Genomic DNA, 94,459 nt, shown 5'->3' on the forward strand with positions numbered 1-94,459 from the left:
GCATCTGTAGTGCGAACGCCAAAAGATCGGTTTCGCCGCATGGAGTTTCGTATGCACTTTTCGCGGAGAAGGTTCTTTTCTTCCAAATGCCTTCGTTTGTACGGCGGTCGGGGCGGCGGAACCGGTCCGTCCGGGTGGCGGGGGAGACGACCCGTGGAGTTGGGTGTCCGCCATGAAGCGACTTCTCATCGCCGCGGGCGGTGGCGGTGACGCCATCACGGCGGCCATGGTGCACGCGGCGCTGTACGGACCGGACACCCCGGCACTGGTGCTCACCTACGCCTGGGAGAGGCTGGTCGTCGACCCCGTTCCCGGCCCGCGCGGCGCCGCGGACTTCACCGGCACCCTCGCGCCCGCGCCGGGACTGACCCTCATCACCCCGCGAACCGCGCCGAAGGCACCGGCCGGCTCGTTGCTGCCCCGGCTGGCCGCGCAGCTGCGGCCCGCCCTGGGACTGCTCGACCCCCACGGCGGCACGCTCGGCCTCGCCCGCCAGATCGGTGCGGCGGCCCGCTGGTGCGGAGCCGACCGGATCGACCTCGTGGACGTGGGCGGGGACATCGTGGCGCGGGGGGACGAACCGACCCTGCGCAGCCCCCTCGGCGACGCGCTGGCCCTGGCGGCCTGCGCCGCGACGGGCATCCCCACGACCGTGTACGTCGCGGGGCCCGGCCTGGACAACGAAGTGCCCCTGCCCCTCCTGATGCCCCGGCTGGGCGAGCCGGCCCTCACCCTCGCCCCCGAGCACACCGAGGGCGTCCTCGCCGTCTTCGACTGGCACCCGTCCGAGGCCGGCGCCGTGCTCGTCGCGGCGGCCCGGGGCGTGCGCGGCGTCTGCGGCACCCGCGACGCCCCCCGCCCCCTGGTCCTCGACGACTCCGCGCGCCAGGTGCACCGGCTCACCTGCGAGGAGGCGCTCCGGCTCAACCCGCTGGCGGGGGCGCTCGACCGCTGCTCCGGCCTGGAGGCCGCCGAGGAGGTGTCGTACGAGGTCTGCGGCTTCTCCGAGATCGCGCGCGAACGGCGACGGGCCGGGGCGGCGCCCGCCCTGCCGTCCCCGCGCCCGCCGGCGGACCCCGGGACCCTCCTCGCCCGGTTCACCGCCTGGGAGCGGTCCCGGCTGGCCGAGGGCCTCGGTTACGTCACCACCCGCAGGATCACCGAGGAGCTCGCCCTCACCCCTCCGGAGGCCGCCGGCCTCTACCGGACCCTGCGGGCGGAGGCGCCACCGCGCCGCGTCCCCCCGCTCTGGCGCCTGGCGGGCGCCTGAGCCCCCACCCGGTCGACGCCGTTTCCCGGCACCTCTTCGGGGCAACCGCGCTCACGCGCCGTACGACCGAGAGGGAACCGACATGACCGAGCAGACCGCCCCCGACACCGCCCGGCCCGACGGGGCCGGATGGAGGGAGGAGCAGGGAGTCCGCGCCGGTCTCTTCACCCGCTCCTTCGGCCCCCCGCCACGGGAGGACGGGACGACCGCGGTCCTGGTGCACGGCCTCGGCCTCTCGGGACGGTACTTCGCTCCACTGGCCCGGCGCCTCGCGGCGGACGGAACCCCCGTGCTCGTGCCGGACCTGCCGGGCAACGCGCGGTCACGGGCCGCCGCCCGCCGGATGCCCGACGTGGAACGGGCCGCCGACGCCCTGGCCCGCTGGCACCGGCGGCTCTCCCCGGGGCCGAGCCTGCTGGTGGCCAACTCGGTCGGCTGCCAGGTGGCCGCGGCCCTCGCCGTCCGCCACCCGCGGCTGGTCCGACGGCTCGTGCTGCTCGGTCCGGCGCTCGAACCGGACGTGTCGGGCCTCCGCCACTGCGGCCGGCTCCTCGCTGACGCGCCCCGGGAACCGCTCTCCCTGCTGGGGGTGGCCGCGACGGACTACCTGCTCACCGGCCCCCTCCGCTTCGCCGCGTCCCTGCGCCACGCCCTGCGGGACGCGACCGGGGCATTCGAGGGGCATCTGGCCCGGGTCGCCGTGCCGACGCTGGTGATCCGCGGCGCCGGTGACACCATCGCCTCCCACGCCTGGATCCGGCACGCCGCCCGGTTGCTCCCCGACGGGCGCGCGGTCGACGTCCCGGGCGCCGCGCACGCGGCGCACTACAGCGCGCCGGAGGCCGTGGCCCGACTGATCGAGGAGTTCACGGCAGAAGAGTCAACAGAGGAAACGACAGAAGAAACAGAAGCGGAAGAGGCAGGAAAGGCAGGAGAGAAGGCGTGACGCCCTCGCACATCCCACGGCCCCCCGACCGCCCGACGTCCCCGCCCACGACCCACCGGTCGCCGTGGCTGCGCCTCCTGCCCGGCATCTCCTCCGAGCGCCGCGGCTTCGTCCTGGCGTGGTGGGGCTTCGCCCTCACCTTCGGCGGAATGCGCCTGCTCACCTGGCTGATCCACATCGACGTGGCCGGCATCGGCGACGTGCAGGCCGGCGGGGTGCACATCCACCACTACGTGTGGGGGATCCTGCTGCTCGCCGTGGTGGGCGCGGCGGGCCTCGTGGAACGCTCGGCACGCGCGCGTGCCTGGATGGGACTCGCCTACGGCGTCGGCGCGGCCCTGATCGTCGACGAGGCGGCGCTGCTGATCAGCCTGGAGGACGTCTACTGGGACACCGAGGGATGGGTGAGCATCGCCCTGGCCCTCGCGGTGATCGCCGTCGTGGGAGGGGTACTGGCGTCGACCCGGGGCCGGCGGTCCCCGACGCGGGACCGGGACGACCGCTGAAACGGCCCGACGCCGCCGCACCCTCCGCCGAACCGCCCCCGCGGGCCTACCGCCCACCCGTCGACCGCATGCTGTCGCGGTACCGCGAGGGCGAGACGCCGTAGTGGTCGGAGAACGCCTTGCGGAAGGACTCCGGCGTGCCGAAGCCGCAGCGCACGGCCACCGAGGCCAGGGGGAGCGCGGTGGACACCAGGAGCTGCGCGGCCGCCTCGGTGCGGACGGCGCGGACGTACCGGCCGGGCGGCCGCCCCAGGTGCTCCGTGAACAGCCGGGTGAGGTGACGGGGCGTCACCCCCGCCCGGGCGGCCAGGACCGGTGTGCTCAGGTCGTCGTGGGGACGGGCGGCGATGTGCGCGACGAGGGCGCGGACCGTGTCGTCCCGGGGCGGGGGCGCCGCCGTGAAGAGGCTCATCTGGGTCTGGTTGCCGGGCCGCTGCATGTAGACGACGAGGTGCCGGGCGACCCGGCGCGCCAGTTCGGAGCCGTGGTCCTCCTCGACGAACGCCAGGGTCAGGTCGAGCGCGCTGGTGATGCCCGCCGACGTGTACACGTTCCCGTCGCGGATCCACAGCGGCGCCGGGTCGACCGAGACGCCCGGGTACCGCGCGGCCAGCCGGGGAGCGAACTGCCAGTGCGTGGTGGCCCGCCGGCCGTCGAGGAGCCCGGCGGAGGCCAGGACGCCCGCGCCCGTGCACACGGAGGCCACCCGGCGGCTCTCCCGGGCGAGGCGCCGGACGTGCCCGACGAGACGGGCGTCCGCGGCGAACCGGTCGACGCCCAGACCGCCCGAGACGACGAGCGTGTCCAGCGGCCCCCTCGTGCGCTCCAGCGACTCGTCGCTGCCCAGCGTGAGCCCGGTGCCGCAGCGGATGGCGCCCCCGCCGGGCCCGACCACCCGCACCCGGTACGGCACGTCGACGTCCCCGAGCCCGTTCGCCATGGCGAGCCCCGTCGTCACACAGGCGATGTCGAGCAGCTCGGCCGCCTCGAAACCGACGACGGCCACCAGGCGTTCGGCGCGTCCCCCCATGCGAACGGACCCTACCCGCCCGGACCCCGTCCCGTACGGACATCCGTCCCAGGCGGACGGACGTACGGGGCCGGGAACCGCCCCGTCCCGCCCTCCGCGCCGGACAGTGGACGCCATGACGATCCGCTTCCTCGCCCACCGCCGGCCCACCCTCCTCGCCCTCGCCCTGACCCTCGTCACCTTCGTCGACGGCGCCCCGCCGACCGGCTTCCTCGCCGCGCTGCTCGTGGTCATGCCCCTCTGCTACCTGGGCTTCGGGGCGGCCCGGGGCGAACTCCGCGACCGGCGGACGCTCGCCGTCCAGCTCGCCGGTCTCGTCGCCTTCTGCGCGGCGGCCGTGCTCGTCCTCGCCCTGGACGGCCGGCCCGCCCTGTACGTCCTGGCCGCCGGCTGGCTGGCCCACGGCCTGTGGGACCTCGTCCACCACCGCTCGGGCCGCGTCGTGCCCCGCGCCTGGTCGGAGTGGTGCGGCGTCGTCGACACCTCGGGCGCCCTCGCGATCCTCCTGCTGGCCTGAGCGACCGGCCGGCAGGGCTTGAAGCGCACGACACCGGGTACCGGAACGCGTACAAAAGAGGTCGTACGCCGCCGTACGCCGCCGTACGCCGCCGTACGCCGTCGTACGCCAACGAAGTCTGAGGAAGAGGGACGCATGCCGCAGCACCGCGCCACCGAGGGGAACGCCGACCACCCGAGGACCGCCGCCGAGGAGGTCCTGAAGGAGTTCGAGGAGGCCGAGACGGACGTACGGGACGACCCGCGTCCCGACGAGGACGGCGAGGCCGCCGAGGCCCTCACGCCCAGCCGGAGCGCGCAGGAGGACGCCCGGCGGCGCGCGGCGGGGGGCCGGGGGAGCGGGCGGGCCGACGGGTCGGACGACGACGCCTGACCCGCCCCCTCCGCGTCACCGGGACCCGGACCGGCCCGCCGGCTCCGGGTCCTCCGTCGTGATCTCGGGCTCCAGGCCCTCGGCGGGCGTGGTGCGGGGGCGGCCGACGTCGCCGCGCCACGCCTCGAAGGCGAGCGCGGTCGCGGTGACCACGGCGACGCCGAGCAGCCAGCCCCCCACCACGTCGCTCACCCAGTGGACGCCGAGCGCGACGCGCGTGTAGCCCACGCCGAGCACCGCCACCGCGGCCAGGACCCACGGCACCGGCCGCCACGCGCGCGGGACGAGGGGCAGCAGGACGAGCAGCAGGACGGCGCAGGAGGTCACGGCCGTCATGGAGTGCCCGGAGGGGAAGGAGAACCCCGGCGCGTGGGAGACGGGATCCGGCAGGTGCGGCCGGGCGCGCTCCACCACGTTCTTCACCAGCAGGCCCACGAGCCCGCCGCCGATCGCCGTGACGGCCGCCCAGGCGGCCAGCCGGAAGGCCCGCCGCCACAGGAGCCACACCACCACCCCGGCCACCAGGATCCGCATGGTCGCGGGCCCCCACGCGACGTGCGTGAGGAAGTCGAGGACCCGCACCCAGCCCGGATGTTCGAGGGCGGAGCGGTGCAGCCGCTCGGCCACGTTCTGGTCGAGCCGGTGCAGCGGGGCCCAGTGCGACTCCACCAGGACCAGCGCGAGGGAGAACGGGACGGCCGCCAGGGCGGTCAGGGCCGTGCCCGCCAGCAGCCGCGCGCCGAACCGCGCGTCGGGCCCGCCGTGCCCGGTCGTGAACCGCCCGAGGAGGCGCCGGATGCGGGGGGAACGGTCTGTCATGGTGGGTACGGTTCCTTTCCTTGGTGCGTGGAGGGGGGGGCGGGGGCGGTTCAGACCCCCGGGTCCTCGCTGATCGGAGTGTCCACCCCCGCCCGCACGGCCTCCAGCTGGGCCGAGAAGGACAGGCCCAGGAAGAGCGAGAGCGACGTGAGGTACGACCACAGCAGCAGCGCCACGAACGCGCTCAGCGGGCCGTAGACGGTGGTGAAGGAGCCGCTGGAGCCGACGTACAGGCTCAGGCCCCACGTCGCGCCCAGCCACAGCAGCAGGTGGACGGTGGCACCGAAGGCCAGCCAGGTGTGGCCCGGCTGGGGCCGCCGGGGCGAGCGCCGGAAGACGACGCTGGTGGCGAGCACGGCCAGCAGGATCCCGACGGGCCAGCGCAGCAGGTCCCACGCGAGGCGGGTGCCCGGGGCGAGGTGGTAGACCTCGATCAGGGCGTGGCTCAGGTCGGACCCCAGGACGGTGACGCAGAAGCTCAGCCCGAGGGGCAGGCCGGCCAGCACCGACATCACGAGCCCGCGGGTGTACTTGTGGAGGAACGGGCGGTCGCGTTCGACGCCGTAGATGCGGTTCGCGCCGCGCTCCACCTGGCACATGCCGGTGGTGACGTTGGAGATCGAGAACAGCAGGCCGAACCAGAGGGCCAGCGCGCCGCCGTCCCCGGCGTGCCGCCGGCTCGCCCGCAGGGCGTCGTCCACGACGTCCTGACTGGGCCCGCTGATCCGGCGTATCAGCAGCTCGGCGATCCGTCCGACGTCCTCGGTGTGCAGGACGCCGGACAGTCCTATGACCGCGATGGCGAAGGGGAGGATCGCCAGGACGGTCTGCAGGGCGAGGGCCCGGGAGTGGCTGAAGCCGTCGGCGTAGCGGAACCGCACGAAGGAGTCCCGCACGAGCGCCCAGCCCCCGTAGCGGCGGAGCGTGGCCCAGGCGTCCTCCCCGGACAGGGTCTCGCCCTGGAGGCGCAGTTCGGCCTCGACGGCCCGGATCTCACTGAGCCGCGGTACGCGCGTCGCGGTGCCCATGCTCCTCCACCTCCTCCACGGTCCCGCCCTGCGCGCCGATCCGCGCCGGCGCGGGCAGGCACACCCGCAGCGCCCCCGGCTCGACCTCCGCCGTCAGGCGGGTGCCCGCCGGGAGGACGTCGCCGTCGAGCTCGCGCGGCTGGGGACGGGCGAAGCGGAGGTCGACGCGGTTCGCGCCGAAGTACTCCAGCGCGCCGTGCGCGGCGGTCCGCTCCCGGGTGCCCGGGGCGCCCGGGGCCCGTCCGCCCGGCACGCGGGAGACGAGGTACCCGGCGGTGGCGAGCCAGCCGGTCACCCCGCGCGGATCGAGCAGGACGACCTCGAGCCGGCCGCTGTCGGGCCGGGCCTCCGGCAGCAGCGGCAGCCCGCCCTGGAGGGAGCCGACGTTGCCGATGACGACCATGCGGGCCCGCCGTTCCAGCGGGGCGCCCCCGTCGAGCCGGATCGACAGGCGCATCCGGGGGTCGCGCAGGTGCCGCGCGGCCGAGAGGACGTACGCGGCCCAGCCCAGGCGCTCCTTGAGCCGGGGCGAGGCGTCCCGGACCATGGCGGCGTCGAACCCGGCGCCCGCCATGACCGCGAACCGGGTCGGCGCGAGCCCGTCGCCCCGTATCCGGCCCACGTCGAGCCCGGCGGCCCGCCCGGACAGGGCCTCGCGCAGCGCGGCCACCGGCTCGGTCGGCAGGCCCAGGTTGCGGGCGAGGAGGTTCCCGGTGCCGCAGGGGACGATCGCGAGGGGGATCCCGGTCCCGGCCACCAGGTCGGCGCAGGCGCGCACGGTGCCGTCCCCGCCGCAGACGACGACCAGGTCGACCGGTGCGAACGGTTCGGCCGGTTCGACCGGTCCGGCCGGATCCGCGTCCGTCCCGGTCAGGTACGGGGCGAGGCCGCCGGACGGGTCCTCGGGCGTCGTGTCCGTCCACCGCTGCTCCGCGTACCCGTGCCCGCGCAGTACGGCCCGCACTCCGGCGGTGGTCTCGTCGCCGCACGCGTGCGGGTGGCGCACCACGACGGCCCGCCGCGTGCCGCGGACGGCCGGCTCCGGCTCCGGGGACGCTTCGTCCTTCCGGGCGTTGGTCAGCAGCGCGGACCCCACGAGCAGCAGCGTGCAGGCGCCGTTCAGGAGCCCCACCACCACGTCGGAGGGGTGGTGCATGCCCCGGTACAGCCGGGAGAAGGCCACCGCCAGGGGGAACAGCAGGAGGAGTCCCACCACGAGGTTCCGCCACAGGCCCCGCAGGTGCCGGGCCGCGAGCACGGCGAGGCCCCCGTAGAGCGCCACGGAGGCCCCGACGTGGCCGGAGGGGAAGCTGGAGGTCGGCGGCGCCCCGTCCAGGTGGGGGACGTCGGGGCGGTCGCGGTTCACGACGAGGGTGACGAGCAGGAAGACCGCGGACTGCGCGGCCACGGACACGGCCAGGAACCCCGCCTCCCACCACCGGGGCGCCCGGGGCACGAGGAGCAGGCCCAGCACGCAGAGCAGCGTCAGGCCGATCACGGTCTGCGTGTCGGCCACCAGGGACAGCCAGTCGGTGAGGGCGGTCGCGGAAGGGGCACGGTGGGCGGCCAGGGCGCGGTTGACGCCGTCCTCCGCCGACAGCGGCCAGTGCGCCGCCAGGGGGCCGGTGACCAGCAGCCCCAGCACGGCCATCACGGCCGTCTGCACGGGCAGCAGCAGGAGGGCGGGACCCGGTCTGGCTCCCACGTCGTGTGCGTTCGTCATTGCCGCCGTGTTACCCGCCGGGAGCGGGTCATGCGCGGGCCGCCCGCGCCGCTCCCGCCGGGGCGTTCACGGACGCCGCGGCCCGCGCTCCCGGGGGAACGCGGGCCGGGCGTGCGTCAGATGCCGCAGCCGGAGGCGGACCAGAAGCGGCTGGGCCGGTGGTCGACGTGGGCGTGGTCGCCGTGTCCCGGGTAGCCGGGCCCGAGGATGCCGTTGAAGCCGTGGTTGCGGGCCTGCTGGGCGAGCCGGCACAGCGAGTGGGGTCCGGCGCCGAGGTCGGCCGCGTCGCCGTACAGATGGCGACTGGAGGAGGCCCCGCCGACCGCGCTGTTGCAGGCCTGGCTCCGGAAGCCGCTGGTGACGCGGATGGACTGGTCGCCGAGGGCGTGCCGCAGGGCCTCCAGCTTCCACATGGTGCGCAGGGCGTTGGACTTGGCGGTGGCCGCGCTCACCGCGCCCCCGGCCCAGGTGCTGTTGCAGTCGTTCAGCTCCGCGTACGAGAAGTGTACCGGGGTGCAGTCGTCGTCCTGGAGCGCGTAGATCCTGCTGAACGTCGCGGGGCCCGCGACGCCGTCGGCGGCCAGTCCGTAGGCGGCCTGGAAGCGTGTGACGGCGGCGGCGGTCGCCGGCCCGTAGGAGCCGTCGATGCCGAGCACCGCGCCGTAGCCGGGGTAGCCGGCCACGCGGATCTGGAGCGCCGTGACGTCGGCGCCGGTCGCCCCCTGGGAGAGGGTGCGCGACCAGGTGTGGCAGCCGTCGGCCTGCGCGGTGCCCGCGGCGGCCACCACCCCGGCCGAGGATGCGGACAGGAGCATGACAATGGAGAGGAGAAAGCGCAGCGGGAGGGAACGTGCGGTGCGTCCGGCCATCGGGCCTCCAGTGCCTCGTGCGTCGGATGTGATCGAAAGCTGCGAGTGCTCGAAGGGCGTGGTCCCTGAGGTGCGAGCGCTCGAAGGGGCGATCCCCACGGTGCGAGCACTCAGAGACTGGCGGGCCGGGTGACGCGCGTCAACCCGCTCCGGCCGCCGCCATTCGTCGGCCCAATGACGGCAGCGGAACGACGTCCTCCGTTCACCCCCCTGCCGCTCCCGGGCCAGGATCGTCCCCACCCGTGAGACGTTCCGCCGCGCGCGCCTCCCGCAGCGCCGTCACCACCGACCACACCACCGACACCAGCGGCACCGCCACCACCGCGCCCACGATGCCGGCCGCGATCGAGCCCGCGACGACCGAGATCGCCACCACCAGCGGATGCAGCCGCACGGCCCAGCTCATCACCAGCGGATGCAACAGGTGCCCCTCGATCTGCCCGATCACCACGATCAGGGCGATCACGACCGCCGCGACGAACGGACCCTTCGCCGCCAGGGCGACGACCGCGGCGACCGCCAGGGCGACCGGCGAACCGATCAGCGGGACGAACGCGGCCGCGAACTCCAGCAGCGCCAGCGGGAGCGCGAGCGGCACCCCGAGCAGCCACAGCGCGATCCCCACGAGCACCGCGTTCACCGCGGCCACCAGGACGATCCCGTGCGTGTAGCCGGTGAACGTCCGCCACGCGGCCCGCCCGCCGGTCTCCGCCCGCCCCCGCAGGGACACCGGCAACTGCTCCCCCAACCACGCCCACTGGCGGTCGCCCGAATGGAGGAAGAACACCGAGGAGAACAGCGCGAGCGCCAGCGTGGTCAGCACCGCCACCAGATGGTGCGCCCCGCTCACCGCGTCGCTGACCAGCGTCGAACGGTGGTCGGAGAGGAACCGGCCGATCTTCTCCTGCACGTCCGACAGCGCCTCGGGGTTCAGCCGGAACGGCGGCTGCTCCAGCCGGCGCTCGATCCGCCCGACGCCGTCCCGGAACTCCCTCACCAGCGTCGTCCGCTGCCCCGCCACCGCCTCGCCGACCAGCGTGAGCACCCCCATGACCAGCGCGATCCCGCCCAGCAGGGTGAGGGCGACCGCCGCCGACCGGGGCAGCCCCCGGGCGACGAGGTCCACGACCGGTCGCAGCAGCGCGGTGACGAGCAGACCGAGGAAGACCGCCACCCCGATCTCGTGGAACCGCCCGAGCAGGGCGAACAGGGCGTAGACGAGGGTGCCGACGACGAGCAGCCGCCACGCGTACGCGGCGGCCGTGCGGAGGAACGGGGCCACCTGCGGTGGAGAGCCTGGCTGCATGACCGACGACGTACCACCGCGACGGCACCGGGCCACGCCGGAGGGCCCCACATTCGCCCGACCAGGACCCGGCATTGGCCCGACCGGGTCCGCGACCGGTTCCCCCGTACGGGCGCCCGGCCGGTGTCGCCGCCCCGGTACGGCCGCCGTCCGGTCAGGATCGGTGCATGGGCGTCGTCCTGCCGGTCCTCTTCTCCCTCTTCGCCGCGTTCAGCAACGCGCTGGCCACGGTGCTCCAGCGGCGTGCCGCGCTCACCGTCCCCCGGTCGGACTCCTTCCGGCCCGGGCTGGTCCTCGACCTGCTGCGCCGCCCGCTCTGGCTGGCCGGCATCCTCGCCGTCATCGCCGCCGGCGTCGGCCAGGCGGCGGCCCTCGCGACCGGACCGCTCGCCCTCGTCCAGCCCCTGTTCGTCCTCGAACTGCCCCTCGCCCTCCTCATCGCCTCCCTCATGGCCCGCGAACGGCTGCCCGCCCGCCTCTGGGCGGCCGTGGCGGCGGTCGTGGCCGGACTCGGGACGGCCCTCGTCGCCGCCTCGCCCACCGGCAACCGCACCCACGTGGCCCTGGACCGCTGGCTGCCCGTCCTGGTGGCCTGCGCCGTCGCCGTGGTGGCGCTCGCCGCCACCGGACTGCGCAGACCGCCCGGCCGCGCCAGGGCGGCCTGCCTCGGCGCCGCCACGGCGATCTGCTATGCGCTCACCGCCGCCCTCATGAAGACGTCCATGCACGTCCTCGACGACGGCGGGATCGGCGCCTTCCTGACGGCCTGGCAGACCTACGCCTTCTGCGCGGCGGGGATCGCGGCCCTCCTGCTGCTCGAACACGCCATGCAGGGCGGCCCGCTCGTGGCCTCGCAGCCCGCCCTGACCCTCGGCGACGCCACGGTGAGCCTGGGCCTGGGCGTCCTGCTGTACGAGGAGCACGTCCGTACGGGCTGGTGGCTGCTGCCCCAGCTGGCCGGCGTCGCGCTGATCGTCCTCGGGGTGTTCACCCTGGCCCGCGGCGGGGTCAGCACGTCCTGACGCCGGACCCGGCGGCCGATCGGGTGAGACCGGCGCCAGTGGGTACAGGCAGGTTCCGAAAGCACTTGCGAAGGGAACGGGGTACCCGATGACCGGCGTGAACGGCACCGGTGACGAGCGGGCCGAGGAGGACCGGGAGACCGGGCCGAACCTCCTCGAAGGGCTCAGCGTGGACACCAGCCGGCCCGAGCAGCCCCTCCTGCTCGGTCCCGGGGGCGAGCCCATCCGCACCTGGCGGGAGAACTACCCGTACGCTCGCAAGGTGCGCCGTGCCGCGTACGAGCGGCAGAAGCGGATCCTGCAGATCGAGATGCTCAAGCTGCAGCGCTGGGCCAAGGAGACCGGCGCCCGGATCACGGTGCTGTGCGAGGGACGGGACGCCGCGGGCAAGGGCGGCACCATCCAGCGGTTCACCGAACGGCTCAACCCGCGCGGCGCCCGGATCGTCGCCCTCGACAAGCCGACCGAACGCGAAGCCGGGCAGTGGTACTTCCAGCGCTACGTGGCCCACCTCCCGGGGCCGGGCGAGATCGTCTTCTTCGACCGCTCCTGGTACAACCGGGCCGGCGTCGAGCGGGTGATGGGCTTCTGCACCGAGGCCGAGTACGAGCTGTTCCTCCACCAGTGCCCGCTGTTCGAACGCATGCTGGTCGAGGACGGCGTCCACCTCGTGAAGTTCTGGTTCTCCGTCTCCCGGTCCGAACAGCGCACCCGCTTCGCCATCCGCCAGGTCGACCCGGTGCGGCAGTGGAAGCTCTCGCCCACGGACCTCTCCTCCCTCGACCGCTGGGACGACTACACCACCGCGAAGGTCGCCATGTTCCGGGCGACGGACACCGACCACGCCCCCTGGACCGTGGTCAAGAACAACGACAAGCGCCGGGGCCGCCTCGAAGCCATGCGCAGCCTCCTGTCCCGCGTCGACTACGAGAACAAGGACCCGGCCGCGGTCGGCACGCCCGACCCGCTCATCGTCGGAGCGGCGGACACCCTCCTGGAACCGGGGGAGGAGACGACCGACCTCTCTCCCACGCCCCTGGCCCCCGCCCGGCAGGGCCCGGGGGACCACCCTCCGGCCCGCTGACCCCGGGCCCGCCCGCGCCGCCCGCACCGGACGCGACGCCGGACCTATGCCGGGGCGGCGCCGTCCTCCGGACGCGGCTCCTGCGGCCTCCGGACGCGGTCGGTCTCGTCCTGCACGAGCAGGGAGAGCAGGGAGGCCACGGGCAGTCCCGCCTCCGCCGGGTGGCGAAGCACCCTGTCCGGCGCGATGCGGTACGTGTTGCTGCGTCCGTCACGGGTGTGGGAGAGGTAACCGTCCTGTTCGAGGTCGGAGATGATCCGCTGGACGGCCCGCTCCGTGAGCCGGCAGTGGGCGGCGATGTCGCGGATCCGGACGTTCGGGTCGTCGGCGATCGCCGCCAGTACGCGCGCGTGGTTGGTGACGAACGTCCAGCCGCTGTGTGATTCGGGCACTCCCACCATGCGTGGCATTGTATGACCGTCATTGCCGGATACCGCATACGTGACATACTTTTCGTGTCACAGATGACGTGATCCCGTGAAGGTCACAGGAAGGGTCCGCAGATGTCCTGGAACGAGGTCGTCATGACGGGGCACGCGGTCCGTGCCGACGGGAACGGGGGAGGGACGACCGGACCGCTCGGCGCGCCGCGCGTCCCGGACCGGTCCGCGGTGGCGCAGTACGAGGCGCACGGCGCCCGGGTCGTCGTCGCGAGCGGCGACTACGACATGCAGACGATCGCGCCCCTGGCGGCGGCCCTGCGCGCCGCGGCCGAGGAGCACCCGAGCGTGGTCCTGGACGTCTCCGGCGTCACCTTCGCGGACTCCGCCTTCCTGAACCTGCTGATCCTCACTCACCGGACGACCGACCTGCGCCTGGCCGGGCCGCCCATCCCGGTACGACGGATCCTGGAGCTCACCGGGGTCGACACCGTCCTCAAGGTGCGGGAGACGGTGGAGGACGCCGCCGCCTGCTAGGGCCCGTCCGGGGGGTCCGCGGTGTGCGCGACCGGCGGCTGGGTAGGAGCGGGCGTACGCAAGCGCCGAAGAGCGACGGACAGGACGAAAGATCCCCACATGGCCATCCCGGTCGGGAAACAGGTGACGGGCGCACGGGGCACGGACGGACGCGCCCCGCTGCACCACGAGAGCACCTGGTACGACGGCGCGGCCCAGGCCGCGGAAGCGCGGCACGCCGTGCGAGCCCTGTTGGCCGACGCCCCGTGCACCGGGCGCGCGGCACCACCGGCCACCCTGGCCCTGGACGCGGAGCTCGCCGTCAGCGAACTCGTCACCAACGCCGTCCTGCACGCCCCCGGCCCGTGCGGCCTCGTCCTGCGGCTGACCGACGACGAACTGACGATCACCGTCTGGGACACCTCCACCGCCGCACCGACGATGAGGGAGCCCGACCCGGGCCGGGTCGGCGGGCACGGTCTGCGCCTGGTCCACACGGTCAGCGACAGGGTCGTGGTCGCCCCGCACGCCGGGGGGAAGCGGATCACCGCCCACCTCCCCCTGCCGCCGGCCCCCGGCACCGGCCGGCCCGCGGTTCTGGACGAAGCACGTCACTGATCCGGCCCGGCGCCCCGCCCGCCCCCCGGCGGAGCACAGTGCCCGGTGGTGTCAGACCATCACCAGGAGCCGCGTGTTCGGCACGAGCTTCCGGTTCACGCTGGTGCTCTGCACGAAGATGGTGAAGTCGTCGTTGTGGTCCGGTTTGACGCGCACCTCCACGTCCGGCAGGCCGAGCAGGGCCCGGGCCTCCGGGCCCGTGTACACCCGGTCCGTCCTCTTCTCCAGCACCGCGATCCGCTTCCGCGCCTGGACCTTCTCCGACTTGCTCAGCTGGTAGAACGCGCAGCCGGTGCGGTAGGCGTGCCCGGACTCGACGACCCGGTCCCGGATCGCCGTGTCGTGGTCCACCGGCACCAGCCGGTACGCCGACGGGTCCGCGGGGGTGAGACCGGCCGCCGCGACCGTGTCCCTGTTGACGGCCTCCGCGCCCGTGGAGAACACCGTCCGCGATCCCCGGATGCCCTGGGTGCGGCCCACCATGAACTTCTCGGTGGCCTCCTGGATGACCTGCCCGGCCTCCTCCAGACCCTGTGTGCTCGTGGCGTCCCAGACGGCGACGTTCTCCTTCGGGAAGCCGCACTGCACGGCCTCGCGCTTCCCCGCCTGGTCCGGCACGAGGACGGCCAGCGTCCAGTTGTCCTGCTGCGCCCCGATCATCCCGGCCACGGCCTTCACCAGCTCGCGCGGCTTCCTGGACGGGGCGTCCGGGCAGCGGTGGCTCGCGTTCTCCTGGCCGTCCGTCAGCACGAACGTCAGGAAGCTGTGGTCGCCGTACAGCTGGGCCGTCTGCGCCAGCTCCCGCTGCGACTTCAGCGCGGCCGCCAGCAGGGACGTCATCCCCCCGACCCGGTACAGCCGCTCCAACGACGGCATCCGGAGCACGTCCTTGTCGTAGACGACGCACCGCACCTCGTCGGCGAAGACGTACACCGTGACCCGGGTCTCCTGGTCCAACTCCTTCGACCGGCGGGCGAGGTACGCGATCTGACGGTCGGCGACCTCCACGACCTTGCCGCTCAGGTGGTGCATCGACGAGCTGGCGTCCAGCACGAGCGCGACGTGATTGATGTAGTTCTGGTTCCCGGACATGACGGTTCCCCCTCGTTTCCGAGTCTCCGAGCTTCCGACTGGATGCTCCTACCGTCCCATCCACCACTGACAGTCGGCCCCGGCCCCGCCCGGCCCCGCGCCCCCGTGCGACCGGGGCGCGGACGGTACGGTCCCCGTCACCCGTCCAGGGCTTCCAGCCCCCGGCGCCAACGGGCCCTCCGCTCCGCCGCGCTCTGCTCCCACCACGGCTCCCCGCGCTCCCCGAGGGCCACCTTCGCCGTGTGCACGCGCGCCCGCGCGGCCCGCTCGGCCTCGGCGTCGTGCTCCCGCAGAGCCGCTCCCACGGCACGACGGGCCGCCATTAGGAGGGAGCGCAGCCTCGCGGCCGCCTCCGGAGGGATCTCCGGGTCGGTGGCGCGCCACCGACGGCCGCCGACGACGATGTACCGCCCGTCGGGCGTGTGCTCCGGGTGAGACCCCGACGACATCGGCACCGGCTCCCTTCGGTTCCGCCTCCCGGGGCGCGCCCGGCACGAACCCGCCCACGGGCCCTCGCGATGGTGCGCCGGGAGGTCCGGGCGGCCCTCCCGGCCATCCTGCGACAGGAGCCGTCCCCCCGCTTCCCCTCCGGGTCCGAAAAGGGCCGTGCGGACCCCCGGTGAATCGCACGGCACGGGGTACACGGGTCGGCATGGCAGCGAAGACCGATCACCTCACCCCCGTGCGGGCCAAGCGTCAGTTGCGCCGGATCCGCACCTTCTACGCGACGGCCGCCCTGCTGTGGGCCGTCGCGGCGGCCTGGACGGCGTGGACCCATCCGGGGTCCCGGCAGATGTGGGTCTCCGTGGGCCTGCTGGCCGTCTTCGTCGCCCTGCTGGGCACCGTCGCCGTCTGGCTGCGCGGTCTCCGGACCGCCGCCGGACGCCGCCCGGCGCACCACGCCGCACCGCGACGGGCGTCCGCCCCCCGCCACGCGAGCGTCTGAGGTCGGCCCGCGCGGAACCGCTCCCCGGTGCACCGCGGGATCCTTCCGGTACGCATTCGTCAGGAGAACGAGGGGACCCGGCCCGGCGACCGGGCCGGGTCCCGTTGAGGAGCAGCCAATGACCACGTTCGTCATCACCGTCCCCGGCACGTTCACCTCGGGCATCACCGACTCCGAACGGTCGGCCCTCGAAAGGGAGCTGTCCCCCCAGCACACCGAGGTGAGCGAGAACGAGGGCCTGGACCTCCTCACGCTCAACGAGGGGGGTACCTTCTCGGTCCGCCTCGAGGTGGAGGCCCCGGACCGGTACGAGGCCGAGCTGGACGCCGTCCGGATCGTCTCGGAGGCGCTGGGGAAGGCGGGCGTCGCGGAGGCCGACGCCCCTCTCGGAACGCCGACCGTCACCGGCATCGACAGCGACCTCTGACCCCGACGGCCCGCCCTCCCCGACGGGTCACAGCTCCTTCAGGGATCCCTCGAACTCGGGGAGGGAGACCAGGCCGTCGCCGTCGACGTCCGCCCTGCGGAAGAGGTGCCGCAGCGCGTCGTCGTCGAGCGCCCGTCCCGTCAGCCGTTCCACGGCGCCGCCGAACTCGTGGACGTTCAGCAGCCAGTCGTCGTCGGTGTCGAACTCCCCGAACACCGCCCTGGTGCCCTCCGGCGCGTCCGCCTCGATCATGTGAAACCCCCTCGTCGTCCCCGGGCCCTCCGCCACGGGTGATGTCCGGCTGCCCCTCCTGCGGGGCTGCAAACGGTGCCGGTCCGCTCACGCCTCCGAGGCCTCGTACGGCGTCCGGCCCGGCCCGGGCACGGCGTGCCTCGGCCGGCCGGGCGGACGCCCGTGGAGGATGGGCGGGACGGCGGCCCCGGGACGGGCCGGCGTCTCCCCGACGCCCGAGGAGGACCCCTCATGGACCGGTCCGACCGTCCGGAACCCGACCCGCGCGCCACCGCCTCCGGTACGGAGGGCGGTATGAGCGCCGCGCCGGGCGGCGACGCGGACGGCGGTCGCTACGGCGAGGCCGCCTTCCGCCCCGACCGGGCCGGCGAGGGCACGCGGATCGACCACGGCGCGCTCACCTACGACGACGTCACCGTGCACCGGCTGCGAGCGCTGGGGGCGGGGCCGGGGTGGCGCTGCCTCGACGTGGGCGCCGGCACGGGCACGATCGCCCGCCGACTCCTCGACGAGGCCGGAGTGACGAGCGTGCTCGCCGTGGACCGCGACGTGCGCTTCCTCGCCGAACGCCCCACGGCCGGACTCGACCTGTTGGAGGCCGACGTCACCGCCCCGGACTTCGCCCCCGGCCGGTTCCACCTCGTCCACGCGCGCTTCGTCCTGATGCACCTGCCCGAGCACGACCGTCTGGTCACGGCGCTGGCCGGGCTGCTCGAACCCGGGGGAGTGCTGGTGCTCGGCGACGCGGTGGACCTGACGAGCGACCGGACGCCCGTCACGCCGTACACCACGGCCATGCGGGCGATGTGGCAGGGCCTGCGGGCCACCATCGGGACCGACGTCTCCTGGGTGCCGTCGTACCCGCACCTGTTGCGCGGGGCCGGCCTGGAGGCCGTCGCGGCCGAGGTCCACGTGCCGCCGCTGCTGCCCGGCAGCCCCCTCAGCCGCTTCTGGGCCGACACCTGGGAGCGGAGCAGGGCGGCCATGACCGCCACCGGCCTGGTCGACGACGAGGCCGTCGACCGCGCGATCCGGTACCTGGACTCCGACGAGTGCGCCGCGCTGTCGGCCGGCATGCTCACCGCCTGGGGAAGGAGACCTCCGGAGACGCCGCGCTGACGCGCTCCGGTCCGTCGGCGGGCGCCCCCGCGCTCCCGCATCCGCCCCGGGCGGAGGGGTTGCGCCGCGCCAGGGACAGGTTCAGGGCGGTGGCGAACAGGCACCAGGCCGTGTAGGGGAGGAGCGCGCGACCGGCGGTGCGGTCCACGGCGGACGTCCTCCGGAGGAGCCGGACGTTGGCGACATCCAGCAACGCGGTGCCGATTACACCCGCCCACGGGCTGCGCCTCCGGAAGAACAGGTGGTTCCAGGCCGCGTTCAGCACCAGGTCCGCCCCCAGGGAAGCGGCCAGCGCGGTGCGCCGCGGGCCGCGCGCCCGGGCCAGCCCCCGTCCGCCGGCCCAGGCGAGCGACACGTACAAGGGGGTCCAGACGGCCCCGAACGCCCAGGAGGGCGGCTGCCACGGCGGCTTGTCGAGCGACGCGTACCAGGGGCTGTCCGCGTCCACCGCGCGGGCTCCGGCCACGGCGGTCGCGGCCACCGCCACGGCCGAGGCCGCGTAGGGCTTCCATCCGCCGACGACGGGCTGCGTGTGCTCACCGGTGATCCTCATGCCGTCGCGTGTGCCCGCGTTCTCCTCCGCCGACCCCCCTTCGCGCGGGTTTCCGCCGGTCGGCCGTCCGGCGCGTCGCACGCGCGGGAATGGGCGCGGATCCGGAGGGCACGCGAACCCCGTGACGGCGCGCGTCCGGTCTGCCGGGCGCGGCCGCGCAGGGAGAGAACAGGGAACGAGGGAGAGTGCGTATGACCGGACGGACCGTGCCGGGACAGGGGCGACGGCTGCGACTGGTGGACCGCGGCGACGTGCCGACACCACCCCTGAGGCCCGGTGGTTACGATCCGGCCGACTACGCCCCGTGCGTCCTGCGCAGCGCGGAGGAGGTCGGCGTCTCCCCCCTGCTGATGATGACCGTCCTCCACAATGAGGCGTACAAGCCGCACCACCCCCTCCTGGAGCGGCTCTGGCAGTGGTGGAAGCCCGGGGCGTCCTTCGGCCTCGCCAACATGCACCGCGGGGCCTTCGAACAGGTCCGCCGGACGCACGGCCTGGCGGAGCGGTGGCAGGACCTCCGCGACGACCCCGCCTTCGCCGTCCACGCGGCCGCCCTGCACCTGAAGGACCTCGACCGGAGCCTTCCGGAACGCCACGCGCGCCGCTACACCCGCGACGAACTGCTCGCCCTCGGCTACAACACGGGCGCCCGCAACATGCGCCTCTTCGCCCGGGGCGTCCCGCCCGGCCCCATGGCGCGCTCGTACCTGCGCCGCTTCCGCGACCACCGGAGCAGGGCGGCCGAGATCCTGGCGGACCGTCATGAACCGTACGGCAGCGCCGCCGGCTGACCCCGAAGCAGTGGGCGGGCCTGCCCGGCCGCATGAAACGCCTCAAGAGAGGCATACGGAACGAAAGTCGTTCATCGGACCCACCGCCGCACGGCGGCCCGCCACCGGGCCCCGGCGGAAGAGGAGGACAGCATGTCGCAGGTCGAAGAGTCCGTCGAGGTCGACGTCCCGGTCACCACCGCCTACAACCAGTGGACCCAGTTCGAGGAGTTCCCCGAGTTCATGGAGGGCGTCGAGCGGATCGAGCAGCGCACCGACACCCTCACCCACTGGGTGACCAGGATCGACGGGGTCCGGCGGGAGTTCGACGCGAAGATCACCGAGCAGATCCCCGACGAGCGCGTCGCCTGGACCACCGTCGGCGGCGAGGTCAAGCAGGCGGGCGTGGTGACGTTCCACCGCATCGACGACCGCACCACCAAGGTCATGCTCCAGCTCGACCACGACCCCGAAGGGCTGGCCGAGACCGTCGGCGACAAGCTCGGCGTCGTCAAGAGGCAGGCCGCCGGTGACCTGAAGCGGTTCAAGAAGTTCATCGAGTCCCGTGGCGGGGCCGAGACCGGTGGCTGGCGCGGCGAGGTCTGACGGCGTTCACGCCCGGCGGCGCCCGGCCCACGGCCCGGACATCCGCCCGCCGGCCCCGGAGCCCGGCCGTCCCCCGACGGCCGGGCTCCGCCGTGCCCCGGACCACGCACCGGCACGGGCCCGCACGTATGCCCGTCTCCTCGTGCGGACGGCGGCACGGGGGAGGACCCTGGTGCTCGGGGACACGACGAACCGGGGGCCGTGAGGAGAGAACGATGGCGAAGAAGGACGACCTGGGCACGGGCGACGACGTCTCCTGGAAGAGCCACGGCCGAACCGTCGGGGGAAAGGTCAAGAAGAAGATCACCGACCGGACCCGGGCGGCGGGCCGGACCGTCGACGCCTCGAAGGAGGAGCCGCAGTACGAGGTGGAGAGCGACAGGACCGGCCGTTCCGCCGTGCACAAGCCCGGAGCCCTGCGCAAGAAGGGCGGGAACTCCTGATGGCCCCCGAACGGCACGACTCCGACCGGGACGAGATCGTCTCCGCGTTCGACGAGGCGGTCAACATGACCGCCGCGCAGATGGAGAAGTGGCTGGACACGGAGGAGTCGAAGAGCGCCGGGCAGAGCGACGGGGGCGAGAGCGTCGGCCACGCGTCCGGCAGGCGCATCGTCGAACTCCTCCGCACCCGGAAGGCCGACCTCGACGACGACGACCTGGCGCACATGCGCAAGGTGACCGGCTACGTCCACCGCCACGTCGAGCAGCGCCCGAAGGGTGACGTCACCGACACCAGGTGGCGCCACTCCCTCATGAACTGGGGCCACGACCCCGAGAAATGATCCGCCGGTCCGTCCGGACCGGACCCCTTTCCCCGGGCGCCGCCCGTCCGCATCGATGTTCGAACACCGGGCATACGGACGGGGCCGGAAGGCGAGGCGTGCCGAACAGGGAGAGGGCGAGGACGGGGTGGACCGACAGGACCGGGAGAGCTGGAGCGAGCGGGCGGTGTGCCGGACCGCGGACCCCGACGAACTCTTCGCCGACGGCGCCGCCCAGAACCAGGCCAAAGCGCTCTGCGTGACCTGTCCCGTGCGCACCGAATGCCTGGCCCACGCCCTCGACCTGCGCATCGAGCACGGCGTCTGGGGCGGCATGACCGACCGCGAACGGCGCGCCCTGCTGCGCCGGCGTCCCGCCGTGACGTCCTGGCGGCGTCTCCTGGACGCGGCGCGGACGGAACACGAACGACGGGTGCGCGGCACGGCCGTTCCGCGCCGGTACGCGGCCCGCTGACCGGCGCCGTCCGTCCGACGCCGTCCGTCCGGCGCGGCCGCTCGCGTCCTGCCGGGTGGAGCAGGCACGCGAGCGGACCGTCGACCCCTGCCCACCGTGCTCAACCCCGTTCAGCACGGTGGCGCAGCGCGTCGCGCCTCCGGACGGCCGGGAGCGGCTCCGGGCCGCTCCCCATCGCCCCGAGGCGGTGGCGGTGAATACGCCGGTGTCCGATCATGGCGTGAACCGGGCGACCGGGCCATGGGGAGAAGTGCGTATGGACGGCGGTCGGTTACCGTGGAACGGCACGGTCCACCAGGTCTTCCGGGAGAAGCGGTCATGCGGGAACGGCATGCGCGGATGCTGGACCTGGCGGTCGAGGTGATGAGCGTCGAGGACCCGGACCGCGTCTGGCCCCTGCTCGCCGAGGAACTGCTCACCGCGCTCGACGCGGCGCTGGTCGTCGTCAAGGAAGGGCCCTGGACGCGGGAACGCGGCAGCGTGGCGTTCTGGTCGGGCCGGCCGGAGCCGGAGGAGCACCACCACGACGAGACGGTCCGGCGCCGCATCCGGGAGGGCTACCCCTTCGCCGACCACTACGGGGCCGGCGGGGACCGTGCCCCGCGGAGCGCCGCGGGCATCACGGGGGCACGGGCCTGGCGGCACAGCGCGACGGCCGACGCCCTCCACCGGGCGTTCGGGACGCGGCACGTGCTCGGCATACCGTTCCCCGGCACGGGCCCGCACGTCAACGGATTCATGGTGCACCGCCCGGGCGGCGACTTCTCCCCGCACGACGTGCGGTACGCCGCGCGCGTGCAGCCGCTGCTCAAGGCGGCGACGAACCACCGGTCCCTCCTGAACGCGGTGCGGGAGGCGGCGGGCGCCGACCGGAGGCAGGAGGCCAACCACTCCCTGGCGGCGCCGCTGACCCCCCGCGAACTGAACGTCCTGCACCTGCTCGCCACCGGCCTGTCGGCCGACTCCATGGCGCGCCGTCTCGGGATCTCGCCGCGCACCGTGCACAAGCACCTGCACGCGCTCTACCGGAAGCTGGGAGCCGTGGACCGGCTCGGCGCGGTGCTGCGCGCCCAGCACGCCGGCCTGCTCGCCGGGGACGAAGGAACTCCGTGACCCGGGCACCGGCACCCAAAGGGCGGTGCCGGAAGAGGACTTGGTCATTCCCCTCGTACGAGCCGAGCGGTCCAGACCTCTTGACGATTGGTCCAGACCTTCTTAGTGTCGCCGCAACGCACTGCGGTGAGCGCAGGGCAGGGCACCACGTACTCAAGGCCAGGCAGGGCGTGCGGGTCACGGATCACCCCTGCGCGCCGGATCCCATCCGAGGAGCATCGTTGAGCACCGAAACACCCCGCCGCCGACTCCGGTCGCCACGGAGCGCCACCCGGCCCGGCCGGGCCAGGGCCGTCGCGGGCGTCACCGCGCTGTTCCTTCCCCTGGCCGCCATGGTCGGGCTCGCGGCCCCCGCCGAGGCGGCCGCCTCCGCCACCGCGACGTACACCAAGAAGTCCGACTGGGGCTCCGGCTTCGAGGGCCAGTGGACGGTGAAGAACACCGGCACCACCACGCTCTCCTCCTGGACCGTCGAGTGGGACTTCCCCACCGGCACCAAGGTCACCTCCGCGTGGGACGCCACCGTCACCAACTCCGCGAACCACTGGACCGCCAAGAACCTGGGCTGGAACGGCACCCTCGCCCCCGGCGCCTCGATCTCCTTCGGGTTCAACGGCAACGGCACCGGCGCCCCCAGCGGCTGCAAGCTCAACGGCGCCTCCTGCGACGGCGGCACCACCAACCCCGGCGACAACGCGCCCTCCGCGCCCGGCAAGCCCACCGCGAGCGACGTCACCGACACCTCGGTGAAGCTCACCTGGGCGGCCGCCACCGACGACAAGGGCGTCAAGAACTACGACGTCAAGCGCGACGGCACCACCGTCGCCACCGTCACCGGCACCACCTACACCCACACCGGCCTCACCGCCGGCACCGACTACACCTACACCGTGGTCGCCCGCGACACCGCCGACCAGACCGGCCCGGCCTCCGCCGCCACGGCGGTCCGCACCACCGGCGGCGGTGGCGGCGGCGAGAACCCCGGCGGCAACGGGAAGATCAACCTGGGCTACTTCACCAACTGGGGCCCCTACACGGTGAAGAACCTGGTGACCTCCGGCTCCGCGGCGAAGATCACCCACATCAACTACGCCTTCGGCAACGTGCAGAACGGCAAGTGCACCGTCGGCGACTCCTACGCCGACTACGAGAAGTCCTTCACCGCCGACCAGTCGGTGGACGGCAAGGCCGACGTGTGGGACCAGCCGCTGCGCGGCCACTTCAACCAGCTCCGCAAGCTGAAGGCGCAGTACCCGCACATCAAGGTCCTGTGGTCCTTCGGCGGCTGGACCTGGTCCGGCGGCTTCGGCCAGGCCGTGCAGAACCCGGCCGCCTTCGCCCAGTCCTGCTACGATCTGGTCGAGGATCCGCGCTGGGCCGACGTCTTCGACGGCATCGACCTGGACTGGGAGTACCCCAACGCCTGCGGTCTGACCTGCGACACCAGCGGCCCGGCCTCGATCAAGAACATGATGCAGGCCATGCGCGCCAAGTTCGGCCCGAACAACCTGATCACCGCGGCCATCACCGCCGACGGCTCCACCGGCGGCAAGCTCGACGCCGCCGACTACGGCGGCGCCGCCCCGTACATCAACTGGTACGACGTGATGACCTACGACTACTTCGGCACCTGGGCCGCGCAGGGCCCGACCGCCCCGCACTCCCCGCTGACCTCGTACCCCGGCATCCCCGCCCAGGGCTTCAACTCGGCGGACGCGATCGCCAAGCTGAAGGCCAAGGGCGTCCCCGCCTCCAAGCTGCTGCTCGGCATCGGCTTCTACGGACGCGGCTGGACCGGCGTCACCCAGTCCGCCCCCGGTGGCACGGCCACCGGCCCGGCGGCCGGCGTCGAGCCGGGCAACCAGTACTACAAGGTCCTCAAGACCACCTGCCCGGCCACCGGCACCATCGCCGGCACCGCGTACGCCCACTGCGGCACCGACTGGTGGAGCTACGACACCCCGGCCACGGTCACGTCCAAGATGTCCTGGGCCAAGGGGCAGGGCCTGGGCGGCGCGTTCTTCTGGGAGTTCAACGGCGACACCGTCGACGGCGAGCTGGTCGGCGCGATCAGCAACGGCCTGAAGTAGGGCCCGGCGGCCGCCTTCGCGCCGCACCGCCACACCGGTCCCGCCCACCCCCGGACAGGGGGCGGGCGGGACGTTCTCCGTCGAAGCGGGCCTCCTCGATCCGGGCGCGCATGTTCCGGCGCGTGCGGGGCACACGGGAACCACTTGTTGGACCGTGAAAGGCCGGCCTGTGTTGATACCCGATTCCCGTACCCTGCGTTCCCTGCTCACCCGTTACGCGGACCTGCGCATCGCCGAGGCGCGCGGCGAGCGGAGGGAGGGGGAGCGGCTGGAGGACGTCTCGTACACCCTGTGCGTGGTCACCGGCACGACCCGCGTCGAGGACGCCCTGACGGCCGCCGACACCCTCTTGGCCGCTCACCGCGGGCCGAAGGTCCGTCCGGTGCCGTCCCCCGCCGGCCGGAGGGACGCGGAGCTGGCCGCCTGACGGCCCGGCGGGTCCGGACGCCGCCCCGCCCCGGACGGAGGAACGCCAAAGGGGCCCGGTATCGACCGGGCCCCTTTGGCGTTCCTCCGTCCGGCTCCCGCCCTCAGCGGTGGCCGGCCTCGTGCTCGGCCATCCTCTGGAACTCGCCCAGGTCGTAGTTGGCCAGGGTCGCGTCGAGGTTCGTCAAGGCGCCCAAGTGCTCGACGAAACCCTTCGGTTCGTACTCGACCTGGAGCGTCACCCGGCTCTCCGTGTCGCTGAGCCGGTGGAAGGTGACCACCCCCGCGTGGTGCACCCCCTCCGTCGTCCGCCAGGCGATCCGCTCCTCCGGTACCACTTCGGTCAGTTCGGCCACGAACGCCTTGTTCGCGCCCGGCAGGGAGAGCTGCCACGCGAACGTCCTGGCGTCGATGGGGTCGACGCGCTCGACGTGGCTGAGGAAAGTGGGCCAGCGCTCGACGTCGGCCCAGAGGGACCAACTCACGGCCACCGGTGCCTTGATGTCGAGTGCTTCCAGCAATGAGGACGCCACGGACGTCTCCTCCTCCTGTGCGACATGACGGGTCCCTCCGTCCGTACCCCCGAAGACGCGTTTCACCGTCCCTGCTCCCGGCCCCCGCAGCCCTGCTCCCCACGTCGTCGGTCCGATGACGGGTGTCGAGCTTCGGTGACGGCCGTCGGGTTGCATCTATACGCGGATGGAGTTCTACTGGAAGGGAAATTTCACCCGAAAGGTCCCGTTTTGTCGGGTTAAGTTTGTGGAAAGGGATGGTGGCATGGCTTCCACCGAGCGAATCGTCCACGACACCACGTGGAACGACATCGACATCGAAGAGGCCCTGAACCCGTGCGAGCCGGGCGGCACGGCCCGTGACAGCAGGGAATGCGCGGCGCTGGCGCTCGCCGGCGGCTCGGGCGGCCTCCTGCTCTCGCCGCCGACGCCCCGCCCCAAGAAGGGCTGATGGAACGGTCGGAGGCGGCTGCCCGTGTGGCGGAAGCGGTCCATGACCTCGCCTCGGACGTGGTCTCCGCCCTCAAGGGCGGGGACCACTCCTCTGCCCGGAGCGGGACGGCCGCCACGGAGGGCGACGGCCCGTGGCTCGCGGCCGTGCGCATGCTCGGACCGGACCTCCTGCTCCCCGCCCTCGTGCACGGCAGGCCGCCGCACCCGCAGGACGTCGCCGCGTGCCGGCGCGCCGCCGACACCTTCCCGCCCCGGGCCGACTCTTCCCCGGTGACCGTCTGGAGCCACTGGGCCCTGGCGCGGATGTCGGACCATCCCGACGCGCGGTCCGCCGCCTTCGCTGCGCCCACCGGCCCCCCGGCGGAGCACGGCCCCGACCACGGCGCCGGGTCCGACGGGGCGCGGGACGCGTGGCCTGCCGCCGTGCCCTGGCAGCAGCTCACCCACCAGCTCGCGCTCCTCGCCCCGCTCGCCGTCCCCGGCGACACGGCGGCGGCCGCCGCCTGCGGGCACGCGGTGCTCGCGGACTCCGCCGTCGCGCGGGCCGCCCGGCAGCGGCCCGTCGACCTCGCGCGCGGCTTCGTCCGGGCGGTGCGCCGACGGGACTGGCTCCAGGCCGCCGCCGCGGGCCGCTGGCTGGCGGTCGTCGACGACGTGCCGAAGACCCTGGGCCTGGACGCCGGTCTGGACTTCGTCCTGCTGATGGGCGGCTCCGACCCCCGGGTGGACCTGCACGTGCACGCCGCGCAGCACTTCCGCGCGATCCGGTCGGCGGGAGCCGGGCGGGAGGACGACACGGGGGTGCGCGCATGACGGCGGCGGTGCCGGACCGGGAACTCGGCGGGCAGACCGCCGAACCGGCCGGCGAAGGTCCCCGACCGCCCGCCGGCGACACCACAAGGCCCCTCGCCGACGGCGTCCCGCGCCCCTCCGCGGCCCCGCAGGTCGTGGAGGTGGCACACACCGCCCTGGACTGGGTGTACGACCACCTCCCGTGCTTCGCGCTGCCCGAGGACGTGCTGGCGCCCGACGTGCTCGTCGACCGCACCTGGAAACCGCTCGGCGAACTCGCCCAGCTCGGCGACGGCGTCCGCCGCCACACCACCTCCGGCCCGGCCCGCCGACGCGCCGCCGAACTCCTGGAGTTCGCCTGGGGACAGACGCGCCGGGGCTCCCTGCTCCTCGAACAGCTCCGCGCGGAACCGATGTCCACCTACCCGCTGGAGATCTACGCCGCCTTCCGGTCGGCGGGCTTCCGGCACCCCGCCTTCGAGGAACTGGCCCGCACGCTGGCCCGCACCCGGAGCTGGGCGCACACGGAGCAGGACCCGACCCGCCGTCTGGGCATCCTCAACGCCGAGCACCGCACCGGCCTGCCCCTGCACGCCCCGCCGCTCACCGCCCTGCACCGCACCTGGCTGGGCAGCCTGCCCGAGCCGTGGATGTTCGAACGCTCCGCCGGCTACGCCCTCACCCACGTCGTCTTCCACCTCACCGACTGGGGCAACGCGCCGCACCGCATGCCGCCCCGGCTCGCGCGCTACCTCCACCACTGGCTGCCCGCCTGGCTGGACTCGTGCCTGGAGGAGGAACTCTGGGACCTCGCCGGGGAACTGCTGGCCGTGGCCGCCGGCCTCCCCACCCCCGTCCCGGCGCGGACCGTGGAGCCCGCTTGGGCACGGCTCGCGGCCGCGCAGGACGCGGCGGGCGGACTGTGCGAGGTCGGCCCGAGCCGCCGCGACGGCGCCGCCGAGCCGGGCTTCGTCCACTGCTACCACTCGACGCTGGTGGCCGCCTACGCGGCGACCCTCACCGCCGCCCGTCTGTACGGGGCCTCCTCCGCGCCCCTCACCGCCACGGTCCTCCCGGGCCCCGAGACCGCGCCGCCGGGTGATGCCCCATGACCCTCCACCAGCCGCCCGCGCCCTCCGGCCCCTCCCCGCAGGACGGACCGGACGCCGTGGACACCGCGCTCTTCCACCGCATCGGCCTGCGGGCCATGGAGTGGCTGTACGAGCACCGGGAGGGATTCCGCCTGGAGCCGGACGCCGACCCCGAGACGGGCTTCCTCGACCGCTTCAAACCCGTCGGCGAAGTCGCCATGATCTGCAAGGTCCTCTTCCGCGAGGGCGTCGCCGGCTCCCACCAGGTCGACCTGGCCCGCCGGCTCCTGGACCACCTGTGGCGCGACGTCCTCGACGGCGGCCGGATGCTGGAGGAGGGCCAGCGCCGCGAGCCGATCTCCCCCGTCCCCTTCGACGTCTACCTGCCGTTCTGGGAGATGGGCTACCGCCGTCCGTACGTCGACCGCGCGGTCCGGCTCAACCAGCGCCTCGACAGCTGGGCGGCGATGGAGATGAGGCCGGTGCGGCGCCTGGGCCTGAGCGCCTTCGAGCACCGCTTCGGGCTGACCCCGCGCGTCCCGGTGGAGGAGGCCGCGGCACGCACCTGGCTGGCCCGCGCGCCGGAGCCGTGGACGGTCGAGGGATACGCCGCCTACGACGTCACCCACACCGTCTTCCACCTCACGGACTGGGGCGCCCGCCCCGCCGACCTGCCGCCCGCCACCGCCGACTACCTCGCCACCTGGCTCCCCGTGTGGCTGGACGACTGGCTGGACCTGCAACGCTGGGACCTGCTCGGCGAACTCCTCGTCGTCGACGCCTGCCTGGAGCACCCCACGCTGGACGCCCGCGCCTGGCGGGGCTTCGCCGCCGCGCAACAGCCCGGCGGCGCCATGCCGGCCGTACGGGGCATGCCGGAGGAGGCCGACGGGGACGTGCTGTTCGACACGGTGTACCACTCCACCGTCGTCGCCGCCTTCGCCGCCACCCTGGCCACCTCCCGCGCCTTCTCCCGCCTCGCGGGCGCGTCGGCCTCCCCGGGCGCGACGACGTGAAGCCGTACACGGACGGACCGGGGTCCGGGGACGGCGGGGGCGAGAGACCGGAACGGGCCGCCGACCCGCCCGGAGCGGGGACGACCGCGCCCCTGGCCGACCGGCTGGCCGCCGCCGTCGCGTCCGTCGAGGCCCCCGACGTCGTCTTCGCCGCTTCCGTACGGGGCCGCAGGACGCTGCGCGACGGCGGCGCGGCCGACGCGACGGCCACCGGCCGCCGAGAGCTGCGCTACGAGATCGGCTCGGCGTCCAAGACCTTCGCCGGCCTGCTCCTGGCCCACCTCGCCGCCTCCGGGCGCGTCCCCCTCGGACACCCGGTGGACGCCGCGCTGTTCCCGGACCGGCCGCCCGGCCGCGATCCCGTCACCCTCCACCACCTGATCACGCACACCTCCGGACTGCCCGGCCTGCCCCGCGACCTCTACCTGCGAGCACTGCCGCGCCGGAACACCAACCCGTACGCCGGATACGACGCCCGGCGCGTCGTCGAGGCGTTCGCCCGCGCCCGTCCTCGCCGTCCCGGCACCCGCTGGCGCTACTCGAACTTCGGCGCGGCCGTCCTGGGCCACGCCCTCGCGGCCCGCACCGCGACGCCCTGGGACGACCTCCTGCGCGAGCACGTCCTGGACCCGCTCGGCCTGTCCGGCACCGCCCTGCGGCCCGGCGCCGGGGGAGGGCGGGACGCGACCGGCCACGCCAAGGACGGCACCACGCCCCTGCCGCCCCTGGACATCGCGGGGTTCGCCGCGGCGGGAGCCGTGCGCGCCACCCCGCACGACCTGCTCGCCTTCCTGGAGGCCCACCTGGAGCCGAACGGGCCGCTGGCCGACGCCCTGCGCGAGGTGCGCCGACCGGTGTTGAGCCACGGCCGCGGGAAGCATCGTCAGGCCCACACGCTGACCTGGTTCCAGCAGCCGACCCCGCATGGACCGGCCTTCTTCCACTGCGGGGCCACCCCGGGGCAGCAGGCGTTCCTCGGTTTCTGCCCGGCCACGGGCCTCGCCCTGGCCGCGGTCGCCACCCGCCGGTACCGCCCCGCCGACCCCTTCTCCACGGAGGCCCTGACCCTCCTGTGCGAGGGCCCGTAGCCATCGCCGCCGCCACCGGTCCGCGGGCCCGCCGGCCCGACCGCGGAGACGCTGCGCCGGGCGGACACGGACACGGACGCGGTCGGGACGCGCACCGGGACCACGTCCGTGGAATTCTCCACCTGTGACGACGACCTGGTCATTCGGCTGGAAGCGCTACGGCCGGCCCTGCGCCCCTAGGGCCTGTCCGGCAGATCATGGCCGGGGCCGCGACGCCTGGCACGGCACCTCGCCGCGTTGCCGAAACGTCCCGATAGCTCCGCTATCGAGCCGCTCCGGCGCCTTGCGAGGCACCGCACCAGACGCCGCGACCTGTCCGACCCTGATCCGCCGGACAGGCCCTAGAGGGGGGCGGACCAGGGGGCGCCGAGCGGTTCGTCCATGATGACCCGCGTGAACACGGAAACATGCGACCCCGCCGAGCTGGCCGCTCTCCGCGAGATCGTCGCCTCCCACTCCGGGGCGGCGCCACCGGCCGGCTGGGAGGCGGTCCGGTCCTTCGAGGCGGAGCACGGCGTCGTCCTCCCGGAGCCGTACCGCACGTTCGTGGCGGAGGTCTGCGACGGCCTGCGCGCCGGACCGCCCTCCTACGGTCTGCTGCCCCTCGCCCAGACGCCCCCGGACTGGGGCGCGGACCGCCCCGAACGCCTGCTCGCCCAGCCCTTCCCGCTCACGGAGGCGTGGCTGTGGGAGGACGACGAGACGGAGCTGTCGGAGCAGGAGTTCGAGGCCCGGCTGGCCCGCGTGTTCGACCACGGCTCGCTGCTGCTGGGCACCGACGGCTGCGGCATGTACTGGCACCTGATCCTCACCGGCCCGCAGCGCGGTCACGTCTGGCAGATCGCCGACGAGGGCGCGATCCCCTTCGGCCCCCCGTCGCCCGACGCCCCGATGCCCGGCACCCCCGGATTCGCGGGCTGGGCGACCCACTGGGCCCGGGGCCACGACTGGTTCCCGGACGCCTAGGCCGCTCCCTTCCGAAGCGGTGATCCGATGATCGGAGGACGGGGTCATCGGATCGGGGTGATGCGGCGACACTGGTGCGACGAACTTCGAAGCGGGGCTCGGCGAGGGCGGCTGGGACGGCGGGGCCCTCCGGGCCGGGGCGTACGGGCGAGGGGCTCGGGCCCGCGAGCCGGGCCATCACGCCCTCGGACGGTCCCGCGCCGGCTTGAGCACGAAGTCCCCCCCGCGCCGCCCGCGGCCGCCGTCGCCGGGGCGTCGTTAACCGGCCGTACTGAATGGCCGTTCGGTAAAGCGCACACGTCTTCAAGCAGGTCGGCGGCCGGTGGGGGAGGGGGGCGGGGCGACGCGGGACCGCGTCGAGGGCCCTTCGCACCGCTCCTGAGCAGCCTCGACGTGCCGCGCACACCGATAAGTGCGCCCATGTGTCCGAATAACGGTCGTCAAGGTGCGGTAGCTCAGCGTGTCAGACACACTCCGAAGCGCAAGGCGGGCGGAAATCGCAGGAGAAACGCCGCCCGCTCCCGTCGATTCGAAAGAGAATCTTCTCGTGCTTCGTCGTTCTGCCGCAATTTCCGCAGCCGCCCTCCTCTGTCTCGCCGGCGCCGCCGGCACCGCGGAAGCCGGATCCACCAGCCTCTACGCCCCCTCCGCCGTCGTCCTCTCGATCGGCAAGGGCACCGACTCCGGCGCGCTCACCGTCCTCCGCGCCACCACCCTCAGCTGCATGCCCGGCCCCAGCGGGACGCACCCCGCCCCGGAGGCCGCCTGCGCCGAGCTCAAGGCCGGGTTCGCGGGCGGCGGGTTCGAGGGGCTCCTCGCCTCTCCGAACCCCGACCGGGCGTGCCCGCAGCACTTCGACCCCGTCACCGTCACCCTGGACGGCGTCTGGGAGGGGACCCGTACGTCCTGGCAGTACACCTTCTCCAACGCCTGCGTCATGGGGGTCACCCTGAACGGCGGGGAAGCCTTCGCGTTCTGAGCGGCGCGCCGGCTCGCGACGAGCGGGCGGAGCCGGGGATCTCGGCCGGATGGAGCAGCGGAAGGGCGAGGGGCGGCGGGGCGGCCGATGCTGGGGCCGACCCCACCCGCCGGACGCGCGTCCGCCCGGCGCCCCACCGAGAAGGAGCTCCCGTGTCGGCACGCCCCGGAGTCCGTTTCCGCTCGCGCGCACGCCTGCGCCTGTCCGCCGCCGCCCTCGTCGGCGCCCTCTCCGGCGCGCTGGCGCCGGGCGGCGCCGGCCTTCCGGCCCGGGCGGCCGGAACGCCCCCGCCGCCGTCCTCGCCTTCGTCCTCCTCCTCGCCCTCGGACAAGGCCCTGCAGAGGCAGTTGGACGACCTCGTCAGGACGGCCGGCGGGCCGCCCGGCGCGATCGTCCTGATGCAGGTGGGCGACCGGACGACGGTCCACCGCGCCGGTGTGGCCGACACGAGGACCGGCAGACCGCCCCGGGCCGACGCGTACATGCGCCTCGCCAGCGTCTCCAAGGCGTACAGCGGGGCGGTCGCCCTGCGCCTGGTCGACCGGCACCGCCTCGACCTGGACGACACGATCGGCCAGCGCCTCCCCGCCCTGCCCGAGGCCTGGCACGGGGTGACCCTCCGGCAGCTGCTCAGCCACACCAGCGGACTGCCCGACTTCTCGACCGCCCCGTCGTTCCTGGAGATCCTGATCGCGGACCCGAGACACCACTTCGACTCGCACGGGCTGCTCGACTTCGTCGCCGACCGGGGACTGGAGTTCCCGCCGGGATCGCGGTACGCGTACTCCAACTCCGACAACATCGCCGTCGCGCTGATGGCGGAGGCGGTGACCGGCCGGCCGTACGAGCGGCTGCTCGAAGAGCTCGTGTACCGGCCCCTCGACCTGCGCCGGACCCTCCTCCCGCAGGGCTACCGGATGCCGAGGCCGTACCTGCACGGCTACGACGTCACGCCGCCCGCCCCGCCCGAGGACATCAGCGAGGCCCTCAGCGCCTCCGGCGTGTGGGCCTCCGGCGGCATCGTGGCCACGCCCGAGGACCTGAACTCGTTCGTCCGGGCCTGGGCGGGAGGACGCGACTTCCTGTCCCGGGAGGTCCGGAACCAGCAGCGGAGCTTCATCCCCGGCGCCGCCTCGGAGCCCGCCGGACCCGGGGCCAACGCGGGCGGCCTCGCGATCTTCCGGTACACGACCCGGTGCGGCACGGTCTACGGCCACACCGGCAACTTCCCCGGCTACACCCAGCTCGCCGCCGCGACGGCGGACGGCAAGCGGTCCCTGACGTTCTCCATCAACACCCAGACCAGCAAGTCCCTCAAGCCGGAGCTGCTGGCCAAGGTCCGCGCCGTCCAGGAGGACTTCGTCTGCGCCCTCCTGCGGCGCTGAGACCCGCTCCCGCCGGGGGCGCGCGAAAAGACGACTGAGGGCGAGACGGCGCGCCCTGTTACGGCGGGGGCACGGCTTTTCCCGACCGGGTCCCCTTCACCCTCCGCCCCCGCGAGAAGGCCGCCGCACGGCGCGGAGCAGCGGTACGCGGACCGGGCCGGGGAGGTGACCCGTACGGAGGAACTGCTCGAAGCCGTGACGAGGCGGCCCTCCATCACCGGCCGCGACCCGAAGCAGGGCTTCGGCGAGCACCGCCGGTCCGACGAGGCGAAGCCCGGCAGGCGACCTGTCGACGGGGCGGCGGCTGGAACCGCGCACCGGCCGCGGGGGCGCGCAGGAATTGCAGCGGCATGCCGGCCGGGCGAGGCTGGGAACTCGCAGCTTGAAGTGGAGCAGCCAGTCATGAGCAATCTGGTCGTGGTCGGGGTGGACGGCTCGGAGATGAGCCTCACCGCCGTGGGAGCAGCCGCCACCGCGGCGGCACGGCGCGGTGCGAAGCTGCGTGTGGTGCACGTCGAGGTCCCGATCAAGCCCAGGTACGCGGTGCCGGACCCGGCCTCCGCGACACTGGTCCACGAAGCGGCGGCCCACGCCCTCGACGTGGAGCCCGGGATCGCGGTGACCAAGGCCGTGGTGACGGGCGACGTGGTGCACGTGCTGGAGGCCGAGTCGCAGGCCGCGGACCTGATCGTCGTCGGCTCCAGGGGGCTGGGAGGCATCACGGGCCTGCTGCTGGGGTCGACACCGGTGTCCCTGGCCGCCCGCAGCCACTGCCCCGTGATGACGGTCCGCGAAGAACACGGGGCGGCCACCGACGCGGGGCCCGTCGTCCTGGGGGTCGACGGCTCACCGGACAGCGACGAGGCCGTCGACATGGCCTTCGCCGAGGCCGCGCGGCGCCGGGCCGAACTCGTGGTGGTGCACGCGTGGCAGCCGGACGGGACCGCCTCCGGCACGACCCCCGAGTCCGCGGCGCAGTCCCTGGCCCAGGCGGTCGCCGGCCGCACGGACACCCATCCGGACGTCACCGTCCGGCGCGAGGCGGTGGAAGGCAAGGCCCGCGAGGTCCTGATCGAGGCGAGCAGGACGGCCCGACTGCTGGTCGTCGGCGCCCGCGGCCGCAGCGGCATCGCCGGGCTGCTCCTGGGCTCGGTCAGCCAGGCGGTGATGACGTACGCGCACTGCCCCGTCGTCACCGTACGCAGAACGGCCTGAGCGGCCCACCGCGAGACGACGACCCGCGCCCACGCCTTCTCGGCGGTCACGTGGCAGATCGACGACGCCGACGCCGCCCGCGACCCCGGGGACAGGGACCGGATCCTGCGGCAGACGGACGAACGGATCGGGCCCGCCGTCGGGGACATGAACAGGGCGATGCACGAGATCCGGTTCGACGACCCTGCCGACCCCTCCGCCGCGGCGGACCGCGTACGCGACACGGCACGGCACGTGCAGCCCGCCTGCCGACCGGACGGTTCCCCCACCCCGGTGAAAGACCCCGCCCCCGGCACTTTTTCCGGGCGCACGGTCCGTTACCCGCCCCGTCCATGATCGTTACCTGCTGTGCCCGTCACCTCACGGAGGCGGCGCCCCCGCCCCTCGGACAACCACGGGGCGTACGCGAACAGGTCGTAGCGGGAAAGGACTGTCGGTGGGCAGCTGGATCAGTGTCGGTCTGGGGGCTGCGGCGGCCCTGTGCCCGCTGCCCCAGCACGGCGGCACCCTGGTGGTCATGGACCACACCCCGACCACCGACCGGCTGGTGGTGTGCGCTCCGGACGTGTGGATCGACATGGGCCACGGCCACTCGGAACTCCCGCCGGAGACACCGTGCCCCACGCCCACGCCCACGCCTCCGCTCCCCTCCACACCGCGGCCCCCGGCACCGTCCCCGCCCGCACCCCCGCCCGCGCCACGACCCTCGGAGACGCCTGCGTCCGCGTCGGCGCCCGAGCCGTCCGCGTCGGCGCCCGAGCCGTCCGTGACGCCCTCGGCGGCCACCCCTCGCGCGGTCTCTCGCGCCACCGCGCCGAAGTCCGCCGAGCGGCCGGGGGAGCCGGCACCACCGGCTGCCCCGGCGCCCGACGCCGTCCCGGCCTCGGACCCGCCCCCGATCCCGACCTCCGCTCCGGTCCCGCCGAAGGTACGCCAGGCCTTCCGGTGGGTACCGCGCCCGTACTACACCGGCGGCCCCACGCGCCCGGCCCCGGCGGGGATGTCGACGACCATGACCACGGTCGTCGTCACCCTTCCGGGCGTCCTGGCCGCGGTCGCCCTGCGGCCCGGCTCCCGTCGCCGCAGGCGCGGCTGACGACCCGCCCGCCCTCCCTTTCCCCTTCTTCTCTCCTTTCCTCCCCTTCTCGCTTCGTTCGTCATGGAGTTGCGCTGTGCCGGAATGGCTCGTCTACACCCTCGCCTCGGTCCTGGTCTGCCTGCTCGTCATCGCGACCACCGTCATGCGGCACCGCCGGGTGGACGCGGACGAGGACACCTCCGAGACCCCGGACGTGCTGGAGTACATGGTCATGATGGTCGGCGTCGTCTACGCCATCGTGCTCGGCCTGGCGATCGCCGGCGTGTGGGAGGCCCGCGGCGCGGCCGAGGACACCGTCCAGCGCGAGGCCCAGGCCCTGTACGAGATCGACCAGCGGCTCGACGTCTACCCGGTCGCCTTCCGCACCCAGGTCAAGGACCACATCGACGCCTACGCCCGGCACGCCGTCACCGCCGAATGGCCCGCCATGAAGGACGACGCGCCCGTCGACGCCACCGGTGCCGACCTGCTCGGCCGCATCCGCAGCGACATCGCCCACCACACCCCGGCCGACGAGCTGCAGGCCCAGGCCTACCAGCCCCTCCTCGACCAGGTCGCCGCCGCGGACAACGCCCGCCACCAGCGTCTGGACAGCGCCGGCACCACCCTGCCCGGCGCGGTCTGGTTCGGCCTCGTCGCCGGCGCCGTGGTCACCCTCGGTCTGCTCTACACCCTGCAGATCCGCCGCTCGGCCCGCGAACTGCTGCTCGCCACCACCTTCAGCGCCCTGGTGGTCTTCCTGCTCTTCCTCGTCTGGAGCTTCGACGCCCCCTTCGGTCACTCCGGCACCGACTCCGCCCAGCCCTTGAGCGACCTGATCACCCCGACCGCCTGACCCACGGCGACGCGGCGCGGCAGCCCCGGCGGCCGCGCGGCCCCTCCCCGTACGACTCCCAGACGCACGATCGTGCCTGGTGGCGGCAGTAGGATCAGTTTTTGATCATGCAGAGGGGAACAGGCCGACGGCCAGGGCGACGAAGAAGCTGAAGACGGCGGGCCCGCCGGGGCCACGGCCAGCAACTGGGTCGCGGCCTTCGGCAAGGGCGCCGGCGGGAAGGTGACCGCGGACTTCTACGACGAGGGGTCGACCCGTCAGGTCGTGGTGCTGTACTTCCAGGGGACCGGTCGGAAGAAGGAGCTCGAAGCCCGGATCGGCGAGGACGACGCCTGGGGCGTCACCCTCGCCGAGACCGACCCGGCGGAGGTCCGGAAGCAGCCCGCCTGGGCACCGGCCACTCCGGGCGCCACGGGTTCGCGCTCGCCCGGGAACTGAACGCGCCCGCCTCCGCGCCCCTCGTGACGTTCCTTCAGGCGAGGGTGACGACGCGCGCCCAGGCGGGCGGCGCGTCGGGGACGTAGTCGGGGTCCTCCTCGTTCACGGTGCGGGCGGGCCGGGGGAAGAGGCCGACGACGGTGCGGCAGGGCGGCTGCGCGGAGGGCCAGGGCGTCTGGCCGTCGGTCAGGGCGACGACGACGTCCGGGCGCGGCCGGGCACGGAGGGCGCGGGCGAAGCCGGAGCGCAGGTCCGTCCCGCCGCCCCCGACCAGTTCGATGTTCTCCGCGCGGCAGATCGGCACGGCGACACCGGCCGCCGCGTCGCAGGAGATCACCGAGACCAGGTCGCGCCGCCCGCCCACCGCCCGTGAGATCGCCGCCACCTCCAGGAGCGCGCTGCCCAGCTCGGCGTCGCTCACCGATCCGGAGGTGTCGATGACCACGCAGACCCTGGGCGGCATGCGGCGCAGGGCCGGCAGCACCACCCCCGGGACGCTGGCCGAGCGCCGGGACGGACGCCGGTAGCTGTGGTCCTCGCCCGCACCCGACGCCCCCACCGCCGAACGGACCGCGGCTCCCAGCAGGCGCCGCCACGGCTGCGGCGGATGGAACGCCTCCTCCGCCCACCGGCGCCACCCCTCCGGCGCGTCACCGGGACGGCCCTTGATGCCCTCCGCGACGCGGAAGCGGACCGCGTCCCGCTGCTGCCTGCTCAGCCCGTGCGCACCGTCGGGACCCAGCTCCCACGGCCGCTCGTGACCGTCGGCGCCACTGCCGCAGTCCAGCCAGGCCAGGTCGGCGACGAGCCCGGACACCGAGGCCGTCCGCAGGTACTCCTCCATCAACTGCCCCTCGGGCAGTCGCAGCAGGGAGGGCAGCACCGCCCCGGCGGGCCGGGGCAGACCCTCGCCGTAGATGTCGTCGTTGATCTCGAAGTCGGCGGCGATGTTGCGCCGCAGCCGCTCGCCCGGCCCGTGCTCGCCGTGCTCCTTCGCGTACCGCTCACCCCGCCCGTGGTGGTCCCTGAGCAGGTGGGAGACCTCGTGCACCCAGACCCCCGCCAGCTCCTCCACCGGAGTGGCCGCCACGAAACGGGGGGAGACGTAGCAGCGCCAGTACGCGTCCACCGCCATCGTCGGCACCGACCGGTCCTCCACCACGTGCAGGGCGAAGAGCGCCCCCGCCAGATAGGGGCGCACCTTGACCGCGTGCAGCCGGGCGGCCAGCAACTTGTCCATGTCCAGGGGGAGTCCGGGCGCACCGGCCGAGCCGCCGGAAGCAGCCGCCCCACTGGGGTCGGCCGACCCGCCGGAACCGGCCGCCCCACTGGGGCCGGTAGCCCCGCCGGAACCGGTCGCCGGCGTCGGGAGGGTGATCCGCACCGGGCGCGGTGCCGGGGGAGGGGCCATCGGCCGGGGCAGCGGGGGCGGGGACTTCCGGTGCGGCGTCCGGGGCCGCGCGGCCCCCGTCACCGGCGCGCCTCCGCCGCACGCTTGGCGTCCGCCGCGGCGGCGCGTCCCACCGACCGGTCCGCGCGCCGGGCCAGTCCGATCACCCCGGCCAGCCGTTCCACCGACTCGGGGACCTCCCAGTCGTCGCGGCGCAGCGTGGCCAGCACCGTCGCCGGGGCGACGAGCAGGTCCGGGGCGCCGGTCTCCAGGGCCCGGACCAGCACGGCCCAGCCCGCCTCCCACCGCTCCCGCTCCGGGCGCGCCCCGACGGCGGCCACCACCGCGTCGAGGGCCGCCTGGCGCAGGTCGCCGCGTTCCGGAAGTTCGGCGGAGGCCGGATCGGCCAGCAGCGACTCGGGGTCCGGCAGGTCCATCCGGTCCAGGTGGGCGAGGAGTTCGAGCCCGGGACCGTCGCCCACCGCCCCTCGCACCAGGAGCGCCAGCACCTCCCGCGAGACGGAGGCCGCCGTCCCGAAGGCGAGCAGGGTCAGCGCGGCCTCCCAGCTCCGGGGCGAGGGCCAGGCGCCCCCGCGCCGCGTCTCGGTGGTCGGCAGCCGGTGGATCATCGTCGGCCGGACCTTCAGGAAGCCGCAGACCGCGCGGCGGGCGAGGGCCACCGCCTCCGGAAGCCGCTCCGGGTCCAGCCGGGGCAGCTCCGCCCGGGGCCAGACCCCGCCGAGCCCGCGCACCACCACCTCCTGGTCGTGCACCCAGTACAGGTGCACGAACCGGTTGGCCAGCGGAGGGCTCAGCTCCCAGCCGTCGGCCGCCGACGCCCGGGGGTTGGCGGCGGCCACGATCCGCACGCCCGGCGGCAGCCGCAGCGCGCCGACCCGCCGCTCCAGGACGACCCGGAGCAGCGCGGCCTGCACGGCGGGGGTGGCCGTGGAGAGCTCGTCCAGGAAGAGCAGGCCCCGTCCGACGCGTACGAGTTCCACGGCCCACTGCGGGGGCGCCATCGGCACCCCCCGCACCGCGGGGTCGTCGCCCACGATCGGCAGCCCGGAGAAGTCGGACGGCTCGTGGACGCTGGCGATGACGGTCGTCAGGGGCAGGTCGAGGGAGGCGGCGAGCTGGGTCAGGGCCGCGGTCTTGCCGATGCCCGGCTCGCCCCAGAGCAGTACGGGCAGGTCGGCGGCGACGGCCAGGGTGAGCGCTTCGAGCTGCTCGTCGGGACGCGGCTCGGTGGTCGTCGTCCGCAGCAGCCCGAGGAGGTCGTCGGCCAGGGCGAGGCGGGCACCGGTACCGGACGCGCCGGCCGCGGGAACAAGGGCGGGGACGGGGGCGGGCATGAGGGTGCTGAACGTCATGGGCATCACCTGGGGGGGGGAGTGAGGGAACGGGGTGACCCGTCCCGGATGTCGTGTGGCCGCTCGAAACGCGCTACGAGCGGAGAAGGGCGGGCATTCAGGAGCCGGGAAGAGGCCGGGAACTCAGGAGGAAGTCCGGGGGACCAGGACGACGGGCCGTTCAGCGGGACAGGCCGGTCCGGGGCCGGGACAGCCCGTCCCGCTTGTGGCGCATCGCGAGGGGACTGCGACGGTCGAGCCGGGGACGGTGGCCCGCTTCCGCGGACCTCGCGCCCGAAGCGCCCCCGCCGCCCGCCGCACCGGTCCGGACACCGGCGGCGGGGTGCTCGGCGACCAGCCCCGCACGGAAGAGGCCGTGGTCGACGCGGCGGGCCGCGGCGGACACCAGCTCCTCCCGGAGCGGACCGTCCCGCAGGACCGCGTCGGGACCGAGGAGCCCCGTCACGACGGCCAGCGCCCCGGAGACGTCCCCGTGCACGAGCCGCTCCCGGACCGCGGGCAGGGCCTCCGGGTTGCGGTGCGCCGTGTCGATCACCCGCAGGCAGGGCAGCGCCGGCCCGCCGAGGGCCACCATCAGCTCCTCCCGGCGCAGCGTGTCCCGGTCGTGGTCGACCGCCGACAGCACGCCGTCCCGCAGGGCGATCCGGTGGACCTCGCCCCGGCACTCCACCCGGTGCGGATCACCGGGCGGGTGGACGGGGCCGGACAGCACCGCGGAGGCGGCGGGGACGGACGCGGTCAGGGCCCCGGCGACGAGGGGGTGCAGCCGCTCCGCCGCGAACAGCCCCGCGCGCAGCAGCTCCAGGTCGGGAAGGGTCCGGGCCGCCGCTTCCGGCAGTACCGGAAGCGCCGCCACCTCCTGCGGGGACAACGGCTCCCGCACCGGCCCGAGGACCGGGGCATGACCGTCGTCGGGAGCGACGAGCGCGCACACGGCCCGTCGCCCCGCACCGAGCCGTACGGTGAAGGCCCCCCGAGGAGGAAGCCCCTCGGCCCGCAGCAGCGCCTCCGCCTCGGCCGCCCACCTCCCGACCGCCCACGGGGAGTCCGGGAAGGAGGACAGGTCGGGCAGGCCGGGCGGTGACACGGACGGTGGCTCGTCGGCACCGCACCGCCGTGCCAGGTCGCCGGCCCGTCCCGCGTCCCAGAGGTGCCGGTGCAGGTCGAACCGGAAACGCCGTTCGGGATGCGGATGAGGATGCGGAGGGGCGTACGAAGGACGGCCGGGGCCATGGTTCCCCGACCCCTCCCACACGGCGAGCGACATCCGCTGCCCGGCGTCCGCCCAGGCCGGTGGTGTCCGCACCACCAGACTCAGCGGCGCGGCGCCGGGACTTCCGTACCGGGCCAGGGTCAGGGTGAGGCCGGGACGGAGCCGCCCGTCGGGGGCGATGCGGGGCATGTGCCAGCGGAGCAGGTCCGGCGCCAGACGGCGCAGGTCGGCACGGAGCCGGGCGGTGAGGTCGGTGCCGTGGCGATCGGCCACGGCGCGCGGATCGAGGTCGACGTCGATCCGGGCGGCGGCGCAGGCCCCCGCCCAGTCACCGACCGCACGCCGTGCGGTCGCGGTCTCGATCATGGACGGTGGCACGGCGTACTCGCGCACGCGCCGCCACATCAGCAGGTGGGTCGGAATCCCGTTCACGGGGTGAAGTGCCATCAGCACTCACCTTGCGCGAACGAGTCCCCCAATCGGTACGAGGAGAAGTTCATCATCACCGGCATCGTAGCCCACGGCCGTTCGATTCCCCAGAGGGTTTCATCGGGAGGGGCGTCACCCCCGCGAGTGATCCCCGGTGGTCAAACGGGGCGCACGAAGCGTCGGACGGACGAGCGGGGGCGAGCGCGCCCCTCCGCGCCACCGGGCGCCGTTGGGGTACGGCCGCCCGCGGGCAGGATCGCCGGAGAGACCGGCAGAAAGGCCAACCGTGGCAAGTGGGTTCCAGCGCGACAAGCTCGTCGACATGTTCCGCGCGTTCGACGCCGACGACAACGGCTACCTCGACCGGCGCGACTTCCAGGCCCTCGCGGAACGCTGGAAGAACCTGCCCCGGGTGCGGCCGGGGTCCGAACTGGCCGCACGTGTGGAGGCGGTCATGCTGGGCTGGTGGGACCACCTCGCGGCCCACGTGGACGCGGACGGGGACGGCAGGATCGACCTGGACGAGCTCCTCGCCATGGTGGACCTGCTCCCCACGATGCGCGAGGCCGTCGCCGCGACCGCCGAGACCGTCTTCGACGCCGTCGACGAGAACGGCGACGGCCGGATCTCCCCCGCCGAGCACCGGCGCCTCGTCGACACGTGGCACGGCGGGAGCGTCGACGTCGCCGACGTCTTCGACCGCCTCGACCAGGACGGGGACGGCTACCTCAGCCGCACCGAATTCACCGGACTGTGGATCCAGTTCTGGACCAGCGACGACCCGGCAGAACCGGGCAACCACCTGTGCGGCCCCGTGCCGACCGCCACCTGACGACCCGTATCCGCCGACGGTGTCCCGACGAGGGAGCGACCCTCGGGGGCTTCGATCCGCGGAGTCGGGTGTGCGGCGGTGCGGGAGTCTGGGATCGTGGGGCCACACCACCGGCGGATCGACGACGGCCGCCTCGTAGCCAGGGAGGGGCCCACCGTGCCAACACGCGCACCCAGGGCGGCGGGCGGCGAACCGGCCACCGAGGTGAGCACACCGCTCTACCAACTGAAGGCCGAGTTCTTCAAGACCCTCGGCCACCCCGTCCGCATCCGGGTCCTGGAGCTCCTCAGCGTCCGCGAGCACGCCGTCTCCGAGCTGCTCCTCGAAGTGGGCGTGGAGCCGGCGGCGCTGTCCCAGCAACTCGCCGTGCTGCGGAGGTCGAACCTCGTCCTGACGCGCCGCGAGGGCGTCAGCGTGTACTACCGCCTGGTGAACGACGAGGTCGCGGAGCTCCTCCGGGTCGCGCGCGGCATCCTCACCGGGGTGCTCCAGGGCCAGGCCGCGCTCCTCGCGGACCTCGACGCCTCCCCCCGCCACTGACCGTCCGGCGGGGCCGCCGTGTCCACGTGTTCGGGCAAAGCGCCCCCGTCGAACGGACGGGATGGGTAGCGTCACGTCGACGGGCGCGCACGGCGCCCGGCATCCCACGAGGAAAGGCGGCAGCCCATGGCGAACGTGGAAGTCTCACTCAAAGAGATCATGACCCGGGTGGAAGGCAGCCTCGCCGCCGCGGTGGGCGACTACACCAGCGGCATGGCCCTGGGGTCCCTCGGCGGCGGACGCGACTTCGACATCCACGTGGCGGTCGCGGCGAACACCGACGTGATCCGGGCGAAGATGCACACCATGGAACTCCTCGGTCTCCAGGAGCAGATCGACGACATCCTCATCACGCTGGGCAACCAGTACCACCTCATCACCCTGGGGAAGGGGAGGGGCAAGACCAACCTCTTCCTCTACCTCGTCCTCGACAAGCACAAGGCCAACCTCGCCATGGCCCGGCACCAACTGCGCCGCGTCGAAGAGGAGATGGAGGTCTGACCCCTTGCCTTTTCACGCATGCCCAAGACTTGCAGGAATTTGAAATTCTCTACGAAAGGAGTTCCTGAAGTCTGAACTCCCGGCCGGCACGCGCCCGTCCACGACGGCGGGCGGCCCGGCCGGACGGCCCGCACGTCCCTTCCTGCCGACCGGCCCGACGGCGGCCGACAGGAAGGACGCGCACCGGCCCGGCATCCCCCGGACCGGCCGGCGTCAGTGGCGGGGGCCCACCGTCCGGGCGCCCGCGCGGACGGTGATGGCGAGCGCCGGGCAGGAGTCGGCGGCGTCCAGGGCCCGCTCGTCCTCGGCGATCTCCCGGCGCACCGGCTCCGCCGTGTCGCCCTCCAGCCGGTACAGGTCCGGGGCGAGCCCGGCGCACATGCCCGAGCCCATGCACATCCCCCGGTCGACCTCGGTGGTCCAGCCCATCGCGCTCACCAGCCCACCGGCATCTCGCGCGGACCGCGCACCAGCATCCGGTCCTTCCACCGCACGTCCCCCGCCAGGTGCAGACCGGGGAAGCGGGTGAGGAGCGCCAGGACCGCCTCCTGGAGCTCCAGACGGGCCAGCGGCGCCCCCAGGCAGTGGTGGACGCCGTGCCCGAAGCCGAGGTGCTGGACACCGGTGCGGGTGACGTCGAGCCGCCCCGGACCGGTGAACTTCAGGGCGTCGCGGTTGGCGGCGCCGATCGCCACGAGCACCGGCTCGCCCGCCCGGACCAGGGTGCCGCCCACCTCGACGTCCTCGGTGGCGTACCGGGGGAAGGCGGCGCCGCTGCCGAGCGGGACGAACCGCAGCAGCTCCTCGACGGCGCCCTTGATCAGGTCGGGCCGCTCGCGCAGCAGGGCGAGCTGGTCGGGGTGGTCGAGCAGGGCGTGCACGAAGTTGGGGATCTGGCTGGCCGTCGTCTCGTGCCCCGCGACGAGGATGCCCACGCACAGGTCGACGAGCTCCAGCTCCGTGAGTCGGTCACCGGTGTCACGGGCCTCGATCAGGCCGGTCATCAGGTCGGGGCGCGGACGGGCGCGGTGGTCCTCGATGAGCGCCGCCATGTAGGCGCGCAGCTCCTCGCGGCTGCGCCAGAACTCCTCGGCGGTCAGCGAGCTCGTGGACAGCGCCGCGTCGCTCCACACCCGGAACTTCGGGCGGTCCTCCTCCGGCACGCCGAGCATGCGGCAGATGACGGCGACGGGGATCGGCAGCGCGTACGACTCCACGAGGTCGGCCGGCGGGCCCGCGGCCTCCATGTCGTCGAGGAACCCGTGGGCCAGCTCGCGCACCTGGGGCCGCAGCTTCTCGACCTGGTGGACCGTGAACGCCTTGGCGACCAGGGTGCGCAGCCGGGTGTGGCCGGGCGGGTCCATGCCGAGGATGCCGGAGTCCTGCTGCGCCTCGGACTGGCGGGGCTCGTCGTGCTTGACGGCCTCGGCGCGGCTGAAGCGCCGGTCGCCGAGGACCAGGCGGGCGTCGGCGTAGCGGGTGGCGAGCCAGGCGGGTTCGCCGTACGCCATCCGGACGCGTAACAGCCCGGGCCGCTCCAGCGCTTCGGCGTACGCCTCGGCGAGGCCGAGTCCTTCGGGCTCGTTGAACGGATAGTCCAGGGGAGTGGGGTCGGTCGTCGCGGTCATGCGGCACCTCCGTCGTGTAAGCAGGTGCTTACAGAACCTAGGGTGGTCTCCAGAGGCGGTCAATGGGGCCGTTGCGCCGTTCGGGGGACGGACGGCGGGGCACGGAGGGCGGCGGGGATGACGCGGACGAGGGCCGACGGGACGGCGCCGGAGCGGACGCCCGTACGACGGGAGGACACGGCGGAGGGGTCCGTACGGGGCGGCGGAACCCGGGAGCGGCTGCTCGCCGCGGCGTCGGCGCTCTTCGCCGAGCGCGGGTACGACCGGGCGACGGTACGGGAGATCGCCGCCCGGGCCGGGGTGAACCAGGCCCTGCTGTTCCGGCACTTCGGCTCCAAGCAGGCGCTGTTCGGCGAGGTGGTCGCACAGGGCGGGTACGAGCAGTTGCGGAGCACACCGCCCGAGCGGCTGGTGGAGGTGGTGCTGCGCAGCCTGCTCCACCCGCCGGCGGACCCGGCCGGGGCCCCGGGAGCGAGCCGGTCGCTGAAGACGATGCTGCGCTCGGTGGGCGGTGGCGACGAGGTGTCGACGGCGGTGACCGCACTGGGCGACGCCTACGCCAAGGCCCTGGCGGAGCTGAGCACCCGACAGGACGGCGCGCTGCGGGCGGACCTCGCCCTGTCGTGGCTGCTGGGCATCGGCCTGATGCGCGTGGTCGTGGGCAAACGCCCCCTCGCGGAGGCGGACCCGGACGAGATCTGCCGCCTGGTCCTCGAAACGCTCGGCCACCTCCTGGACGGCCTCCCGCCCGACAGGAGCTAGGCGGGCGCCGGCGGAAGGGCGCGGGGGCCCACGCACCGGGCGCCCTCCTCCCGGACGCGCTCGCGCAGCTCCCGGTCGGCCGTGACGACCAGGCACGGGCGGCCGTTCGCGGCCCGGACCAGCGCGACGATCAGGTCGTCGCCGCTGCCGGGGGCCTCTTCGACCCGTACACCGGGGACGGAGGCGACACCCCGGGCGCGGCCCTCGACGACCAGCACGATCTCGTACGGACCCGGGTACGGCCCGTCGGCCGGGCCGCCGGTGGCGGTGAGCCGGTCGCGCAGCCGTTCGGCGGCCCCGCGCCGGTCGCGCCACCAGCCGTCGGGCACCGATCCCACGACATTGGCCCCGTCCACCACCAGGAGGGGACGGAGACGCGGATCCTCAGGATTCATGGCTCCAGGATGTCAGTACGGCCCCGTGGATCCCGGAGGCCGCTACTCGGACTCGGTCGCTTCCCGGGCCTGCTGGGCGATCCGCTCCAGCACGGCCCCCGGGTCGGCGGAGGGTGCGACCGCCTTGCCGATGTTCCGCTTGATGGTGTCGCTGACCTGCAGCCAGGACGGTTCGTTGACCGGGTAGAGCTGGGCACCGCGCAGGGCGATCAGGAACTGCTCGGCGTCGGGGTCCGCCGCCGCGTCCTGGGACACCTGGGTGGCGGACACCGTCGCCGGCAGCAGGTGGTAGCGCTCGGCGAACTCGTTGAGGTTCTTGTCCTGGTAGACGAAGTTCAGGAACGAGCCCACCAGCTCACGATTGCCGTCGTGCCTGAAGGCCATCATCCAGTCGGCGACACCCGCCGCCGGAGGGGTCTCCTCGTCGCTCAAGGTGTCCGACACCGGCATGCGCAGCGTGCCGACCTTCATGCCCTTCTCCGTCGCCTCGTGGAGGAGCGAGGGATAGCCGTTGACCATGCCGACGTCGCCGCGCAGGAACGCGGCGAAGGCGTCCTCCCGGTTGAGCTCGGCCGGCGGCACCGGGCCGGTCAGGCCCGGTCCGACCAGGTTGTCCTTGATCCAGCGGAACGTCTGCGTGTTCCGGTCGGACGCGAGGGTGTACTCCCCGCGGACGTCGGTGTACCCGCCGCCGTTGCTGAGTTCCCAGATCAGGGCTTCGGCATGCGCCTCCTCGGGACCGAGCGGCAGGGCGTACGGGGAGGGCACGCCCGCCGTCTTCAGCGCCTCGGCCGCCCGCTTCAGCTCCGACCAGGTCTTCGGCGGCTTCGCCCCGGCCTTCTCGAACAGCTCCTTGTTGTAGAAGAGCAGCCGGCTGCTGGCCACGAAGGGCAGACCGTAGAGGACGGTGTCGACCGAGCCGGCCTCCACGAGCGGCGGCAGGAAATTCGCCTCCGTCCTGATCGACAGCACCTCACTGGCGGGGTAAAGGCGGTCCTGCGCGGCGAAGTCGGAGTACGCGCCGAGCAGCGCCACGTCCGGAGCGTCGCCCTCCCGGACCATGCGGGTGACCTCGCGGTCGACCTCGGCCCACGGATAGAGCGTGACCTCGACCTTCTTGCCGGGGTGGGCGGCGGTGAAGGCGGTGGTCAGCCTGTCCCAGTAAGCCTTGGAGCCGGTCGCGGGGCTGGTGCCGTACTCGGGGGCCACCAGGCGCAGCGTCGTCCCGTCGCCCCCGGACGAGCCGCAGGCGGTGACGAGGGAACCCAGCAGACCGAATGCGGCCACGGAGGCGGTCATGCCGAAGAGTCTTGGTCGCACGAATTGTTCCTCTTGATTTATCGGATGGTGCGACCGGAATTCTCTCCTGTGCACGGGCCGATTTCGCCCCCTACTGAAAGGTTGTTGCATAACTCCAATCGGGAGGATTCCGCGTGGTGTTTTCCGATAGGCGGGTGCGGGCGGGCATTGCTCCCGCGGGGTTCCGCGCGAGCGGTCAGACGGAGGAGCGGAAGGCCGGCAGGTATCCGCCGGAGTGCCCGGTGGCGGTGGGGTGGTAGCTGTTGGAGACGGGCACCGTGAGGCTGTGCAGCCAGGCGTTGCCGGAGCAGATCTCGTGGCCGGTGAACTCGTCCACGACGCTGGAGTACGCGAAGCCCGCGTTGGCGGCCTGCTTGGCGAGCATGGCGTTCAGGGCGTCGCTGCCCCGGTTGATCGCGGCGCGTTCGGTCTCGCTCAGGCCGGCGATGCAGCCGCCGTTCAACTGGTAGAAGCGCGGATAGCCGAGGACCACCACGCGGGCCTGGGGCGCGCGGCCGCGGATGGCGCCGTAGAGCGACGAGAGGCTGCCGGGAAGGGTTCCGTTGACCTGCGCGACGGCGTTGTTCACCGCATTGACGCAGGTCGCCTCGCTCTGCAGCACGCAGGTCTGCATGACGTCGGCGAAACCGACGTCGTTGCCGCCGGCGGTGACGCTGACGAGCGTGGTGGAGCTGTTGAGCGGGGTCAGTTGGCCGCTTCTGACCGTGCCGGTCGTCGCCCCCGAGCAGGCGGTGAACGCGAACGAGGCCGGGGCGTTGGCCGCCGCCCACAGGGACGGGTAGGCCTTGCTGCTGCGTTGGCAGTCACCGCTGTCGGACAGGTAGCTGCCGGCGCCCACTCCCGAGGAGTAGGAGTCGCCGAGCGCGACGTAGCGCTCCCCGGCCGTCGCGGCGGCGGAGGCGGGCTGGACGAGGCCCGCGGTGAGGGCCGACGCGGCCAGGAGCGCGGACAGGGCCCATCTCAACTTCGTTGTGCGCATGACAAGGAGCTCCTTGGAGGTGAGGGGGAGTCACTTCTAGCAGGGCGTGTGGCGCACGGAATAGATGTGCGAAGAGGTTTTCTTCTGTTGGCATCGCGCATCGGGGTGCGGGGCGTTCCGCATCGAGGTCGTCCGAGGGGGCTGGGCGTACGAACCGGTGCGACCCGGCACTTCCGGGGTGGGGCGAGGGTGATTCTCCTGCGGACGGGACGGGCGATCCCGGACCGGAGCCGCGTCCGTCGCGTCTTCGGGCGTATGGATTCGGCCATGTGGCGGATCGGATGAATGGCCATCATTGCCGTGTACGTGCTCGGTGGAGGAGGTCGTTCTTCTGATCGCCCTCCCGGACGCGGAGTCCGGGCCTGCGGGTTCGCCGTGGCACGAGGGAGGCTTGCGCGGCACCGTCCACGGCTCCGTGCGACCGTCGGGCGTTGCGTCAGCGCGCGATCGTCCCGTGCGGCCGGAAAGCGGGGCCGGCGGAGCCGCAGCCGAGCGGAGCTGCGCCTTCCGCCTCTTCGCGCCCCGAGGGGCCGGGCTTCGAAGCCGGGCGGAGTTCCGGAACGCAACCGCCTTCTGCAACTTGCTGACGCTCTTTCAGGGGGATGTGGAAAGAGGGGTGCTTATTTGTTCGATCCTGTGGGATGCGCTCCGTGGCATGGACGCGCGTAGAGCGGCTGAAAGGACACCTTGTGGCGCCCCGGCGCGGAGTCAAGGATTCCCCCAAGCGATTGACAGGTTCATGGCGGCCACCGCCGCCGATCCGTGCTCCACCGGGCCACTCACCCAGCGGCCCGACCACCCCCACCGGAGGATGCAGTGAACCGTTCGTCCCGTCACGTCAGGATCACCCGCGGCAGCCGGCTGATCGCCGTGCTCGGCGCCTTCGTGGCCGCCTCGGCCCTGACCGCCCCCACCTCCTCGGCGCAGCAGGCCGACACCGCGCGGGCCACCGCCACCGCCCTGGCCACCACCAGCAGCGCCGTCCTCCGGGCCGACGTGGCCGGCTCCGCCTGGTACACCGACCAGGCCACCGGAAAGGTCGTCGTCACCGTCGACTCCACGGTCTCCCGGGCCGAGATCGCGACCCTGCGCAAGGCCGCCGGCGACAACGCCAAGAACCTCAGGATCGAGCGGACCGCCGGGAAGATCAACAAGCTCATAGCCGGCGGCCAGGCCATCTACGCCGGAGGCGGCCGCTGCTCCCTCGGCTTCAACGTCCGCAGCGGCAGCACCTACTACGCCCTGACGGCCGGGCACTGCACCAACATCGGCAGCACCTGGTACACCAACTCCGCCAACACCACCGTCCTCGGCACGCGGACCGGAACCAGCTTCCCCACGAACGACTACGGCATCATCCGCCACTCCAACGCCTCCGCCGCCGACGGGCGCGTCTACCTCTACAACGGCACCTACCGCGACATCACCGGCGCCGGCAACGCCTACGTCGGACAGTCCGTCCAGCGCAGCGGCAGCACCACCGGTCTGCGCAGCGGCACCGTCACGGGCCTCAACGCCACCGTCAACTACGGCAACGGCGACGTCGTCTACGGCCTCATCCAGACCAACGTCTGTGCCGAGCCCGGCGACAGCGGCGGCGCCATGTTCTCCGGGACCACCGCCCTCGGCCTCACCTCCGGAGGCAGCGGCAACTGCTCCAGCGGGGGCACCACGTTCTTCCAGCCCGTCACCGAGGCCCTCAGCGCCTACGGCGTCAGCGTCTTCTAATCCCCGGCCCACCGGGCCCGCGGGAGGCGCCTCCGTCGACGGAGGCGCCTCCGTCGACGGAGGCGCCTCCGGGCGGCACCGAGCCCAGGGAGCAGACGGCCGTGCGCCCATCGGGCGCTGGTCCTGGGCCTCCCCGGAAGGCCCGGCTCGACGCGATCGGGGCGGGGCGGCCGATGCGGGACGGCGTCCGAAGCGGGGCGGAAATCGGTTGGCGGCGGCCGGGCCCGCGCCTAACCGTCGCCCGTGATGGAGATGTCCTTCCGGAGGCTGCCGGACAACCAGCACGAGATCCTCGTCCGTGCCCGCAAGGGGCCGGACGTCAGGCTGCCCGCCCAGCCCGTCGGCCCGACCGTGCCGCACGACCTGGTCCACGCCGTCGTGGAGACCGCCCTCGGCATCGAGGACGGCTTCTGGGGAGCGACGGCGCGAGGCGCCACCTTCCAGGGGTTCGAGCTCGTCACCCCGGGCCGGCACCGCCGGTCCGGCCTGAAGGTGCTGCGCCAGGACGGCGACGCCGTGATGGCCGCCGAGCTCTCCGTGAACTGGGCCTACCGGGCATGGCGCGGCCCCTCCACCGACGGCCGCGGCGTCGGCCCGGCCCCGCTGGACGCCGACGCGCCGGCCAGGACGGGTCCGCGCCTGGACGCCGCCGCGGCACGCTGGGCCGCGGTCCCAGAAGGCGGAGAACTGCTCTGGCGCTGGGGATCGGACCGCTGAAGGGTGCCGCGCCCCCTCGACCGGCACCGTGCGAAGATCCCTGTCATGGGGGACGAGGACGCGCGCAGCACCGGACCGGCGGGCGAGGCGGCGACGGAGGACGCAAGCCTGGTGTCGCTGCTGGGCGCGACGGTCCTCCGGGAGCCGCTCGGGCGGGTCGTGATCGAGCCCGTCGTCTGCCGGTGGTGCGAGTGGGACCGGTTCGAAGTGTCCGGGGGCGAGTGCTTCTGCGAGGGCTGCTGCCTGCCGGTCGGCCTGGCGGACGGAGACGTCCACGTGAGGGGGGCTTCCTGGAGACTCGCGCCGTCCGCCCCCTCGCTCCTTCGGCCGGGTGAGGCACTCCCCGCGCCCGCCGATCCCGTGTGCCCCGCCGGACACGACGTGTTCGAGGTCGTGGTCGCCCGCGTCCTCGCCGTCGACGGCCGGGTCCGCCGCCTGTCGGTCGGCCTGCGGTGTCCGGTCGACGGGACAGCGCGCCTCCACCTCGACGACGTGCGTGTGGTGACGGCCACCGGCGAGGACGACCGTGGTGCCGCGGACGAGGTGCTCCGGGGAGACTGACGCCCGGCCCGGATGTCCGGGCCCGTCGGCGTTCTGCTCGGCGTGACCTCCTGGGGCGGCCCCACCGGGGAATCCGGCGCGTCGCGATGAGTTTTCCGGCGCCCGGCGGTCTTACTGTCGAACCCGGTACCGAGGAGGCCTCCCATGCGCAGCGTGACCTATTCGATGGGCGTCTCGCTCGACGGCTACATCGTCGGGCCGGACGGCGGCTTCGACTGGTCGGAACCCGACGAGGAGGTCTTCCGCTTCTGGATCGAAGACATCCGGCAGGTCGGCGTCCACCTGCTGGGGCGGCGGCTGTACGAGACGATGCTGTACTGGGAGACCGCCGACCGGGACCGGGCGCTCGACGACGCGGAGCGCGAGTGGACCTCGCTCTGGAACCCGCTCCCGAAGGTGGTGTTCTCCAGGACCCTGTCGGCGGTGCGGGGCCGTGCCCGCCTGGCCTCCGGCAGCCTCGCGGAGGAGATCGAGCGGCTGCGGGCCGAGCCGGGGGAGGGCGACATCGCGATCGGCGGCGCGACCCTCGCCGCCGAGGCGGCCGCGTCGGACCTGATCGACGAGTACCGGACCGTGGTCCACCCGGTGCTGGTCGGCGGCGGCATTCCGTTCTTCCCCCGGCACGAGCGCCGGGTGGACCTCGAACTCGTCGAGACCCGCACCTTCCACTCGAAGTTCGTCTACCTCCGCCACCGTGTGGTGCGTTAGCCGAGCCCCTGCTCCCCGGGCCCGGCGCGCCGGACGCGCGTCGCCGGGCCCCGCCCGCCCGGTCAGCGGGACGGTGCCGCCGGACCGGTCGGAACGTCGCCGCGCAGCGTGATGCGGTGCATGACGCGGTGCCGGTCGCCGTAGTCGCGGTTGGCGTAGTGGGCCGTGCTGCGGTTGTCCCACAGCGCGACGTCCCCCGGCTGCCAGCGGTGCCGTACGACGTGCTCGGGCTTGGTGAGGTGGGCGTACAGGATGTCGAGGATTCCCCGGCTCTCGTGCTCCGAGACCCCCACGATGTGCGAGGTGAAGCCGGGGTTCACGAACAGGCCCTTGCGGCCGCTCTCGGGATGCACCCGCACCACCGGGTGCTCCACCGGCGTGAGGTGGGTGACCACCTCTCCCTCCCACACGTTGCCGCGCCCCTGCCTGCGCTGGGCCAGGTAGTAGCCGAACTCACGGGTGCCGTCGTGGACTGCGGTGAGCGTGTCGACGTACTCCCGCAGCCCCGGCGACAGCGACTCGTAGGCGAGCTGGCCGTCCGCCCAGTTGGTGTCGCCGCCGCTGGGAGGCAGCACGACGGCCCGCAGCACGGAGATCGCCGGCGGCCGCCGCACGAAGGTGACGTCGGTGTGCCACACGTCGGCGAACCCGTTGTCCTGGCTGTCCAGCGCGTACACCTCGGGCGCCACGTCACCGGAGTCGTGGACCGGGTGCCCGGCGGTGACCTCGCCGAGCCGCCTGCCGAACTCGATCTGCGCGGCGTCGTCCAGCCCGTGCTGACCGCGCACGAAGAGCACCTTGTACGCCACGAGTGCTTCGCGCAGGGCCAGGACCCGCTCGTCGTCGAGGCGGCCGAGGTCGATGCCGTGGACCTCGGCACCGAAGTGGGGCCCGAGTTCGACGACCGGGATCGCCGGCGCGGCGGGCCGTTCGCTGAGGATGCTCACCTGTGTGTCCTTTCCATGGGGTTCCGGTCAGGCCGCCGCGGCGTCCTTGACGGCGTGGGAGACCTGCGCGCGCAGTGCGGTGAACTCACGGGAGGCGCGCAGCTCCTCGGCGTCGACGTCCCCGCGCGGCAGATCGATCGGCAGGTCCAGGGCGACGGTCCCGGGGCTCTTGGTCAGCACCACGATGCGCGAGCCCAGGAACACCGCCTCTTCGGCCGAGTGCGTCACGAGCACCGTGGTCCGGCCGGTCCGTTCGGTCACCCGGCGGACGTCCTCCTGGAGCCGTTCCCGGGTCAGGGCGTCCAGCGCCGCGAACGGCTCGTCGAGCAGGAGCAGCGGATTCTCGGCGGCGAGGGCCCGCGCGATCGCGACGCGCTGCTGCTGACCGCCGGAGATCTCCCAGACGCGCCGGTTCTCGGTGCCCTCCAGACCGACCCGGGCCAGCAGCTCCGCGCGCCGCTCCGGCCACTGGCCGCGGTCGACGCCCGCATACCGCAGTGCCAGGTCGACGTTGCCCCGCACGGTCCGCCACGGGAACAGCCGGGGCGTCTGGAACACCACGCCGGCCGTCGCGCCGGGCCGCGACTCGCCGCCGGAGACCCGCACCGACCCCTGCGTGGGCCGCTCGAAGCCGGCGATCAGCCGCAGCAGCGTGCTCTTGCCGCAGCCCGAGGCACCCACCAGGACCAGGAACTCCCCGGCGGGGACGGCGAGATCGACCGGTCCCACGGCCGTGAAGGCCTCGCCGCCGCGGCCGTACCGGTGGGTGACGCCGTCGAGACGGACGGCACCGGCACGCCCGGTGTCGACCGCGACTCCCGCCCCGGTGCTCTCACTTGAGGACATCGGACAGCCCTTCGAGGTAGAACGCCTCGCGGACGACGGCCTCGGACGGGGCGGCGTCGATCTGCTTCTGCTCCGCCAGGAAACGCCCGGTGTCGGTGACGTAGTCGAGCAGCTTGCCCGGCTTGCCGTCGGTGCCCAGCCAGTCGGCGGAGACGACCTGCTCCGGGGTGAGGAACACGCCCTGCGTGAGCTGCGCCTCCGCGTCCGCCGTGCTGATGCCGAGCTCGGCCGCGACGGCCTTGACCGATCCCTCCCGGTCGGACGTGAGCAGGCGCAGCGCCTCGGCCTCCGCCTTGCGCCAGGCCCTGATCGCCCCGGGGTCCCGGGCGATCAGGTCGTCGGACACCACGGCCAGGTCCAGGGTCGGCTTGCCCGCCGCGCCGATCTCCTTGCTGCTGGTGAGCTGGGTGCCGGTCTTGCGCAGCTCGTCCAGGGTCGGCAGCCAGACGTAGGCGGCGTCGATGTCGCCCCGCTGCCACGCGGCGAGGATCGGCTGCGGCTGGAGGTCGATGAGCCGGACGTCGGACGGCGAGAGGCCGGCGGCCTTCAGCGCCGCCAGCAGGCTGTAGTGCGAGGTGGAGGCGAAGGGCGTCGCTATCTTCTTGCCCTTCAGCCCGGCGACCTCGGTGATGCCGGTCTCCTTGCGCGCCACGAGGCTCTCGTTCTCACCGGCGACGTCGAGGATCCACGCGACCTTGTACGGGATGGGCGAGCCGCCCGACACCCCCCGGGCGAACGGGCTGGAGCCGAGCGCGGCGATGTCGAGGGACTTGCCGAGGAACGCCTGGTTGACGCTCGCGCCCGAGTCGAACTTGATCCAGCTGATCTCGTGGTCCGGCAGCGCCTTCTCCAGCAGCTTCTTGTTCTTCACGAGCAGGTCGCCGCTGGGAAAGGCGAAGTAGCCGATGCGCAGCCGCTTCCCCCCACCGGACCCCGACGCCGCGCCGTCCGAGGAGCAGCCGGTGACGGCGGCGGAGACGGCGGCGAGGGCTCCGGCGAGGAGGAGACGACGGGACGGGCCTTGGGGGACACGGGACATGGCGGAGCCGTTTCTGTGCGATGAGGGTACGGGTGGAGAAGTCGTTCGCCGGAGCGGGAGGGGGGCGCCCGGACGAAGGGGGAGGCGGAACCGGGACCTACGCCCGGCCCCGCCACGGCACGACCGCGCGTTCCAGCCGCAGCAGCAGGCCGTCGATGATCAGACCGGACACGCCGATGGCGATGATGCCGACGACGACCACGGGGGTGTTGTTGTAGTTGGCCGCGTCCTTGACCATGCCGCCGATGCCGGGCAGGCCGTTGACCAGCTCGGCGGCGACCAGGGAGGAGTAGGCGACGCCGACGGCGAGCCGGACCCCGGTGAGCGTCTCCGGCAGCGCCGACGGCACGACGACGTCCCTGACGACGTCCCACCGCGACGCGCCGAGCGCGCGGGCCGCCTCGATCAGGCTCTTGGACACGGCCACCACGGCCGCGGTGGTGGACACCGCCACGGGCGGGAACGCGGCCACGGCGAGCAGCGTGACCTTGGGCTCCTCGTCGATGCCCAGCCAGATGATGAGCAGCGAGAAGTACGCCAGCGGCGGCAGCGTCCGCAGGAAGGTGATCCAGGGCTCGAACAGCGAGCGCACCCAGCCGACGGTGCCCATGACCAGCCCGAGGACCACTCCGGCCACGATGCCGATGCCGGCGCCGAGCGCGATGCGCCGCAGGCTGATGCCGAGGTGCTCGACGAGCGTGGTCCCGTTGTATCCGCGGACGCCGTCGTGCGTGGTGGAGACGGCGACGAACGCGTCCCACACCGTGGCCGGCCGGGGGACCAGCGTCTCGCTCCACGTCCCGCTCGCGGCGAGCAGCTGCCACAGGAGGAGGAAGAGCAGCAACGAGCCGAGGGGGAGCGCGGCATGGCGCAGGCGCGCCCGCCCACGTCCTGCCGGAAGGCGGGGACCGGGCGAGTCGGCGGCGGCCGGCGGGGCGCCGCCGGCGGTTTTGACAGGCGTGGTCGTGGACACGATGCGGTCCTCCAGAGACGCCGCCGGGGCACGGGCGATCGGCATCGGCGGTCGGAGACGGCCGCCGGCCCCGGGCGGGTGTGATGTGGAACGAGAAGAGGGGGAGAACGCCCTGTGCGAGGACGTGGAGACCGCCCCCGTGCGGGTGGGATCACCGCACGGCGGGGCGCGCCGGAGAGAACTCGGTCAGCGACAACACGAGCCCGGGCGACGGCACAGGTCGATGACCAGGCGGCGCACCAGGAGCTCGGAGTTCATGAGGCCCATTTCTACAACAGCCGCACCCCGGCACCAACACGCGTCCACCTTTTGGAACGCCCCGCCCGGCGGGACGCGGCGGGCGGGCCGGGTCCCGGCCGCCGCGCTATCGGGGCGGCGCACGGTCCGGTGACGCCGAAGGGCGTTCGGTGCCGAGGAGTTCGCGTACGAGCGCGGCGACCTGCTCCGTCTCGATGAGGAACCCGTCGTGGCCGTACGGCGACCCGATCACCCGGAGGGCGTCCGCGGTGGGGATGCCCGCCGCCAGCTCCGCCTGCTGCGACGGCGGATAGAGGCGGTCGGAGTCGACCGCCGCCACCAGCGTCCTCGCGCCCACCCGGCTCAGGGCGGCGCGCACGCCACCGCGGCCGCGCCCGACGTCGTGGCTGTTCGCGGCCTCGGACAGGACCACGTAGCTGCCCGCGTCGAACCGGTGCACGAGCTTGGCCGCGTGATGGTCCAGATAGGACCCGACCTGGTACCGCCCCCCGTGCCACGGGTCCTCCGCCCCCTGGGGCGAACGGCCGAAACGGGCCTGGAGTTCGGGCTCGCTGCGGTACGTCATGTGGGCGATCCGCCGGGCCTGGCCGAGCCCGGCACGCGGCCCCGGGCCGGTGCGGTGGTAGTGGCCGCCCCGCCAGTGCGGATCGGAGCGGACGGCGTGCAGTTGCACGTCGGTCCAGGCGATCTGCTCGGCGCTCGCCGCGGCGGTCGTGGCGAGCAGCAGGAGCGCCTCCGTACGCTCCGGATACGCCACCGCCCATTCCAGGGCCCGCATCCCGCCCACCGACCCGCCCACCACGAGGGCCCAGCGCTCGACGCCCAGCGCGTCGGCGAGGCCGGCCTCGGCCGCGACCTGGTCCCGCTGCGTCAGGAACGGGAAGTCACCGCCCCACGCCCTCCCCGACGGACCGGGCGAGGACGGCCCGGTACTGCCCTGGCAGCCGCCGAGCACGTTCGGCGCCACGACGAAGAAGCGGTCCGTGTCGAGCGCGCGGCCCGGGCCGATCAGACCGTCCCACCAGCCGGGCGTGGGGTGACCGGGCCCGGCGGGGCCGGCGGCGTGGCTGTCGCCGGTGAGGGCGTGCAGCACCAGCACCGCGTTGCGCCGGTCCGGTGCGAGCCGCCCCCACGTCTCGAACGCCAGCCGTATGCCGCCGAGTTCACCGCCCGCCTCCAGCACCAGCGGGTGCTCGCGCGCGTACCACTGGCGCCGCCCGGGCGGGTCCCCCTCCCGCCAGCCCCCGGAGGCCGGCGGGAGGGGGACCTGCGACGGCGTCAGGACGCCGTTCAGGACGCGCCCTTCGCCGCGCGGAACCCGGCCTCCAGGTCCGCCTTGAGGTCGGCGAGGTTCTCGATGCCGACCGAGAGGCGCACCAGACCCGGAGAGGTGCCGGTGGCCGCCAACTGCTGCGCGTCCAGCTGGCTGTGCGTGGTGGACGCCGGGTGGATGATGAGGCTGCGCACGTCGCCGATGTTGGCGAGGTGGCTGAACAGCTCGACGCCGTCCACGAACCGCTTGCCCGCCTCCACGCCGTCCCGCAGCTCGAAGGAGAGCACGGCGCCCGCACCGCGCGGCAGGTACCGCTGCCCCGCCTCGAACCAGCGGCTGGACTCCAGCCCCGGGTAGTGCACGGCGGCGACCTCGTCGCGCTGCTCCAGCCACTCCGCCAGGGCCTGGGCGTTCGCGGAGTGCCGCTCGATGCGCAGGCTGAGCGTCTCCACGCCCTGGAGGAGCAGGAAGGCGGAGTGCGGGGAGAGGGCGGGCCCGAGGTCGCGCAGCAACTGCACCCGCAGCTTGACGGCGAAGGCACCCGGCCCGAGCGCTGGCCAGTACCGCAGGCCGTGGTAGCTCGGGTCGGGCTCGGTGAAGTCCGGGAACCGCTCGGCACGGGCACCGAAGTCGAAGGTCCCGCCGTCGACCACGACACCCGCGATGGCGTTGCCGTGCCCGCCGAGGAACTTGGTCGCCGAGTGCACGACGATGTCCGCGCCGTGCTCGAGGGGCCGCAGCAGATAGGGGGTCGCCACGGTGTTGTCCACGATCAGCGGCACGCCGGCCTCGTGCGCCGCGTCCGCGACCGACCGGATGTCGAGCACGTTGCCGCGCGGGTTGCCCAGCGACTCCGCGAACAGCGCCTTGGTGTTCGGCCGGACCGCCGCGCGCCAGGCGTCCAGGTCGTCGGGGTCGTCGACGAAGGACACCTCGACGCCCAGCTTCGGCAGCGTGTGCCGGAAGAGGTTGTACGTGCCGCCGTACAGCGACGAGCTGGAGACGATGTGGTCCCCGGCGCTCGCGAGCGTGAGGATCGCCAGCGTCTCCGCGGCCTGCCCGGAGGCCAGCGCCACGGCGGCCACGCCGCCCTCCAGCGCCGTGACGCGCTGCTCGAAGACGTCCTGGGTGGGGTTGTGGATGCGGGTGTAGATGTTGCCGGGCTCGGCCAGCGAGAAGAGGTCGGCCGCGTGCTGCGTGTCCCGGAACACGAACGACGTCGTCTGGTAGATCGGCGTCGCGCGGGCGCCGGTCGTGGGGTCGGGCACGGCACCGGCGTGGATCTGCTTGGTCTCGAAGGACCACGCCGAGGTGTCGGGGCCGGGGTGCTCGTCCTCGGGGGTGTGGCCTGCGGTGACGGAGTCGACGGGCTGGCTCGGGCTCATGGTTCTCCCTGGGTGCGGGCGGGGGGATGCCTGGATGCGGAACGGGGACGCCGATGCGACCGCAGGCCGACGACCCGCGTCCGTACCCGGAGACGGGCAGGGTTCGGCGGTCGGCGCGATGCGGGGAAAGGCTGGTCGGACGTCGGAGGACGGAGTCAGCTCACGACGGAACAGGCCGTGGTGGTGACACGCACGTAGTCAACGTGGCGGCGGGTCACGAGCACGGTCATGGCATCAGGTAACCACAGGGAGGCGTGCGCGCACCAGCAGGGCACGCACGGGAAGGGGGCCGGGTCGTCGGTGCGCGGAATCCGTTCGTCCCGCACACCGACGCCCCGGCCCCCGGGGCCGAGGCCTCCTGATCGTCAGCGGTAGTCGTCCGGGTGGCCCTGCATCCAGGTGTTGATCTGGTCCCGCGTCCCGATCAGCAGGCTCTGGTGCTTCTTCAGGTTCTCGAAGGAACGGTCTCCGTCGAGCGCCCCGTTGAGCTTCCCGATCAGCGCGATCGGCTCGGGGAAGTGCCCGGGCCCCTTCGCGTCGCCCTTCATGGCCCGGTCCATCCTCTGGAGTTCGTCGTAGACCCGCCCGAGGAAGTAGGGACAGTTGCCCTGGTCGCCGCACGAGTCGTACAGGGTCGCCTGGAGTCTGGCGAAGGCGTCGCGCACGCGCTCGACCGAGGTCGTGTCGGGAAGCGGGGTCGTGTCCTGCGTGCCGGTCGGCGCGGCGCTCCCGCCCGCGTCCGTCGTCGGCGACGCGTCGCCGGCCTCCTGACCGGCCGGGGCCGTCGTGGTCACGGAGGTCGGCGCGCCGTTGTCGTTCGTGTCGGACGCGCCGCAGGAAACGCTGAGCAGGGCCAGCGCGACGGCGACGACCACCGTGCCGGGCGTCGAGGACTTGAGCATGGATCTCCCCCTGGATCGATGTGATGTGTCGGATGACCCTACAGAACGATCAGTTCCGGGGCGGTGGGAGCGGTGGTGCCGTGACACCCGCGCCGGAAACTCGGATGCGCGAGTCCGTGCGGCCCCCTAGGCTCCGCTCGCGGTCAAGGCACGGTGCCGTACCGGCCGTCGGAGCATCGGAGACGTACGAGGTATGACCAGCCATCTGTTCGCGATCTGCTTCCGCGCGACCCGGCCCGCCGACCTGGCGCGGTTCTGGTCGGGGCTCCTGGGCTGGGAGCCGGCCGCCGGTCCGGACGACGGCATCGCGATCCTGCCTCCCGACGGCGCCGGGTTCCGCATCCGCTTCCTGCCGGGCCCGGAGCCCGAGTCCGGCCGGAACCGGGCGCACTTCGACCTGACGAGCGCCTCCCCGGAGCAGCAGCGGCGGACGGTGGCCAGGGCGCTGGAGCTCGGCGGGGAACACCTCGACGTGGGCCAGCTCCCGGAGGAGGAGCACGTGGTGCTCGCCGATCCGGACGGCAACGAGTTCTGCGTCATCGAGGCGGGCAACAAGTTCCTCGCCGACACCGGCTCCATCGGGGCACTGGCCTGCGACGGCACTCAGGCGGTCGGGTACTTCTGGAGCGAGGCACTGCGGTGGCCGCTGGTCTGGGACCAGGACGAGGAGACCGCGATCCAGTCCCCGGACGGCGGCACGAAGATCACCTGGGGCGGTCCTCCGGTGGCGCCGAAGACCGGCCCGAACAGGCTGTACTTCGAGCTGGCGCTCCCCGCCGGGGCCGACGCGGAGGCGGAACTCGACCGCCTCGTAGCCCTCGGCGCGACGCGCGCCGAAGCCGGTGAGGGGGACGGCGACCGGGTGATGATGCTCGATCCCGACGGCAACGAGTTCTCCGTCCGCACGTCCCGGTAGCGCAGCCGCCGCGTACTGCCGTACGGCCGTACGCGGCGGCTCACCCGGCGACGGTCCTCACGAGCCGTCGCGCAGCCCCCACGGGGAGCCGTACTCCGTGAGGAGGTCGAGGAAGGGACGGGGCGGGAGGGCCTCGGGGCCGAGGACGCCGGTGGCGTTCCAGGCGCCGGTGGAGAGGAGTTCCAGGGCGACGACAGGGTTGATCGCGGTCTGCCAGACGACGGCCTGGGAACCGTACTCCCGCATCGACCACTGGTTGTCGACCACGTGGTAGAGGTACACCTCCCGCGGCGCGCCGTCCTTCGTGCCCTTCACCCAGGTGCCGGCGCAGGTCTTGCCGGTCATCCGGTCGCCCAGGGTCGCCGGGTCGGGCAGGCAGGCGGCGACGACGTCGCGCGGGGAGACGCGCACGGGACCGTCCCCACCGGGCACCGTGACCTCGGCCGTGGAGTCCAGACCCAGCTCGTGGAGCGTCTTCAGCTTGGCGATGAAGTCGTCGCCGAGCCCGTACTTGAAGGTGACGCGGCGCGCCTCCACCCAGCGCGGGATCAGCAGCACCTCCTCGTGCTCGACGTTGACGCACTCCACCGGGCCGATGCCCTCGGGGAAGTCGAAGACCTCGGGCTCGCTGAAGGGCGCGCTGGTGAACCAGCCGCGGTCCTTCTCGTAGATCACGGGCGGGTTGAGGCACTCCTCGATCGTCGTCCAGATGCTGAAGGACGGGGCGAAGTCGTACCCCTCGACGGTGAGGTTCGCGCCGTCGCGGACGCCGACCTCCTCGATCTCGTCGAAGAGCTCGTCGGCGGCGTACCGGGCGAAGACGTCGGAGAGGCCGGGCTCCACGCCCATGCCGACCAGGGCCAGACGGCCCGCCTCCTCCCACTGCCCGGCCAGCTCGAACTGCTCGTCGCCGAGCTTGACGCCGCACTCCTCGTACGGACGCTCCGGGTGCGGCGCCGACAGGGACATCGCCATGTCCACGTAGTGCGCGCCGGCGTCCAGGGCGGCCCGGAAGAGGGGCATCACGAACCGCGGGTCTGTCGCGTTCAGGAGCACGTCGCAGTTCTGCTCGGTGAGGACCCGGCTCACCGCGTCCCGGTCCGAGGCGTCGAGCCGCAGCGCGCTGAACCGGTCGCCCCGCCCGCCGAGGGAGGCGACGGCGGCCTCGGCGCGGGCCGGGTCGTAGTCGGCGACCACCATGTGGGTGAGGAACTCCCTGCGGGCCGCGATGCGGGTGATGGCGGTACCGACGCCGCCCGCTCCGATGAGAAGTACTCGCACGTCATTCACCTTCCGTCCGGGAGGCGGACGCCTCCGGCAGACCCGATGCAACGGGACGCGACACACTAAGGTCAATCGTGTTGGCATAAGAGGGCGTGTCGTGTCGTGCCGGTGGCACGGCGGCCCGGTCCCGGGGTGGTGGAGCATGGCGAAGAAAGTGGTGCCCGAGGCGGAACGGCGCAGGCGGCGCCCCACCCGCACCGGCACGGTCCTGTCGGAGGGGATCATCGTGGACACCGCGCTGCGGATGCTCCGGGAGCACGGCAGCGGCGGGCTCACCGCGCGGCGCCTCGGCGCGGCCCTGGGGGCGGACCCCAGCACCCTCTACCGGTACTTCGCCGGCATGGACGACCTGACCCGCGCGATCGGCGACGAGCTGATGGGACGGGCGCTCGCCGGGTGGCGGCCGACCGGGGACTGGCGGACCGACCTGCGGTCCCTGGGCCTTGCCGTCCACGCCTCCTACCTGGCGCATCCGCAGGCCGCCGTGCTCACGGCCAGCCGGGTCACCGGCCGGCCGCGCGAGATCGCCGTGGACGAGACGATCCTCGGCATCCTGCGCGGCGCGGGCCTGTCCGATCCGGCCGCGGTGCACGCCTATCACGCGTTCATCGACCAGAGCCTCGCCTTCGCCGCGCTGGACGCGGGATCACTCGCGCTGACGGACGAGGCGCGGGCGGTGGACGAGGAGATGTGGCAGTCCACGTACGCCCTCCTGCCGGCCGAGACCCACCCCCACATCGCCGCCACGGCGCACCTCCTGGCCCGGCGCATGCCCCACAGCGCGTACCCGGCCGTCCTGGAGATGCTCCTCGACCACGTGGCGACGCGGATCGGGGGAGGGGGCGGGGGCGAGGAGACCCCGCACGGGTGACCGACGCGCCCCGCGCCCCGCGCCCCCTCGCCCCGCGAAAAGCCCGCCGAGAGGACGCGGGAACCTACGGGCGGCGAGCGGACGGGGTCGACGGGGAGGTGTCCTCGCGACGCCCCTGACGGACGACGGCCGCGCGTTCCGGATCGTCCAGCGGGGTGTCCACCCGCAGCCAGCGGTAGCCGTACGGCGCCAGGCCGACGTCGACGCGACCGCCCGCCGACGCCTCGACGGTGTCGCCGGTGAACAGGTCGGTGAGCGGACGGCCGCCCTTCAGGCCCGGTACGGTCACGGCCGCGTCGATCCGCCGGGACGAGAAGTTGTGCAGGGCGAGGACCGCTCCCTCGGGGAGGGAACTGAGGTGGGCCAGTACGCCCGGATCGTCCGCGTCGAGCACCTCGGTGCGGCCCCAGGCGAGCTCGGGGGCCTCGCGGTACCGCTCGATCAGCGTCCGGACACGGGTGAGGAGCGAGTCCGGGTCGTGCGCCTGGTCGTGCACGTTCACCCGCTCCGGCCCGTACGCGCCCTCGGCCATCGGATTGGGGAAGTCACCGCTCGGCGCGGTGGAGAACCCGGCACTCCGGTCCGCCGTCCACTGCATGGGGGTGCGGACGGCCTGCCGCCCCTCGGCGGCGAGGTTCTCGCCCATCCCGATCTCCTCGCCGTAGAACAGCACGGGCGTGCCGGGCAGGGTGAACAGCAGGCTGTAGGCCAGCTCCACGCGGCGGCGGTCGCCGCCGACCATCGGGGGCAGCCTGCGGCGCAGGCCCCTGCCGTACAGCTGCATGTCCTTCTCCGGGCCGAAGGCCGCGAACACCTCGGCGCGCTCGTCGTCGTCCAGCTTGTCGAGCGTCAGCTCGTCGTGGTTGCGGACGAAGGTCGCCCAGTGCCCGTCGCGCGGCGCCTCCGGGCGCTCGCGCAGGGCCGCCGCCAGCGGTCCGGCCTCCCCGCGGGCGAAGGACAGGTACATCTTCTGCATGCCGATGAAGTCGAAGCACATGGTCAGCTCGTCGCCCCGCTCGGACTCCGGGCCGCCGAAGAACTCCATGGTCTCGGGATAGGGCAGGTTGACCTCGCCGAGCAGGACCGCCTCCCCGTTGCGGCGCCCGAGGAAGGCCCGCAGGTCGGCCAGGTAGTCGTGCGGATCGGGCAACTGACCCGCGTCCTCCTGGCCGTCGGTCTCCAGCAGGAAGGGGACCGCGTCGACGCGGAAGCCGGAGAGCCCGAGCTGCGTCCAGAAGCCCATGATGCGGGCTATCTCGTCGCGCACGGCGGGATGGGCCACGTTGAGGTCGGGCTGCTGCCGGTAGAAGCGGTGCAGGTAGTACTGCTCGGTCTTCTCGTCGTACTCCCACAGGCTCTTCTCGGCGTCGGGGAAGACGACGCCCTCCGGCCCGTCCTCGGGCGGCTCGTCGCACCAGACGTACCAGTCGCGGCGGGCGGACGTACGGCTGGAGCGGGATTCCTTGAACCACGGGTGCTGGTCGGAGGTGTGGTTGACCACCAGGTCGGCGATGACCCGGATGCCCCGGTCGCGGGCGGTCCGCACGAACTCGGTGAAGTCCCCGAGGGTGCCGAGGCGCGGGTCGACGCCGTAGAAGTCGGTGATGTCGTAGCCGTCGTCCCGTTCCCGGGTCGGATAGAACGGCATCAGCCACACGCAGGTGACGCCGAGGCGCACGAGGTGGTCGATCCGCTGGGTCAGGCCCGCGAAGTCGCCGATGCCGTCCCCGTCGCCGTCCTGGTACGTCTCGACGTCCAGGCAGTACACGACCGCGTTCTTCCACCACAGGTCGGAGGTCCGGGTCAGTCTCATCGGGCGTCCTCCGCACGCACGGGCCCGGCCGGGGTCGCGTCGAGCCGGGGCAGCACCTTGGCGCCGAACGCGTCGACGAACGCGCTCTGTTCGCGGCCGACGTGGTGCAGCATGATCGTGTCGAAGCCGAGGTCGGCGTACTCCTGGAGCCAGGCCGCGTGCTGTCCGAGGTCCGACGAGACGTTGACCGCCTCCGCGACCCGCTCCGGCGTGACGTGTTCGCTGACCCGGTCGAACAGCTCGGCCGTGTCCAGGTCCCAGCTCACCGGCGGGCCGTGCACGTTGGTGCGCCACTGGTCGTGCGCGACGGCGAGCGCGGTGTCCGGGTCGGGGTCCCAGCTGAGGTGAACCTGGAGGTGCAGCCGGCCCGCGCCCCCGGCGGAGCGGTAGGCGTCCACGATCCGGCGCAGGCGCTCGTGCGGGGCGTTGACGGTGATGAGCCCGTCGGCCCACTCGGCACACCAGCCCGCGGTGGCCTCGCTGCACGCGGCGCCGAGCAGCGGCGGCACGGTCTCGGGAAGGGTCCACAGACGCGCCCGGTCCACGGTCACCAGGCCGTCGTGGCTCACCTCCTCGCCGCGCAGCAGCGCCCGGATGACGTCGACGCACTCGCGCAGCCGCGCGTTGCGCACGTCCTTGCGCGGCCAGCGGTCGCCGGTGACGTGCTCGTTGGACGCCTCGCCGCTGCCCAGGGCCGCCCAGAAGCGGCCCGGGTACATGGCGGCGAGGGTGCCGACGGCCTGGGCGACGATCGCGGGGTGGTAGCGCTGCCCGGGCGCGTTGACGACGCCGAAGGGGATGCGGTCGGTGGCCTGGAGGGCGGAGCCGAGCCAGGACCACGCGAACCCGGACTCGCCCTGCCGGACGCTCCAGGGCGAGAAGTGGTCCGAGCACATGGCGGCGCCGAAACCGGCCTCCTCCGCGCGGACGGCCGCGGCCAGGAGGTCGGCGGGGGGCACCTGTTCGTGCGAGGCGTGGAATCCGTAGACGGTCATGGGCCGCGTGTACCCCGGGGCGCGGGGATCAGGCGGCACACCCCGCGAGATGACGACGCCTCATCCGACCCGCCGGTGCACCCTCGCCTCCCAGGGCGCGAGGACCGTGCGCCCGTGCTCCGCCGGTACGGACGGCCCGTTGCCCAGGACGAGTTCGGCGTCCTCCCAGCCGTCGGGGAGGTCCACGGCCACGGTGGCGCCGGTGAAGTTGCCGACGACGAGCAGCGTGGTCCCCTCGTGGTGGCGGGTGAAGGCGTACACGCGCTCGTCGTCGGGCAGCAGCATGGTGAAGTCGCCGTGCACGACGGCCGGTTCCTCGTGCCGCAGGGCGATGAGCCGCCGGTAGTGGTGGTAGACGGAATCCGGGTTCGCGCGGGCCGCGGCGGCGTTGACCTCGGTGTGGTCCGGGTTGACCGGGAGCCAGGGGGTGCCCGTGGTGAAGCCGGCCTGCGGGGAGGCGTCCCACTGCATGGGCGTACGGGCGTTGTCCCGGCCCATCGCCCGGAGGCCGGGCAGGACCTCCTCGGGCTCCGCTCCCGCGCGCAGCGCCTGCGCGTAGTGGTTGAGGGACTCGATGTCCCGGAAGTCCTCAATGGTGCGCAGGGGCGCGTTGGCCATGCCCAGTTCCTCCCCCTGGTAGACGTAGGGGGTGCCCCGGTGCAGGTGCAGCACCGTGGCCAGCATGGTCGCGGACCGCGTGCGGTGGAGGGGGCCGTCGTCGCCGAACCGGGAGACGACGCGGGGCTGGTCGTGGTTGTTCCAGTACAGACTGTTCCAGCCGACGTCCGCGAGCCCGGCCTGCCAGCGGCCCAGGGACGCCTTCAGATCGGTCAGCCGCAGCGGTCGCGGATCGAACTTGTGGGCGCCGTGGTCGAGCCCGACGTGCTCGAACTGGAACACCATGTCGAGCTCGGCGCGGCGCGGATCGGTGAACAGCCGGGCCTGTTCGACGGTCACGCCGGGCATCTCCCCGACGGTCAGCAGCCGACCGGGGTACCGGGCCATGACCTCCCGGTGCATCTCCCGGAGGTACTCGTGGATGCGCGGGCCGCAGACGTAGGAGGGCGACCCGTCGCCGTACGGGCCGTCACCGCGCAGCTCCCCGTCGGGCAGCGCCGGATCCTTCGAGACGAGGTTGACGACGTCCATCCGGAAGCCGTCCACGCCCCGCTCCAGCCACCACCGCATCATCGCGTACACGGCCTCGCGCACCTCGGGGTTCTCCCAGTTGAGGTCGGGCTGCTTCGGCGAGAACAGATGGAGGTAGTACGCGTCGCTCGCGGGATCGTGCGCCCACGCCGGACCGGAGAAGAACGAGCCCCAGTTGTTGGGCTCGCGGCCGTCGCGCGGCGGCCGCCACCAGTACCAGTCGCGCTTGGGACTGCCGGGGTCGCGCGACTCCCGGAACCAGGGGTGTTCGTCGGAGGTGTGGTTGACGACCAGGTCCATGATCAGCTTCATGCCGCGCTCGTGCACCGCCGCGAGGAGGCGGTCGAAGGCCGCCAGATCGCCGAAGACGGGGTCGACGTCCTGGTAGTCGCTGATGTCGTAGCCGTTGTCGTCCTGCGGCGACGGATAGACGGGGGACAGCCACAGCACGTCCACGCCGAGCTCCACGAGGTGGTCCAGGCGGCCGGTGATGCCGTCCAGGTCACCGATGCCGTCGCCGTCGGAGTCGGCGAAGCTGCGGGGATAGATCTGGTAGACGACCGCGGACTTCCACCACGCGTCGTCCTTCCCTGTCACGGTGCCGGGCGTCATCGGCGGTCTCCTCCGGGCGTCAAGGGGCAGGGGCCATGGGTTTCCTCTCCCGCGTACGGCGGCTGAACCGCGCGACCGGCGCGCCGGCGGAGTGGCGCCCTCAGAATCTCTCGCTCACGGGCTCCGCCGACAGGAAGGAACCGACGAGCGAGGCGCCGACGAGGAGGACGAGGACGACGCGCGCGGCGGTGCGCAGGCCGTCGGGCTCCCCGGGGCGCGGGCCGAGGCGCGAGGGCTGGATCCCCCGGGGATCGCGGGTCACCTCCACCTCGCCGCCGAGCCGCGGGGCCCGTTTCCCACCGAGCTCCGGACGCGTGGTCGTACCGCCGGGCAGGGTGACGTCCACCGCGGTCACCCTGTCGTCGACACCGGCGAACGGATCGGAGCTACGGATCCAGCGGGAGACCGTCGCGGTCCCGGTCACGCCCCGGTCGTGCATCGCCCGGTCACGGACGACACCCGCGTCCGTGCCCCGGTGGTGATCAGCCCGGCGGGGGCCCACCACATCCACCGCACCCTGCTGCCCGGCCCGCCGGCCGCCGGCACGGACCGGCTGGAGGGCATGCGGCGCGGGTTCCCGTTCGTGGTGCTCTTCGTCGGCCTCGACGGCGACCCGGAGGAACTGGGCCTTCCCCGGCACAACCCGATGGTCACCGACGGCGACTGCGACGCCTTCTTCGACGGGTCCGGCGGACGCACCAGCGGCCTCTTCCTCTCCTTCTCCTGCGCCAAGGACCCGACCCGGACCGCGCGGCACCCCGGCCGGTCGACCGGCGAGACCCTCGCCTACGTGCACCCGGAGCTGTTCGCACCCTTCCACGGCTCCGGCCCGCGCCACCGGGACCCGGCCTACCTCGCCCTGAAGGCCGACCTCACGGCCCTCACGGCGGAACTCCTCGGACAGCTCCACCGCCACCTGCCGCGCACCAGGGGCCGGGTGGCCCACCACGAACTCGGCACCCCCTCACCATCGAGCACTTCACCCGCCGGCCCGGCGGCAGCCTCTACGGATTCGCCAAGGACGTCGCCGTCTTCGGTGACGGCCGCCGTCCCGGCCTCGCGGACTGGCTGCGTCCGCGTACCGGGATCCGGGGCCTGTACCTCTCGGGCCAGGACCGCCTCGCCGGCGGCTTCCTCGGCGCGGTCACCGGCGGCCTGCTCGCCGCCCACGAAGCCCTCGACCACACCGGCCGGGCCCGCCTGTGGACGGGACTCCTGAAACACGCCGTCCGGCCGCCCGCGCCCCGGCCGAGTCCGCCGCCGGGGACGTGAACGGCCTCAGGAGGCGTACCAGGTGACGGCGTTCTCCGGCTCCTCGCGATCGGTACGGAAGGCGTTGACCGGGTGGTCGGAGTCGGGATATCCGAAGGAGATGCCCGCCACCACGCGCCGGTGGTCCGGGATGCCGAAGTGCGCGCGGAGGAACCCCGAGTAGGCGGCGAGGGCGGCCTGGGGCGCCGCGGCCAGGCCGAGGCTGTGGGCGGCGAGCAGGAAGGTGTCGATGTAGAGGCCGCAGTCGACGGCACCGTAGACACCGAGGTCGGCCTCGGTGGTGACGATCGCGACGTGCGGCGCGTCGAACAGCTCGAAGTTGCGCAGCATCTGCCGCAGGGTCCCCTCCTGGTCGCCCTTGGCGATGCCGAGGCTGCCGTAGAGCTGGAGTCCGCACGCGCGCCGGCGCTGCCGGTGGACGCCGGTGTACCGGACGGGGAACGGGAAGTCGGGCGAGTCCGGGTGGCTCCGGACGTGGGCCGACAGCTCGGCGCGCAGCCGCTCGGTCGCGGCGCCTTCGGTGATGTGCAGCCGCCAGGGCTGGGTGTTGCACCAGGAGGGGGTGCGCTGGGCCAGCCGCAGGAGCCGCTCGACGGTCGCCCGGGGGACGGGATCGGGCAGGAACTGGCGGCAGGTGAACCGCTCGGCGAGGATCCGGCTCAACGCCTCGTACAGGTCGGTACCGGTGCTGGTCGGGTTCAAGGGGACGCCTCCGCACGGTGGTCTCGTTCCGGGACCGCACCCTATCCGGGGGTGGTCCCGCTCCGAGCGGCTGGCGCACCGTCGAGAGTGCCCTGGGCACGGTCCTGCCCCAGGACTAACAAGGGGTACGACGTCTCCGACGCGGTGCCTGCTGAGGGAGGGGCCCGGAACCCGGCACGCCGTCCGCCCCGGCGCCGGTGACACGCACCCCCCCACGGCGGGACGTGCGGAACGCCGCGGGCCGGGGGCCTTGTACTGGAGCCCGTACACCGCGTCCGGATCGCTGCCCGCGATGAAAGGCAGGTCGTCGCTCCATCCGAGGCGGTGCGCGGCCCCGTCGCGAAACGACGCCCGCCGCGCCGATGAGTTTCCACGGCGGGGCCGGTCTGCACGGGTATGGAGACTCACACGCTCAGGACAGCCGGCGCGGACCTCGTCTATGACGTCCGGGGGCCGCTGCCGACCACGGACGGACGTCCGCCCTTGTTCATGATCGGGCAGCCCATGGACGCCACGGGCTTCGCCGCGCTCGCCGCGCGCTTCCCCGAGCGGACCGTGGTCACCTACGATCCGCGCGGGCTCGGCCGCAGCACCCGCAAGGACGGGCGGACCGACCACACGCCGCAGACCCAGGCCGACGACGTGCACGCCGTCGTCGAGGCCCTCGGAGCCGGGCCGGTGGAGATGTTCGCCAGCAGTGGCGGAGCGGTCACCGCGCTCGCGGTCGTGGCGAAGTACCCCACGGACGTGACCACCCTGGTCGCGCACGAGCCGCCGCTCATCACCCTCACGCCGGACGGCCCGGCGGCCGTGCGGGCGCGGGCCGGGGTTCGGGAGGCCTACGAGAAGCGGGGATGGGGGGCCGGGATGGCCGTGTTCGTGGCCATGACCTCGTGGGAGGGAGAGTTCACCGAGGCGTACTTCGCCCGGCCGGAGCCCGATCCCGCCGCGTTCGGCATGCCCGCGCAGGACGACGGCTCACGTGACGACCCGCTGCTGTCCGACCGGTCGTGGGCGGTCAGCGACTACCGGCCGGATGCCGACGCGCTCGCCGCCGCGCCGACCCGCATCGTGGTCGCCGTGGGCGAGGAGTCCCGGGACGTGCAGACCGGACGCACCTCCGCCGCGACCGCCGCACTGCTCGGACAGGGGGTGACCGTCTTCCCGAGCCACCACGCCGGTTTCTGCGACGGGGAGTTCGGATACCCGGGGAAGCCGGACGAGTTCGCGCACCGGCTGCGCCAGGTCCTCGACGGCGCCTCGTAGACCGACCACCGACCGAGCGGCTTTCCCGCCCGGGGCCCCGGCTCCGGGCGCCACGAGAGCCGGGCGCGAGAGGTCGCGCCCACCCGGGGACGCCCGGGCGTACGTCCTCAAGCTCATGGGCGGCGTCGTCACCTCGCAGCGGTGGGGCACCCCGGCCGGCGCCCCCTCCTCGGTGTCCGTGCACGTCAAGAACGGCTGGCTGCAGCGCGCCACCCGCGGCTGGCGCGTGCACAGCATCGGCACGTTCAAGGGCGCCGGCCACGACTACACCGTCTCCGTGCTCACCGACGGCAACAGCACGATGAACTACGGCGTGACCACGATCCAGGCCGTGTCCAAGGCGATCCACAAGGACCTGATCCCGACCGCGTCCGCCGCCTCCCGCTACACGCCGACCACCACGCCCATGGAGGCGCACGTGGCGGTGCCCCAGGGCTGAGCCCCCCACCGCGCGCGAGGAGGGAGCCACCCCGGTACGGGGCGGCTCCCTCACCCGTGTCCGAGAGCCGACGACGCCCTTCCCCTGCCGTACTCGACCGGCAGCCGCTACCGTGGGGCCATGGCACGGGAAATCCGCATCGAGATCAGCGACGAGGCGTACGAGGCTCTGGAGCGCGTCGCGGCGGAGAAGCACGTGCCCGCCGAGCACTACGCGGGCAGCGTGCTGGACGCCGATCTGACCCGCGCCCGGTTCGTCGAAGGCGCCCGCTCCTTCATCGACCAGCACGGCCAGGCCTTCGCCAAGCGCTTCGGCCGCCCCGCCGACGCCGACGCAGCCTGAGCCCGCGTGTTCCTCCAGATCGACCTGTCCTGGCTCCTCGACCTCGCCCAGCAGGAGATCCCCGGCGACCCGGAGATCTTCGACTGGGGAGCACTCGAAGCGGCCCGCGCACGCCACGTCTTCCGCGTGATGGACATCCCCGTCTACGAGCAGCCGCACCACCGCGCGGCCGCGCTCTTGGAGCAGCTCGTCCGCGTCCCGGCCCTGGAGCACTCCAACGAGCTGTACGGCGTCGTCGTGGCCGCCGCCTACCTCCACGCCTGCGGGCAGCCGGTCAGCGTCACGGCGGAGGAGGCCATCGACCTCGTCGAGCAGGTGGCGGAAGCCCGCATGGATGTCCGGCAGGTCGCCGCCGTCCTACGGGAATGGTCCCGCTGACCAACGGCGACGGCACTCCCGCACAGGAAGACCACCGGGAACGGTCCGTACGCTCCGCGCCGTCAGGGACGACGTCCTTGGGCCGGCCACCGGGCCCGGCTCCATGGGGTCCCTCGATCCAGTGACTCCGTGCCCTCGACCTCGCATGCGCCAGGGGTGGTTGTGCCAGAACAGGGGAGCAGCGCCGAGGACCTGCTGCAGACCTGGTGGACCGGGTCGCGGCGCGCCCTCCGGCGGTCGACCGGCACCGGGAAGAGCACGGGACGCGGCCGCGCCCCCGGGCCTCGCGATCCGTACGGCACCAGTGCCCGGCGCCTCGATCACCGCCAGGGACGGGGAGGGTCCCGAGGCTGTACGACTCGCCCCGTGGCCCGGTACAAGGCGGACCGCCGCGCCGACCGATCCCGAGCCGGGCGCCGGTCTGATCATCCGGGGCGACCGGGGTGTGTAGGGGGTGGATTCGGGGGCATGCGGGGGATGAGCGCATGGGGTCGCTCTGGATAGGTAGAGCCTGCCGGTCTTTCCCCTTCCGGCCGGCTCTTGGGTTGCCGAACGGCTCGCACCACTGGGTGATGGTGCGGGCCGTTCGGCATGTACCAACGGTTCACTGAATGGCATGTATGCGACCGGAAGCCTGCCGGGGTTGCGCGGCTTGCCCTCGACAGGGGACAACCATGGCCCTGGTCCCCACTGTCCTGTGCCCGCGAACCCGGATCATCGCCACTGCGGCGCACCGAACAACAGAGGAACCGGGCCGAGCCGCGCGCGCAGATCTCCCGGTGGTGGATACAGACGCTTTTCTCACCAGAGGATGAACCACACAGGGAAGACCGCACGGAATCGTTACGGAACGCTATCTTCTCGTGACTATGAGGATCGGTTCCACGGCCCTTGCGGCCGCCTCGGCAGCCGTCGTCCTGCTGGCGCTCCCGGCCCCGGTCCACGCAACCCCGGCAGCCGCCAAGCCGCACACCTGTGTCGACGGTCGGCCGGACTCGCGGGGGCGCTCTTCCGTGGACGGTGACGAACTCGCGTGGGACGACGCGTCGAAGTTCGACGACGCGCGCAATCACGCGGTCAAGGTCTGGACGGCGGGCACGCTCAGGCAGGTGGGGATCGGGCCCGACGGGGCGACGAGCTACGCCGATCTGGAGTGGCGCGACGCCAACAGCACTGCGGCGGACTGGCACCTCGTCTACGGCAAGTGGGACCCGAACACCGGCACCGACCACCTGTGGATGAACCGGGCCTACCTCGACGACCGCAAGGCCCTCGGCAGCGACGAGCACCGCCGGCGGGTCGCCGTCCACGAACTGGGCCACGCGCTCGGGTTCTGCCACAAGGCCTTCGAGTACCCCTCGGTGATGTGGGAGGACTACGACAACATCGCGACGAGAAGGATCAACGGCCCGACCTCGAACGACGTCACCGCGTACCACGCGCTCTGGGGATGATCATGAACAAGGGGATGATGGCCCTGGCCACGGGCGCGATGACCGCAGCGGTGGTGGCGACGGGCAGCTGGTTCGGCTACCAGCACCATGAACAGCGGGTCTCGCCGGGCGAGGTCCTGCGCGGTTACGACGCCACCAGCCCGGCGAGCACCGCACCCCACACCGAGAACGTCTTCACCGGGCGCGTGACGGCGTTCGAGGGACAGCGTGATCTGCAGAGCTGGACCTCGGACATCTACCGCGTCGAGGTGATCTCGGTCCTGCGCGGGAACGTACGCGGCACGGTACGCGTCACCTACGCGCCGGAGGAGGAACCAAGGCCCCGGCTCACGGACGGCGAAACGTACGTGTTCGCGACCCGCGCGTGGGACGACGCCACCGTGAAAGGCGGTCACGCGCAGCTCTTCAAGGGACCGATGAAACCGGTGAACGACGAGCAGCTGACGGCGTGGAAGCAGGCGGCGGAACTCCTGCCTGTCCGGACGCAGTAGCCGGGGCGGTCACCGATCTCATCGGCTGCCCGTTCGAGCCGCGGCTTCCCGCCACGTCGACTGGTTCCCCCGGCACCGAACGGACCTCTCTGTTCGGCGAACGGGGTCTGCCCCTCCAACCTTGCCGAAGGGCACGGAAACCCGGTCGAGTCCGTCCCGGACGGGCCGTACTCTGGCCCGCATGGCCCATGCGAAGACCTCCTATGTCTGCCTGCCCTGCCGGGCCTCCTACAAGCAGCCCTACCTCGGTGACCACGACCGGCTCTGTCCCCGCTGCGCCGAGCCGTTGATCCACGTGGGTTCCGCCTTCGCAACGCCACGGCGGCGCGACACCGCTGCCTGGCGGACCCTGTCGGTACTTCTGAATGCCGGTGTCCGCTTCCACAAGAGCTGCTGCGGCGGCCCTGGCTATCGTCCACGCACGCTCAGCGAGGTGCGCGAGCGCATGGCATACGCGCGAAAGACCGGTGAACCGTTCGCGCGCGCACTGGTGCGCCAAGAGCTTCCGTAACCCTTGGCGCAACGGAACAGCCACGCCTGCCCGGTCATCTGACACGTCGGCTCGATGCGACCGGTCGCGATGATCTCAGTGGCTGCTGCCGCCTCGATTTCGAGGACTGCGCGGCGATCACGCGGAGGAGTGCCGGCGGGACTGCCCTGAGCAGACCGGGCCGGGTGGAGGTGGTCCAGCCGTTGCTGCCCGTGCTGCCGGGGTGGGTGCGCGGGCGGGACGGGCAGCCGGAGACGTACTGCCACCAGGCGATGCCAGGCACGATCCGCTACCTCGTGGACAACGGCTCTGATGCGAAGTGACCGTTCGGTCCGCGGTAGCGGACGTGACCTGTCCAAGGGGCAGTTTCGCGCACGAGGCTGTCGGACAACGGGAAGCGATCGACCGCGTAAGCACAGGCGATAAATCCGGTGGTGCCGGCGATCACCTCCGGAATACTGGGCGCCCATGGATGAGGTCGAGGTCGTCGTCGCCCATTCCGAGCGCGCGACCCTGCGCGTCGGTGACGTGTTCCTGAAGGTGGACGCCGATCAGGCGCGTATCGACGTCGAGGTCGAGGCGATGTCCCTCGCACCGGTCCCGACCCCGGAGGTCCTGTGGCGCAAGCCGCCCGTGCTCGCGATCGCCGCGCTCCCGGGGACGACGCTCGGGCGCCTCGGCGGACCGTCGACCGGGCCGTCGGCGGCGTGGACCGCGGCGGGCGCCGCCGTCCGGAAGCTGCACGACGCGCCGCTGCCGCCCTGGCCCGGTCGGGCCGGCCGGAGCGTCGTCGCGCTGGCGGCGGAACTCGACGACGAGTGCGAGACGCTCGTGAGGAACGGTCTCCTGCCCGCCGACCTGGTCACCCGTAACCGCCAAGTCGCCGGGGCCGCGCTCCGGCCGTGGACTCCGGCGTTCACGCACGGCGACCTGCAGATCGCGCACGTCTTCGTCGACGGCGGCGAGGTGACGGGCATCATCGACTGGTCCGAGGCGGGCCAGGGCGACGCCCTGTACGACCTCGCCACCTTCACGCTCGGACACGAGGAGCACCTCGACGACGTGCTCGCCGGCTACGGCGCCGACATCGACCTCGACGTGATCCACGCGTGGTGGTCGTTGCGGAGCCTGCTGGCAGTTCGCTGGCTGATCGAGCACGGCTTCGACCCCTTCGCACCGGGCTGCGAGGTCGATGTCCTGAGGGCCCGAATGTGAGGCTACGCGGGCCCGGCTGCGCCGTATGCGTTCTGACGCGTCGAGCGGGCCGCGTCCCGTCCCCTCCGACGACCACCCGTCCAGGCCGGAGCCGTGCCAGGCGCCGCGCCGGGCAATGCCTGGCAGTGGTCGTCTTCCTCCTCTCGATCGGCTCGCCCCTTCAGCCGGCCGGTGATCTCGCGCGATCGTGGTGGGACAGAAGCGCCGATGGAGGGGCGTCCTGGGCCCCGAGGCGGATATGGATCCCGGTAAATATCGTCGACTCAGTCCCGTTGCCGTTGCCGTTGCGGGACAGGGCTTCCTGGAGTCGACGATGTGCGGCAGGAAACCCGGTCGGCGCCTTCTGTTCTCTTCCGCGCCTGGTGCGTGCCCGCTTCCCCGGACGGGAGGCGCGCGCTGCCGCGGGGCAGCAGCCTGTCGATCGCCCAGACGGCCAGCGCACAGGCGGCGAACCCGGCCCCGAGCAGACTGGAGCCCGTCCAGCCGTGGGCGGTGACGAGGGCAGTGGTTGCGGCTGCGCCGAGGGCGGAGCCGAGCGCGTAGAAGACCATGTAGCCGCCGATGACGCTGCTGACGCGATCCGGACGGACGGCGGTGAGCAGGTGCTGGTTGCTCACGTGCACGGCCTGGACGGCGAAGTCGAGGAGCACGATTCCGACGACGAGGAGCCACAGCGACCACGGCAGCTGTGCGATCGCTGCCCACGAGAGGATCAGCAGGGTGAGCGCGAGCCCGGTGACCGGAACCGCCCGCCCCGCATCCGCCCACCGTCCCGCGCGTGCCGCGCCGAGCGCACCGGCGAGCCCGGCGATGCCGAACAGCCCGATCCGGCTCTCGCTCAGCTGCCACGGCGCGTCCGCCAACGGCAGGGACAACCCGCTCCACAACGTCCCGAACGACGCGAACAAGAAGAACGCGATGAGCCCGCGGGTCAGAAGGATCCGCTGCCCGAACAGGCCGCCGACCGAGACGACGACCTGCCGGTACCCCGCCGACGGGTCGCAGCGCTCCTCCGACGGCAGGACGACGAGGACAAGGGCCGCGAGCCCGAGCGACAGCACCGCGAGCACGGCGTAGACGCTCCGCCAGCCCCACACCTCGGCGAGCGCCCCGGTGACGACCCGCGCGCCCAGGATGCCGACCACGACGCCCGAGGTCACGACACCGATGCTCCGGCCGCGTTCGGCAGGCGGCGAGACCGACGCGGCGTAGGCCACCGCGGTCTGCACCACGACCGCGAACGCTCCGGCCACCGCGAGCCCCACGAACGCCACCCATGCGGCCGATGCCGTGGCCGTCAGGATCATGCCCACCGCGACGATCACCAGGTGCACGGCGACGAGCCGTCGCCTGTCGACCACATCGCCGAGCGGCACCAGCAGCAACAGCCCCGCCAGATAGCCGAACTGGCCGATCGCGACGATCCACCCCGCGAGTTCCGCGGACACACCGAGATCGCGTCCCATCGGCTCCAGCACCGGCTGCGCGGCGTAGATCCCCGCCACAGCGACACCGCACACCACCGCGAGCAGCAACCGCCGCCCTGCGCCCATCGCACCCCAACCCCAATCAGTAGCAGATTGCAACCAATTTGACCGTACGGCATGATGGTTTCAATCCGCAACTCATCGGAAGGTCCCATGTCACGCACCACCACGCACGCCCCGGACCTCGACTGGACCGACCCCGACTGCCCCGTCGCCCGCACGCTCGACCTCGTCGGCGACAGGTGGAGCCTTCTCGTCGTCCGCGACGCGATGGACGGGGCGCGATCGTTCACCGAGTTCCAGCGACGGACCGGCATCGCCCGCAACATCCTCACCGACCGCCTGCGCAAGCTGACCGCTCACGGGCTCCTCACCCAGCGCACCGCACCCTCGGGCCGCCGCCAGGAGTACGTGCTCACCGGCGCCGGCCGCGCCCTCTTCCCCGTCATCCTCACCCTGCGACAGTGGGGAGAACGGCACGCCTTCGCCCCCGGCGAGACCCACTCCACCCTCGTCGACGAGCACGGCACCCCTGTCCCGGAACTCGTGCCGACCGGCGCCGACGGCAACCGCCTCGACGCCGACACCACCCACGTACAGAGGACCCGCTAGAAAGCAGACCCTCGACGCCTCCGGACCTCACGGACATCCCGCGCTGCCCACGCACCCGTTGATGAGGAGGCGGTGGCGAGGAGGCGGTGGTGATGGAGTCGGCCGCGGCGACACGCCTGCGCGCCCCGGGCCGATTGGCACGCCACTGCGCTGGCCGCATGTCCGGGCGCTCTTCTTTGCCGCCTCTCCAGGTTCCTCCCGAGACGGCTCACAAGCCGTCGTGCTCGACGGACGCGCGATCCGCACAGGGCGCCGGAGCCCTTGGCCGCGCTCCGGCCCTTGCCCGACCGACCCTCCGCCCTGCTACGGGCCGGTACGGGAAAGCCGTCCACTCCGGACGCGATCACGCCGCTCAGAAGGCGAGGCGCACGGCGCGCCGGCGTGGGCCCGGGAACCCCGTACCGGCACTTCCCGAACCGCCGGGTCCTGCTGACCGCAGTCCTCAGGACTGCATTCAGGCCCTGTGCGAGCACGCGGAGAAACTTCGGCACCACGGATTCCGCCGACGACGCCCTGGCCCATGCCCGCGCAAACCACGGGACAGGCAGCGCGCTGATGGTCAACGAGCCCGGTGCACCGGACCTGGACTGCCGTCAACCGATCCCGAACGCGGCGGCCGGTCTGCTCACCCGGGCACAACGCCATGGCACCGCGCGCTCCGACCTGACCGCGACGACATGGTTCGGCTCGTCACCGGAATCGCCCTGTTCACGGTCCGCGACGAAGACGCCGAACCGGCCCACCGGCTGCTGACTCTCGTTCGTGACGCCGCGTACGCAGTATCACGCCGGAGCCGGTGACACCGCTCCCGCTTCACGCGCTGCGGGTGACAGACGGCCTGCCCACCCGACACCGACACCGACTTCGGTGCCTTCGACGTCTCCGGCACAGTGAGCGTGCCCATGATGAACAAGGCCCTCGCCGGGCGGTCCGGTTAGTGAGGTGAGGTGAGGTGGCAGGATGACGCGATGTCCGATTCTCTGCACGCGCTGTGGCTGCGCGGCCTCGCCTTCAATCCGGCGGCGCCCTCCGACGTACTGATACGCCTGGTGGACCGGGCGGCCGGTGAGGTCGGCCTGCTGATGTGCGAGGGTCGTGACCTGCCCGACGCCGTCATCGATGCGGCCCTGCGCCATCCGGTCGGAACCGTCCGCGGCGCGCTCGCCCGCAACCGGCACGTCGACCCGGCACGGCTCGCCCTCCTGGCGACGGATCCGTCGGGACTCGTCCGCGCACGTCTCGCCGAAGGCCCCCGTCGCCACCTCCGACGGGTCCGACCGCTGCCGGACGACGTCCTCGTGACCCTGCTGACCGCACAGGACGGGGGAGAGGACAACAGAGTCACCGCGGACGACATCATCGGCGTGCTCGAATCGTCCCGGCAGATCCCGCTGTCCTTCCGCCATTCCCTGGCCGGCCGCGAACACCCCGAACTCCGGATGCGGGCCACCTGGAGCTGGGAGTCGCTCACCCCGGCGCAGCGGGCGGAGTTGCTCGACGATCCGGACCCCGCGGTCCGCGAAGCGGCGCAGAACAGCGTCTGGGTGCTGGATCCGGAACAAGTAGAGGCCCGACTGCCGTCCTACGCGTCGCGGGGCAAGCCTTTCGTGTTCGGCAGGTGCGCCCTGTCCCCGGCGCTCGTCGAGCAGTGCTTCAGGGACGACATGGTGTACCCCCTGGCCCGGAACCGCCACGCCCCGGCCCACGCTGTCGCCCGGCTCGCCCGCCACCCCCGGGCCGAGGTCCGCGCGTCGGTCGCCACCCGCCCCGACCTGGGGGCGGACCTGGTCGCGGAGCTGAGGCAGGACCCGGACGCGGACGTACGGATGCGCGCACGCCTCCACCCCTTCTCCCGCACCTGGGCCGAGTACGACATGATCGACAGGGTCATCGATCACGGCCCGGACTGCGAGTGCCCGATCACCGCGCCGGCGACCCCTCCGTCCCCCGGCTGGTTCGCCGCCTGCGCCGCGTCCGGGGAACCCGTGCTCCGTCGGGTCGCGGCAAGCTGGCCCGGCCTGCCCGCGGAACTCGTCGCGGAACTCGCGCAGGACGACGACGAGGAGGTACGGATCCGGTTGGCCTGCCACCACCCCCTGGCTCCGCCACGCCTCCTCCTGGACGTCTTCGTCACCCGCCCGGCCCACCGTCCGCACCTGCTGACCCTGCCCGCGTTCCCCCGTACCGGCACGAGCCACCTCATCGGCCATGCGGACCCACAGCTGCGCGCCCTGGCCGCAGCCGATCCCGCCCTGTCCGACCCACCGGTGGAAGACCCCGACGAGGCGGTACGCCGGGCGGCTGCCGCCAACCCGAGCCTGACACCACAGGCCCTGGAGGCCCTCCTCGCCGATCCCTGCACCGCAGAGGGCGCCGCGGCCAACCCGTCCCTCCCCGTCCCCCGCATGCACGCACTTCTCGACCGCTGCCTGAACGACGTCCCCACCCCGCCGACGGCGGCCCGACGCTGACACCCGGCACGTCGTCGTGGCCGGCCGTTGCCCGGCTGTCGCGACGACTACAGGGCATGGGCAGAGCGAACCGTCGGCCTGGACGGACGAGCACAGCACCTCTCGCCACCAGGTCTGCACCCGCGACGAGCACACTTCTGCCCGCGTGACGACCTGGGAGATGCGCGGTCCGTGGAACGCGTTCCGGCCCGGCCGGGGCAGTCCGCTTGCCGAGCCCGGATCCATGGGCGGTTGCCGCCGCTGAGAGTGACGGCCGGCGCGGTACCGTGCCGGCCGACGATGGCGCCCGGGGCAGCGACGACGGCACTCGGGAAGGAGCGGCGGCAACAGAGCCATGCGCTCCCACAGGTCGTCCGGAACAGGATCAGCACCCACCCGCGCAGCCTGCCGACCGAGATCGTCAGGCGCGAGATCGCGAGCTCGGCCCGCTTTGAAGCGATCAAAACGACCAATCAGTCGGTGAAGGTGCCGACCAGCCGCTGCGGGGTGATCCTGACGACCACCCGTACCACCTCCGGCGGCAGTTCCAGGTACTCCTCGCCCGCGCCGGGCCCCTCGTACTGCTCGGCCAACGCGACGGCCAGCTTCCGGCCCACGTCCTCGGCCACCGTCGCGGTACCGCGTACCTCCAGGTATCGCAGCGGGTCGGCCCGGTCGTAGACCGTCAGGCTGATCCGCGGGTCGCGCTCCATATTGGTGACCTTTCGGCGGCCGGCGGCCGAAGAGAGCAGCAGCTCATCGCCGTCCCGGGCGACCCAGACCACCGAGGTCTGCGGGCTGCCGTCGGGGTTCACGGTGGCCAGCACCGCGGGGTTCACATCGTCAAGAAGCCTGCGGGCGCCATCGTTCCACTTGATCGTCACGCCCGCGACCCTAACCAGGCCGTCAGGCGGTGTCGACCGGGATACCCCGTGCCGACACGCACGCCGGACACCCCCGCCGACCAAGATCGCGAACCGCGGGACCCGGGCTCACCTCATGACGAACCCGTCCGCGCGGGGTGCCGGGCCGGGATCGCTCATGGCGATGCTCACCGTGTCGACGCCGGTGCTCCGTCGCACGGTGAAACGGTTGCCGCCGTGAGGTAGCACGTTGGCGGTCACCCCGGTCACTACCAGGGTGAAGGTCTCCACCGCCCGGGCGGGTAGGGCCGGCTCGAAGCTGTCGGCAGGGGAGACGCGTGCCGCGGAACAGCTGATCCGCGGCACGCGGGATTCCCGTACGCGGCACTGGTGGCCCGTTCCCGCATGCGAGCCGGGAACGGGCCACCCCCCCCGTGTGGTTGCCGCCTGACCGGTCCCGTCGGGTCAGCGGCCGGCCCAGGCCTCCAGGCGGGTGTTCTTCGAGCCGTTGAGGACGAGCTTGACGGTCTGGCCGCGCTTGTACGCGATGGTCGCGTAGTGCTTCTTGCCGTTGCACCGGTGCTGCTTGGTGACGGACTTGCCGGTGTCCACGATCAGCACCTTGAGCTTGGCGTTGCCGCCGCCCCAGCAGGTGAAGACGCCGCGCGCCATGTTGGTGCCGCGGGGCAGCTTGTATCCCTGCGAGACCCACTTCTTGCCGTGGCTCTTGAGGTAGTCCCCGCTGACGTTGGCGTTCCAGACGTTGGTCCAGCTCGCCTGGGCGGTGGCCGGGGCCGCGGGGGCGGCGGAGACGGCCGGGGCGGCGCCCAGTGCGAGACCGCCGCCGAGCATCACGGTCGCCGTGGAGAGCGCGAGGTTCCTGCGCAGGTTCATGGTCGTGTTCCCTCCGTTGGTGGGCCGGGGGCGGTGCCGCCCGGCTTCGTGGCAACGACTTTCCTGCGTCAGGTTCGGCCGGTCCAGACGTGCCTCCCGTGATGGGGCAGGGTGGGACGCCCCCCGTTCTGACCTGCTGGGATGCCGCGTCCCACGCGGCGACGGTGGGACGGCCGGACTGTCCGGATCGGACCGTGGGACGCAGCGGACGGGAACCCGTGCCTCTCTTCCGGAGTCCACGCAGTGGATGAAGGGGGACGGAACATGGCTCGATGGAAGGAATTACCGGCCGGCCTGGGGGAGCGCGAACGGCAACTGCTCGTACAGCTGCGCCGTTTGAAGGACCACAGCGGGCTGAGCCTGGCCGCGCTCGCGGGCCGCACCGGCTACAGCCGCTCTTCCTGGGAGCGCTACCTCAACGGCAAGCAGCCGGTGCCGCGCCGGGCCGTGGAGGAGCTCGCCCGGGTCTGCGGGGCCGACGCGACGCGACTGGTCGTGCTTCACGAGGTGGCGGTGGGGGACCGGGCCGGGGCACCGGCGGCGCCGTCCGGCCCGGGCAGGAGGACGGAGACCCCGGACGGCGCCGCCCCGGACGCGGCGGGCGCCGGACCGGCCGGCTCTCCGGATCCCGGCACCGCTGCCGGGAGCCCCGGTTCCGGCAACGGCCCCACGCGGGAAACCGCCCCGACCGGTCTCGACAGCGTCGCGGCCGCGGAGGCAGGACGGGGAGCAGCAGGGCATGTCGTACCGCCGGACGAGGCATCTGACGGCGGATCGGGCGACCGGTGGACGAGACGACCGGTACGGCTGGGGCACGTGCTCGTGTCGGCCGTGCTCGCCGTCGCCGTCGCTTTCGTCGCCGGCCTGCTCGTCGCCGGTGCGTGGCGGGACGAAGGCTCCGGCGCGACCGACCCCTCCGCGACGGGGTACCGCCGGGGGCAGACGTACCCCTGCGAGGTACGCCGGGAGGACGGCGAGCTGCGCGCGGGGCACAGTCCCACGCGGGAGATGCTGCTGGACATCAACAGCACCGGCTTCGACGTGGTCGAGACCCAGTGCCTGCTCCGGCAGCACGGCATCGACCCGGGAGAGGCCGACGGACTGTACAGCGAGCGCACGAAGGAGGCGGTCACGCGTTTCCAGAAGGAGCGCCGTCTCGTCGCCGACGGCATCGTCGGGCCCAACACCTGGCGGGAACTGCGGCGGTGAGTGAGGTGAGCGACGTGGCGACCGAGTGCGGCCGGCTCGCCGCCGCGCTGCGCGAGCTGAGGGAGTCCACCGGGCTGAGCCTGGCCGCGCTCGCCGCGCGCACGTCGTACAGCAAGTCGTCCTGGGAGCGTTACCTCAACGGGAAGAAGCCGGTGCCGCGCCAGGCCGTCGAGTCGCTGTGCGCGATGGCGGGCGAACCGCCCGGCCGGCTCCTGGTGCTGTGGGAACTGGCCGACGCGGTCTGGAGCGGCCGGTCCGCGCTGCCCGGGCCCGCCCCGGGAGAGCCCGGCGCACAGGACGGCGGCCCGCTGCCGGCCCGGCGCCCGGCGCGCGCGAGCGCGGGACCAGTACTGCGGTATCCGCGGTGGTGGGCTGCGGGCGCCGTGGTCGGCGCGGTGGTGCTGCTCGGCCTGGGCGGGCTGACCCTGGCGCCCCGGGGCGACGGCTCCCTCGCGGACACCGGCGAGCCGGCCATCCGCAACCCCGGCTGCAAGGGTGTGACGTGCGAGGGCAAGGACCCGAAGACGATGGGGTGCGGCGGCGCCGGGATGGCCTTCACCGTCGTGGAGCGCACCGGCAGGGCCGGACAGCGCTTGGAGCTGCGGCAGGGCGAGGACTGCCGGGCGGTGTGGGTTCGCGCCACGGGCCTCAAGCCGGGCGACCGCGTGGAGATGAGGATGCCGGACGGCCGGTCGCAGCACCTCGCTGCGACCGGCCGGCAGGGCGTGGAAACGTACATCGCCACACCGATGGCCGCCGCCGACGGCCCCGGCACCCAGACCGCGCGGGTCTGCCTGATGCCGACGCGCGGAGAGCCGGAGTGTTTCGGCTGAGTGCCTCACGCCGCTCTGATGACCGGTCTTGTCGGCGTCTCGGGTGCCGGACCGGACACGTAGGACCGGCGCGCGGCAAGGAGCGTACGGAGCAAGGACCTTGACAGGTTCCGTCTTCCCGCGGGCGCCTCCGGAAAATACAGCCGGCGTCCCTGTCCATGCGGAAGCCACCCGACGTCCGGGAGGACGAAATGCAGGTATGGGCGTTACTTTTCCACGTCGCGACAGGAGCCGGCTTCGCCTGGGCCGCCGCATCCTTGCTGATGGGCCACCTGCGGACGCGCTCACGTCTGATACGTACCACGGGCACGGTGGTGGGGCGCGAGGACGGTGAATCGCGCCCGGGGGTGAAGCGGCGCTCGACCGTCTTCCGGTTCACCACCGAAGACGGGCAGACCATCGAGACCACCAGCTCCGCCCAGACCTGGCCCGGCCTCAAGGTCGGCACGACGATCCCCGTCGTCTACGACCCCGAGAACCCGTCAGAGGGCGAACGGGCGGGCGTGGTGGTCTTCAAGCTGTGCATCGCGCCGCTGATCCTCGCCTTCGGGGTGTTCGTCATCGTCGAGGCAATCCGAAACGATCTGTGACCTACCACCGCAGGCCAGGGCCCGTCGCCCGCTTCTTTCTACGCTCCCCAGCCGTTCCGTGTCCCCGTCTTGCCGTCCTGGTCGTCGCCGTCGGTGGTCGACTCGGGGGTGACGCGGTCGTCGAGGGCGATGGTGACGCGCTCGCCCTCGCCGGTGCCAAGACGGGTCAGACGCTGCTTGATCCGCTCGTAGAGCGTGGCGGCGAGTTCCTGGTCGCCGCTGCCGTCCGGGGTGGAGCTGGTGACGGTGTGCAGGCTGATCAGCAGGGCGATCAGGGAGCGGCCGGACAACGGGGCGAAGACGCGCTCGTCGGCCTCGTCGGTGACGCGCGGCGGGACACGGAAGTGGGGATGGCCGGCGGTGCGGGCGGTGAGGAACTCCCAGGTGTCGCGGTGGCAGCGCAGGTCGGCGGAGGAGACGCGGGCCGCGGTCCGCAGCAGGTCGGTGTGCTCCTCGCTCACCTGCACAGGCTCGGAGGTCTCGGCGGGACGGGCCCGGAACTCGTCGACGACCGTACGCAGTGCGGCGATCTCCTGCGCGAGGGAGGCGAACCCGGTACGGGCCTCCTCCAGCACGGTGGTGAGCTCCTCCCTGACCTGCCCGGCGACCTCGCGGACCGTCTCGCGCAGCTGCTCGGCGACGTCGGCGTTCCGCTGTTCCTCGGTCGTGCTGGCCGAGGTGGTGAACTGCTCGATGAGGGGAGTGAGTTCCCGAGCGAGGACCTCGCGGACGGCCTGGCGCACGGACTCCTCCGACAGCGCCGGCTCTGTCGCCTCCGGCACGGTCTCGGCCGCCGGCTCCTCCCCTGTCGGGCCGTCACCCTGCCCCTGTGATACGGCCGTACCGGAGGTGCCCGACCCGAATTCCTCCCCGCCGCTGGCCTGCGGCCCGGATGCGGGTGTGGGTGCGGAGGGGGAGCCGGCGATGTGGTCTTCGTGGTCGGGGCCGCGCTGGGCGGGGATCGACGGCTGAAGAGGCGTGCCCGGGTCATCGGGACCGGCGAAGGCGGCGGGTGTACCGGGTGCGGCGGGAGGCGGCGGGGTGAGGGCGAGGCCGTTGAGGTGGTTGAGGGTGGTCCGCAGCTCGGTCAGCTCCGCGCGCAGCAGGCCGGTGACCTCCTCGGTCTTGCTGACGAAGACGTCGGCGGAGACGGGCTTGACGGCGCCGTTGACGTCTTTGCGCAGCCGGTTGACCTCGTCGAAGACCCGGGTGAGCCCGTCCGCGACGGCCCGGGAGGTCGCCGCCTGGGCGTCGCGGCCGGAACCGTCGATCTTGTCGAAGCTCTCGTTGAGAGCCTCCCGCAGGCTCTGGTCCCCGTGCAGGACCGTGGCGTGCAGCATGGACACCATCTCGGCGAGGCCGGGCTTGCGAGGCATCTCTTCCCCAAATGTTGCTTTAAGTAGTTGATCACTTCCGCTGCGTATGGTGCCCGAGAGGGGAGGCCGTCCGAAGCGCAACCGACCAATTGCTCTCCGGAAAAAGGAGATTGGCCACTCTAGTACTACAAAGTGGCCAGTTCTCTGCCCTCCGGCAAGGCTCATCGCCTTCCTGACGAGACGCGCTGATTGGCCCATTCCCGACAGGCGGGGGCATGGCGTGGCTGTTGAGGCTGGGGCCCCGGCTCGTACTGCCGGGCGGGCTCCCGTAAGCCCTTCCTCACCCCTACAGGCCAAGGCCGTCCACAGGTGGCCTTGGCCAAGGCTTGTCCCGTATAACGCTGTGAGCTGGGAGATTGGGCGGCGGTACTGTCGGTCGATGGAACCCGATAAGTCGAACGAGTGCCCGCTTCATGGTGCTGGGGTGAGCGCGCAGAGCTTGGTGGGCCGTCGGCTCGCGGAAGTTGTCGGCTCGTGGCACTTGTACGGCAGCGCTACCCCCGCGGGCCCGCTGGACGTGTGGCTGATCGATGACCGGGGTGCCGCCACCTGCCTCACGACCGGATCGGATTGGTGTCTGATCGTTGAGGCGTCGAAGCCGCACGCCGACTACGACATGGGCGACTCGGGGCGCGTCATCGTGGGGACGATCGGCGAGGAGACGCCGTTCGCGGACCACGTCGGGGAGAACGTCCTGGAGGCGCGGGAGGAACACGTACCGAACACCGGGCGCGTCGCCCTGGAGCTCACATTCCCCACAGGCCGGGTCCGTTGTGAGAGTTGGGCCGGGGACCTCCGCTTGACCTCGGTGTGACGGTCTTGGCGTGAGCGGTGCGATCACGGCGTCAGAGTCACCTTGGTCAGGTCCGTTCGCGGTTCACGGGGCTCGGCCCGAGGCCGTTCCGGAAGCCGGTGACCATGCTGCGACGCGAAGGGGCGGACGCGAACCGCAGGAGCCGGTCGTAGAGCCTTCCGCTCGAGGGCAGGGCACTGTTGGTCGCCACCTCCTGGCGGACCGAACCCAACCAATGCGCCGGCTTGGCCCGCTGTTCGGGGCCTCCAAGTCGGCGGCGGACCACGTCATCGACCATCTGGGTCCGATGCTCGCGCACAAGCCGCGAAAGCGGTTCGCCGAGGACACCGTGCTCATCGTGGACGGGACCCCGGTGCCCACTCGGGACCACAGCATCGCCGAGTGGTCGAAGAACTATCGGTACTCCACCAACCACCAGGTCGTCATCGACCCCGACAGCCGCCTGGCCGTCTTGGCCAGTCGGCCGCTCGCCAGGAACCGCAACGACTGCAAGACATGGGAAGAACCAGGGGCTGAAGCAGCCGTCAGCAGGGCCGTCACGATCGCCGGCGGCGGCTACCCGGGCACCGGACTCGTCATCCCGCACCGTCGGCAGCGCGGCCAGAGCGAACCACCGGACCGAGAAGGGAAATACAACATGTCTCACAAGCAGATCCAGGCCGTGCCGAGCACGTTCTCGCCCGCATGAAGACCTGGAAGATCCCTGCGACCGCCGCCTCGCAGCCCGGGTCCCTGCCATCAAACGCCAGATGTACGGTCAACCCGGCTTCAAGCTTCTGCACAAGCGATTCCTGCTGGCGTGCTGAGCCCCGCACCACTACACACTGATCCAGCGGTACAACCGGTGGTCGCGACCCCGCAGGAGATCGGAGCGTGGTTCATCGCGGTCCGTACGGCGTCGGCGTCCAGCGCTTCGATCGCACCTGCGACTACTGCCCCGCTGAGACGTCCGGGGCCGGGACGAGCCCCCGTGTGCCGCGCCCACAGGAACGCCGTCACCGCCACCTCGTGGGTGTGATCATCGGGCCGGTCTTGCCCAGCCGCCAGTACACAGAAAGAATCACGGCATGACCAGCGACCGCCTCATGCGCATACACAGTGCCGAGTTCCAGGCCATGGCCGAGAGGGTCCTGAAGGTCACCGAGCTCACCTCCCGCCTGAACGTCCTGCCCTTCGAAGACGAAGCGGGCAAGGCGGAACTGTTCGCACAGATCCTCGGTAAGCCGCTGCCGCCCAGGGTCACGATCTATCCGCCCTTCTACACGGACCACGGCCTGAACCTCAACCTCGCCGAACGCGTCTTCATCAACCAGAACTGCACGTTCCTGGACTACGCCGGCATCCGTATCGGCGAACGCGTGATGATCGGCCCGAAGGTCACATTGATCACCAGCGGCCATCCGGTCGATCCCGAGGAACGGCGGCTGTACCTCACCGGCGCACCCATCGATATCGCAGAGAACGTATGGATCGGTGCCGGTGCAACGATCCTGCCCGGCGTCAGCATCGGCCGCGACGCCGTGATCGCGGCCGGCGCGGTCGTGGCCGATGACGTCCCGCCAGCGAGCCTGGTAACCGGCAGTAAGGCAACCGTGCACCGGAAATGGTGACGGCTCGGGCCCGGCTTCCAAAGCATCCGTTAACCGGTTGCTTCGGACCCGGCGCCTTGATCGGTGGACGCGCCGCCACCACATCACTCACGTCAAGGTCCGCTGTCTCGGCGAACAGGCCATCGCCACCCTCAAAGACGTGGGACAAACCGGCGGAGCCCGAGGCCTCGCCGGTTCCACTCAGTTCTCCGGGCACGCCTCCGGGTTCAGGTCGGGGACGCCCGGCGTGGGCTTCTTGAGCAGGGGAGCCAGGTTCTTCCGGTACATGGCGTCCCACCCCGATGCGTCCTTGAGGATCGCCGCCACCGCCGAGCACACCTTCTTCTTCAGGGCCGGCGTCCCGGAACGCATGGCCACACCGTATTCCTCCGTGCCCTCGATCGGGTCCAGCATCTTGACCTTGTCCGACTGGGCGTAGCCTGCGAGAACGGCGTCGTCCGAGGCCACTGCGTAGACGTTCGTCTCGTTGCTCAGCAGCTGCTCCAGACAGTATTGGTAGGTGGCCGGCAGCGACTTCATCAGGGTGAAGCCGAGCGAGGGAAGGTCCTTCGCGTAGGTCGAGCCCTTGGCGGTGCACACCTCGACCTTCTTGGTCCTCAGATAACTGGAGTCCTTGATCTCCCCGTGCCTCATCGAGTTCTCACGCACCAGGAACCCCCGGCCCGCCGTGTAGTACGGGCCGACGAAATCGATCTCGGCACTTTCCCGCATCGTGTACGAGGCAATGACGAGATCTACCGCCTTCCTCTCCAGATGGCTCTCCCGGTTCCCGGACGTGACCTCGACGAACTCGACGTCCTTGTCCTCGTATCCCAGGTTCCGGGCGACCTTGTAGGCCATGTCGACGTCAAGGCCCGCGTACGTGTAGTTCCCTTCGTCATCCTTTCCCTGCCTCAGGCTCAGCCCTGGCTGATCGGCCTTGACACCGATCTTCAGCTGAGAATGAGCCTTCCTCCACTCCGCCCATGCCTGTGCCTCGGTGTCGCCACCCCGGCCGTCCGGGCCGGCAGTACCACTGGCCTCGTCCTTCTCGCCCGAGTCAGGACCCAAGCCGACTCCGCTCGCCACCAGCCAGCCGACGGAAGCCAGCAACACCGCGACGAGAGCCGTCGCCACCGCCCCCTTCGCCCCCTTCGAGCCCTTCCGGAATCCGGACCTCGAGTCCTTCTCCGGAGTGACCGGGGCGGCGGAAGCCCTCGGGAGAGCCGGGACGGACGCATGCTCCGACGCGTGCTCGGAGGCGGACCCCATCCGGTGTCCCGGCGGATGCGTCACGGCCCGACGGGAACGGCGTTCGACGGAGCGCCCAGCACCTCGCGCAACATGCTGTCCGCTGTGGACGTGTCCAGACGCTCGTCGGGGTTCGTGCGCAGCAGACCCTGGATGACCGGGGCGAGGAGACCCGCATGCCGCAGGGAAGGGTACGGCGACTGCTGGATACTCGCCTGGACTTCCCAAGGCTCCCTGCCTTCGAAGGGAAGGCTGCCCTCGACCATCTCGTACAGCATGATCCCCAGTGCCCACAGGTCCGAGGCGGGGCTGGGACCGCTGGAGAAGAGCTCGGGCGCCTGGTACGGGGGCGTGCCGATGATGCTGCCGGACTGGGTCAGCGGGGTTGCTCCCTCGAACGTCGCAATCCCGAAGTCCACCAGGATGACATGCCCGTCGTCCCGGACCAGTACGTTGCCCGGCTTCACATCACGGTGGAGGACTGACGCCGCATGCACCGCCCGTAACCCCTGGAGGACCTGGTGGCCGATGTCCGCCGCCCTTGGTACCGCGAGCATCCTCTGCCTGCGCAGCAGATCCGCCAAAGACCTGCCGTCGAGCAGCTTCATCACGATCCAGACCTGATTGTCGGTCTCGACCTGGTCGTGGACCGTCACCACGTTCGGGTGCTCGATCTTGGCTATGGCCTCCGCCTCCCGGCGCGCCCGCTGCATTGCCGCAGCCTGGGAACCGGCGGCCACCGCATTGCGATCGAGCAGACCCTTTATGGCGACGAACCGGCGCAGCCGCCGGTCGTAGGCCTTCCACACCTCGCCCATGCCGCCGCTGCCGATCGGTTCCAGCAGCTCGTAGCGGCCCTCGATCACCACCTGCGGGTGGTTGGGCGTTGGCGAGGCTCCGTGGGGCGATGTCGTGGGCCATTGCTGAGCCGCCCCGGAGCCCACCTGCTGAGGCGTGCTGCCCGCCCATGGTCCGTCAGGACCACCACCGACTTCAGCTCTGTCCTCGTCTTGCACGCGCCCCCCTGAAACCTGGATTCAAACCACAGTAGATGCTTGGTCCGAACCGCACGTAGAACAATGAGATCTGGCAGTAGCGAACAACGCGCCCCGCACGATGGTGGCAGAAGAGCGTGAACGAGACCCGTTGAACTGTTCTGACCTTTTCTGTCGCTCCGCTGTGAGCCAATCAGAGAGGCTGGACCTCGCGCCCAAGGAGAGTGACGCAGTCCTCCGTAGCCAGGCTGTACGTCTGGTGACAGAGCATCGTGCGCAGCAGTCCTCCGAACGTGCTCTGTCGAGTACCGGTAGGAATGGTCATCGACTACGAGCCCGTTGCGCCCTACGGCATGGCCGACCGCTCGTGCTGGGGGCTGTGCGAAGGAAGCCGGCCTTGGGGCGGGGGCGCTCCGAACGGTGGGGCCGTGGCGTTGGGCTCGGCGGGCACGGAGTCGGCGTACCGCCTGGGGGCAATGAAAAGGCCTGGGGACAGGATCAGTCCCGAGGAAGTCAGGAGAGTCAGCAGTATCGGACCTGACTTCTCCGACAAGGCCCGGGCGGCATCGACGAGGCGTGGCAGCTGGTCGGCGGGCGGGGACAGGGCGATGCAGACGGGCCGGTTGTCGAGCGGGACCGGAACGGCGACGCATGCCTTGCGCCGGGAGTGCTCCAGGACATCGAACCGGCCGACGTGGGGCCGTGGTCGTCCAGGGGGAGGAAGAGCGTGGCGGGGTCGGCGATGGCGCGGTCCTCCTCGGAGACGATGAGTTGTCCGACAGTACCTTCCAGCGGCAGCACCGCCGGAACAGGTACCACCGTGCCCGCGCCGTGGCTGCTCGTGGCTCCGGCGGCGACAGGGGAGAAGGACAAGAGGGGCCAAGGCGAGGCAGAGCGCGGCGGTACCGCGCAGCAGGTTAACGGCTCCTTTTGTAGGCGTAGTGGCCCCGGGCCCGTGGACACGCAGGGTCCGACGCCTTCATCAGCCGTAGGAAGTGTTGCAGTTCGACGGGGAATCGTTCTGCCTCGGTGTAACTGGGTTCACCTGCGAGGACGAGACCACAGGGCGCCATCCTTCACCGCCCCGACCTTCATCGGCCACGTCCGCTGGTGCGCTGCCTACGGCAATCGACAACGCGGCCGTGCTTGGGCGTTGAGAGTGCTCCAGTTGCCACCGCCGCCACGGCCGCCGAAGGAGCCTGCACAGAAGGCACCCGGGGAACAGCCTTCACCGGGATTCGAACCCGGGTTTCCGATTCCGGGTGAACCGGAGACCGGTGTCCTTGGCCGCTGGACGACGAAGACCACTGCGACATCGTACGGTCGGGCACGGCAGCGACCCACCGCATTTTTTAGGCGAGGAGGAGCTGGCCCCGCCGTGCTCGGGGGAGTGATGGAACCGGTACCGGCTCCCATCGGCACCCGTTCTGCAGCGGGGTACCTCATGACGATCGTAGGGACCCTTGTGGGGCGTTCAGGAGTATGCCTGACCAGCGAGGAGCCATAGTCCCTGGAAAACCTTTTTCGGCTGGTCGTAGATTGCTGAAGCGTAGTGCCGACATGACCCATCGGGTCATGGTTCCGGAGTGTGCTGGCTGCTGCTCGTAGTCGCGGGCGAGGCTGCGCTGTGTGATGATCGGTGATTCACGACAGTGAGCCTCTTTCACCCTCCAGCACAGGATGAAAGAGGCTCACTACCGTCTGCCAGGGACCGAATGCTTCGCGGGACAGATCTCTCCAGGGAATACCTGTGCGGTATCGGTAGATGATCCCTGCGACGATGCGACGGCGAACGGGTGCCCTGCCTTCCCCGCGCTGCGGGGAAGGCAGGGCACCAGGCGTGTCCATTGCTCGTCGGTCAGCAAGCGCATGCGCCCGCTCGTGGTCACCGAGGCTGGTAAGCAGTGGCCAGCACGGAGACGGTGACCTGGTCGGGCAGGACGCTGCCGTCGTTCAGGTCTGCACGACTCACGTGGCGTGCGCTCGGTTTCATCGCCACCAGGTGCAGGGCATCCAGCCTGGTCAAGGGAACGGAATACTCAACCTGTTCGGTAACGGCGACCTCCAAGAACGGGTTGAGCGCCCGGTCCAGGCGCTGTTCCTTGGCCGGGTCGATCGTGACCATCGCAGGCACCTGCCCACGCAGTTCGGCCAGGTGCCGTCCGGTGGGTCGGACCACAATCAGCCTGCCGGTCGGGCGCAGTACTCGGCGGAACTCGGCCGGGTTGCGTGGGGCGAACACGTCCAGCACGATATCGGCCGCCTCGTCGGCCAGCGGGAAGGGACGGAAGACGTCCCAGGCCACCGCGGCGGCTCGGTCGTGGGCACGGGCTGCCAAGCGCAGTGCGCGCACCGATGTGTCCAGCCCCAGACCACGGGCGCCGGGCAGCTGATCGAGTACGCCGGCCAGGTAGTAGCCGGTGCCGCACCCCACGTCCACCACCGTGCCCTGCTCAGACACGGCGACGGCCGCCAGGCGGGCCCCGACTTCGCGAATGGGCGCGTAGGCGCCGGTCGACAGGAACCGATCCCGGGCCTGGACCATGGCCGCGTCGTCGCCGCTGGTGGCACGGGTGCCCGTCAGCAGGCTGGCATAGCCGTGACGGGCGGTATCGAAGGTATGGCCCACCGGGCAACGCAGCGCACCGCACTCGGGGTGCAGGCGGCGCGTTCGGCACGTCGGGCAGCGAAGAAGGTTGAGGGACAGATCGAGGGCAGGGGGAAGCGACACGGGCACGAGGCACTCCTGGCAAGGGGGGAAGGGAAGGGATCGTGCCTGCGCGCTCAGAGCGTCACTGCCGCAGGAAGGAACGGGCAGCATCTGGATGTGATTCACGCAGCAGGCACACCAAGGAGGGCAACGCCGTCCGGCATCGCCCTCAGCGCCTTCCGATCACAGGAAGCAGCAGTGCGGGGTGCTCATGAATGCCACGTCATAAGTCTACGAGCACGGCGAAGCCTCCATGCCAAGAGTTGAGAGACACGGCCTGGAACCGCCACCGCCCGGCCCGGGGCGCACGAGAGGACTGTGCGGCATGCCCCTGCTCGCCGTCCGGGCGTGCTGAGGGCCCGGTCAGTCGACCAGCCGGATCAGAGCAGCGGTCAGGGTGATGAGCGTCTCGACGTCCACGCGCGTGTGGGTGAAGGTCTTGTCCGCACCGCCCTGACGCGGGCCGACGGCGGTCTGCTCCTCGAGCGCCTTGCGGATCACGGCCCAGCGCTCGCCCACGTTCCGTTCACGCTTCGGTTTCTTCCCCGGCCGCCCCCAGCCACTGTTGCGCTCGATGTACTCCAGGGCGCGGCGGGCACTGAGCAGGGCGCCGTCGATGTCGTCCTCCCGCAGCCGGCGCTGCGCCTGAAGCAGGTGATCGGCCGCCTTCCGTCCGGGCCGATCGTCGGCGGGGAAGGGAACGAGCATCTCCACACCGAGGGAGCGGCCCAGCCCTTCGAGCTCCCGGAGCCAGTGGTTTTCGGCGATGTTTAGGCGCAGCCGCACGTCGGGGCAGCCCGGATGTACGGATGCCTGGGGCAGCACGGCCCGTACGTTCAGTTCCAGGTGCAGGTCGCCGTATCGGCGTTCCTCCAGGGCCCTCACGAGGGTGTTGGGAAGGACGTACTGCAGGTGCGGCTGCTCGACGGCGCCCGGTTCGAAGGGCACCGTCACGGCCGCAGACCCCAGCCACAGCAGCGAACCTGCGCCGGCGGGGGCGTACAGATCGCTTTCCAGGATCAGGACCCGGCCCGCCTCGGCGACCGCCGGGAGCCGCACTTCCAGCTCCAGACGCAGTGCGTGCGCGCCGAGCCCTTTGAGGAGCGCCAGGCTTTCGCCCCGGTGACTGATGGGGACGGTTCCCACCGGTTGCTCGAAGCGCAGTTCGTCCAGCACGTTGACCTTCTCCAACGACATCGCGGGGCCCGCCGGAGTTCTCTCGACAGGGTTTTCGGGAGACCGAAAGCCTCAGCCTACGGGCGGGAGACGACATCGGGTAACAGACCGCCGAGGTCTCCGGCTCCACATGCAGCACCTCTACGGGCCCAGACCCCTCCGCAGGTGCCGGAGCTGTCCGTCGCTTCTACTACAACGCTGATACGGCCTGTGCTGCCCGGCGGTGAACTGCTCCCACCGGTCTTCCTCGACGGACCTGCGGACGGTGCCGCGCCGGAAGAGTGGCAGTACGGTGTGCCGTTCGCCGTCCTCCACGAGCAGGGCGGGACCGTCGTGAAGGACGAAGGCGCCGGTTCCCCGGCCCGCCCGCCCGGCGGCCGACTGCCCGGACCCCGTCCGTGCCCGCCTCGTACAGACCGATGAGGCGAAATCGCGCGATGGTGAGGACGAGCAGCACGGCGAATCCGGCTTCTCGCCCGGCTACCGGTGAACGCGTCGAATGAGCGCGTCGAACCCCGGGCCGGCCCCTCCGGCCCGGGGGCGCCGTCGACTGTCCGCGGCACGCTCGTTCCTGCCTGGACCGGCTGTCGGCTGTAAGAACTCCTAACAAAATGCGGTTTGGTCGAAGACTCCGCTGCCGACGGCGGGTGTGGCGTTGCATGACAGGATCCGGCTGTGACGTGTGATGTGTGTGGCCACGAGATGCGGCGGGCGC

At 72.6% G+C, this 94,459-nt stretch carries 100 protein-coding genes, 1 tRNA gene and 3 pseudogenes; 60 read left to right on the forward strand and 44 right to left on the reverse strand.

Going from position 1 to position 94,459, the window contains the following annotated elements:
• The first annotated feature begins 172 nt into the window (after positions 1-172).
• The 3 genes from ACIP5O_RS18530 to ACIP5O_RS18540 all read left to right on the forward strand — a co-directional run bounded on the left by ACIP5O_RS18530 (position 173) and on the right by ACIP5O_RS18540 (position 2,722).
• Positions 173-1,270 (forward strand): DUF1152 domain-containing protein, encoded by a 1,098-nt coding sequence (locus tag ACIP5O_RS18530; RefSeq protein WP_401294513.1) that lies wholly within the window; start codon positions 173-175, stop codon positions 1,268-1,270.
• 82 nt (positions 1,271-1,352) lie between these two features.
• Positions 1,353-2,216, forward strand: a complete 864-nt coding sequence (locus ACIP5O_RS18535) for an alpha/beta fold hydrolase (RefSeq protein WP_401294515.1) — start codon at positions 1,353-1,355, stop codon at positions 2,214-2,216.
• The gene (locus ACIP5O_RS18540; protein ID WP_401294517.1) at positions 2,213-2,722 is read left to right on the forward strand and encodes a hypothetical protein; all 510 of its coding nucleotides are present in this window, start codon (positions 2,213-2,215) and stop codon (positions 2,720-2,722) included. Before ACIP5O_RS18535 ends, ACIP5O_RS18540 begins: the two co-directional genes overlap by 4 nt.
• Before the next feature lie 46 nt (positions 2,723-2,768).
• On the opposite strand, the gene ACIP5O_RS18545 is transcribed toward ACIP5O_RS18540, so the two are convergent.
• A complete protein-coding gene (locus tag ACIP5O_RS18545) occupies positions 2,769-3,752 on the reverse strand; it encodes a GlxA family transcriptional regulator (RefSeq protein WP_401294519.1) in 984 nt (327 codons plus the stop codon).
• A gap of 115 nt (positions 3,753-3,867) precedes the next feature.
• Here ACIP5O_RS18545 and ACIP5O_RS18550 point away from each other — a divergent pair, with 115 nt between their 5' ends.
• The gene (locus ACIP5O_RS18550) at positions 3,868-4,269 is read left to right on the forward strand and encodes a hypothetical protein (RefSeq protein ID WP_401294521.1); all 402 of its coding nucleotides are present in this window, start codon (positions 3,868-3,870) and stop codon (positions 4,267-4,269) included.
• 135 nt (positions 4,270-4,404) lie between these two features.
• On the forward strand, positions 4,405-4,641 hold the full coding sequence (locus ACIP5O_RS18555; protein WP_401294523.1) for a hypothetical protein: 237 nt from the start codon (positions 4,405-4,407) through the stop codon (positions 4,639-4,641).
• A 15-nt stretch (positions 4,642-4,656) separates the two neighbouring features.
• On the opposite strand, the gene ACIP5O_RS18560 is transcribed toward ACIP5O_RS18555, so the two are convergent.
• The 5 genes from ACIP5O_RS18560 to ACIP5O_RS18580 form a co-directional block, all read right to left on the reverse strand.
• Positions 4,657-5,460, reverse strand: coding sequence for a phosphatase PAP2 family protein (locus ACIP5O_RS18560; protein ID WP_401294525.1), 804 nt, complete (start codon positions 5,458-5,460; stop codon positions 4,657-4,659).
• A gap of 50 nt (positions 5,461-5,510) precedes the next feature.
• Positions 5,511-6,488 carry a YihY/virulence factor BrkB family protein gene (locus tag ACIP5O_RS18565; protein WP_401294527.1) on the reverse strand — a complete coding sequence of 326 codons (978 nt, stop codon included), beginning with the start codon at positions 6,486-6,488 and terminating at the stop codon, positions 5,511-5,513.
• Positions 6,454-8,211, reverse strand: a complete 1,758-nt coding sequence (locus tag ACIP5O_RS18570) for a phosphatase PAP2 family protein (protein WP_401294529.1) — start codon at positions 8,209-8,211, stop codon at positions 6,454-6,456. The genes ACIP5O_RS18565 and ACIP5O_RS18570 overlap by 35 nt, the downstream gene beginning before the upstream one ends.
• 116 nt (positions 8,212-8,327) lie before the next feature.
• Positions 8,328-9,080, reverse strand: coding sequence for a D-Ala-D-Ala carboxypeptidase family metallohydrolase (locus ACIP5O_RS18575; protein ID WP_401294531.1), 753 nt, complete (start codon positions 9,078-9,080; stop codon positions 8,328-8,330).
• 202 nt (positions 9,081-9,282) lie between these two features.
• The gene (locus tag ACIP5O_RS18580) at positions 9,283-10,386 is read right to left on the reverse strand and encodes an AI-2E family transporter (RefSeq protein ID WP_401294533.1); all 1,104 of its coding nucleotides are present in this window, start codon (positions 10,384-10,386) and stop codon (positions 9,283-9,285) included.
• A 167-nt stretch (positions 10,387-10,553) separates the two neighbouring features.
• Between ACIP5O_RS18580 and ACIP5O_RS18585 the strand changes: the two genes are divergently transcribed.
• Together ACIP5O_RS18585 and ppk2 are read left to right on the forward strand one after the other, a co-directional pair.
• Positions 10,554-11,408 carry a DMT family transporter gene (locus tag ACIP5O_RS18585; protein WP_401294535.1) on the forward strand — a complete coding sequence of 285 codons (855 nt, stop codon included), beginning with the start codon at positions 10,554-10,556 and terminating at the stop codon, positions 11,406-11,408.
• An 88-nt stretch (positions 11,409-11,496) separates the two neighbouring features.
• Positions 11,497-12,492 (forward strand): polyphosphate kinase 2, encoded by a 996-nt coding sequence (gene ppk2, locus ACIP5O_RS18590; protein WP_401294537.1) that lies wholly within the window; start codon positions 11,497-11,499, stop codon positions 12,490-12,492.
• Positions 12,493-12,536: 44 nt separating this feature from the next.
• Here the strand turns inward: ppk2 and ACIP5O_RS18595 are convergent, their stop codons facing one another.
• On the reverse strand, positions 12,537-12,893 hold the full coding sequence (locus ACIP5O_RS18595; protein ID WP_401294539.1) for a helix-turn-helix transcriptional regulator: 357 nt from the start codon (positions 12,891-12,893) through the stop codon (positions 12,537-12,539).
• Positions 12,894-12,995: 102 nt separating this feature from the next.
• Here ACIP5O_RS18595 and ACIP5O_RS18600 point away from each other — a divergent pair, with 102 nt between their 5' ends.
• Positions 12,996-13,409, forward strand: a complete 414-nt coding sequence (locus ACIP5O_RS18600) for an STAS domain-containing protein (protein ID WP_401294541.1) — start codon at positions 12,996-12,998, stop codon at positions 13,407-13,409.
• 99 nt (positions 13,410-13,508) lie between these two features.
• Positions 13,509-14,006, forward strand: a complete 498-nt coding sequence (locus ACIP5O_RS18605; protein WP_401294542.1) for an ATP-binding protein — start codon at positions 13,509-13,511, stop codon at positions 14,004-14,006.
• 51 nt (positions 14,007-14,057) lie between these two features.
• On the opposite strand, the gene ACIP5O_RS18610 is transcribed toward ACIP5O_RS18605, so the two are convergent.
• Together ACIP5O_RS18610 and ACIP5O_RS18615 are read right to left on the reverse strand one after the other, a co-directional pair.
• Positions 14,058-15,098, reverse strand: a complete 1,041-nt coding sequence (locus ACIP5O_RS18610) for a vWA domain-containing protein (protein WP_401294544.1) — start codon at positions 15,096-15,098, stop codon at positions 14,058-14,060.
• Between the two features lie 137 nt (positions 15,099-15,235).
• Positions 15,236-15,547, reverse strand: coding sequence for a hypothetical protein (locus tag ACIP5O_RS18615; RefSeq protein WP_401294546.1), 312 nt, complete (start codon positions 15,545-15,547; stop codon positions 15,236-15,238).
• A 203-nt stretch (positions 15,548-15,750) separates the two neighbouring features.
• Here ACIP5O_RS18615 and ACIP5O_RS18620 point away from each other — a divergent pair, with 203 nt between their 5' ends.
• Both ACIP5O_RS18620 and ACIP5O_RS18625 read left to right on the forward strand, forming a co-directional pair.
• Positions 15,751-16,044: a hypothetical protein gene (locus ACIP5O_RS18620; RefSeq protein WP_401294548.1), complete on the forward strand. Its 294-nt coding sequence runs from the start codon at positions 15,751-15,753 to the stop codon at positions 16,042-16,044.
• A gap of 118 nt (positions 16,045-16,162) precedes the next feature.
• Positions 16,163-16,471 (forward strand): hypothetical protein, encoded by a 309-nt coding sequence (locus ACIP5O_RS18625; RefSeq protein ID WP_401294549.1) that lies wholly within the window; start codon positions 16,163-16,165, stop codon positions 16,469-16,471.
• A 27-nt stretch (positions 16,472-16,498) separates the two neighbouring features.
• Here the strand turns inward: ACIP5O_RS18625 and ACIP5O_RS18630 are convergent, their stop codons facing one another.
• Positions 16,499-16,723 carry an EF-hand domain-containing protein gene (locus ACIP5O_RS18630; protein WP_401294551.1) on the reverse strand — a complete coding sequence of 75 codons (225 nt, stop codon included), beginning with the start codon at positions 16,721-16,723 and terminating at the stop codon, positions 16,499-16,501.
• A gap of 294 nt (positions 16,724-17,017) precedes the next feature.
• Here ACIP5O_RS18630 and ACIP5O_RS18635 point away from each other — a divergent pair, with 294 nt between their 5' ends.
• Positions 17,018-17,842, forward strand: a complete 825-nt coding sequence (locus tag ACIP5O_RS18635; protein ID WP_401294718.1) for a class I SAM-dependent methyltransferase — start codon at positions 17,018-17,020, stop codon at positions 17,840-17,842.
• On the opposite strand, the gene ACIP5O_RS18640 is transcribed toward ACIP5O_RS18635, so the two are convergent.
• On the reverse strand, positions 17,802-18,395 hold the full coding sequence (locus ACIP5O_RS18640) for a TspO/MBR family protein (protein WP_401294553.1): 594 nt from the start codon (positions 18,393-18,395) through the stop codon (positions 17,802-17,804). The genes ACIP5O_RS18635 and ACIP5O_RS18640 overlap by 41 nt on opposite strands.
• A gap of 191 nt (positions 18,396-18,586) precedes the next feature.
• Between ACIP5O_RS18640 and ACIP5O_RS18645 the strand changes: the two genes are divergently transcribed.
• From ACIP5O_RS18645 to ACIP5O_RS18680, 8 genes are all read left to right on the forward strand, one after another.
• Positions 18,587-19,186: a lytic transglycosylase domain-containing protein gene (locus ACIP5O_RS18645; protein ID WP_401294555.1), complete on the forward strand. Its 600-nt coding sequence runs from the start codon at positions 18,587-18,589 to the stop codon at positions 19,184-19,186.
• Between the two features lie 132 nt (positions 19,187-19,318).
• Entirely contained in the window at positions 19,319-19,771 is a 453-nt protein-coding gene (locus ACIP5O_RS18650) for an SRPBCC family protein (RefSeq protein WP_401294557.1), read from the forward strand.
• A gap of 215 nt (positions 19,772-19,986) precedes the next feature.
• A complete protein-coding gene (locus ACIP5O_RS18655) occupies positions 19,987-20,214 on the forward strand; it encodes a DUF2945 domain-containing protein (RefSeq protein ID WP_401294559.1) in 228 nt (75 codons plus the stop codon).
• Complete coding sequence (locus ACIP5O_RS18660; RefSeq protein WP_401294561.1) at positions 20,214-20,555, forward strand: DUF3140 domain-containing protein; 342 nt, start codon at positions 20,214-20,216, stop codon at positions 20,553-20,555. The genes ACIP5O_RS18655 and ACIP5O_RS18660 overlap by 1 nt, the downstream gene beginning before the upstream one ends.
• Positions 20,556-20,610: 55 nt before the next feature.
• Positions 20,611-21,009 (forward strand): WhiB family transcriptional regulator, encoded by a 399-nt coding sequence (locus ACIP5O_RS18665; RefSeq protein ID WP_401294563.1) that lies wholly within the window; start codon positions 20,611-20,613, stop codon positions 21,007-21,009.
• A 318-nt stretch (positions 21,010-21,327) separates the two neighbouring features.
• Complete coding sequence (locus tag ACIP5O_RS18670) at positions 21,328-22,122, forward strand: response regulator transcription factor (protein ID WP_401294565.1); 795 nt, start codon at positions 21,328-21,330, stop codon at positions 22,120-22,122.
• Positions 22,123-22,343: 221 nt separating this feature from the next.
• Positions 22,344-24,212 carry a glycosyl hydrolase family 18 protein gene (locus ACIP5O_RS18675; RefSeq protein ID WP_401294567.1) on the forward strand — a complete coding sequence of 623 codons (1,869 nt, stop codon included), beginning with the start codon at positions 22,344-22,346 and terminating at the stop codon, positions 24,210-24,212.
• 169 nt (positions 24,213-24,381) lie between these two features.
• Positions 24,382-24,639 (forward strand): DUF5133 domain-containing protein, encoded by a 258-nt coding sequence (locus ACIP5O_RS18680; protein ID WP_401294569.1) that lies wholly within the window; start codon positions 24,382-24,384, stop codon positions 24,637-24,639.
• A gap of 103 nt (positions 24,640-24,742) precedes the next feature.
• Here ACIP5O_RS18680 and ACIP5O_RS18685 read toward each other — a convergent pair whose 3' ends face one another.
• Complete coding sequence (locus ACIP5O_RS18685; protein WP_401294571.1) at positions 24,743-25,171, reverse strand: SRPBCC family protein; 429 nt, start codon at positions 25,169-25,171, stop codon at positions 24,743-24,745.
• Positions 25,172-25,415: 244 nt separating this feature from the next.
• On the opposite strand from ACIP5O_RS18685, the gene ACIP5O_RS18690 reads away from it, so the two are divergent.
• From ACIP5O_RS18690 to ACIP5O_RS18745, 12 genes are all read left to right on the forward strand, one after another.
• Entirely contained in the window at positions 25,416-25,601 is a 186-nt protein-coding gene (locus ACIP5O_RS18690) for a hypothetical protein (RefSeq protein ID WP_401294573.1), read from the forward strand.
• Positions 25,601-26,416 (forward strand): hypothetical protein, encoded by an 816-nt coding sequence (locus ACIP5O_RS18695; protein ID WP_401294575.1) that lies wholly within the window; start codon positions 25,601-25,603, stop codon positions 26,414-26,416. The genes ACIP5O_RS18690 and ACIP5O_RS18695 overlap by 1 nt, the downstream gene beginning before the upstream one ends.
• Entirely contained in the window at positions 26,413-27,507 is a 1,095-nt protein-coding gene (locus ACIP5O_RS18700; protein WP_401294577.1) for a DUF6895 family protein, read from the forward strand. The genes ACIP5O_RS18695 and ACIP5O_RS18700 overlap by 4 nt, the downstream gene beginning before the upstream one ends.
• Before the next feature lie 95 nt (positions 27,508-27,602).
• The gene (locus ACIP5O_RS18705; protein WP_401294720.1) at positions 27,603-28,502 is read left to right on the forward strand and encodes a DUF6895 family protein; all 900 of its coding nucleotides are present in this window, start codon (positions 27,603-27,605) and stop codon (positions 28,500-28,502) included.
• On the forward strand, positions 28,499-29,590 hold the full coding sequence (locus ACIP5O_RS18710) for a serine hydrolase domain-containing protein (RefSeq protein WP_401294579.1): 1,092 nt from the start codon (positions 28,499-28,501) through the stop codon (positions 29,588-29,590). The genes ACIP5O_RS18705 and ACIP5O_RS18710 overlap by 4 nt, the downstream gene beginning before the upstream one ends.
• A gap of 381 nt (positions 29,591-29,971) precedes the next feature.
• Complete coding sequence (locus tag ACIP5O_RS18715) at positions 29,972-30,556, forward strand: SMI1/KNR4 family protein (RefSeq protein ID WP_401294581.1); 585 nt, start codon at positions 29,972-29,974, stop codon at positions 30,554-30,556.
• 547 nt (positions 30,557-31,103) lie between these two features.
• On the forward strand, positions 31,104-31,535 hold the full coding sequence (locus ACIP5O_RS18720; protein ID WP_401294583.1) for a subtilase-type protease inhibitor: 432 nt from the start codon (positions 31,104-31,106) through the stop codon (positions 31,533-31,535).
• 152 nt (positions 31,536-31,687) lie between these two features.
• Positions 31,688-32,920, forward strand: a complete 1,233-nt coding sequence (locus ACIP5O_RS18725) for a serine hydrolase domain-containing protein (protein WP_401294585.1) — start codon at positions 31,688-31,690, stop codon at positions 32,918-32,920.
• A gap of 402 nt (positions 32,921-33,322) precedes the next feature.
• Complete coding sequence (locus ACIP5O_RS18730) at positions 33,323-34,135, forward strand: universal stress protein (RefSeq protein WP_401294587.1); 813 nt, start codon at positions 33,323-33,325, stop codon at positions 34,133-34,135.
• A gap of 436 nt (positions 34,136-34,571) precedes the next feature.
• Positions 34,572-35,231: a hypothetical protein gene (locus tag ACIP5O_RS18735; protein WP_401294589.1), complete on the forward strand. Its 660-nt coding sequence runs from the start codon at positions 34,572-34,574 to the stop codon at positions 35,229-35,231.
• A 76-nt stretch (positions 35,232-35,307) separates the two neighbouring features.
• Complete coding sequence (locus tag ACIP5O_RS18740; protein WP_401294591.1) at positions 35,308-36,069, forward strand: hypothetical protein; 762 nt, start codon at positions 35,308-35,310, stop codon at positions 36,067-36,069.
• A 222-nt stretch (positions 36,070-36,291) separates the two neighbouring features.
• On the forward strand, positions 36,292-36,507 hold the full coding sequence (locus tag ACIP5O_RS18745) for a hypothetical protein (RefSeq protein WP_401294593.1): 216 nt from the start codon (positions 36,292-36,294) through the stop codon (positions 36,505-36,507).
• A gap of 34 nt (positions 36,508-36,541) precedes the next feature.
• On the opposite strand, the gene ACIP5O_RS18750 is transcribed toward ACIP5O_RS18745, so the two are convergent.
• The 3 genes from ACIP5O_RS18750 to ACIP5O_RS18760 form a co-directional block, all read right to left on the reverse strand.
• A complete protein-coding gene (locus tag ACIP5O_RS18750) occupies positions 36,542-37,747 on the reverse strand; it encodes a VWA-like domain-containing protein (protein ID WP_401294595.1) in 1,206 nt (401 codons plus the stop codon).
• A 230-nt stretch (positions 37,748-37,977) separates the two neighbouring features.
• Complete coding sequence (locus ACIP5O_RS18755) at positions 37,978-39,270, reverse strand: AAA family ATPase (protein ID WP_401294597.1); 1,293 nt, start codon at positions 39,268-39,270, stop codon at positions 37,978-37,980.
• A 160-nt stretch (positions 39,271-39,430) separates the two neighbouring features.
• Entirely contained in the window at positions 39,431-40,930 is a 1,500-nt protein-coding gene (locus ACIP5O_RS18760; protein WP_401294599.1) for a hypothetical protein, read from the reverse strand.
• Positions 40,931-41,198: 268 nt separating this feature from the next.
• Here ACIP5O_RS18760 and ACIP5O_RS18765 point away from each other — a divergent pair, with 268 nt between their 5' ends.
• The 3 genes from ACIP5O_RS18765 (at position 41,199) to ACIP5O_RS18775 (ending at position 42,785) form a co-directional block, all read left to right on the forward strand.
• The gene (locus tag ACIP5O_RS18765; RefSeq protein WP_401294601.1) at positions 41,199-41,744 is read left to right on the forward strand and encodes an EF-hand domain-containing protein; all 546 of its coding nucleotides are present in this window, start codon (positions 41,199-41,201) and stop codon (positions 41,742-41,744) included.
• A 204-nt stretch (positions 41,745-41,948) separates the two neighbouring features.
• The gene (locus ACIP5O_RS18770) at positions 41,949-42,284 is read left to right on the forward strand and encodes a metalloregulator ArsR/SmtB family transcription factor (protein WP_356548801.1); all 336 of its coding nucleotides are present in this window, start codon (positions 41,949-41,951) and stop codon (positions 42,282-42,284) included.
• A 126-nt stretch (positions 42,285-42,410) separates the two neighbouring features.
• The gene (locus ACIP5O_RS18775) at positions 42,411-42,785 is read left to right on the forward strand and encodes a hypothetical protein (RefSeq protein WP_356548748.1); all 375 of its coding nucleotides are present in this window, start codon (positions 42,411-42,413) and stop codon (positions 42,783-42,785) included.
• A 213-nt stretch (positions 42,786-42,998) separates the two neighbouring features.
• Here ACIP5O_RS18775 and ACIP5O_RS18780 read toward each other — a convergent pair whose 3' ends face one another.
• Together ACIP5O_RS18780 and ACIP5O_RS18785 are read right to left on the reverse strand one after the other, a co-directional pair.
• A complete protein-coding gene (locus ACIP5O_RS18780) occupies positions 42,999-43,214 on the reverse strand; it encodes a ferredoxin (RefSeq protein ID WP_356548802.1) in 216 nt (71 codons plus the stop codon).
• 5 nt (positions 43,215-43,219) lie between these two features.
• Positions 43,220-44,413 carry a cytochrome P450 gene (locus ACIP5O_RS18785; RefSeq protein WP_401294603.1) on the reverse strand — a complete coding sequence of 398 codons (1,194 nt, stop codon included), beginning with the start codon at positions 44,411-44,413 and terminating at the stop codon, positions 43,220-43,222.
• A 117-nt stretch (positions 44,414-44,530) separates the two neighbouring features.
• On the opposite strand from ACIP5O_RS18785, the gene ACIP5O_RS18790 reads away from it, so the two are divergent.
• Entirely contained in the window at positions 44,531-45,175 is a 645-nt protein-coding gene (locus ACIP5O_RS18790; protein ID WP_401294605.1) for a TetR family transcriptional regulator, read from the forward strand.
• Here the strand turns inward: ACIP5O_RS18790 and ACIP5O_RS18795 are convergent.
• From ACIP5O_RS18795 to ACIP5O_RS18805, 3 genes are all read right to left on the reverse strand, one after another.
• Positions 45,172-45,570: an NTP pyrophosphohydrolase gene (locus ACIP5O_RS18795; protein WP_401294607.1), complete on the reverse strand. Its 399-nt coding sequence runs from the start codon at positions 45,568-45,570 to the stop codon at positions 45,172-45,174. The genes ACIP5O_RS18790 and ACIP5O_RS18795 overlap by 4 nt on opposite strands.
• 42 nt (positions 45,571-45,612) lie before the next feature.
• Positions 45,613-46,869: an extracellular solute-binding protein gene (locus ACIP5O_RS18800; RefSeq protein WP_401294609.1), complete on the reverse strand. Its 1,257-nt coding sequence runs from the start codon at positions 46,867-46,869 to the stop codon at positions 45,613-45,615.
• A gap of 196 nt (positions 46,870-47,065) precedes the next feature.
• A complete protein-coding gene (locus tag ACIP5O_RS18805; RefSeq protein WP_401294611.1) occupies positions 47,066-47,869 on the reverse strand; it encodes an SGNH/GDSL hydrolase family protein in 804 nt (267 codons plus the stop codon).
• An 816-nt stretch (positions 47,870-48,685) separates the two neighbouring features.
• Here ACIP5O_RS18805 and ACIP5O_RS18810 point away from each other — a divergent pair.
• The 4 genes from ACIP5O_RS18810 (at position 48,686) to ACIP5O_RS18825 (ending at position 51,583) form a co-directional block, all read left to right on the forward strand.
• Positions 48,686-49,597: a S1 family peptidase gene (locus tag ACIP5O_RS18810; protein WP_401294613.1), complete on the forward strand. Its 912-nt coding sequence runs from the start codon at positions 48,686-48,688 to the stop codon at positions 49,595-49,597.
• A 246-nt stretch (positions 49,598-49,843) separates the two neighbouring features.
• Positions 49,844-50,314: a hypothetical protein gene (locus tag ACIP5O_RS18815; RefSeq protein WP_401294615.1), complete on the forward strand. Its 471-nt coding sequence runs from the start codon at positions 49,844-49,846 to the stop codon at positions 50,312-50,314.
• 45 nt (positions 50,315-50,359) lie between these two features.
• Entirely contained in the window at positions 50,360-50,875 is a 516-nt protein-coding gene (locus ACIP5O_RS18820) for a hypothetical protein (protein WP_401294617.1), read from the forward strand.
• Positions 50,876-51,019: 144 nt separating this feature from the next.
• Positions 51,020-51,583 carry a dihydrofolate reductase family protein gene (locus ACIP5O_RS18825; RefSeq protein ID WP_401294619.1) on the forward strand — a complete coding sequence of 188 codons (564 nt, stop codon included), beginning with the start codon at positions 51,020-51,022 and terminating at the stop codon, positions 51,581-51,583.
• Between the two features lie 62 nt (positions 51,584-51,645).
• Here ACIP5O_RS18825 and ACIP5O_RS18830 read toward each other — a convergent pair whose 3' ends face one another.
• From ACIP5O_RS18830 to ACIP5O_RS18860, 7 genes are all read right to left on the reverse strand, one after another.
• Complete coding sequence (locus tag ACIP5O_RS18830; protein ID WP_401294621.1) at positions 51,646-52,530, reverse strand: TauD/TfdA dioxygenase family protein; 885 nt, start codon at positions 52,528-52,530, stop codon at positions 51,646-51,648.
• A gap of 27 nt (positions 52,531-52,557) precedes the next feature.
• Positions 52,558-53,376, reverse strand: coding sequence for an ABC transporter ATP-binding protein (locus ACIP5O_RS18835; protein WP_401294623.1), 819 nt, complete (start codon positions 53,374-53,376; stop codon positions 52,558-52,560).
• Complete coding sequence (locus tag ACIP5O_RS18840) at positions 53,363-54,415, reverse strand: ABC transporter substrate-binding protein (RefSeq protein WP_401294625.1); 1,053 nt, start codon at positions 54,413-54,415, stop codon at positions 53,363-53,365. The genes ACIP5O_RS18835 and ACIP5O_RS18840 overlap by 14 nt, the downstream gene beginning before the upstream one ends.
• Positions 54,416-54,512: 97 nt before the next feature.
• Positions 54,513-55,388: an ABC transporter permease gene (locus ACIP5O_RS18845; RefSeq protein WP_401294627.1), complete on the reverse strand. Its 876-nt coding sequence runs from the start codon at positions 55,386-55,388 to the stop codon at positions 54,513-54,515.
• Positions 55,389-55,752: 364 nt separating this feature from the next.
• Positions 55,753-56,940, reverse strand: coding sequence for a homoserine O-acetyltransferase (locus ACIP5O_RS18850; protein ID WP_401294721.1), 1,188 nt, complete (start codon positions 56,938-56,940; stop codon positions 55,753-55,755).
• The gene (locus ACIP5O_RS18855) at positions 56,937-58,304 is read right to left on the reverse strand and encodes a bifunctional o-acetylhomoserine/o-acetylserine sulfhydrylase (RefSeq protein ID WP_401294628.1); all 1,368 of its coding nucleotides are present in this window, start codon (positions 58,302-58,304) and stop codon (positions 56,937-56,939) included. Before ACIP5O_RS18855 ends, ACIP5O_RS18850 begins: the two co-directional genes overlap by 4 nt.
• A gap of 365 nt (positions 58,305-58,669) precedes the next feature.
• Entirely contained in the window at positions 58,670-59,206 is a 537-nt protein-coding gene (locus tag ACIP5O_RS18860; RefSeq protein WP_401294630.1) for a hypothetical protein, read from the reverse strand.
• Between the two features lie 193 nt (positions 59,207-59,399).
• Here ACIP5O_RS18860 and ACIP5O_RS18865 point away from each other — a divergent pair, with 193 nt between their 5' ends.
• Positions 59,400-60,122, forward strand: a complete 723-nt coding sequence (locus ACIP5O_RS18865) for a VOC family protein (protein ID WP_401294632.1) — start codon at positions 59,400-59,402, stop codon at positions 60,120-60,122.
• 57 nt (positions 60,123-60,179) lie between these two features.
• Here the strand turns inward: ACIP5O_RS18865 and ACIP5O_RS18870 are convergent, their stop codons facing one another.
• Positions 60,180-61,403 (reverse strand): saccharopine dehydrogenase family protein, encoded by a 1,224-nt coding sequence (locus ACIP5O_RS18870; RefSeq protein ID WP_401294634.1) that lies wholly within the window; start codon positions 61,401-61,403, stop codon positions 60,180-60,182.
• 145 nt (positions 61,404-61,548) lie between these two features.
• Here ACIP5O_RS18870 and ACIP5O_RS18875 point away from each other — a divergent pair, with 145 nt between their 5' ends.
• Entirely contained in the window at positions 61,549-62,277 is a 729-nt protein-coding gene (locus ACIP5O_RS18875; RefSeq protein ID WP_401294636.1) for a TetR/AcrR family transcriptional regulator, read from the forward strand.
• A 64-nt stretch (positions 62,278-62,341) separates the two neighbouring features.
• Here the strand turns inward: ACIP5O_RS18875 and ACIP5O_RS18880 are convergent, their stop codons facing one another.
• From ACIP5O_RS18880 to ACIP5O_RS18895, 4 genes are all read right to left on the reverse strand, one after another.
• Positions 62,342-64,090: an alpha-amylase family protein gene (locus ACIP5O_RS18880; RefSeq protein ID WP_401294638.1), complete on the reverse strand. Its 1,749-nt coding sequence runs from the start codon at positions 64,088-64,090 to the stop codon at positions 62,342-62,344.
• On the reverse strand, positions 64,087-65,085 hold the full coding sequence (locus ACIP5O_RS18885) for a TIGR03885 family FMN-dependent LLM class oxidoreductase (protein ID WP_401294640.1): 999 nt from the start codon (positions 65,083-65,085) through the stop codon (positions 64,087-64,089). The genes ACIP5O_RS18880 and ACIP5O_RS18885 overlap by 4 nt, the downstream gene beginning before the upstream one ends.
• 60 nt (positions 65,086-65,145) lie before the next feature.
• A complete protein-coding gene (locus ACIP5O_RS18890) occupies positions 65,146-66,846 on the reverse strand; it encodes an alpha-glucosidase (RefSeq protein ID WP_401294642.1) in 1,701 nt (566 codons plus the stop codon).
• A gap of 100 nt (positions 66,847-66,946) precedes the next feature.
• Positions 66,947-67,270: a hypothetical protein gene (locus ACIP5O_RS18895; RefSeq protein WP_401294644.1), complete on the reverse strand. Its 324-nt coding sequence runs from the start codon at positions 67,268-67,270 to the stop codon at positions 66,947-66,949.
• Positions 67,271-67,279: 9 nt separating this feature from the next.
• Between ACIP5O_RS18895 and ACIP5O_RS18900 the strand changes: the two genes are divergently transcribed.
• Positions 67,280-68,065 carry a hypothetical protein gene (locus tag ACIP5O_RS18900; protein ID WP_401294646.1) on the forward strand — a complete coding sequence of 262 codons (786 nt, stop codon included), beginning with the start codon at positions 67,280-67,282 and terminating at the stop codon, positions 68,063-68,065.
• Between the two features lie 59 nt (positions 68,066-68,124).
• On the opposite strand, the gene ACIP5O_RS18905 is transcribed toward ACIP5O_RS18900, so the two are convergent.
• Entirely contained in the window at positions 68,125-68,820 is a 696-nt protein-coding gene (locus ACIP5O_RS18905) for a nitroreductase (protein WP_401294648.1), read from the reverse strand.
• A 396-nt stretch (positions 68,821-69,216) separates the two neighbouring features.
• Between ACIP5O_RS18905 and ACIP5O_RS18910 the strand changes: the two genes are divergently transcribed.
• From ACIP5O_RS18910 to ACIP5O_RS18950, 9 genes and pseudogenes are all read left to right on the forward strand, one after another.
• Positions 69,217-70,086, forward strand: a complete 870-nt coding sequence (locus tag ACIP5O_RS18910) for an alpha/beta fold hydrolase (RefSeq protein ID WP_401294649.1) — start codon at positions 69,217-69,219, stop codon at positions 70,084-70,086.
• A gap of 88 nt (positions 70,087-70,174) precedes the next feature.
• Positions 70,175-70,525, forward strand: a pseudogene (locus tag ACIP5O_RS18915) (hypothetical protein); the annotation flags it as partial.
• Positions 70,526-70,645: 120 nt separating this feature from the next.
• Positions 70,646-70,867, forward strand: coding sequence for a hypothetical protein (locus ACIP5O_RS18920; RefSeq protein ID WP_401294651.1), 222 nt, complete (start codon positions 70,646-70,648; stop codon positions 70,865-70,867).
• A 6-nt stretch (positions 70,868-70,873) separates the two neighbouring features.
• A complete protein-coding gene (locus ACIP5O_RS18925) occupies positions 70,874-71,245 on the forward strand; it encodes a fic family toxin-antitoxin system, toxin component (protein WP_401294653.1) in 372 nt (123 codons plus the stop codon).
• 869 nt (positions 71,246-72,114) lie between these two features.
• Complete coding sequence (locus ACIP5O_RS18930; protein WP_401294655.1) at positions 72,115-72,699, forward strand: matrixin family metalloprotease; 585 nt, start codon at positions 72,115-72,117, stop codon at positions 72,697-72,699.
• A 2-nt stretch (positions 72,700-72,701) separates the two neighbouring features.
• Positions 72,702-73,190, forward strand: a complete 489-nt coding sequence (locus tag ACIP5O_RS18935; protein WP_401294657.1) for a hypothetical protein — start codon at positions 72,702-72,704, stop codon at positions 73,188-73,190.
• Positions 73,191-73,371: 181 nt separating this feature from the next.
• Positions 73,372-73,701 carry a deoxyxylulose-5-phosphate synthase gene (locus ACIP5O_RS18940; protein ID WP_401294658.1) on the forward strand — a complete coding sequence of 110 codons (330 nt, stop codon included), beginning with the start codon at positions 73,372-73,374 and terminating at the stop codon, positions 73,699-73,701.
• A gap of 164 nt (positions 73,702-73,865) precedes the next feature.
• On the forward strand, positions 73,866-74,003 hold the full coding sequence (locus tag ACIP5O_RS18945) for a hypothetical protein (protein ID WP_401294660.1): 138 nt from the start codon (positions 73,866-73,868) through the stop codon (positions 74,001-74,003).
• A 145-nt stretch (positions 74,004-74,148) separates the two neighbouring features.
• On the forward strand, positions 74,149-74,895 hold the full coding sequence (locus tag ACIP5O_RS18950) for a phosphotransferase family protein (RefSeq protein WP_401294662.1): 747 nt from the start codon (positions 74,149-74,151) through the stop codon (positions 74,893-74,895).
• 263 nt (positions 74,896-75,158) lie between these two features.
• On the opposite strand, the gene ACIP5O_RS18955 is transcribed toward ACIP5O_RS18950, so the two are convergent.
• Positions 75,159-76,448, reverse strand: a complete 1,290-nt coding sequence (locus tag ACIP5O_RS18955; protein ID WP_401294664.1) for an MFS transporter — start codon at positions 76,446-76,448, stop codon at positions 75,159-75,161.
• A gap of 87 nt (positions 76,449-76,535) precedes the next feature.
• Between ACIP5O_RS18955 and ACIP5O_RS18960 the strand changes: the two genes are divergently transcribed.
• Both ACIP5O_RS18960 and ACIP5O_RS18965 read left to right on the forward strand, forming a co-directional pair.
• On the forward strand, positions 76,536-76,994 hold the full coding sequence (locus tag ACIP5O_RS18960) for a winged helix-turn-helix transcriptional regulator (RefSeq protein WP_401294666.1): 459 nt from the start codon (positions 76,536-76,538) through the stop codon (positions 76,992-76,994).
• A gap of 968 nt (positions 76,995-77,962) precedes the next feature.
• Entirely contained in the window at positions 77,963-79,465 is a 1,503-nt protein-coding gene (locus tag ACIP5O_RS18965; RefSeq protein WP_401294668.1) for a hypothetical protein, read from the forward strand.
• 452 nt (positions 79,466-79,917) lie between these two features.
• Here the strand turns inward: ACIP5O_RS18965 and ACIP5O_RS18970 are convergent, their stop codons facing one another.
• The 3 genes from ACIP5O_RS18970 to ACIP5O_RS18980 form a co-directional block, all read right to left on the reverse strand.
• Positions 79,918-80,328 (reverse strand): PPOX class F420-dependent oxidoreductase, encoded by a 411-nt coding sequence (locus ACIP5O_RS18970; protein ID WP_401294670.1) that lies wholly within the window; start codon positions 80,326-80,328, stop codon positions 79,918-79,920.
• 108 nt (positions 80,329-80,436) lie between these two features.
• Entirely contained in the window at positions 80,437-80,598 is a 162-nt protein-coding gene (locus ACIP5O_RS18975) for a hypothetical protein (protein ID WP_401294672.1), read from the reverse strand.
• A gap of 174 nt (positions 80,599-80,772) precedes the next feature.
• Positions 80,773-81,201: a hypothetical protein gene (locus ACIP5O_RS18980; protein WP_401294674.1), complete on the reverse strand. Its 429-nt coding sequence runs from the start codon at positions 81,199-81,201 to the stop codon at positions 80,773-80,775.
• A 264-nt stretch (positions 81,202-81,465) separates the two neighbouring features.
• Here ACIP5O_RS18980 and ACIP5O_RS18985 point away from each other — a divergent pair, with 264 nt between their 5' ends.
• The 3 genes from ACIP5O_RS18985 to ACIP5O_RS18995 all read left to right on the forward strand — a co-directional run bounded on the left by ACIP5O_RS18985 (position 81,466) and on the right by ACIP5O_RS18995 (position 83,833).
• Positions 81,466-82,410: a helix-turn-helix domain-containing protein gene (locus tag ACIP5O_RS18985; RefSeq protein WP_401294675.1), complete on the forward strand. Its 945-nt coding sequence runs from the start codon at positions 81,466-81,468 to the stop codon at positions 82,408-82,410.
• Entirely contained in the window at positions 82,407-83,243 is an 837-nt protein-coding gene (locus ACIP5O_RS18990; RefSeq protein ID WP_401294677.1) for a helix-turn-helix domain-containing protein, read from the forward strand. The genes ACIP5O_RS18985 and ACIP5O_RS18990 overlap by 4 nt, the downstream gene beginning before the upstream one ends.
• Positions 83,244-83,434: 191 nt before the next feature.
• Positions 83,435-83,833, forward strand: a complete 399-nt coding sequence (locus ACIP5O_RS18995) for a DUF3592 domain-containing protein (RefSeq protein ID WP_401294679.1) — start codon at positions 83,435-83,437, stop codon at positions 83,831-83,833.
• A gap of 38 nt (positions 83,834-83,871) precedes the next feature.
• On the opposite strand, the gene ACIP5O_RS19000 is transcribed toward ACIP5O_RS18995, so the two are convergent.
• Positions 83,872-85,209, reverse strand: coding sequence for a hypothetical protein (locus ACIP5O_RS19000; RefSeq protein ID WP_401294681.1), 1,338 nt, complete (start codon positions 85,207-85,209; stop codon positions 83,872-83,874).
• Positions 85,210-85,633: 424 nt separating this feature from the next.
• Between ACIP5O_RS19000 and ACIP5O_RS19005 the strand changes: the two genes are divergently transcribed.
• The 3 genes and pseudogenes from ACIP5O_RS19005 (at position 85,634) to ACIP5O_RS19015 (ending at position 87,633) form a co-directional block, all read left to right on the forward strand.
• Positions 85,634-86,023: a hypothetical protein gene (locus ACIP5O_RS19005; protein WP_401294683.1), complete on the forward strand. Its 390-nt coding sequence runs from the start codon at positions 85,634-85,636 to the stop codon at positions 86,021-86,023.
• 10 nt (positions 86,024-86,033) lie between these two features.
• Positions 86,034-86,725: pseudogene (locus tag ACIP5O_RS19010) on the forward strand (transposase); the annotation flags it as partial.
• Positions 86,726-87,090: 365 nt separating this feature from the next.
• Positions 87,091-87,633 (forward strand): sugar O-acetyltransferase, encoded by a 543-nt coding sequence (locus ACIP5O_RS19015; protein ID WP_401294685.1) that lies wholly within the window; start codon positions 87,091-87,093, stop codon positions 87,631-87,633.
• A 180-nt stretch (positions 87,634-87,813) separates the two neighbouring features.
• On the opposite strand, the gene ACIP5O_RS19020 is transcribed toward ACIP5O_RS19015, so the two are convergent.
• The 6 genes and pseudogenes from ACIP5O_RS19020 to ACIP5O_RS19045 form a co-directional block, all read right to left on the reverse strand.
• The gene (locus ACIP5O_RS19020) at positions 87,814-88,908 is read right to left on the reverse strand and encodes a transporter substrate-binding domain-containing protein (RefSeq protein ID WP_401294687.1); all 1,095 of its coding nucleotides are present in this window, start codon (positions 88,906-88,908) and stop codon (positions 87,814-87,816) included.
• Positions 88,905-89,732, reverse strand: coding sequence for a serine/threonine-protein kinase (locus ACIP5O_RS19025; RefSeq protein ID WP_401294689.1), 828 nt, complete (start codon positions 89,730-89,732; stop codon positions 88,905-88,907). Before ACIP5O_RS19025 ends, ACIP5O_RS19020 begins: the two co-directional genes overlap by 4 nt.
• 1,349 nt (positions 89,733-91,081) lie before the next feature.
• Positions 91,082-91,163: transfer RNA gene (locus ACIP5O_RS19030), tRNA-OTHER, on the reverse strand.
• A gap of 390 nt (positions 91,164-91,553) precedes the next feature.
• Positions 91,554-91,747: pseudogene (locus ACIP5O_RS19035) on the reverse strand (transposase); the annotation flags it as partial.
• Complete coding sequence (locus tag ACIP5O_RS19040) at positions 91,744-92,595, reverse strand: methyltransferase domain-containing protein (RefSeq protein WP_401294691.1); 852 nt, start codon at positions 92,593-92,595, stop codon at positions 91,744-91,746. The pseudogene ACIP5O_RS19035 and the gene ACIP5O_RS19040, both read right to left, overlap by 4 nt.
• Before the next feature lie 336 nt (positions 92,596-92,931).
• Entirely contained in the window at positions 92,932-93,744 is an 813-nt protein-coding gene (locus ACIP5O_RS19045) for a hypothetical protein (protein ID WP_401294693.1), read from the reverse strand.
• Positions 93,745-94,459: the final 715 nt, after the last annotated feature.

It is taken from the genome of Streptomyces sp. NPDC088915, assembly GCF_044749825.1.
In the GTDB taxonomy this organism is placed as follows: Bacteria; Actinomycetota; Actinomycetes; order Streptomycetales; family Streptomycetaceae; genus Streptomyces.

What these genes read in the sequence shown, in the direction of transcription:
- ACIP5O_RS18545 (WP_401294519.1), bottom strand. Translation starts at nt 3,752, where the DNA reads ATGGGGGGACGCGCCGAACGCCTGGTGGCCGTCGTCGGTTTCGAGGCG.
- ACIP5O_RS18705 (WP_401294720.1), top strand. Translation starts at nt 27,603, where the DNA reads ATGGAGTGGCTGTACGAGCACCGGGAGGGATTCCGCCTGGAGCCGGAC.
- ACIP5O_RS18825 (WP_401294619.1), top strand. Translation starts at nt 51,020, where the DNA reads ATGCGCAGCGTGACCTATTCGATGGGCGTCTCGCTCGACGGCTACATC.
- ACIP5O_RS18995 (WP_401294679.1), top strand. Translation starts at nt 83,435, where the DNA reads ATGCAGGTATGGGCGTTACTTTTCCACGTCGCGACAGGAGCCGGCTTC.
- ACIP5O_RS18965 (WP_401294668.1), top strand. Translation starts at nt 77,963, where the DNA reads ATGTCCGATTCTCTGCACGCGCTGTGGCTGCGCGGCCTCGCCTTCAAT.
- ACIP5O_RS18550 (WP_401294521.1), top strand. Translation starts at nt 3,868, where the DNA reads ATGACGATCCGCTTCCTCGCCCACCGCCGGCCCACCCTCCTCGCCCTC.
- ACIP5O_RS18600 (WP_401294541.1), top strand. Translation starts at nt 12,996, where the DNA reads ATGTCCTGGAACGAGGTCGTCATGACGGGGCACGCGGTCCGTGCCGAC.
- ACIP5O_RS18530 (WP_401294513.1), top strand. Translation starts at nt 173, where the DNA reads ATGAAGCGACTTCTCATCGCCGCGGGCGGTGGCGGTGACGCCATCACG.
- ACIP5O_RS18790 (WP_401294605.1), top strand. Translation starts at nt 44,531, where the DNA reads ATGACGCGGACGAGGGCCGACGGGACGGCGCCGGAGCGGACGCCCGTA.
- ACIP5O_RS18555 (WP_401294523.1), top strand. Translation starts at nt 4,405, where the DNA reads ATGCCGCAGCACCGCGCCACCGAGGGGAACGCCGACCACCCGAGGACC.
- ACIP5O_RS18840 (WP_401294625.1), bottom strand. Translation starts at nt 54,415, where the DNA reads ATGTCCCGTGTCCCCCAAGGCCCGTCCCGTCGTCTCCTCCTCGCCGGA.
- ACIP5O_RS18785 (WP_401294603.1), bottom strand. Translation starts at nt 44,413, where the DNA reads ATGACCGCGACGACCGACCCCACTCCCCTGGACTATCCGTTCAACGAG.
- ACIP5O_RS18665 (WP_401294563.1), top strand. Translation starts at nt 20,611, where the DNA reads ATGTTCGAACACCGGGCATACGGACGGGGCCGGAAGGCGAGGCGTGCC.
- ACIP5O_RS18560 (WP_401294525.1), bottom strand. Translation starts at nt 5,460, where the DNA reads ATGACAGACCGTTCCCCCCGCATCCGGCGCCTCCTCGGGCGGTTCACG.
- ACIP5O_RS18930 (WP_401294655.1), top strand. Translation starts at nt 72,115, where the DNA reads ATGAGGATCGGTTCCACGGCCCTTGCGGCCGCCTCGGCAGCCGTCGTC.
- ACIP5O_RS18775 (WP_356548748.1), top strand. Translation starts at nt 42,411, where the DNA reads ATGGCGAACGTGGAAGTCTCACTCAAAGAGATCATGACCCGGGTGGAA.
- ACIP5O_RS18700 (WP_401294577.1), top strand. Translation starts at nt 26,413, where the DNA reads ATGACGGCGGCGGTGCCGGACCGGGAACTCGGCGGGCAGACCGCCGAA.
- ACIP5O_RS18690 (WP_401294573.1), top strand. Translation starts at nt 25,416, where the DNA reads ATGGCTTCCACCGAGCGAATCGTCCACGACACCACGTGGAACGACATC.
- ACIP5O_RS18835 (WP_401294623.1), bottom strand. Translation starts at nt 53,376, where the DNA reads ATGTCCTCAAGTGAGAGCACCGGGGCGGGAGTCGCGGTCGACACCGGG.
- ACIP5O_RS18820 (WP_401294617.1), top strand. Translation starts at nt 50,360, where the DNA reads ATGGGGGACGAGGACGCGCGCAGCACCGGACCGGCGGGCGAGGCGGCG.
- ACIP5O_RS18860 (WP_401294630.1), bottom strand. Translation starts at nt 59,206, where the DNA reads ATGCTCAAGTCCTCGACGCCCGGCACGGTGGTCGTCGCCGTCGCGCTG.
- ACIP5O_RS18865 (WP_401294632.1), top strand. Translation starts at nt 59,400, where the DNA reads ATGACCAGCCATCTGTTCGCGATCTGCTTCCGCGCGACCCGGCCCGCC.
- ACIP5O_RS18595 (WP_401294539.1), bottom strand. Translation starts at nt 12,893, where the DNA reads ATGGTGGGAGTGCCCGAATCACACAGCGGCTGGACGTTCGTCACCAAC.
- ACIP5O_RS18920 (WP_401294651.1), top strand. Translation starts at nt 70,646, where the DNA reads ATGGCACGGGAAATCCGCATCGAGATCAGCGACGAGGCGTACGAGGCT.
- ACIP5O_RS18615 (WP_401294546.1), bottom strand. Translation starts at nt 15,547, where the DNA reads ATGTCGTCGGGGTCTCACCCGGAGCACACGCCCGACGGGCGGTACATC.
- ACIP5O_RS18815 (WP_401294615.1), top strand. Translation starts at nt 49,844, where the DNA reads ATGGAGATGTCCTTCCGGAGGCTGCCGGACAACCAGCACGAGATCCTC.
- ACIP5O_RS18960 (WP_401294666.1), top strand. Translation starts at nt 76,536, where the DNA reads ATGTCACGCACCACCACGCACGCCCCGGACCTCGACTGGACCGACCCC.
- ACIP5O_RS18875 (WP_401294636.1), top strand. Translation starts at nt 61,549, where the DNA reads ATGGCGAAGAAAGTGGTGCCCGAGGCGGAACGGCGCAGGCGGCGCCCC.
- ACIP5O_RS18570 (WP_401294529.1), bottom strand. Translation starts at nt 8,211, where the DNA reads ATGACGAACGCACACGACGTGGGAGCCAGACCGGGTCCCGCCCTCCTG.
- ACIP5O_RS18780 (WP_356548802.1), bottom strand. Translation starts at nt 43,214, where the DNA reads ATGGGCTGGACCACCGAGGTCGACCGGGGGATGTGCATGGGCTCGGGC.
- ACIP5O_RS18880 (WP_401294638.1), bottom strand. Translation starts at nt 64,090, where the DNA reads ATGAGACTGACCCGGACCTCCGACCTGTGGTGGAAGAACGCGGTCGTG.
- ACIP5O_RS18605 (WP_401294542.1), top strand. Translation starts at nt 13,509, where the DNA reads ATGGCCATCCCGGTCGGGAAACAGGTGACGGGCGCACGGGGCACGGAC.
- ACIP5O_RS18535 (WP_401294515.1), top strand. Translation starts at nt 1,353, where the DNA reads ATGACCGAGCAGACCGCCCCCGACACCGCCCGGCCCGACGGGGCCGGA.
- ACIP5O_RS18890 (WP_401294642.1), bottom strand. Translation starts at nt 66,846, where the DNA reads ATGACGCCCGGCACCGTGACAGGGAAGGACGACGCGTGGTGGAAGTCC.
- ACIP5O_RS18620 (WP_401294548.1), top strand. Translation starts at nt 15,751, where the DNA reads ATGGCAGCGAAGACCGATCACCTCACCCCCGTGCGGGCCAAGCGTCAG.
- ACIP5O_RS18610 (WP_401294544.1), bottom strand. Translation starts at nt 15,098, where the DNA reads ATGTCCGGGAACCAGAACTACATCAATCACGTCGCGCTCGTGCTGGAC.
- ACIP5O_RS18635 (WP_401294718.1), top strand. Translation starts at nt 17,018, where the DNA reads ATGAGCGCCGCGCCGGGCGGCGACGCGGACGGCGGTCGCTACGGCGAG.
- ACIP5O_RS18795 (WP_401294607.1), bottom strand. Translation starts at nt 45,570, where the DNA reads ATGAATCCTGAGGATCCGCGTCTCCGTCCCCTCCTGGTGGTGGACGGG.
- ppk2 (WP_401294537.1), top strand. Translation starts at nt 11,497, where the DNA reads ATGACCGGCGTGAACGGCACCGGTGACGAGCGGGCCGAGGAGGACCGG.
- ACIP5O_RS18855 (WP_401294628.1), bottom strand. Translation starts at nt 58,304, where the DNA reads ATGAGCCCGAGCCAGCCCGTCGACTCCGTCACCGCAGGCCACACCCCC.
- ACIP5O_RS18625 (WP_401294549.1), top strand. Translation starts at nt 16,163, where the DNA reads ATGACCACGTTCGTCATCACCGTCCCCGGCACGTTCACCTCGGGCATC.
- ACIP5O_RS19000 (WP_401294681.1), bottom strand. Translation starts at nt 85,209, where the DNA reads ATGCCTCGCAAGCCCGGCCTCGCCGAGATGGTGTCCATGCTGCACGCC.
- ACIP5O_RS18950 (WP_401294662.1), top strand. Translation starts at nt 74,149, where the DNA reads ATGGATGAGGTCGAGGTCGTCGTCGCCCATTCCGAGCGCGCGACCCTG.
- ACIP5O_RS18750 (WP_401294595.1), bottom strand. Translation starts at nt 37,747, where the DNA reads ATGGACAAGTTGCTGGCCGCCCGGCTGCACGCGGTCAAGGTGCGCCCC.
- ACIP5O_RS18955 (WP_401294664.1), bottom strand. Translation starts at nt 76,448, where the DNA reads ATGGGCGCAGGGCGGCGGTTGCTGCTCGCGGTGGTGTGCGGTGTCGCT.
- ACIP5O_RS18640 (WP_401294553.1), bottom strand. Translation starts at nt 18,395, where the DNA reads ATGAGGATCACCGGTGAGCACACGCAGCCCGTCGTCGGCGGATGGAAG.
- ACIP5O_RS18730 (WP_401294587.1), top strand. Translation starts at nt 33,323, where the DNA reads ATGAGCAATCTGGTCGTGGTCGGGGTGGACGGCTCGGAGATGAGCCTC.
- ACIP5O_RS18695 (WP_401294575.1), top strand. Translation starts at nt 25,601, where the DNA reads ATGGAACGGTCGGAGGCGGCTGCCCGTGTGGCGGAAGCGGTCCATGAC.
- ACIP5O_RS18580 (WP_401294533.1), bottom strand. Translation starts at nt 10,386, where the DNA reads ATGCAGCCAGGCTCTCCACCGCAGGTGGCCCCGTTCCTCCGCACGGCC.
- ACIP5O_RS18910 (WP_401294649.1), top strand. Translation starts at nt 69,217, where the DNA reads ATGGAGACTCACACGCTCAGGACAGCCGGCGCGGACCTCGTCTATGAC.
- ACIP5O_RS18715 (WP_401294581.1), top strand. Translation starts at nt 29,972, where the DNA reads ATGATGACCCGCGTGAACACGGAAACATGCGACCCCGCCGAGCTGGCC.
- ACIP5O_RS18645 (WP_401294555.1), top strand. Translation starts at nt 18,587, where the DNA reads ATGACCGGACGGACCGTGCCGGGACAGGGGCGACGGCTGCGACTGGTG.
- ACIP5O_RS19015 (WP_401294685.1), top strand. Translation starts at nt 87,091, where the DNA reads ATGACCAGCGACCGCCTCATGCGCATACACAGTGCCGAGTTCCAGGCC.
- ACIP5O_RS18805 (WP_401294611.1), bottom strand. Translation starts at nt 47,869, where the DNA reads ATGCGCACAACGAAGTTGAGATGGGCCCTGTCCGCGCTCCTGGCCGCG.
- ACIP5O_RS18655 (WP_401294559.1), top strand. Translation starts at nt 19,987, where the DNA reads ATGGCGAAGAAGGACGACCTGGGCACGGGCGACGACGTCTCCTGGAAG.
- ACIP5O_RS18940 (WP_401294658.1), top strand. Translation starts at nt 73,372, where the DNA reads ATGGCCCATGCGAAGACCTCCTATGTCTGCCTGCCCTGCCGGGCCTCC.
- ACIP5O_RS18800 (WP_401294609.1), bottom strand. Translation starts at nt 46,869, where the DNA reads ATGACCGCCTCCGTGGCCGCATTCGGTCTGCTGGGTTCCCTCGTCACC.
- ACIP5O_RS18670 (WP_401294565.1), top strand. Translation starts at nt 21,328, where the DNA reads ATGCGGGAACGGCATGCGCGGATGCTGGACCTGGCGGTCGAGGTGATG.
- ACIP5O_RS18660 (WP_401294561.1), top strand. Translation starts at nt 20,214, where the DNA reads ATGGCCCCCGAACGGCACGACTCCGACCGGGACGAGATCGTCTCCGCG.
- ACIP5O_RS18755 (WP_401294597.1), bottom strand. Translation starts at nt 39,270, where the DNA reads ATGACGTTCAGCACCCTCATGCCCGCCCCCGTCCCCGCCCTTGTTCCC.
- ACIP5O_RS18565 (WP_401294527.1), bottom strand. Translation starts at nt 6,488, where the DNA reads ATGGGCACCGCGACGCGCGTACCGCGGCTCAGTGAGATCCGGGCCGTC.
- ACIP5O_RS18585 (WP_401294535.1), top strand. Translation starts at nt 10,554, where the DNA reads ATGGGCGTCGTCCTGCCGGTCCTCTTCTCCCTCTTCGCCGCGTTCAGC.
- ACIP5O_RS18980 (WP_401294674.1), bottom strand. Translation starts at nt 81,201, where the DNA reads ATGAACCTGCGCAGGAACCTCGCGCTCTCCACGGCGACCGTGATGCTC.
- ACIP5O_RS18885 (WP_401294640.1), bottom strand. Translation starts at nt 65,085, where the DNA reads ATGACCGTCTACGGATTCCACGCCTCGCACGAACAGGTGCCCCCCGCC.
- ACIP5O_RS18650 (WP_401294557.1), top strand. Translation starts at nt 19,319, where the DNA reads ATGTCGCAGGTCGAAGAGTCCGTCGAGGTCGACGTCCCGGTCACCACC.
- ACIP5O_RS18575 (WP_401294531.1), bottom strand. Translation starts at nt 9,080, where the DNA reads ATGGCCGGACGCACCGCACGTTCCCTCCCGCTGCGCTTTCTCCTCTCC.
- ACIP5O_RS18935 (WP_401294657.1), top strand. Translation starts at nt 72,702, where the DNA reads ATGAACAAGGGGATGATGGCCCTGGCCACGGGCGCGATGACCGCAGCG.
- ACIP5O_RS18985 (WP_401294675.1), top strand. Translation starts at nt 81,466, where the DNA reads ATGGCTCGATGGAAGGAATTACCGGCCGGCCTGGGGGAGCGCGAACGG.
- ACIP5O_RS18760 (WP_401294599.1), bottom strand. Translation starts at nt 40,930, where the DNA reads ATGGCACTTCACCCCGTGAACGGGATTCCGACCCACCTGCTGATGTGG.
- ACIP5O_RS18630 (WP_401294551.1), bottom strand. Translation starts at nt 16,723, where the DNA reads ATGATCGAGGCGGACGCGCCGGAGGGCACCAGGGCGGTGTTCGGGGAG.